The organism is Streptomyces sp. NPDC001568, from assembly GCF_042893755.1.
Classification (GTDB): domain Bacteria; phylum Actinomycetota; class Actinomycetes; order Streptomycetales; family Streptomycetaceae; genus Streptomyces.
On the sequence record NZ_JBIAVF010000018.1, the window covers coordinates 1 to 113,836 of the forward strand.

The window sequence follows — 113,836 nt, forward strand, 5'->3', positions numbered from 1 at the left end:
GGGTGGAGCACCCGTGCCGCCCGGCGACTCATCCAGTTCTACCGACGCCCCACCGGCCTGGCAACGAGCCCGTCTACTACCCGCCCTCGCAGCCGGGGACGGACAGCCTGCCGACCCCTCGACGGGCATCCGGGCAGGCGGGCGCCGACGCGGGGCGTGGCTGGGGACCTTCACGGTCTACTATCCCGGCTCGTATGTGACGTGGGTCCTATGGGACGGCTCACCCCGGAGGCGCCCGAATCCCACCGAAAGTAGCCATCCGTACCGCTTTGAAAGCACCGATCGAGTGCGGAGCGGTGGGGCGGCTGTTCCGCACCGCTCGCTTCGCCCCGCGAGCGCGTGCCTCGTCCCCCAGGGCTTGCTGCCGCGCCCGCCTGTGCCGCGCCCGCCCGTGCCGCGCCCGCCCGTGCCGGGACCGCCCCCCGGCCTCTTGTTTACCTTACGGGTCGACCCGTATGGTAAATGCCATGAGTTCCTCTCCGTCCTCCAGAGGGCGTCCCAGAGATCCCCGATCGCACGAAGCGATCACCGGCGCGACGGCGCAGCTGGTGGTCGAGGTCGGCTACGCCGCGACGTCCATCGGGGCGGTGGCCGCGCGGGCCGGAGTCGGCAAGGACACGATCTACCGCCGGTGGTCGGGCAAGCCGGAGTTGGTCTTCGAGGCCGTCTTCACGAGCACCGATGATGCTCCGCCGCCGGACAGCGGTACGTTGGCCGGAGATCTGACCGTGGTGCTCCAGGGCCTGGTCGACGAGTTCCGCGCCCCCGCCGCCGCAGCGGCACTACCTGGGCTGCTCGCCGACTTCGCGGCCGATCCGGAACTCAAGGCACGCATCCGTGGCGACTTCCTGGCGCCGTCGAAGGAACGACTGCTGATCGTCTTCGAACGCGCCCTGCTGCGCGGGGAGATCGCGGCCGAAACGCCCGTCGACCTGGTCCTGGACACCCTGGCAGGAGCCGTGTTCTTCCATGTCGGGCTGGTCGGGGAGCACCCCGGCCCGCAGCTGGCCGCCCAACTGGCCGCTGTCGTGGCCAAGGGAATCGAGGTCCGATGAACGGCTGGCTTCTCGCGGCAGGGATCACCGCGCTCGGCGTGGCAGCCGTGCACGTCGTCGGCGGTCACCGCGATGTGGTGCGACCGCTGCTGTCCTGCGGGCTCGCGGACGAACCCAAGCGGGTCCTGCACGCCGTGTGGCACATGGTGAGCGCCGACCTGGCTCTCTCCGGACTCGCCCTGCTCTTCCTCTCCCTGACGAGGGGTACGCCCGGTACCGGTCTGGTGGCATGGTTGGTGGCCGCGCACTTCATCGCGTATGCGGCAGCCTTCCTGGTCGTCACGCTGTCCGTCGGCTGGCCCCGGCCGCTGCTCCGCCTACCGCAGTGGATCCTGCTCCTGCCGGTCGCGGTACTGGCAGCGGCGGGCGCCGCGTAGCCGCCAGGCCGGAGAACTCCCGTGACCGTCGGGAGGGGGCAGGGGTCCGCACCATTCGGCCGGCCGCGGGCGGGCAGCCGCGCCCCGTCTCCGGTGCCCCGTATAGCGACCGCAGGCCACACGCGTCGGCCTGCCGCCCCCCGGCTCAGCCTCCGAAGGTCCTCCTGCGGACGACCCCACCGTGCGGGTGCTCGTCGTACGGGGCGCTGCGATGGAGGGCGCCCCCGTACCGCGCGCGGTCGTACGGGGCTCCGCCGTGCCCCAGCAGGATCGAGACCGTCACGAAGGCGGCGACCCATGCCGCCACCCCGGCCCAGGCGAGGCCGCCGGACGGTCCGACGACCCCCAACAGGATCAGCATCAACGCCGCGCACAGCAGCAGGGCGGTGAGAAGAAGCAGCGGTACGGATCCGGGCCGGCGCGCCGAGTACGGCCGCTGCCGCGAAGGGGTGCGCAACTGCGCCTCCAACTGTTCCCAGGCCGCCTGTTCCCCCGCCGTCAGTCTGCCGCCCGCCATGGCCACCCATCCCTGTCGCTCCGCCGGATCCAACGCGTCCGTACAGCGGATGCCCCCCGCCGCACGGTTCACGCACGGCAGCGGCGTCACCGCGCCCGTGCACGCGCAAGGAGTCCCGGGACGATCCTGTCGTGTTCTCGTCCGGCGGTCTCCCCCGAGGAGCGCGGAGTCAAGGGTTCCGCAGCGGGACGTCGAGCGCCCGCGAGCTGTTCCGGCGCGCCGGGAAGCGGAAGGGCGGGTGGACGGCCCGCACCCGGGCGGGGACGCCGGGTACGGGCCGCAGGGTGGTGGTCAGCCTCCCGTGTCGCGGCGGGCGGGGTAGGGGCCCGGGGTGGGGCCCGCGACGGCCGGGTCGTCGTCCGCCGGCGGCTCGGGCTCGCGGCCCTCGGCGCTGCGGACGGACCGGCCGGACGTCAGATAGCTCCGAAGTTCCTGCTTGGCCTGGTCGTCCCGGTGGGGGCTCATCTTGTCGCTGCCGCGCTGCATGTGTTCGTTCTCCTCCGGCCGGCGGAACCGGCCCTCGGGTCCTCGTACGCTCGTGTCCGCTGCCGCCCTCGGGCCCCTTCCGGGTCCGTCGTCCGGGGCGGCGCCGTGCGGTCCTCCTTCCCGACGCCCCCGAGCGTGCCCACTGCGCGGGACGCCACACACCAGGACCGGAACGAGAATCGACAGGGACCGCAGCAACCCCCGGTCACCACTGCCCGCCGCGCGGCGGCCCGTGGACGGGCGGGCCCGAACTCCCGGGACGGGAGGGGCGCGGGTGCGGAGAGGACATCAACACGTTCTATATTCGTACGAATCATCCACGCGGCCCGGCTGCGGCGATCAGGGGGAGACGACGGCGATGGCCGAGACCGAAACCGATGGCGCAACGGGCACCCGCAGGGAATCGCGGAGCACGCGCAAGGTGCGCCGCAAGGCACGCAACCGCCGGCGCCTGGGCATCGGCGCCGCCGTCCTCGCGCTGAGCGGCGCCGCGGCCGGGGCGTACGCACTCGGGTGGGGCGGATCCACGGGATCCGGGGCCGAGCTCGCCCCGAAGGGGGACAAGGCCGGCGGGGAGAACGCCGCGAAGAACCCCGAGGAATCGTGGGACGGCAAGGTCAAGGTGCTCGGGGACGGCTCCACCTCCTACGCCGGACCGAAGCCGGGCCAGCTCAAGCCCGAACGGTTGAAGCCGGGTGAGCAGCCCCCGCAGTTCGTGGTGTTCTCCTGGGACGGCGCGCTGGAGGGCGAGGACCACCTGTTCTCGCACTTCCGGCAGGTGGCCAAGGAGAGCAAGGCCCACATGACCTTCTTCCTCACCGGCATCTACCTCCTGCCGGAGAGCAAGAAGTCCCTCTACGCGCCGCCTCAGCACGGCCAGGGATCGGCCGCCATCTCCTACCCGACGGTTCCGCACATCAAGAGCACCCTGACCCAGTTGCGGGGCGCCTGGACCGACGGCAACGAGATCGGGTCCCACTTCAACGGGCACTTCTGCGGGCCCAAGGGCGGCGGCGACTGGAGCCCCGAGGAGTGGAAGAGCGAGATCGACCAGACGTACTCGTTCATCAAGAACTGGAAGACCAACACGGGGTTCACCAAGGAGGCACCGCTCCCCTTCGACCCCGCCCGAGAAATCGTCGGCGGCCGGGCGCCCTGCCTCGAGGGCCAGAAGAACCTCCTGACGGCCATCAAGCCGTACGGCTGGCGCTACGACGCCAGCTCCTCCGGGGACTTCCAGCTCTGGCCGAACAAGCAGAACGACATATGGAACTTCCCGCTGCAACTCGTGCCCCTGCAGGGCAAGGAGGTGCAGGTCCTCTCCATGGACTTCAACTTCCTCTACAACCAGTCCGGTGACAGCACCCAGGGCGACCCTGCGAAGTTCCCGGCGTGGCAGGCCCAGGTCCGGGGCTCGTACATGAACGGCTTCAACCGCGTCTACAACGGCAGCCGGGCGCCGATGTTCATCGGCAACCACTTCGAGGACTGGAACGGCGGCATCTACATGAAGGCCGTCGAGGACACGATGAGGGACGTCTGCCCGCGCCAGGGGGTGCGCTGCGTGTCCTTCCGGGAACTGGCGGACTGGCTCGACGCGCAGGACCCGCAGGTCCTTGCGCGGCTCCGCCAACTGGACCCCGCCCAGGCGCCGGACTGGAAGACAGTGGTCCGCTAGGCCCGCCCCGGACGGCCGGACCGGTGACGCCCGCGGGCGTCACCGGTCCGGCCGTCCGACCCCCCACCAAACGGGCCAAGCGGGCCGGCCGCACAGACGGCCCCCCCCCCCGGCCCCCCGCCGGGGGGGGGGGGCCCCCGGGGGGGGGGCGGGCGCCCCCCGGCGGGGGGGGGGGGGGGGGGGGCGGGGGGCGCCCCCCGCCCCCCCCCCGCCCGACCCCCTACTTCACGGCCTTCGCGTACTCGCTCCACAGCCGGACCGCCCGCTCGCTGCCCGGCGTTCCCGGCGCGTCGCCGCCCAGCCCGGTGAGGGGCAGCGGGGCCAGGTCGGTCAGCGCCATCCGGTAGACGACCACGGCCGTGGACTCCTGCTCGGTACTGGCCACGAACCAGCCCGCCGTGTTGGCGGCCGTCGTGCCCGTCTTGCCCGCCGCGCCGGACCGTGCCTTCGCAGCCGTCTTCGCCGAACCGTCGCTCACCGCCTGCCGCAGGGCGTCCGTCACCGCCCGCGCCGTGGCGGCCGACACGGCCCGCGTGGTCTTCGGCGGGTCGAGGTGCACCGCCGAGCCGCCACGGGTGACCGACCGCACGGAGTGGGGGTCGGTGTGCATGCCGCCCGCCGCGAACGTCTCGTAGGCGCCGGCCATGCGGATCGCGCTGGGCTTCGAGTTCTCCCCGAGCGCGAACGTGGGGATCCGCGGCCCGAGGCTGGAGGCCAGCAGGCCCGACCGCTGCGCGAACGCCTCCACCCGGTCCAGGCCCACGTCCAGGCCGAGTTGGAGCATCGGCGTGTTGACCGAGTCGGCGACGGCCTGCCGCAGCGGTACCTGCCCCCAGCTCCGTCCGCCGTCGTTGCTGCCCTTGAGCACCTTCCCGCTGCGGTCCCAGTACGGACCCTCGGGGGTCTGGACGGTCGCCTGGTCGTTCCCGTCGTACGGGGTGGTGGGGGAGACGGGGGTACGGGCCTTGCCCCGGGTGCGGATCACTCCCTCCTCGAGGGCGGCGGCGTAGACGATCGGCGTGAACGCCGTACCGACCGGGATCGTCGTCGCGTTCGACTCGTTGAAGCCCTGCTTCAGGTAGTCGGGGCCGCCGTAGACCGCGAGCAGACGACCGTCCGGGGCCACGCTCGCGGCGCCGATCTTCACGTGCTTGTCGGTGTCCGGGCGCTTCTCGGGGTCGAAGCCCTTCTGGGCCTCCTGGACGGCCGTGGTCAGGGCCGTCATGCGTGCCTTGTCGAACGTCGTGTAGATCTGGTAGCCGCCGAGGTCGAAGTCCGATTCCCCGATGCGACCGGCCTTCACCGCGTACGCCTTGGCCATTTCGACCAGGTATCCGGTCTGCGCTCCCGGGATGCCCGCCAGGGACGTCGGCGAGGGCTCCGGGAACTTCGTGTAGCCGGCACGCTCGGCGGCGGTCAGTTGTCCGGTCGCCACCATGCGGTCGAGGATCCAGCTCCACCGCTCCACCGCCCGCTCGTGGTTCTTGGGGCCGAGGGACGGGTCGTACAACCCCGCGCCCTTGAGCAGGGACGCGAGGAAAGCGCCCTCGCTCGCGTTCAGTTGGGATACGTCCTTGCCGTAGTAGGCCTGGGACGCGCGCTGGATCCCGTAGGTGCCGCGCCCGAACCAGCTGGTGTTGAGGTAGTCCTGGAGGATCTGGTCCTTGTCCTTCTCGTTGTCCAGCTTCATGGCCAGCAGGAGTTCCGTGAACTTCCGCGACAGGGTGCGGTCCTGGCTCAGGTAGGCGTTCTTCACGTACTGCTGCGTGATGGTGGACCCGCCCTGGGTCTCGCCTCCGGTCACCGCCGCCCCGACGGCACGCAGCACACCGGAGGGGGACACCCCGGGGTCCGAGTAGAAGCTCGCGTTCTCGGCCGCGAGTACGGCGCCCCGGACCTTCGGCGGCACCTTGCCGAGGGGCATCTCCTGACGGCTCACCCAGCCGGTGCGGGCCATGGTGGAGCCGTCGGACCAGTAGTAGACGTTGTCCTGCTGCGTGGCGAAGGAGTTGAGGTCGTCGGGTATGTCCGTGACCGCGTAGGCGAACGCCAGGAAACAGGTCAGGCCGGTGAGCGCGTACAGGCACGCTCCCAGCCACTGGCGCCACGAAGGCACCCAACGGCGCCAGCCGGCCCGGCCCGGCCGCGGGTAGGCGGGACGCAGCCGCCGCAGGTGCGGCCGCACGGCGGCGAGGGCCCCGCCGAGGCTGCCGGCGCCGTCTGCCCGGCCGCGCCTGCGCGCGCCGGCCTTCCTGCGGCGGCCCGACGCGGCGACGCCGGTGCTCTTGGGGGCCGCCCGCCTGCCCCGCGATCGCCCTCTCCCCGACGTATCGTGCCCGCCCACTCCGAATGTCCCCTCTGCAGTGCTTTCCCGCACACCCTAAAGGCACATTCTGTGCGATCAGCGAACTGGAGTCCCCTTGGCGCGAAGTGGCGCCGTGCGCACGTCCGGTGACGAAGCGGAGGGATTTCGTGCCACGCGGGGGCCGTTTTCTCCCGGTCTTCGGCCAAGAAGCCGCCCTGGGCGGGGTCCGAACCGGAACGTGCGGAAAGGGTCGTCCAGTTGTGCGAGGATGCGGTCCCCCGATTCGTGCGAACCGGGTGACAAGGGGAAACACAGTGATACCGAAGAGGTTCAGGCCCGCCTTCATCGCGGCCCTGACCGTGGCCCTGACGTCCGGCAGCTTCCTCGCGTACTCCGCGAGTGCCGGTTCCGGGCCCGAGGCGGCCGACCGTGCCGCCACCGACGCCTTCGCCCGCATAGCCGACGAAGTGCTGTCCCGCCGTTCCGAGGTCCTCGTGGAGGAGCAGCAGGGACGCCGCGGAGCGGCGCCGGGCTCCGCGAAGGCGGCGATGTCGACCAAGTTCAAGAAGGACGAGGACACCGCGCTGTCGTCGTTGCGCTCGCGCAAGGCGCGCCTCGCGGAGTTCGGCGAGGCCTACAGCGGCGCCGACACCCGCGTGACCATCGACCGTGCCACGATCACCGGCGGCAGGGCCACGGTCCAGCTGACCGAGGACACCAAACTCACCTACAAGAAGCTGCGCGGGGACGAGCCGGAGACGACCGACTTCCGTACCCGCTACGAGCTGAAGCTCACCAGCAAGAAGGGGGGCCGCTGGGAACTCGACTCGGTCAAGTCCCAGGAGAACGGTCCCGTCGCCGTCAACGAGCCCGTCGCCGCCAAGGTGAACACGGTCAAGGACGACGGCAACCAGTACCCGGACGGCACGCCGGCCGCCACCAAGTACCCGGCCACGCCCAAGCCGAAGGTGAAGACCGGCGGCACGTACGACTACAACGCCATGGCGAAGTACGCCGAGAAGCACTGGAGCAACTACAACCCCCAGTACCGCAAGTTCAACGGTGCCGGCGGCGACTGCACCAACTTCATCAGCCAGGCGCTGAAGGCGGGCGGCTGGAAGGCCGTTCCCGGCTCCTCCTCGGACTACCGCAACTGGTGGTACGAGGGCACCCGGCAGAGCGACTCCTGGGTCGGGGCGAACGAGTGGGCCTGGTTCACGCTGTCGAACAAGCGGGCCGCCAACCTGGCGAACGTCTACCAGATGGACGTCGGTGACGTCCTGCAGGTGGACTTCAACAAGGACGGGTCCAAGGACCATTCGATGATGGTGACGTACCGCAGCGGCAACGGCATGCCGTACCTCACCTACCACTCCACCAATACGTACCGGAAGTCCCTCGCGAGCATCCTCGCGTCCTACCCGGACGCGCGCTACTTCGCGTACCGCACCTGACAGGTGCTGCCCGGCCCCGCTCGCCGCACGGCGGGCGGGGCCGGGGGCCTCTCGGGTACGGGAACGTTCCCGCAGGTGCCCTCGTTGTCCACGGGACCAGTACTACGGGACCAGTGCTGCGGGACCAGCACTTTCGATCATGGAATGAGGGGACCCCGTGCCCGAACCCGTTTCCGGTGACGCCGTGACTCCGCTCCCGTCGCTCATCGTCCAGGCCGAGCGTCTGATCGAACTCGGGGTGGCCGAGATCGCCGGGATGCCCGCCGCCGAGCTGCGCGCGTTCGCCGAAGGGGCCTTCGGGGCCGGTGTCGCCGGTGACGTCCTGCTCGCCGTCCATCCGGATCGGGCTCCCGCCTCCGCCCTCGTGCCGCTGCTCCTGCGTGCGGGCAAGCCCGGCTTCGTCGTCCTCGACATGCCCGACGTCGACCGGTTCGTGCCCCATCACGCCGAGCTGCCCGAAGCCCCGCTCTACCTCGTCACCGGCCCTGACCGGGGCGACCACATGTCCAACTGGAGCCCGGACGAGGCCCTGCCCGCCCTCACCGAGGAGGACCGCACTCCGCTCGTGCTCACCGAGGGCATCCATTGGCTGCTCCAGCGGCCGGAGGTGCTGGAACGCAACCGTTGCTTCATGACCATCGGTTCGCGACTGCGCAAGCCGAACGGCGCCCTGGACGCCCGCACCCCGGCGATCTGGATCAGCAACGGCACCGGGCGGGACGGTCGCGAGCGGCGCGACGCCCCGAAGGTGGGCTGGTGCTGGTGGAACAACCGGCACACCTGGCTCGGCTTCGGTTCGGCCACGGGCCGCCGCGCCTGAAGCCGGTCCGGTACCGAGGGCTCCGGGGCCGCACCGAGGGCCCGACCCGCCGTGTCCCGAACCCGCGACAGCGGAACGGCTCCGCCCTCGGCGAGGGGGAGCCGTGTCCGTCAGAGGTGCGACCGGGTGGGTCAGGCGTGACGCCTGTTGCCGGTGATCACGCGGTAGACGGCGAGGAGGATCAGGGAGCCGACGATGGCGGCGATCCAGGTGGAGAGGTCGAAGAAGCCGTCGATGGAGTCGACTCCGAAGATGACCTTGCCGAGCCAACCGCCGAGCAGACCGCCCGCGATGCCGATGAGCATGGTGATGATGAGGCCGCCCGGGTCCCTGCCCGGCATCAGCGCCTTGGCGATGAGGCCCGCGAGCAACCCGATGAGAATCCAGGCGAGAATGCCCATGATGCGTCTCCTACCTCGGTGAATAAGAACGGTGTTAACAGCCGTCTTCACCGTGCGGGGGCTTTCAAACGTGCCGAGTTCTTGATCGTTGCGCACGCTGGAAGGGGAACGGCTTCGGCGGAGCCGAAGGGGCGGCACCGACCACCTGTGGCCGCGTCCGCCCGACACGGTCGGAGGATCCGCACACCGACCTCGCCCATGAGCCGAATCGTCCGGAGCGCACCCATCGGGACGTGCCACGAGATCCGACATCAGGTGTTTTGTCCTGGCCTTGGTGACCGTCACCTCCTCATGATGGAGCCGCCGGGTCACTCCCGTCCCGGCCCTCTCCTGGAAGGCGTCGCCGTGGCCCGTACTCGCCGCCGAGTTCTCTCCCTGTTGCTCGCCGTGCCGACCCTGTGCGTCCTGTTGCAGTCCCATTCCGCGCCGCCCGCCGGCGCGGCGGAGCCGCCGCGCTGCTCCCCGGCCGCCGTCCCCGTCCGCCCGGGCCCTCCCGCCGAGGCCCCGCAGGGGCAGCTCGTGGCGATCCAGCCGAACATCGGGCCCAGGACCGGTGGCACGCAGGTCACCTTGAACGGCTCCGGCCTGAGCCCTTACACCCGGGTGCTCTTCGGGACTTTGGGACCCGACGGCTGCTTCGTGGGACGGGAGGCGGCCGACGTGGTGGTGCTCAGCGACACCGCCCTGATCGCCTTGACCCCCGAGTGGCCGGAGGCCGAGACGGTCTCCGTCTTCGCCGCCACCCCCTGCGGCCTGCTCACCAACCCGGTGACCTTCACGTACGTGGACTGAGCCACGAGGGCCGAGCCCGACGAAAGCGCGCACCTGCGGCGCCACGCCGTTGACGCGGATGCCACGCTCGGCGAGCATCTGCGCCAACCCGCCGGCCGCGTCGGCTTCGCGACGGCGACGGCGACGACGGAGGCCGTCGTCCGTGCGCGTGGTGCCCCGCACAGGTCCACCGGCCGGCCGCGGGATGAGGGCGCCGAATGCCCGACCGAAGAGGCCGTCCGCGAGGCGGCGTGAGAGGAACGGCAGTGATCGAGTCGGATGCGGGACCCCTTTTGGTGTTCGCCAACTTCCTCTCGGACTTGGCGGTGGACCTGGAGGAAGGACAGGTGCTGGCGCAGTGGGCCCAGCAGGCGCCGCGCAAGGCGTGGCTGCTGCGGGCCGGCGACGCGTTGGTGACCCCCGGATCGCTGAGCGAGGAGTTCCGGCGGTACGTGGGTGACTTGACGGGGGTGCCCCGCGAACGGACATCGGTCATCGAGGTGCCGCCGGCCGGTGCGGTTCCGCTGGCCCGGGCGGTTCGTGAGGCCGGGCTCATGGAACGGGTCGCCTCGCACGCGCGCCGGCCGGGAACGGCACTGTTGCCGACCGCCCCCGACGCGTCGGCCGTCGAGTTCGCCCGCGACCTCGGGCTGACGGTCCACCCGTACGCGACGGTCGACGAGGCCGCCGCAGCCCTGCCGGTGACGATGCTGCTGAACACGAAGGCGGGCTTCCGCGCCGCGGCCGGGCGCCTGGGCATGCGACTGCCGGCGGGACGGGTGTGCCGCCGCGTCGAAGTCGAAGGCGTCGTACGACAGCTGCTCGAACAGCACGAGAGGGTGGTGGTCAAGCCCGACCGTTCCGCAGGGGGCCACGGGATGCGTTTCCTGTCCCGGCAGGACGTACGGGGATCCGGCGTGGCGCTCGACACGGTCGGCGGCCCGCAGGGAACGTGGGTGGTGGAGGAACACGTGGCCGTGGCCGAGTCGGTGAGCATCCAGATGGAGAACACCCTCTTTGGCACCAAGGCCCTGTTCAGCGGTGCGATGCGGACGGAACAGGGCTCCTTCACGGGATACGCGTCACCCCTGCCACCGTCGTGTGCGCACGTGGCCGGCGAGCTGGAGGAGTGGGGGCTGGCACTGGGCCGCCACCTGGCCGAACACGGCCACCTCGGCCCGTTCGGACTCGATGCGCTCGTCGACACGGACGGAGTGCCGTACGCCAGTGAGAGCAACGTCCGCAGGACCGCCACCACCACGCCCCACGCCATGGCGACCCGGCTCACGGCCGCCTCCGGCGTGGCCAACCCGGCATGGGCGGTGTCCAAGGGGCGGACCCGGACCGCTTTCGGCCTGGCCGAGGCCCTCGACCGGCTGCGTGCCTTCCGGGTCGCGTTCGACCCGGAGCGCGGGGAGGGCGTGGTGCTCTACGCGGACGCCCCGCCGGACGGCTGCTCATGGCGCTACGCGGTCATCGCGGCGCATGCGGACGCGGTGAGCGAGTGGGAAGGGCAAGCGGTGGAGGCCCTCGGACTCGAGTGAACGGTCGCCGTCCACCGGGCCGGGAGGGGAGCTGCCCGGCGGCCCGATCGACGTCGGGTTCACCGGAGCGCGCGTCACCCCGTGACCTCCGTCCGTGTGTACCCTCCGTAGTCGGCGCGCCCCGTGGTGGGCAGCGCGGCGACCAAGAGGACCGGGACACGGAGGTACGGGTGAACAGCGGTGGACAGCGGCTCATCGTGCATGTCGGGGGTGAGATGGACATCGACCGGGCTCCGATGCTCGTCGAAGCCCTGTATGCGGCGATCACGCAACCCGGCGGTGCCGACGAGATCGTCGTCGACGTCGCCGAGCTGTTCTTCTGCGACTCCTCGGGGCTCAACGCCTTGATCACGGCCCAGCACGCGGCGAAGGAGCACGGCCGGCGCATCAGCCTGCGTGCCCCGCAGCCGCAGCTGCGACGCCTGCTGGAGCTCACCGGCGCCGACGCCATCTTCCCGGTCACCGACACCTGACCCGCGACCGCCGGGGGACCGCCTACCGGACGCGGATTTCGCGAGTGTCGCCCACGCCCCGGACTTCGGGGCAGCCCTACGCGCTGTCCACGGGCGAGCTCAGCCGGACCGTCCTGGTCACCACCGGCGCGATCACCAAGAGGGTGGACCGGCTCGAAGCCCGTGGCCTGGTCACCGGATCCGTCTCCGAGGTCGATTCCCGTGGGCGCCTGATCACCCTCACCGCCGAGGGCGTCGAACTGACCGACGAACTGATCGCCGTCCACCTGGACAACCAGCGGCGACTCCTGTCCGGGCTCGGAGCGGGCGGGCAGGACCAGCTCGCCCGGCCCCTCGAACCATTCGCCTCCGCGCTCCCCCCTGGAGGGTGCCTGACCGTTCGGGTACGGGCGAGAGCAACCGGACGTCCGTAGGTGATCCGGGACGAATGAAGTCGGGAGTGCCGGGCACGCGGGTCTCGGCGGAACGAACAAGGCGCCACCCGCCGAGCACGTACGGAAGAAGCGGGAGCCCGCAGGCCATCGATCCGATGCCCTCGCGGTTCCCGATGTACCGGAGGAGTTGTTTTCGCGTGACTGAGCATGTGTGGAGTTACAAGTCGACCTCGGGCCACCTGGCCGGTACGGACCTGACCGGATACAAGGTCGAGGCGAGTGACGGGAGCATCGGCAAGGTCGACAAGCACTCCGACGAGGTCGGTGACGCCTACCTGGTCGTGGACACCGGGGTGTGGATCTTCGGCAAGGAGGTCCTGCTCCCGGCGAGCACGGTCGTCAGGATCGACCCGGACGAGCGCAAGGTGTTCGTCGAACGCACCAAGGAACAGATCAAGGACGCCCCCGAGTTCCACCGCGACAAGCACCTCGGCGACGCCGGCTACCGCGAGGACCTGGGCACCTACTACGGCACCGGCGCCCCCTTCGGCGGCCGCCCCGCCTGACTCCCTTCGTGAACGGCTTGGGCCTCGACACCCGTAGCGGGTGTCGAGGCCCAAGCCGTTGGTTGGCCGTGCGCGCCCGCCGTGGTGTCGCACCGTTCCCACACGTCACACGAACCCGTGCACCCACGGCGGACTTTCATCCCGATCGACCGCGCGTGTACGCCAGCCGGTGTGGCCCGAGGCCATATCGGTGGCGGCTGTGGCCACCGTGAACGCGTTGAGCCTCCCGTCCGCTCGGACGGGAGGCTCAACGTGACGATCGGTGCCCGACCCGGCGCCCTCACGGACGCCGCACGCAACAGGCGAGAGAGGTGGGGCAAGCCGGGGTCTCGCTGGCACTCGTGCGGGTGTCGGAGGCCCCGGCTCGTGGAGGGGGCTGTGTCAGCTGCCGGCGGAGACGTTGCCCGACAGGACCGGGATGTTGTCCAGGATGTGCGACAGCGGCTCGTCGCCCTTGGCCTGGGTGGAGTTCTCGGTGCACTGCTGGTTCTGCGGGTTGGACAGGACGTTGATGTCCTGGACCCCGACGTTGAGCAGGGCCACCAGGGACTGGGCGTTGACCTTGGCCGGGAGGCCGATGCAGGGCTTGTTCAGGCTGCCCTGGACGAGGCCGAGCTGCGGGCTCAGGTCGCCGTGGGTCGACTGGTTGCCGTAGATCTGGGAGGCGCCGTTGCCGTTGACGGTGTTGACGCCGTTGTCGTTGCCGATCGCCATGGCCGGAGCGGCGACTGCGGCGCCCGCACCGAGAATGGAGGCGGTGGCGGCGGCGGTGGCCATCATCTTCTTGATCATTACAAGTCTTCCTGTCGCACGAGTGCACGGTAGTGAGCGCCTTGATCAACGTGCCGGATCCGTCGAAGTGACGGAGCTTCACCCGATCGGCCCCATGACTGTCCTGGAGGCGTCGGCCGACGGTTTCCCGAACACGCCCCCGAACACGCCCCCGGACCCGCCGATGCCCGCGCAGTCCCGCGGCGCGCCGGCCCGGGCCCTCAGCCGCGCATGATCTCCGTCAGGCGGCCGCGCAGCCGGGCGAACTCGGGCGACGCCCGCAGTGCCGCGACGTCCGTTTCCGGATCCCGATCCAGGCCCACCGGCAGCTCCGCCACCACCCTGCCCGGTCCGGCGGCCATGACGAGGACCCTGGAGCCCAGCAGCACGGCCTCCTCCGCCGAGTGCGTCACGAACAGCACCGTCGTACCCAGCCGGCCCGCCAAGGCCCGCACCTCCTCCTGGAGCCGCTCCCGGGTCAGCGCGTCCAGAGCGGCGAAGGGCTCGTCCATCAGGAGGAGTTCGGGCTCCGCCGCCAAGGCCCGGGCGAGCGCCACCCGCTGCTGCTGACCTCCCGAGAGCTCCCAGGTCCGACGCCCCGCCGTGCCGGGCAGTCCCACCCTTTCCAGGAGTTCGGCGATCCGCCCGGCCCGCTCGGCGCGCGGCACCCCGAGCCGCGCCAGCGCGAAGCGGAGGTTCCCGCCGACCGTACGCCACGGGAACAGCCGGGGCTGCTGGAACACCACCCCGGCGCCCACCCCCGGCCGGGGGAGCGCGCCCCGCACCCGGGCGGCACCGGAGGTTGGCTGCTCGAAACCGGCCACCACACGCAGCAGGCTCGTCTTGCCGCAGCCGGACGGCCCGACGAGGACGACGAACTCGCCCGGGTGGATCCGTACGTCCACGCCGTCGAGCGCCGTCACCGGCGCTTTGGCCGTTCCGTACGTGACCCTCACACCCGCCAGTTCGACGGCGGCCGTTGCTGGGGGCGCGATCGGCCCGGCCGTGTCAGTTCGCGGCACGGCCGAGCTCCTCCACCGCGAGCGCCTTGCCGAACACGGCCTCGTCGGGCACCGCGTCCACCGCCTTCTGCCCCTTCAGGAACACCGCCGCGTCGTGCAGGTTCGCCGCGAGCTTCCCCGGGGCGCCGGGCGTGCCCAGGTACTCGGGGCCCGTCTGCTCCTTCGCGCTCAGCAGCACCAGTTCCGACAGCTGCCGCTTCGCCTCCTCCGTCGGCAGCCCGAGTTCGGCGCCGATGGACTTCGCCGCCTGGTCCGGTGCCGTACGTGCCTGCGCGACGGCCTGGTCCTGCGCCTTGATCCATGCGGTGACCACCTCGGGATGCTTGGCCGCGAACGCGTTCGTGACGACACCCAGGTCGGCGGTCGGCTTGCCCTGCTTCGCCAGCTCGCGGCTGCTGACGAGCACCTTGCCGTCCTTGGTCAGCTCGCTCAACGTCGGTGTCCACACGTACGCGGCGTCGATGTCCCCCCGCTTCCACGCGGCGAGCGCGTCCTGCGGTTGGAGGTCGATGGTCTGCACCGCCGACGGTTCGACACCGGCGGCGGTCAGCGCGGCGAGCAGAGAATAGTGGGCCGTCGAACCGAAGGGAGTGGCCACCTTCTTGCCCGTCAGCTCCTTCACCGAACCGATCCCGGTCTTGGCGACGAGCGCCTCGTTGTCCCCGATCAGATCGTGGATCCACACCACCTTGTACGGAATGTTCAGCGGCGCGGACAACCCCTTGGTGACCGGACTGGACCCCGCCAGGCCCAGGTCCACGGCGCCCGCGATGACCGCCGTGTTCACATCGCCCCCGGACTCGAACTTCACCCACTTCACCTCGATGTCGGGCAGGGCCTTTTCCAGCAGCTTCTGGTTCTTCACCACGAGGTCCGCGTTGGGTATCGCCTGATAGGCGATCCGTACGGTGGTCTTCCCGGTGTTGCCTTCCGCGGCGCCCGCACCACCCCCGCAGGCGGTGGTGGCGGAGGCCGTCAGGGCGACGGCTGCGGCGAGAAGGATGGAACGGCGGGACGGGAATGCGGGCACGGGAGAGCTCCGGTCTGAAGTCGGATGATGAAATGCGTGGGGGAGGGACAGGGAGGACAGGGGGGAGGGGCAGGAGGCAGAGGGAGGGCCGGGAGGCTCAGGCGCGACCACGCCACGGCACCGCGATCCGCTCCACGAGGCGCAGTAGGGAGTCCAGTACGATCCCGGACAGGCCGATCGCGAGGATGCCCGCGATCACCAGAGCCGTTTGGTTGTAGCGCTGCGCGTCGCGGATCATGCCGCCGATCCCGGGCACGCCGTTGATGGTCTCGGCCGCGACCACCGAGGTGTACGCGACCCCGACGGCGATGCGGACACCCGTGAGGATCTCGGGCAGTGCGGAGGGCAGCCGCACGGACAGCAGCAGCGCCACCGGGCCCGAGCCCAAAGCCCGGGCAGCTTCGACGAGTTGGCCCGGGACCGTACGGACGGCCGCGGCGGTGGCCGCAGCGATGGGCGGCAGCGCGGCGATCACGAGCAGCCAGATCTTCGGTGCCTCGTCGATGCCGAACCAGATGACGAGCAGCGAGAGGTAGGCGAGGGGCGGCAGGGTCCGCAGAAACGTCACCGCGGGTTCCAGGACTACGGCCAGCGGGCGGATCGTACCGATCAACAACCCCAGAGGCACGCCCGCCAGCACGGCGTACGCGGAGCCGGTGCCGATCCGTCCGAGGCTGACCCCCAGGTGCTCGATCAGCAGGTGGCCGCCGTAGCCGCGGACCCCGTCGTGAACGGTCGACGCGAGGATGAACTGCCGCCACACGTCCCCGGGCGAGGGCACCAGGACCCGGGGCCACACCTCGGCAGCGACGACTGCCTGCCAGGCGGCGAGCAGTACGGCGAGGGCAACGATCCGCAGCGCGCCCCAGCGGAGCGCGTCACGCAACCGTTCCCGTCGCCGCGACGCGGGACCAGCGGCGCCCGGAGCGGGCTGCGGGACGCGCTCCGCCGCCTCGGGCACTGTCGTGAGGGCGCTCACGTGGTCTCCGTCCCGGTCAGGGCGCGCAGTCGCGGAGCCACTTCCTCGCCCACCCGGTACGCCTCTTCGAGGTGTGGGTATCCGGAGAGGACGAACTCGTCGATGCCGAGGTCCCGGTACTCGGCGAGGCGCCGCGCCACTTCGTCGTGCGAGCCGACGAGTGCGGTGCCCGCCCCTTCACGGACCAAGCCGATGCCCGCCCACAGGTTCGGTGCCACGGTGAGCCGGGCGGCGTCCACGACCCCGCCGTGCAGCGCGGTCATCCTGGCCTGCCCGGTGGAGTCCATGCCGGCGAACCGTTCCTGGCTCGCCCGTACGGCCTCCGGGTCGAGGCCTGCCAGGATTCGGTTCGCCTCCGACCAGGCCTCGGCGGCACTGTCGCGGCTGATGACGTGCAACCGCAGTCCGAACCGTACGGTGCGGCCCGCGACCCGGGCCCGCTCCTGCAACCGGGCGATCCGCGTGGCCAGGGCGGCGGGCGGCTCACCCCAGAGGAGTTGTACGTCGGCCTGCCGGGCGGCGACCGCCTCGGCGGCCGCAGACGCCCCGCCGAAGTACAGGGTCACCGGGTGGACGACATCGGGGTCGGCGAGCCGGGCCCCCTCGATCCGCAGGTGGGCCCCCCGGTGGTCCACGGTCTTTCCGTCCAGCAGCGACCTGAGCACCGACATCACCTCCTCCGTGCGGGCGTAGCGCTCGTCGTGTTCGACGTGGTCGCCGTACGCGCGCTGTTCGGTCGGGTCGCCGCCCGTCACCACGTTGAGTGCGATCCTGCCGCCCGCGAAACGTCGGAAGGCGTCGGCCTGTTGGGCGATCAGGGTCGGGCTGGCGAAGCCGGCGCGGAACGCGACCAGGAAGCCGATACGGGTGGTGTGCTGCGCGAGCGCGGCCGTGAGGATCCAAGGATCCACGCAGCCGAGCCCCACGGGTGTCAGCAGGGAGTGGAAGCCCGCCTGTTCGGCGGCGCGTGCCACCTGGGTCAGGTACGGGATGTCGGCGGGTCGGCGGGTGGCGGCTCCGGTGCGGCCCTGGACGGCGGTGACGCCGCCCGGGTCGCGGCCGTCCCCGCCCGTGGGCAGGAACCAGTGGAGCCGGAGCGGGTTTTCGGGCATGGGAGGACCTCGTTGCGGCAGCAGCGCGGCACGCGACGCCGCCGGACGGGCGGTGGCACGTGTACACGAGCAGGAGGGCAGGCGGAAGGGAGGCGCGGAAGGTGCGCGTGGGGGTCCGTACGGTTTCAGGAGCGGCGGATCAGTGGATCAACAGCCGTGCGTACGGAAGTGGTCGGCCCGACACAGCATGGTCGAGACACGCAGCAGATCTACGTGACGACGCGATACGAGGACGGGGGCCATGGCCGTATCCTGTCGGCGCCCCTCGGGCATGTGCAACCGAAGTTCGTATCCTGGACCATCTCGTTTCGCATGGCGGGACGAGCCGGCGCTCGTGCGGTCGGCCCGGGCGCCGGGCGGCCGTTGGGCGGCGCAGGGGGTACGAGCCCGCCGGACCGCCGCGTCCGGGCGGCCGGTGCTCCGAGGGCCCTGCGGCGAGGGGACGGGTGCCCCGCCGCATTTCCCGTCCGCGCGGAATTGAATTGCGCCCCTTTTCGCGCTCGGGCGCACATCTCGTACCGCAGTTCGTGCTTCGTCAGCCCGGCTCCGCAATGGTTTGTGGGTACGGGCCGGCGGGGACGGCGGGCATTTCGTTTTCTGTGCGAGAATCGGCGGGTCTCCATCCCGTGCCCGCCCAGGGGATGCGGACCATTCCTCTGGCATGTTTCCAGCCAACTTGACTGATCTTCGATCGTCAAAAATAGGTCACATCTGGCCTTTTGCTGGCACGGCTGTACCAAGAAGTGCCATGACCCAGCACCGCGACTGCAACGTTGCCCCCGCTCCGCTACGCGCGTCACACGGGAATGGTCGGACGCCCGGTAGGGCCTGCGGCTGTTTCTTTTCCTTTTGGCCCGCCGGCGCCGATCGGTTCCGTTGTTTCCGGACTTTCGTCCGGGATATTCCCCTATTCTCAAATCGCCCCGGAAAAGTTTCATCCGGTGGTCCATCAGTTCGTTCTCGGGAGGAATCATGAAGCGCACCCTTCGTACCCGCCTCGCCGCCGTGGCCGTGACAGCCGTGGCGATGGCGGGCGCCGTGGTGGTCGCGGCCCCGGCGGCCCAGGCCGCTCCCAGCGACTGCACGGCGTACCTCGCGGCCGCCGGCTACTCCAGCACGGACACCAACCTGGCCTGCACCGTGGGTGGTTCGGGCCTGCCGGCCGACCAGCTGCTGTGTCGGCTCGTCCTGATGAACGTCTCGTCGGTCCCGCCGGCCCTGGCGCAGACGGCTTGTACGCTCGCCAAGCTGTGACGGGGCGACCGGACGGTTAGGCGCTGACCGACCGGCCGGAACGGCTCGAATGCTCGGCTCCACGCCCTGGGAAGACGCCCGAAACGTCTTCCCAGGGCTGTGGCATGCCTGCCCACCGATACCCCGGTCGATGCACGCTGCACCGAATCGGCTCGAACTGCCCGCCGGTTGTCGCTCCTACCGAAGGCCGGGACCGTCGGCCGGGGGGCGTGCGCAGCGCGGGAGGGGCTCGATTCATACAGAAGATCAATTCGAATGCGCCCCCCGGGGTGAGGCGCTCCGATCCAAGATCGCGGATTGCTAGCGTCCCAGCCGTGACACACCCCCTGCCGTCCGGCCCGGAGCCGGACCACTTCGTGCTGCCCTCGCCCCGCGAAGCGAGCGAATCGTTTCGTCCTGTCGTCCTGGACCCGGCACGCGCCGCCGACGCCACCGCATTGGCCGCCCTGCGGGCCTCTCCACGGCTGCGCGAGGTCCATGACCACATCGAGGGCCAGGTCGAGGAGCTCTTGCGCTGCTTGGCGCCACACGATCCGTTCGGCACCCGCACCCCCTCGACGGCCGTGGCCGACGCCATGGCCGGCCGACCCGACACCTACGGGCGGTGGATCTGGTACCCGTGGTCCGGTCGCCTCGTGCACCTGCTGCCCGAGGCCGAGTTCCGCCTGGTCCGGACCGACCGCAACCGGGACAAGATCACCCGGGAGCAGCAGAACGCCCTGCTGCGGACCAGGGTGGGTGTCATCGGGCTGTCCGTGGGCAGCAGTGCCGCCCTGGCCTGCGCCATGGAGGGCGTCGGCGGAGCCTTCCGACTGGCGGACTTCGACCGACTCGGCCTGTCGAACCTGAACAGGTTGCGGGCCGGCGTCCACGAACTGGGCCTGGAGAAGAGCGTGCTGTGCGCCCGGCGCATGTACGAGCTCGATCCCTACCTGGACGTCGAGATCCTGCGCGGCGGCGTCACCGAGGAGACCGTCGAGGAGTTCTTCGGCGACCCGGCGCACGGCCGGGGCCTGGACCTGCTCGTCGAGGAGTGCGACACCCCCTGGGTGAAGGTCGCCTCCCGTGAGCACGCGCGCAGGCACGGGGTTCCCGTCCTGATGGACACCAACGACCGGGGACTCCTCGACATCGAGCGCTTCGACCTCGAACCGGACCGTCCGCTCTTCCACGGCCGCATCGGTACGACGACGGCGACCGACGTACGCGATTTGGACCGCGACGAGACCCTCCGCTTCCTGCTCGACGTCGTCGACGAGCGGCGCCTCAGTCCGGCCATGACCGACGCCCTCACCCGGGTCGGCCACTCCCTGTCGAGCTGGCCCCAGCTGGCCAGCGGCGTGATGCTCGGCGCGGCCCTCGTCGCCGACACCGCCCGCCGCATCCTGCTCGGCCAACCAGTGCCCTCCGGACGCCACTCCATCGACCTGGAGGCCCTCGTCCCCGCCCTGTCCGCACCGCGGGGAGCCGCCCGGTGAACCGCGTCCCCGAACTGCGCGGTGAACACCTGCGCCTGCGCGAGCTGCGCGCCGACGACCACGCGTCCTTCGCGCGGATCCTCACCCACCCCATGCTCACCCGCTACCTCGGCATCGATCGCATGGACGGCGACCAGGCCCACGACGCCTTCGCCCGGAGCCTGGCCCAGCCCCACACGCACCCACGCCGCAAGTACACCCTCGCCGTTTGCGCGCCCGACGCCGACGTCCTCGTCGGGACCATGGGACTCCTCGTCGAGGACTACGGCAGCAACGCGATGCTCACCAGCCTGGTGCTGCTGCCCGGAGCTCCCGTACGCGGCCACGGGCACGAGGCCGGCCGCCTGCTGATGGCGTACGGATTCGGGCAGTTGGGCCTGCATCGGATCTGGGCCGGTCATCGGAGCGACCACCACCTCATGCCGCAGGTCATGCACGCCGCCGGCCTGCGTCCCGAGGCCACGCTCCGACAGCTGTTCCACACGCAGGGCTGCTGGCACGACGTCACCACGTACGCCGCCGTCGCGCCCGAGTGGAAGTGTCAGGCCACCCCGGGAGAACTGGCGATCCTCGACGGCGCGGACGAGCTGGACCGGGTCTGAGCGAGGGGCGACCGTCGGGGGCGTGAGGCCTTCCTCGGCGCGGCGACGCCGCCGGCGTGGGTCGAGCGGGGGCAGAGGGCGGTCGAGGGTGTGTGCCGCGAGAGGTGCCGCAGCATTGGTCCATACCTATTGACCGCCCCTTCCGCCCCCCATACGATCCGGTCCGGACCAGACCCCACCTGTCCCCATCTCACCCGGCGCCGGACGTCGTGCCCCCACGTGTCAGTCATGTCCATGACGTCCAGCGGGAAGGGAGCACCTCATGTTCCGTCGGCGCTCGCGTACTTCACACCTCACGGGCGATGCCGGCCCCCCTCAGGATCCCGGCCGCGACGACGGCCCGGCGTACGGGGCCGGTCACACCGGACGCGGCGGCCACACCGGACGTACCGGCCGCACCGGACGTACCGGCCGCACCGGACGTACCGGCCGCACCGGTCGCGGAGCGTCCGCCTTCGTGCGCTCCCTGGCCGGGGTGAGCGCGGTCGCCGTCATCGGGACCGGCCTCGCCGTGTCCGGCAGCGGCTCGGCCGGAGCGGTCACCTCCGAACTGGTGGCCAACTCCGGTTTCGAGAACCAGCTTTCCGACTGGAACTGCTCCGGCGGCTCCGGCGCGGTGGTGACCGGCCCGGTCCACGCCGGTGTCGGCGCGCTCAAGGCCACGCCGACGGGCTCCGACACCGCCCGGTGCAGCCAGACCGTGAGCGTGCGGCCCAACTCCTCGTACACGTTGAGCGCCTGGGTCCAGGGCAGCTACGTCTACCTGGGCGCCACCGGTAGCGGCGTCACCGGCGCCCAGTCCACCTGGACGGCGAACAACCCGTCGTACGGTCGGCTCAGCGTCGGGTTCAGCACCGGCGCCAACACCACCTCGGTGACCGTCTACCTGCACGGCTGGTACGGCCGGCCTGCGTACTACGCGGACGACGTGTCGCTCGACGGCCCCGGAGGCGGTACCCCCACACCGTCCCCGACCACGCCGCCGCCCACCACCCCACCCCCGACGACCCCGCCCCCCACCACGCCGCCCCCGACGACTCCGCCCCCCGGCGAGACCTGCCCCACCAAGCCCAGGCCGTCGGGCAAGGTCCTGCAGGGGTACTGGGAGAACTGGGACGGGGCGTCGAACGGCGTCCATCCGGGTATGGGCTGGATCCCCATCACGGACAGCCGGATCGCAGCGCACGGTTACAACGTGCTCAACGCCGCCTTCCCCGTGATCCTCTCGGACGGCACCGTCCTGTGGCAGGACGGCATGGACACCGGGGTCAAGGTCGCCACCCCCGCCGAGATGTGCCGGGCCAAGGCGGCCGGGGCGACGATCCTGATGTCGATCGGAGGCGCCACCGCGGGAATCGATCTGAGCTCCAGCACCGTTGCCGATCGGTTCGTGGCGACGGTCGTCCCGATCCTGAAGAAGTACAACTTCGACGGAATCGACATCGACATCGAGACCGGCCTCACCGGCAGCGGCAACATCAACACCCTGTCCGCCTCCCAGGCCAACCTGATCCGCATCATCGACGGAGTGCTGGCCCAGATGCCCGCGGGGTTCGGTCTCACGATGGCTCCCGAGACCGCGTACGTCACCGGGGGAAGCGTCACCTACGGGTCGATCTGGGGCTCCTACCTGCCGATCATCAAGAAGTACGCCGACAACGGCCGGTTGTGGTGGCTCAACGTGCAGTACTACAACGGCAGCATGTACGGGTGCTCCGGTGACTCCTACCAGGCCGGCACGGTGCAGGGCTTCACCGCGCAGACCACGTGCCTGAACAACGGCCTGACCATCCAGGGGACCACCATCAAGGTGCCCTACGACAAGCAGGTGCCCGGTCTGCCCGCCCAGCCCGGTGCGGGTGGCGGCCACATGGCTCCGAGCCTGGTCGGCCAGTCGTGGAACGCCTTCGGTGGTTCGCTGAAGGGGCTCATGACGTGGTCGGTCAACTGGGACGGCTCCAAGGGCTGGACCTTCGGCGACAACGTCAAGTCGCTCCAGGGGCGTTGATCTCCCACCCGCTCCGATGACCGCGGTCGTGGCGGCTTCCGGCAGGACGGCCGCCACGACCCGGCGTCCGAACGCGTGCGGACCCCTCGCCGAACCGACCCTCTCCCGATGGCGGGGGTGTCGCGGCCCGCGCGTCGTCCGGCGGCATGATCGGATCGGTTCGCTGCGGTCGGGTGCGACCGGGTTGCCCGCAGGCAGGGTGGGAGTCGAAAGGAGGCCTCATGATCTCGGCACTCAACCAGCTCGTCGATCTCGTCGAGGAGCACCTCGACGAGGAGCCCGACGTCCAGGGGCCGGCGATGGCGTTCGGTACGACCGAGTACCACCTGCGCCGGATGTTCTCGTCGTTGGCCGGCATGCCGTTGTCGGAGTACGTGCGGCGGCGGCGCATGACCGTCGCCGCCGCCGACGTCGTCCGGAGCGAGGGGGATCTGCTGAGCATCGCGGTCCGACACGGGTACGGCTCCGGTGAGGCGTTCGGGCGTGCCTTCCGGGCGGTCCACGGCGCCGGCCCCAGCGACGTCCGGCGCGATGGAGGCCCCTTGCGCACACAACCACGGCTCAGGTTCCGCCTGACCGTCGAAGGGAGCATCCCCATGGACACCCGCCTCATCAACCGACCCGCCTTCCGGCTGGTCGGCCACGCCACTCGGGTACCGCTGATCCACGAGGGCGTCAACCCGCACATCCAGGAGCACATCGCTTCGCTCCCCCCGGAGGCACATCTGCGCCTGAAGGCCCTCGGTGACACCGACCCGGCCGGTCTGCTGCAGGTCAGCGACGACGTGGATCCCAACGGCACGGAGGGCAGCGAGCTGACCTACCTGCACGGCGTCGCCCTCGAACGGGACACACCCACCCCGGACGACCTCGACGCCATCGAGGTGCCGGACGGGATGTGGGCGGTGTTCCGCACCAGCGGACCCCACCCGCAGGCCCTGCAGACGACCTGGGCCGCGACCGCGACCGACTGGTTCCCCTCCAACCCGTGGCGCCTGCGTCCGGGCCCCTCGATCGTCGCCACCCTCGAGCGCGCGGACGACTTCACCACCGCGACCTGCGAGCTGTGGCTGCCCGTCGAACCGGCGTGACGCACTCCCTCGAACACGGTTGAGCGCTTCGGAGGGCGGAATCCGCCTCCGAAGCACTCAACCGCTGCCGCCCCCTGCCGCTGCGCCTGCGCCGCACGGGGCGTCCGGTTCTGATCGGGCCGACTCCGCACCGTCTGAACCGCGTCTTCGACCTGACACAGGCCGGAGACCTGTTCCAGGTCGTCGCCCGTGCGCAGGACGCCTACCGGCTCTGAGCGAACCCGCCCCGGCGGGACCTGCCCGACGAACCCGCCAGGGGTCCCGGTTCTTCCGTGGCGTGGTCGGGTCATTCCTCGTTGAGCCAGCCGCACACGTAGTACTGCTGGTTCGCGTCCCGCTCGATGATCCATTGGTTGAGGACGTCACCGGCGAGTTTCCCCGTCTCGGGGTCCCTCAGGGTGAGCTTCGCCTCCACACTGAGTTCGTTCATGGTCGGGGGGATCTCGTAGGGCTGGAGTTCCCAGCGGTCCACGAAGTAGCCGTTGAGGACGAATCCGAGCAGGGTCGAGCGCAGTCGGGGGCAGGTGCCTTGGCGCAGGGAGGTCATGTCGTGGTCGGCCAGGCCGTTCATGTAGAGCGCGAAGACCCGTTCGACGGCCCGGCGGTCTAGGGGGGTGTGCGTGGGCTTGGGGGTGGGGCTGGGGCTGGGGCTGGGAAGGGGGATCGGCGGGGCAGGTGTGGTGGGTGAGGGAGCGGAGGGGGAGGGGGACGGAGTGGAGGACGGGGACGGGGACGGCGTGCGGGACGGGGTGGCGTGAGTGGGCGCCACGGAGTCGGTCGAGCGGGTCCCACCGGCGTCGTCGTCGGAGGATCCGGAGTTCGGTAACCACCACGGAACCGCAAGCACGGCGGCCACGGCGACCCCCGCCAGGCGGACCAGGAAGTACCCCCATCGCCGGGCAGGCGGGCCGGAGTCGGGCGCCGGTGGGGCCAACGGTGCCGCATCGGGGGCGGCGCCCGGCGGCGTGCCCAGCCGCAGGGTGGACGCGGACGTCCTGGCGGGGGCAGGCCGGGACGTCCCCGCTTCACCGGCCGGTCCGGCGAGCAGGTCGTACGCCTGGTCGGCGGTGAGGCGTTGCGTCGGGTCCTTGCGGAGGAGGCCCGTCAGCACGCCCGCGAGCTCCCCGGCCCGGACCGCGGCGGCGGGCTCCTCCGTGGCGACGGCGACGAAGACGGCCCAGGATCCGGCTCCGCCGAACGGAGGGCGTCCCTCCACGGCGGTGAACAGCGTCGCGCCCACGGACCACACATCGGACTCGGCGGTCGCCGGGAAACCGCGCACCTGCTCGGGGGACATGTAGGCCGGGGTCCCCATGACCGCCCCCGACCGGGTCAGACCGGACTCGCCCTCGACCGCCGCGATCCCGAAGTCGGTCAGCACCACCCGGTCGCCTTCGAGCAGCACGTTGGCGGGCTTGATGTCCCGGTGGGTGACGCCCGTGGCGTGCACGGCTCGCAACGCGTCCAGGATCTGCCGACCGATCCTGGCCACCCGGGCCGGCGGAAGGGGTCCGTCCGCCCTGATCAGATCGTCCAGGGAACGGCCGTGGACGAGTTCCATCACGATCCACGGGCGGCCGTCGTCGCCGGCTATCCGGTCGTGGACGGTGATGACCCCGGGGTGTTTCAGCCTGGCGGCCGCGCGCGCCTCGCGGTCGAGGCGGTCGATCCACGCCTTGCGGTGGGAGGCGTCGAGGTCGTCGGGGAGCCGGAGCTCCTTGAGGGCGACTTCCCGGTCGAGTTGCTCGTCGTGGGCCCGCCAGACGGTCCCCATGCCGCCCTGGCCGAGCAGTTCGGCCAGCCGGTACCGGCCGGCCAGCAGTCGTCCGCGATCGTGAGTCACGCCCGGAAACCTAGCCCAACGCGTCCGATCCCGAGCGACGGCCCCCGGCCCAACTGCCGCACCGCGCAGCCGGTTCACGTCCGGTTCGAGTGAGCCCGCGGCTCCCCCTCGCTCGCCCGGGGCGGTGGGAGGCGACTTCGCCCCGGCCTCGTCACCGGTTCGCGGTGGGCCTCGGATCCGTACGGGACCGGTCCGCGGCACGGCCCCGCCCCCGTACGGGCCCGGGTGCCGAGGGCCGTACGGGGGCGGGGTGCGGGTGGTGGCGCGTGCCGATCAGGTGCCCAGGGGAGCACCCCGCCACTGCTGGTTGGTGTGCGCCGGGGCGCAGTCCCAGATGCCGAGGCGGGTGCCGTTGCCGGTGGCCCAGCCGAGGGCGTCCAGACACTTGCCGGAGTGGACGCTGCGCAGCAGGCCGTCCGGCAGGAGTTCCCACTTCTGGTTCAGGCCCTGGTGGCAGGTGTTGAGCCCGATGTGGGACCCGTTCTCCGTCTTGGCGTACTGGACGTCCATGCAACGGCCGAGGGCGCGCACGGTGCCGTCGCTCTCCAGCCGCCAGGCCTGGGCATCGGTTCCGTTGCACTGGTACAGCTGGATCGCGGCGCCGTCCTTGAGGCTGCCGCCCTTGACGTCGACGCACTTGCCGGAGTGGACGCCGGTGATCTGGCCGGAGCCCGGGGGCGGCGGCACGCTGCAGTAGATCTCGACGAGCACCTGGTAGTAGCCGTTGCCGCCGATCGGGTTCGCGGCCGGGCCGGCCGAACGGGCGCAACGGGAGGTCTGGTAGCCCTCGTTCACAGCCGCGGCGTAGGCGGTGTTCCAGGCGGCGTCGACGGCGATGTTGTACGGGCCGTAGCCGGTGCCGAGGAAGTACTTGGGGGCGGTGGGTGCCAGGGCGCCTGCCGCGGTGGCGGCGACGGGCGCAGGGCCCGCCGCGGTGCTGCTCGCCGCGGCGGGCGCGCTGAGCAGGGTGGTCGCGGCGAGGAGGGCGGTGGCCGTGGTCGACAGCCATCGAACCAGCTTCACTCCGGGCTCCTTATCGGTTGCGTGGTGACGGTGCGGGAACGTGCGCCGCCGGGGCCCCGAGCGGTCGATTCGAACCCTAGCCGCGAGCCGTTCCCGCGGAGTCTCACGGTGGTATCAACTCCAGCCACGAATCGGCTGGTTGACCGCTGACCGGGGAGGGTGCCGGCTGGGTATCGTCCGGGGACCGTGAAGATCCCCCCGGGCCTCGGCGCCCTGTCCGCCGCCCTCACCTCACATCCCGTGGTCAACCTCTGCGGCCCCCTCGGCAGCGGGAAGAGCACCTTGGCCCGGCGGCTGCCCGTGGCCGCCGCCGTCGACCTGTGCGGCCTGCCGGCCCCCGTCGCCGCGGAGCGGGTACGGGGACTCCTCGCCCGGTCCGCGCCGGGGGACGGGGTCCTGCTGGTCGACAGCGTGGACGGCCCGGGCCAGGCCGAGGCCGTGGCAGCGGTCCTGACCGAGCCCCGCCCCTTCGACGTTCCGGGGGACTCGGGCGGGTGGCCGGCACGGCGGCGTCGGGCCGCGGAGGGGCCCGTGGTCCTGGTGGTGGGCCGGCGGCCGCTGCGGGGGCTGCCCGGCTGGGCGGACCGGCACGCGCCCTCTCTCGTACCGCTGCGGCCGTGGCCGGACGAGGACGTCGAGGACCTCGTCAGGGCTGCCGGTCTGGAGGACGAAGAGGCGGTGGCGCTGGCGGTGCGCCTCGCGGGCGGCCACCCGCTGCCGGCCGCCGTGGCGGCCCGGGAGCTCCTTGCCGGAACCCCCGCCGACGCGCCCGGCGCCGTGGCCGACGCCGTGGTCGAGGAGGTGCTCGGACGCCTCGACCGCGAGCGCCGGCGCGCCGGCGGCCGGGACCGGCACGCGTTGCGGCTGCTTGCCACCGTGGGCGCCGGCGACGAGCGACTGCTCACGGCGGGGCCGGAGGTGTTCTCCGCGCTGTCCGCGCTGAGTCTGGTCAGGCGGGGGCCGCTCGGGCTGGCGGTGCGCGAACCGTACCGGTCGCTGTTCGAGCTGGCCTACGCCTGGCGCAGGCCGCAGGCCCACCGGGAGGTCCGTACGCGGGCGGCCGGGTACCGGCAGGCACTGCTCACCGAACGCCGGGACCCGCGGGAGCGGGCACAGATCGTCGAACAGGGCCTGTTCCTGTCCGGCGAACCCGCCCTGCGGCATTCGCTGTTCCCGCCGGTCGAGGACGGTGCGCGGATACGGCCCGCCCGATCCGGCGACGCCGATGACATCGGACGACTGATGCACCGCTGGGCGGTCCGCAACGGCTTCGACCCGAGGCGTTCGGAACGGGTCACGGAGGGCTGGCTGGCTTCGGCCCCGGCCGCGTTCCACCTGGCCCGGGACCGGGACGGGGCGCCGGTGGCGCTGGCCGCCCTCGTACCCGTCGGCCCGGACACCGCCGACGGCATCGAACCGCTGCTCCAGCAACACGCACCCGGCCTCCTCGCACCCCGACCGGCGGCCGGCGGTGACCCCGACGACGCCGGCTCCGGCGGCGGCCCGGGTACCGGGGGCGGGTTGTTCCTGGGGGCGGCGTACGGGGCGGACGCGGGCGCGCACGCGCAGATGCTGCGCCACATCCTGGTCCGGGCGACCCTTGCCGGGCACCTCCTCGTCTCCACGGCGAGTCCGGACTACCAGAGCCTGCTGCACGCGCTGAGCTTCCGCCGGCACGGCGGCATCCGCGACGACGTCTACCGGTGCGGGCGCCGCCCGGAGGTCTACAGCCAGGAGTTCACCGCCGCCGGTCTCGCCGGGTGGATCCGTCGCCTCGGCGCGGGGCCGGCCGCCGCCCCCGGGACCGTACCGCCGCCCGGGGCGGGACCCGCGGCCCTGACGGGCCAGGACCTGCCGACCCTGATCGGCCGGGCCCTGGCCCGGCTCCGGGACCCGGGCGGCCTCGCCGGTAACCCCTTGCTGGCCCTGCCGCAGCTCTGCTCACCGCCCCGGCTGGGAGCGTGGCTGACCGACCGCGTGGCCGCCCTCGCCGCGTCCCCGGCCGACGCGGATCGGGAGGCGGGGGCCATCCTCGCCGCGTACTACCTGGGCCGGTCCCGTACGCACCACCAGATCGCCCACGGCCTGCACCTCAGCCGCGCCACCTACTTCCGCCGACTCCGCCGCGGCCTGACCCTCCTGGCCGCCCAACTGCCGGCGGGCCCGGACCCGTGCTCGCTCGGGGCGGCAGACTGAACTGCCGACATCCGCGGCGAGTTCACCGGGGCGGGCCCGACGTCACAGCAGCCGCCTGACCAGGCGCAGCCTGCGGGCGGTGAACGGGGGCTGTGCCAGGCGGAGGGTGTCCATCGTGAGCGGCTTGTGCACGACGGGCTTGAGGTGGGAGAAGGCGCGCCAGGAGTGCACGCCGTGGTAGGCGCCGATGCCGCTGGCTCCGACGCCGCCGAACGGCAGGCCCGCGGCGGCGACGTGGATGAGGCCGGCGTCGTGCACCACGGCACCGGAGGAGGTGCGCTGCTCGAACAGGCGGCGGGTGCGGGCGGAGGAGGTGAAGACGTACAGGGCGAGCGGCTTGTCCCAGTTGTTGATCACGGCGGCGGCTTCTTCCGGGGACCCGACGGGGAGGATCGGCAGGACGGGACCGAAGATCTCCTCCCGTAGCAAGGGATGGGATGCCGCCGGCCCGACTGCTGGAGGGTCGAGGGCGGGGAGGGTCACGACCGTGGGGGCCATGTAGCGGTCGTCCCGGTCGTACTCGCCGCCGACGGCGGGCTCCGTGCCGTTGAGCAGCGCGGTCAGGCGGTCGAACTGCCGCTCGTTGACGATGCGTCCGTAGTCCCCGCTCGATCGAGGATCGACGCCCCACATGTCCGTGATCGCGCGGTGGAGCGCGTCCACGAGCGCCGGGATCCGGTCGGGGGTGGTCATGACGTAATCCGGGGCGACGCACGTCTGGCCGGCGTTGGTGAACTTCGCCCATGCCAGGCGCCGTGCCGCCCGGTGCAGGCGGGCGTCGTCGTCGAACCAGACCGGTGACTTGCCGCCCAGCTCCAGTGTCACCGGAGTCAGGTGCTCGGCCGCGGCCTTCATGACGATGCGGCCCACCGTCCCGCTGCCGGTGAAGACGATGTGGTCGAAGCGCCGCCGCAGGAGGTCCGTCGTCTCCGGGATGCCTCCCTGCACGACGCGTACGGCGCCGTCGGGGAAGTACCTCGGCACGAGCCGCGTGAACAGCGCCGACGTCGCCGGCGCGAGTTCGCTCGGTTTCAGAACGGCCGCGTTGCCCGCGGCCAGTGCGCCGACCAGCGGATTGAGCAGGAGCTGTACGGGATAGTTCCACGGGGCGATGACCAGCACCACGCCGAGCGGCTCGGACACGACCCGGGCCCGCGCCGGCCACAGTGCCGGCGGCAGCGAACCGCGTCCGGGCCGGGCCCATCGGCGGAGGTGTCGCAGCGTGTGGTCGATCTCCGCCAGGGTCACGTTGATCTCGGTCAGCTGCGCCTCGCCCGCACCCTTGCGCAAGTCGTCCCACAGCGCGGCCTCGAACGCGGGCTGGTTCTCGGTGATCAGGGCGCGCAGCGCCCGCAGGCGACCGACGCGTGCCGGGAGGGGACGGGTCCCGCCGGAGTCGAAGAAGCGGCGGGCGTCGGCCACGGTCCGGGAAATGGTGAACACCTGTTGAGGAATCATGCAGCCTTCTGCGATGCGAATCGGATGCTCTTCGTCTTCTGCGCCGTGTCGGAGACCCGCGTTGAGGTGTCCGCCCGATCACGCGTGCGGTTCACGAGGCCGATGTGGTCTCGGTGGTGTCCTCCAAGGACCGCTTGAGCCGGTGGAGCGTGGTGGTCATGCCCGCCCGATTGGCGTGGACGCGCGCCGTCGGAGAGGTGCCCGCGACCACGCGGCCCAGGAGGTCGGAGACCGCGCCGAGGGGGCCCCGGCGCAGGTCGTGCCAGTACTGGGTGACGTGCGTGGAGTCGATCGCACGGGCCGCGTGGTGGGAGTGATGGGTTCGGGGGGAACGGAGTTGGAAGCCCCAGATCGCGAGCGGCAGGCCGGCGACGGACACCCGGAAGGCGAACTCCCTCGGGGGCTCGGCGACGGTCACCCGACACCGGGTGAACCAATGGCGGCCTCCGTTGCGGTTGAATCCGATGAAGGAGGGGCGGGAGCGGTCCTTGCCCGGGAGGAGCAGGACCTTGACGCACTCCGGACTCCACTGCGGCATCCGCTTCACGTCACTGATCGCCGCGTACACCTCGTCGAGTGGCGCCGCGATGAGGATGGATTCCCTCAGCTCCCATGTGCGTGCGGGCGCGGGGTCCTGTGGGCTCACGTGGTCACTTCCCAGGGCTCGTGCTCGGCTCCCCATCAGTGGCCCACGCCCGCGCGGGTGGGCTCGCAGGTGCACCCGGCGCCGCCCACGGACTCGGGACAGCAACCGCCGCGGAGGCCGGGCGCCTGCGGGACCGAGGCTCCGCGGTGCGGGTCGGGGACGAGGGCTGCCGGTTCGGGCTGCCATCCGGGGCGGCCGAGCAGGTGACGTGCCCGGTCCTGCCATCGCGTGGCGCGGGCCAGGTCGCGCCCGATGGCGGCGTACTCGTGGGAGACGATGCGCAGGGGGTTGAAGGTGTCGATGTTCTTGGTGAGGCCGTAGACAGGGCGCTCCGTTTCCTCGGCCCAGGTGCCGAAGATCTGGTCCCACACCATGAGGATGCCGCCGAAGTTGCGGTCCAGGTAGCCGCCTTGTGAGGCGTGGTGGACCCGGTGGCTCGAAGGGGTGTTGATGACCCGCTCGATGAAGCGGGGCAGCCTGCCGATGCGGTCGGTGTGCAGCCAGAACTGGGTGAGCATGTTGATCGCGCCGCAGAGCAGGATGGCCCAGGGCGGCACGCCGGCCAAGGCCAGCGGTATGTAGAAGATCTGGGAGGTGAGACCTGTCCAGGGCTGGCGGACCGACGTGGAGAAGTTGTACTTGCGGCTGGAGTGGTGCACGACGTGGCTGGCCCACAGCACGCGCACCTGGTGGTGCCCGCGGTGCATCCAGTAGTAACAGAAGTCCTGCGCCAGCAGGATCAGCGGGAACGTCACCCATGTGACCTCGACCCGCAGCGGGGTGAGCTCGTACAGGCCGACGAAGACCGCGACGGCGATCATCTTGTAGAGGACGTCCACCACGGCGGCGCCCGCGCCGACGGCGAAGCTGGCGGCGGTGTCGCGGACTCCGTAGCCGCTGGCGCTCTCATCGGGGTGGAGCCGGTAGTAGATCATCTCGACGACGACCAGGAGCACGAAGAGGGGGGCGGACAGGGCCAACAGGGACGTGTTATCCATCAGGACCTCCTATCGGAGCGATATGCTCCGGTAGGGAGTATCGGAGCAGATCGCTCCGACAGGCAATAGGTTGGACACCATGAAAAAGACAGATCCCGGTCGCCTCCGGCCGGGGGGCCGGTTCGGGCGCCAGGCCGAGGCCGAACGCAACGACCTCCTGGTGCTGAACGCCGCCCGCGCCGTATTCGCGGAACAGGGCCCCCATGCTCCCGTCGCGGACATCGCCGCCCGGGCGGACGTGGGCATCGGCACCCTCTACCGCCGCTACGGCAGCAAGGAACAGCTCCTTCAGCACCTGTGCGCCATCGGCATCGCCCAGACGATCGCCGACCTCCAGGTGGCGCTCGAAGCGGAGGGCACCGGCTGGGAGGCACTCGCTCAGTACATGGCTGCGGCCGTCGATGCCAGGGCGGGCGCCTTCGCGGGCCTGGCAGGGACGTTCAGCCTGCCCGACGAGGTCTCCACCGCGAACGATCGGGCCCGAGGGCTGGCCGAACGACTGCTGCGACGCGGCCACGACGACGGGACCGTACGCGCTGACGTCACGACGCTCGACATCACCCACCTCGTGGAGATGTTCAGCCGCTGCCCCCGCCGCACCGAGCAGGATGACCACGCCCGCCGCAGGATGCTGACCCTGGCCCTGGACGGCCTGCACGCCGCCCGGACCGCGTTGCCCGGGCCGCAGCCGGACTGGGCCGATTACCAACGGAGTTGGGGCGCGCCCGGCCGGCCCTCCTGACGGCGACGCCGTGTGGACGCCAGGAGCGGGAGCCGGGGCGGCGCTCCACGCCGCTCACCGCCGGCGAGGACGTTCCCCGGGGCAGCTCCGGACGCCCCCCCGCTCGCGTCCTCGGGGGCCCGCTCATCGGGGAGGCGGCGGCCTGTGTGCTCCGCCCGGCCCGCCGCCCTCGCTCGGTCGAACCCGGCGGAGTCCCGTGCATGAAACAGGCGTTCGGATGCTCGCCGTGACGGTGACCGCTGCGCGATCTCGCGGCCCCGTGCCCCGTACTGTTGGGCGATCAAGAAGGTGGGGACGGTCCCGGGCTTGGGAGGGCACTGCGGGTGGACACTGCGCGAGAGGCGGAGACGGTGAGCGTCGCCGACCTGGTCATGGCGCTGTCGGAGGGACAGAGCGGCGCACTGTGGCGACTGCGGGACCCGGCCCGGCAAATGGACGCGAACCTGGTCCGTCACCTTCCCGGCACCGGGGGAGAGGCATCCACCGAGGACGAGGTCGACGTCATGCTCGTCGTCGTCGCGGGAGACGGCACCCTCACCCTGAACGACGAAACGACCCGGCTGCTCCCGGGGCGCCTCGCCCTCCTGCCCCGCGGCGCGAGCCGCTCCCTGCTGGCCGGCCCCGAGGGGCTGGTCGTCCTCACCACGCACCGCAGACGAAGCGGGATGACGATCGGGCACCCCGTTCCGGCGGCGCCACCGCTGTCGTGCGCGGTACACCTGGTCTGCGAGCGGTGCCACCGTCACGCGATAGAGGCGGACGCCCGCTACTGCAGTGGCTGCGGCACGGGGCTGCCACAACGCCGGCACGGAAAGTGATCGGCGCCCCGGGGCGCGCCGGGCTCGGTGGCCCGTCCTGGTGGAGGGCCGGTCGCCGCTGCTCCCCGTCCTGACGGGGCGCGCCCGCATCGGGTGCCCGGTGGAGGCCGCCGCGACTCCGGGCATCGCCCACGGGTGGGTTCTCGTGCGGTGCTCGGCGCACCCCGCGGCGGGTCGGCAGCGGTCCTTTCGTGACCCGGCGGCCCGTTCCCGGGTGTCGAAAACGGGCCGCCGGCTCCGTCCCGGGTAGACACGGGGCCTCGAAGGGCCGCGCCACGCAGAGGGAGAACCGTCATGACGCTTCAGCGGATGGACAACATCGGAATCGTCGTCCAGGATCTGGACGCCGCCGTCGCCTTCTTCACCGAACTGGGCATGGAGGTCGAGGGGAAGGCGCGGATCGAGGGCCTCTTCGCGGATCAGGCCGTCGGGCTCGACGGAGTCCGCAGTGACATCGCGATGATGCGGACCCCGGACGGCCACGGAAAGCTGGAGCTCGCGCAGTACCGGACCCCCGCGGCGATCGGCGACGGATCGCGCGACCTACCGCCCAACACGCTGGGCATGCACCGGGTCATGTTCGCCGTCGACGACATCGACGACACCATCGCCCGGTTGCGCCCGCACGGCGCCGAACTGATCGGCGAGGTGGCGCAGTACGAGGACATCTACCGCCTCTGCTACCTCCGCGGCCCCTCCGGCATCATCCTCGCCCTGGCCGAACGGATCGGCTGACGGCCCTCCGCGGCCGACCTGCGAGCAGTCGGGACTCCCGCTGGATCCATGAGGACGGCAAGCGACGAACGTCCGTCTCCCGCTCTCCCGGGCGCGCCGGCACCCACCACCGCCATGTCCCACGAGGCGCGGCGAGGGCGGGAGGGCGACCGGCTTCGACAGCCGGAAGTCGGCCGGGCATCCGTTGCGCTCGGATCGGCCCGCCGGATTGCCGCGCGTCGCCCGCGTCGGGGTCTGCTGCCCGGCCCCGTGGTGCCGCGCGGGGCGGCGGCTCCCCGGATGCGAGTACCCCGTACGAGCGGGCCGAGTCGCTGCCGGGCAGCTCCCGGAATACCTCTTTTCGTCCTCTTGACGATATGCATGCGGCTCGTTATCGTCGCACTGACGAAATTGAGGGAGTTCACCATGGCCGACATCACCCGGCGCTTCGGCTGGCGTCATCTGCGCTCCGCGCCCACCGCCCACATCCGCCACCACAAGCGCGGCCGGCTCGTCCACGACGGGCGCGGACTCAGTTTCTGGTACCGGTCACTGTCGGCTGCGCTCTCCGAAGTGCCGGTCGACGACCGGGAGCTGGCCATGGCGTTCCATGCCCGTACGTCCGACTTCCAGGACGTCGCCGTGCAGGCCACCGTCACCTACCGGATCAGCGACCCGGCCGAGGCCGCGGAACGACTCGACTTCTCCGTCGACCCGGACACCGGGAGCTGGCGCGGGGCGCCGCTGGAGCAGATCGCCACGCTCCTCACCGAGACCGCGCAGCAGCACACCCTGGACGTGCTGGCCCGGACCGCGCTGGCCGTGGCCCTGGTGGACGGCGTCGCCTCCGTGCGGGAGCGCGTCGCCGCCGGCCTCGCCGCCGAGCCCAGGCTCCCGGACACCGGCATCGACGTGGTGGCCGTACGGGTCGTGGCGATCCGACCCGAGGCCGAGGTGGAGCGCGCCCTGCGCACCCCGGCCCGCGAGCAGATCCAGCAGGAGGCGGACCGGGCCACCTACGAACGGCGGGCCGTCGCCGTCGAGCGCGAGCGTGCCATCGCCGAGAACGAGCTGGCCAGTCAGATCGAACTGGCCCGGCGCGAGGAGCAGTTGGTCGAACAGCGCGGCATCAACACCCGCCGCGAGGCCGAGGAGCAGGCGGCCGCGGACGGAGTACGGACGGAGGCCGAGGCGGCCCGCAAGGTCCGCCTGGCCCGCGCGGAAGCCGCGGCGGCGCGCGAGACCGGCGCGGCGCGCGCCGAAGCCCAGACGGCCTGGCTGCGCGTGCACGACGAAGCCGCCCCGGCCACCCTGCACGCCCTGGCGGCGACCCGGCTGGCGGAGAACCTGCCGCGGATCGAGAGCATCACGCTCTCTCCTGACGTCCTCACCGGGCTCCTCACCAGGCTCGGACGCCCGGAAGGCGGCGCGGGAGCGTGAGCCTGGCCCCGCGGGCGGTGCTCGTGCACCGCAGGACCGAGTACGAGGAACTGCTCGCCCGCCACGGGACGCACGGGCAGGCCGCGTTCTTCCTCTCCAGCCGGGGCCGGTCCATCGACGAGGTGGTCCGCCGCCACGACAGCACGCGGCAGGCGCTGCGGGAGGTGGCGGCGGCGGTCCCGCTCACCTGGCGCAACTCCCGGGTGGAGCGCGGGGACTTGGACCGCTTCCTGTTCGCCCCGGAGGACGTGGTGGTCGTGGTCGGCCAGGATGGCCTGGTCGCCAACACCGCGAAGTACCTGCGCGGACAGCCGGTGGTGGGCATCGACAGCGACCCGGGGCGCAACCCCGGCGTTCTGGTCCGTCACCGCTGGGCGGACACGGGAGCCCTGCTGCGTGCGGCGATCGCCGCCGGGGGCCCGGCGGAGGAGCTGACCATGGTGGAGGCCGTCGCCGACGACACCCAGCGTCTTCTCGCGCTGAACGAGATCTACCTGGGCTCGTCCGGCCACCAGACGGCCCGTTACCGCCTGGGCTCCGACGGCGAGGAAGGCCCGGGCGAGGCCCAGGCGTCCTCCGGGGTGCTGGTGGGCACCGGCACGGGCGCCACCGGCTGGCTGCGTTCCCTGTGGCTGGAACGCGGCGGCCACGCGGGCCTACCCGCCCCCTGCGACCGCAGGCTCCTGTGGTTCGTGCGCGAGGCCTGGCCCTCACCGACGACCGGAACGACGAAGGTCGCCGGTGAGCTGGGGCGTGGGCAGGGGTTGCAACTGACCGTGGAGTCGGACCGGATCGTGGTCTTCGGCGACGGGATGGAAAGCGACGCCCTTCAGTTGACCTGGGGCCAGAGCGTACGGCTGGGCATCGCGGACACCTCGCTGCGCCTGGTGACGTGAGCCCCTCGCCCCGTGGTCCACGGCGGCGCGCCTCGACGGGGTCGCGGCCGAGGGGGGACGTCCGTCGGCCGGTCCGAAGCAGGGCTCGTTTCGGACGTCCACCGGACGGGGCATGCGGTGGGCTGCGAGGATGCGGGCATGGAGCACATACTGAGTCGGCAGGAAGCGTCCGAGGCCGTCCACGACTGCGGCTGGCGCTTCTTGCTGGGCACTTTGCGAACCTCGGTCCCGGTCGGATCCTTGGCTCAGGCGATCGGCTTGGCGGCGGACGCCATCGCGGTGTGCGGCGGCGACGCCGATCGACACCTTCGGGTCGATGCCCGCCCCCAGCGGCTCGTGTTCACTCTGCAGACGTTGGACCTTGCAGCGGTCACCACCCGGGACGTCGAACTCGCACGTCTGATCTCCACCGCCGTCAACGAGTCCGGGTCGCCGATGACGGAGCCCGAGATCGCAACGGGGGCGCCGCGGTCGGTCCAAATCCTGGAGATCGCGATCGACGCGCTGGGCATCGCCGACATTCGGCCGTTCTGGAAGGCCGTTCTCGGTTATGCCGACGAGACGGACGCCGCAGGACCGGAGGATCCACTCGTCGACCCGGTCGGGCAGGGACCGGCGATCTGGTTCCAGCAGATGGATCGGGCGCGCCCACAGCGCAATCGCATCCACTTCGACATCTGCGTTCCCCATGACGAGGCACCCCGGCGGATCGATGCCGCGCTGGCGGCAGGGGGCCGACTCGTATCCGCGACCGATGCCCCCGCGTTCTGGGTGCTCGCCGACGTGGAGGGAAACGAGGCCTGCGTGACCACGTGGCAGGGCCGAGACGACTGAAATGCGCCCTGGCCTCGATCGTTCATGAGTCCTCGTCGGTTCACTGACGGGGGATTTGGTTTGCGGGACGGCGTATTTTCGGTGGTGAGGCAGGGTGATGGCCCGGTTGTCGCGTCGGGTGGGCGCCGGGTTCCACCCTCCGGGTGCGGTGCGGGTTGTCGAGGCGGTCGAAGTGGCTCGTCAGTAGGGGTTCGGTAGGGCTCGGAGTCGGTTGGTTGCCTGAGTGATGACGTCGGTGCAAGGCCATCGGGCGGTGAAGCGGAGCGCACGCCACTTCCTGCTGCGGGCAGAGCCTTCGGCACGTTCCGTCCTCCCGGGCCAGCAGTACACTCAATGGATTTGATCGGCTATCGGACGCCGCACACGACGAAGAACCACGTGCTTGACCAGCCGCAGGAGCCACCACCGAAATGATCTCCCTTCGCGAAGTACTCGATAGTGATCTGCCCACCTTTTGGGAGCACCTCTCTGATCCCGAGGCGCAGCACGTGGCCGCGGTCACCAGGAAGTACCACTACGACAGGGCGCACTTCGACAGCTACTGGGCCAGGATCCGTTCCAACCCCGATGTCCTGATGCGCACTGTGCTCGCCGACGATGAGGTGGTCGGTCATGCTGCGGTGTACGGGCCGCCGAACGAACGCGAGGTCACCTACTGGATCGGCCGAAATCACTGGGGCCGCGGCATCGCCACAGCGGCGCTTTCGGTGCTGGTTGATCTCGTCGGAACCCGGCCGTTGCACGCCCACGCAGCAGCCGATAACGCAGGCTCGATCCGCGTACTGGAAAAGTGTGGCTTTGTGATCACCGGGCATGGCAGGGGCTTCGGCCAAGCACGCGGCGGCGAGATCGACGAAGTGCTCCTCGCTCTCACCTGAGATCCACGGGCCGTTCCGCCCAGCCCGGGAGCATCGCGGAGACACCCCGGGCTTTCATCACCTGACAGGTGCCCCCGGTTTGAGGCTGCATCGGAACAGCCGACCCTCACAGGTCGGAGGAGCGCTCCTATTCTTTGATCATGAGTAGACGTCGCACTCTGCTGAAAGCGCGAGGCTAGTGGAGGCCTCCGGGTGCACCTGCTCTACGGCCGCGCTCGCCCGAGGGCGCGGGGGCGTCTCCGTAGGTGTGGGCGGAGCGGACGTGGCCGTCCTGGGCGTGCACGATGACCTGGGAGGGGGTGTGTCCCTGCGCGTGACGCCGTGCCGAGTCGATCGCGTCCTTCTGCGTCCGGTGCGGTTCGTGGAGCAGACGGCGTCCTTCCCTGCCCTCGACCTGCCACTTCACACCGGCGGCCGCCGCCCGCTCGCCGGATGGTGAGACGTGGTAGACGGTCTGTTTCGCTGCCATGGTCCTTCTCCTCGCCTGTCCGGCGGGCTTCGCAGCCGCTCTTTCGGCGCGCCACGGCTTTCGCAGTCATCCCGTGCCCGGGCCGGGCGTGGCCGACTTCAGTCGCACCGCTGGTAAGCCCATTGTCCCACCGCCGGTCGGGTCGACCGGCGGGGTGATGGTGCAGCGGCCGAACTCCACGAGGACGCGCGCGGTGTGTTTCAGAGCGCGGGCGGCTCGGGGCCACGGGAGCCGGGGCAGGCGATCCCCTTGGACCTGCGGTGACTGGGCCACCGCACGTCTTCTCAGGTCATGCGCTGGTCAGCTCTTGCGGGCCAACGGTTGCCCGGCGAAGCTCACCCCGGCCAGCCCGTGGGCGATGAGGTTGCGAATGTTGCTGTGGTCAGCGCCGTTCGGCGTCGCCAGCACATCGCGGTAGTGCTCACCGAAGGCCAGCAGCGCCTCCTGGTCGGTCAGCCCTTCCAGCAGGGCCAGGCCCAGCGTCTTGCAGGAACCCTCGTTCTCACCCTCGGCGTTCTCCAGGTCACCGTTGCGGAACGGCTGCGGCTGATACGCGTAGTGCGCGGCGATGAAGGCCAAGGTGTCGGCGAACTCGTGCTCACCTGATGCGAGGCCTGCACGCAGCGAGTTCAGATCGGTCATGTCGGCTCCCCGGGCTTGAACAGACGATCCGATCGCCGTCTGTGACCGGACGACACTACCCCACGGGAGACCGGCCCCTACTCGCCGGCTGAGAGCATCGCAAACGTCTGGCAAACAGATCCAAGCCGTACCTTCTGGATTTCCATCTCAGGATATTCACAGCGAATGCAGCGGCGTCCGGAAAGGCCGAACATTCCTTTCGCGATTCGCGCGAAAGAGTCGTTCGGGGGGAATGCGGGCCGGGTCAGACGATGTGCCGGCCTCCGTCCACGGTGAGTACGTCGCCGGTGGTGTAGGCGGCGTTGACGAGGTACCAGGTGGCCTCGGCCACGTCCTCGGGGGTGCCGACCCGACGCATCGGCGTATTGGCGGTGATCCAGTCCCGGGAGCTCTCCCAGACCTCGTCCGCCCCCTCGTACCAGGGCGTGTCGATCAGGCCCGGTGCCACCGCGTTCACCCGAATCTCCGGACCCAGCTGGGAGGCCAGCAGTCGCGTCATGTGGTTGACGGCCGCCTTGCTCACGGCGTAGGGAACCGAACTCCCCAGCGCCCGAGTCGCCGATACCGAAGAGACGTTGACCACCGCACCCGCACCCGATGCCTTCAGGTACGGCACCGCGGCCGTCGTCAGTTGCCACGCCCCGATCACGTTCACGTCCAGGATGTCCCGCCACGCCGAGGCGTCCGCCGCCTCCAGGTCGGAGAGCGGGATGAACCGGGTGGTCCCGGCGTTGTTGACCAATACGTCCAACCGCCCGAACGCCGCCACGGTCTCTGTCACGATCCGCCGCGCGTCCGCCGCGTCCGCCACGTCACCCCGCACGTAGACCGCCTCCGGCAACTCGGCGGCCAACGCCTTGCCCACCGCCTCGCTGCGCGCCGAATTCACCACGATCCGAATGCCTTCGGATGCGAGTCGCCGGGCTATGGAGGCGCCAATTCCGGATGACGAACCGGTGATGAGCGCAACGCGTTTCTCGGTCATGCGGGCCTCCTGCTGGGTGGTTATGGCAAGATCCGAACGACGATCATAGGTTATCGCAAGCCGGAAGCGAATTTCCGTCAGGCGGAATACTGCTACCTGAGGGTGTGCGATAAGGGTAGTTTTCTCCTGATTTTGGGCGACGAGCTCCCGATCGGTTGCCCCCGGATCCGCTTCGGGGTGCTCCCTTGCCTTCTTCTGCCTTCTTTGCGCCCGGAAAGCATTCTGAGGGGCGTTTTGACCCCCACGACGCCCTACGGAGCGAGCGTGCGGCGCCGAGCAGGGCCGGGAAGGCCTCCGAGGCGCCGTTCCGCTCCGAGGCCGCGAGCATTTCCGGCGCTGGTACGGGACCAACGGCGGGCAGTCGGTCGGACCGGGCCGTGGCCGCGAGAAGGGCCGCCCCGATGGCCGCGAGGGCGTTGTCCGCGGCGGAGGCCACGTTGTCCGCGGCCGACCCCGGGGAGTTTGGACCGGCCGCTGTCACGACCCCGCCGATGACGTGCCGACGTACGTCCCGCGCCGCGTTCCTGGCGGCCCACAACGCACACCCGGGCAGGTCAGGACGCCAATGACGGCCGCGCCCTCCCGCTCATCCGCCGTTGTCCGTGGCCGTCGAGGTCTCCCGAGCGCCGGGGCTCCCGGAGCCACCCGAGGCGGGCGACCGCCAGGGGCTCAAGCCCATCCGGCCCGTGTTCCCGAGGTCCACCGCGTGCTCCAGCTCCAGCGTCAACCGGGGCGCGCCCGGCTTCGGGACGACCTCCAGGACCCAGCCCTCGGCCGTCGCCCCGGCCCCGTCCGTCACCAGGTTGCGCCAGAGCAGCCCCGTCGAGGCCGCCTGGCCCGGCCGCAGCACCACCTTCCGCGGCGCCGTCGCGGGGTCGTCACCGCCCGTCGCCGTGACCCCGTTGTTCCCCGGCGCCACCGACACTTCCACCGGCCGCCGCTCCCGGTCCAGCAGCCGGACCTCCGGGTAGCCCTCCAGCTCGTAGACGCCCGCACCGCAGTTCAGGATCTGCACGTCGGCCACCCGTATCCCCATGGCCGCGTTCCCGTCGCCCTCCATCAGTCGCACCCCGCCCTCGGGGCAGGGGACCGGTTCCGCCGACGGATACGACTCCCCGAGCGCCTCGAAGGCCGCACCGCATCCCGAGAGCACTCCCGCCACGACCAAACCCCCCACAACCACGCCGACTTGCCCCGCCCACCCCTGTCGCTTCATCCGGCGACCCTACGCCGCCCGGCGTGCCGCTGCCCGCGGACGGGCACGCCCCTCCCCGCCCCGGGCGGAGGTCTGCGGTGCCGCCATGGCCCGCGCCCCCGCCGCCGAGACCCGGTGCGCTCCGCACAGCGGGGCGCGGGGCTGCCGTCCGGGTGCACCGGGCCCGACCGGACGGGCCCGCTCGGGCCACCGGGAAGAGCCTTCGCGCCCCGGCCGGTCCTGCCGGGCCGTCATCCTCCGATCGGACGTTCGGCAGGACCCCCGGACGTGCCCGGAAGGAGGGCGGTCCGTCATCCGGCGGCCCGCGCGGTCGACCGATGCCGCGGCCGATCCGGCCCGGGCAGGGTGGACGGGTGAGCAAGCGTGACCGGAACACCGCCGCGAAGGAACGGGACCATGATCCGCTCGGAGAACTCCGCGCAGTACCAGATCCACCCGATGGCCGACCGCTACGAGGTGCGTACCCGCGAGGGACGGGTCCGCGGCGAATACCTGTCGCTGGACGCCGCGCAGTGGGCGGTCCGCCACCACTTCACCCCGGTACCCGTACTGGCCGGGGACCCGGCGGCCCACATGGTCCCGCGCGGCTGACCCCGCGGCGCTCCGCCCGATCGGAGTCCTCACACGGCCTGTCCGGCGGCGGGGGCGAGCAGGACGTCGCCCTGGGCCGCACCCGGGCCGTATGGGAACGCGCGGGGGACGGGCGGACGAGGCCCAAGGGGCTCGCGAACGCGCCGTGGAGCCGTCGCTCCGGCCCGGACCCGTCCGCTGTGCCTATGGTTCCTGCATGCGGGGCGCCCCTGTCTTCACGGCCCGGCGGTGCCGGTTCGCCGCCGCTGCCTGCGTCGTCGGCGTGGGAGCCGGGGTCTGCGGCGCGTTGCTGCTCCTCCTGCTGCGCACCGTGCAACACCTGGCGTTCGGATACGCGCAGGGACCCTTCCTGGAGGGCGTCGAGGCCGCTTCGGCCTGGCGGCGCGTGGCGGTCACCGCGTCGGCCGGGGTGGTGGCGGGCGCGGGTTGGTGGTTGCTGTACCGCTACGGGCGTCCCCGGGTGGAGATCCGGCAGGCCCTGAGGATGGAGCGGCCGCGGATGCCCGCGCTGACCACGTCCGTCCACGCGGTGCTCCAGGTGGTCACGGTCGGTCTGGGCTCGCCCCTGGGACGCGAGGTCGCGCCCCGTGAGGCGGCTGCGCTCCTGGCGACCGGTGCCGCCCGCAGGGCCGGGCTCGGTACGTCCCGGAGCCGGATCCTCGTGGCGTGCGCGGCGGGGGCCGGCCTCGCGGCGGTGTACGACGTCCCGCTGGGAGGCGCTCTCTTCACGCTGGAGGTGCTCCTGGGCAGCTGGGCGATCGGCGCCGTGGTGCCGGCCGTGCTGACAGCGGCGCTGGCGACCCTGGTCGTGCGCGTGGCGGTGCCGGACGGGCAGGCCTACCAACTGCCGGAACTGCCCTTCAGTGGTTCGCTGCTGCTGTGGGCGGCGCTGGCCGGCCCGCTGGTGGGGGCCTGCGCGTACGGATTCTCCCGGCTGATGTCAGCGGCGAGCGCCCGGGCGCCGCGCGGCAACGCCCTGCTGGTGACCGCGCCCGCCGCCTTCCTGTGTCTGGGGCTCCTCGCGGTGCCGTTCCCGCAACTGCTCGGGAACGGCAAGGGCCCCGCCGAGGTGGCTTTCACGGCCGAGCCCTCCCTCGCCCTGGCCGCCGTACTCCTGGTGCTTCGTACGGCGGTCGTCGCGCTCTGCCTGCGCTCCGGTGCGTACGGTGGCCTGCTGACGCCGTCGTTCGCCAACGGCGCGCTGCTCGGCATCGTCGCTGGCCGACTGTGGGAGCTGCTGTGGCCGGGCACCGTCCTCGGTGCCTACGCCGTCGTCGCGGCCGGCGCCTTCCTGGCGGTGTCGCAGCGGATGCCCGTCACGGCCATCGTGCTCGCCCTCGAATTCACCGGAGCGCCCCGGGAAGCGGTCCTGCCCCTGCTGATCGCGGTGGCGGGAGCCTCGGCGTCGGCCGCGCTGCTGCGCGGCGCCCGCCCCCGCCGGGTGCGGGGGACGGCGCGGACGTAGGCCGCCGGTGGGGCCGGCGCGGCCTGCGACGGACCCCGATCGACGGCTTCCCGGGCGGACGGGCGGCCCGGAACGGCGGCCCGGAAACGTACGCGCCCTATGCTTCCTCGGCCTTGTCGTTCCAGCGGGGGTCGTCCTGCCATTCCTTGTTGCGGTCGGCCACGGTGCTCATGGCCGCGGCGGCCTTCTCACGAGTGGGGTAGGGCCCCAGTCGATCGGGCCCGGGCCCGTTCACCACGCTGTGGGAGACCGTGTCGAAGTACCACTCGCCGGATTCGGGATCACTGTCGCTCTTCATGCTGATCATGGTGCTCCGGATCGCGACGTCCAAACAAGCCGGCTCCACCGCCCGTCGTGGTGGGCCCCCGAGGCCCCGGGCCTTCGGTGCGTGCCGATCGGGTCGAGGGTTGGTCCCCCGGCGGTGGCGGATCGCTCAACGCTGTTCGGTCGGGTGGGACCGGCGGTGCATCTCGCTGCGGCCTTGGTCGATGAGTCGCCGACCCGCGGTGCGGAGCCGGGGGTCCATCAGTGCCTTGCCGTCGGCCTCCTGCTTCATGCCACGAAGTACTTTGACCCCGCTGCGGAACGTGCCCATCGAGTCCTCCCTCGGAACGGCCATGTGCGCCGGCCCGCGTGCTGCACGCGGTGTGACGTGCGCCCTTTTCGACCGCGGGCCAACTGCCGGTAACCGGCATGCTGACGTTATTACCTATACAAAGCCGACAAAACGTATATGAGCGGAACGATGTGCCCGAGGGCGCCGCTTCCCGTGGGACGGGACGTGATGATCGCCCGTCCGGGGCGCGGCAAGGTGCCGGCACGGGTGCGGGCCGCCCAGGGTGGCGGCCGAGGTCGGCCACATCGCGGATCGAGGGCGTGCGGGGGCCGGATTGCTGGGTAGGCCGTGTGCAGTACGCGGCGCGGCGTCCGGTCACGGTCGGACATCGCCCGGAAGATCATGAAGCCATGCGGAACCGTCGGGAGTCCCGCCCAAGACCACAGGAGCTGACGGATGTCGAACGACCGAGCGGGACAGCCGGCGAGCACGGCGGACCTCATCGACGTGTCCCGCGTGGTGACCGCCTACTACGCCTTGCACCCGGACCCCGCCGATCCGGCCCAGCGGGTCAGTTTCGGTACGTCCGGACACCGGGGTTCGTCCCTCGACACGGCGTTCAACGAGGATCACATCGCCGCGACGAGCCAGGCCATCTGCGAGTACCGGGCCCGCCACGGCGTGGACGGACCGCTGTTCCTCGGCGCCGATACCCACGCGCTGTCCGAACCCGCCCGGGTCACCGCCCTCGAGGTGTTCGCCGCCAACGGCGTGAGCGTCGTCATCGACACCACCGACGGCTACACCCCCACCCCCGCTGTCTCCCACGCCATCCTGACCCACAACCGCGGTCGTACCGCGGCCTTGGCCGACGGGGTGGTCGTCACGCCCTCGCACAATCCGCCCGGCGACGGCGGGTTCAAGTACAACCCGCCCCACGGGGGACCCGCCGGGTCCGAGGCGACCGGCTGGATCCAGGAGCGGGCCAACGAAATCATCACCGGGGGCTCGAAGGAGGTACGGCGCATCCCGTACGCACGAGCCCTGGCGGCCCCCACCACCGGTCGGTACGACTTCCTCGGCGCCTACGTCGGGGACCTCCCCTCCGTGCTCGACCTGGACGCCGTCCGCGCGGCGGGCGTGCGCATCGGCGCGGACCCGCTGGGGGGCGCCTCCGTGGCCTACTGGGGGCGCATCGCCGAGGAGCACCGCCTGGACCTGACCGTCATCAACCCGGAGACCGATCCCACCTGGCGGTTCATGACGCTGGACTGGGACGGCAAGATCCGGATGGACTGCTCCTCCTCGTACGCGATGGCCTCGCTGATCGAGGCGAAGGACCGCTTCGACCTCACGACCGGCAACGACGCGGACGCCGACCGGCACGGCATCGTCACACCGGACAGCGGCTTGATGAACCCCAACCACTACCTCGCCACCGCGATCGACTACCTCTACCGCCACCGCGAGGGATGGCCGCGAGCCGCGGGCATCGGCAAGACGCTCGTGTCGTCAAGGATGATCGACCGGGTCGCCGCCGACCTCGGCCGCGAACTGGTCGAGGTACCCGTCGGCTTCAAGTGGTTCGTGGACGGTCTGGCCGACGGCTCCCTCGGTTTCGGCGGCGAGGAGTCCGCGGGCGCGTCCTTCCTGCGCCGCGACGGCTCGGTGTGGACGACCGACAAGGACGGCATCCTCCTCGCCCTGCTCGCCTCGGAGATCCTGGCGGTAACGGAACAGAGCCCCTCCGAGCGGTACGCCGGGCTCACCGCGAGGTTCGGCGAACCCGCGTACGCGCGGATCGACGCACCGGCCACGCGGGAGGAGAAGGCGGTGCTCGGCCGGCTCTCCCCGGACCAGGTCACCGCGGACACCCTGGCCGGTGACCCGGTCACGGGAGTCCTGACGAGCGCCCCGGGCAACGGTGCGCCCTTCGGCGGCCTCAAGGTCAGCACGGACCGGGCCTGGTTCGCGGCCCGCCCTTCCGGGACCGAGGACGTGTACAAGATCTACGCGGAGTCCTTCGACGGTCCCGAGCACCTCGCCGAGGTCCAGGAGGCGGCACGGTCCGTCGTCTCGGCGGCGCTCTCGGCCTGACACCCCTCGGCAGCCGCGCGGGCGACCGGGAGCACCCTTCCCCGGCCGCCCGGTGGCGCCCCGGGACGGTACTCGGCACCGTCCTCCGGCGTGCCCGAGGACGGTGCCGAACCTCCGGGCCAACCACGCCCTCGGTCCGACGAACAAGCCCCGACAGCGCAAAGGGCGCGGGCCACGCCGATCCGACCCGCCCCGGGGGAGTCGGTAGCATCCGTGGGAAAACGAGGGGGAGTCATGCGCGCAGGGGTATATCTCGCACATCCACGACCGGGGAGCTTCAACCACGCGTTGTTCGAGGTCGTCGTCGACGAGTTGCGGGGGCGGGGGTGGCACGTGGCGGCGCACGACCTGTACGCCGAGGGGTTCGGCCCGTTGTTGTCCGCCGAGGAGACGGGGACCGTCGAATCGGCGGCGGACGCCCGGGATCCGCAGGTGGCCCTGCACCGGGCGGAGGTGGCCGCGCTCGACGCGCTGGTCTTCATCCACCCGAACTGGTGGGGCATGCCGCCGGCCGTTCTGACGGGGTGGGTGCAGCGGATCCTCGTACCGGGCGTCGCCTATAAGTTGGGTACCGCCGAGGGCGAGCCGGCCGGCCTCCTGAGGGCGGGTCGGGCGCTCGTACTGAACACCTCCGACACTCCGGCCGCACGGGAAGCGGACGAGTTCGGGGACCCGTTGGAGCAGGTCTGGTCGGCCTGCGTACTCCCGTACGTGGGCGTCGACGACGTACGGCGGACCGTCTTCCGGACGGTCGCCGACTCCTCCGACGCGCAACGATCGGCCTGGCTGGACCAAGCGCGCCGACAAGCGGCCGCGCTGTCCCCGAGCAGCTCGTCCACGGAGTCCTGAGCCCGGGTCGGACGTGTCGGCACTCATGCGGGCGCCCGCCCCGGCTGTACGGCCCGGTCCTGACCATCCGGGTTGAACGTCGACCAGCCGTAGCCGTAGCCGTAGTCGGAACCGGGGGGCCGGGCGGCCCCGTACCGGCGCCGTTCCCGACCGCGTACGACCCGGCGACCGGTGCGGTGGCGTTGTCAGTGCCGGGCAGCATGATGACCTTCATGACCGAAAACAGTGCCCTGCTCTCTCCTGCCGCCTACGTGGAGGCCGTGACCACCGCCCTGGCGGCGTCGGCCGCGTACTACGGCGACGGGACCACCCCGCTCGGCGACGACGAGTACGACGGGCTGCTGCGCGCCATCACGGCCTACGAGGAAGCCCACCCGGACGAGGCGCTCGCCGAATCTCCGACCGGGAAGGTCGCGGGCGGGGCGGTGCACGGCGACGTGCCGCACTCCGTGCCGATGCTCTCCCTCGACAACGTCTTCGACGCCGACGAGCTCGCCGAGTGGGCCGCAGGTCTGGAACGACGCCTCGGGCACCCCGTGGCCGGGTGGTGCGTGGAGCCGAAGCTCGACGGCCTCGCGGTGGCCGCCCGGTACCGGCGCGGTCGGCTCGTTCAGATCCTCACCCGCGGCGACGGACTGGCCGGCGAGGACATCACCCACGCCGCCGAGGCCGTCCTCGGTCTGCCGCCGGTACTCGCCGAGCCGATCGACGTCGAGCTGCGCGGCGAAGTGCTGCTGACGACCGAGCAGTTCGAGGAGGCGAACCGGATCCGGCTCGCCCACGAGGCCACGCCCTTCGCGCATCCGCGCAGCGGAGCGGCCGGCACCCTGCGGGCCAAGGACCGCGCCTACCGGATCGAGTTGACCTTCTTCGCGTACGGTGCGATCGGTCTGGACGACCTCGGGCACGTCGCCCTGCTGGACAATCTGGCCGCGCTCGGCGCGAACACGGCCGCCGCGACGGCCGCCGCCCCGATCCGGTGCGAGACCGTGGAGCAGGTGCAGGAACGGATCGACGTGATCGCCGGCTTGCGCGGGGACCTGCCGTTCGGCATCGACGGTGTCGTCGTCAAGGCGGACACGGCCGAGGACCAGCGGCAGGCCGGCAACGGCTCGCGCGCCCCGAGATGGGCGGTGGCGCGCAAATTGGCCGCCGAACACAAGGTGACGCGCCTGCTGGCGGTGGAGTGGAACGTGGGCCGGACCGGGATCATCGCTCCGCGCGCCGTCCTGGAGCCCGTGGTCATCGACGGGGTGACGGTCACCTACGCAACGCTTCACAATCCGTCCGACATCACCCGCCGCGGCCTCATGATCGGCGACCAGGTGTTCGTGTACCGGGCCGGCGAGGTCATCCCCCGGGTCGAGGCGCCGCTGGTCGACCAGCGCACCGGCGCCGAGAGCCCGATCGCCTTCCCCGAGGCGTGCCCGCGCTGTGGCGACGCGATCGACAGCTCAGAGCAGCGGTGGCGATGCGTGCGCGGCCGAAGCTGTCAGGCCGTGGCCTCGGTGATCTACGCGGCCGGCCGGGACCAGCTCGACATTGAAGGTCTCGGCGGCACGCGCGCGATCCAGCTGGTGGAGGCCGGCCTGGTCAAGGACGTCGCCGACCTGTTCACGCTGACCCGCGAGCAGCTCCTCGGCCTGGAGCGGATGGGCGAGACCAGTGCCACCAACCTCCTGGCCGCGATCGAGACGGCCCGCGGGGCCTCGCTGAACCGCGTGTTCTGCGCCCTCGGGGTCCGTGGCACCGGGCGCACGATGTCCCGCCGGATCGCCGCGCACTTCGGCTCGATGGCGGCGATCCGGGCCGCCGACGCGGACACCCTGGCCGGGGTCGACGGCATCGGCACCGAGAAGGCCCGCGTCGTTGCGGCCGAACTCGTCGAACTCGCTCCGCTGCTCGACAGGCTCCAGGCCCAGCAGGTCGGCACGCAGGTCACCGAGCCGCAGAAGCCCGTGTCCGCGGCGGACGACGTCGCCGAGGACGTGGCGGGCGGCCCGCTGGCCGGACAGGCCGTCGTGGTGACCGGCTCCATGACCGGCGCCCTCGCGGTGTTGTCCCGGAACGAGATGAACGAGCTGATCGAGCGGGCCGGCGGAAAGGCGTCGTCGTCCGTGTCCAAACGCACCACCCTCCTGGTGGCGGGCGAGAAGGCCGGCTCCAAGCGGGCCAAGGCCGAGGAGCTCGGCATCCGCATCCTCGACCCCGAGGAATTCGCCGACCTCGTCGCCGACCTCCTCCCCGCCGGCTAGGGCCGGTGGACCCTTCCGGTCGCGGCACCGGGCTGCCCCGTCCGGATCCTGCCTGACCGGACCGGCCGCGAAGACCCTCCGAAACCGGTTGCCGTCGCGGCGATGAGTGCGCCGCCTCCCGGAGGTCTACCTTGCGCAAGGGACGACCAACGCACCGGGAGTACGCCATGGGCCTCATCCACATCGAAATGTTCGCCACGCTCGACCTCGTCGGCCAAGCACCCGGCGGCCCCGGCGAGGACCCGGACGGCTTCCCGTTCGGCGGCTGGCAGGCGCCCCTGCTCGACGAGGTCGCGGGGGCGCAGGTCGGGGCCGCGTACGAGGGCACGGACGCCCTCCTCCTCGGTCGCCGGACGTACGACATCTTCGCCGCCCACTGGCCGCACCAGGAGGGCGGGGAGGACAACGAGATCGCCACCCTCTTCAACGGCGTCCCGAAGTACGTGGCCTCCCGCGGTCGGCCCGACCTCTCGTGGGCGGGATCCTCGCAGCTCGGTCCGGACCTGGCCGAAGCGGTCCGCGAGATCCGGGACCGGCACGAACACGTCAAGGTCGTCGGCAGTCTCGACCTGGTGCAGACCCTCCTGCGAGAGAAGCTCTTCGACCGTCTCGACCTGTGGGTCCACCCGATCGTGCTCGGGGTCGGGAAGAAGGTCTTCGACCAGGGCGCGGTGCCCACGAACCTCACGCTCCTCGAACCGCCCGCGACCGGCCCCAAGGGCGTCGTGTACCTGCGCTACGGACTGACCGACGGCACGCCCGCCACGGGAGACATGAGCGCCCCCGATCGAGGCGTCGGTGGGGACGCCTGAAGCCGTTCTCAGGCGTTCAGCCGCCAGATGGCCGCGTTGAGCGCCGCGGCGTAGGCCACCCACACCGCGTACGGGAGCAGCAGGAACGCCGCCGTGCGACTCGCTCGGCGGAAGAGGGCGACCGTCACCGTGATGGCCCCGAGCAGGAGCACGATGTCCAGCAGGGCGAGCCCGTACTGGCCGGCGCCGAAGAACAGCGGGGTCCACAGCAGGTTCAGCAGCAGCTGGACGGACCACCAGAACAGCGCCGGCCGTACGCCTGCCCGTTCCCGCGCACCGATCGGGCTCGGGGACGGGGGCGGAGCACTCCGGACCACCAGCCAGGCGGCGATCGCGATCGTGGCGTAGAGGACGGTCCAGACCGGGCCGAAGAGCCAGGCGGGGGGAGCCCACCCCGGTCGCTCCAGCGAACGGTAGACGGAGCCCGCGTCGGAAGAGGCCAGGGCGCCGATGAACGCGACGCCGTAGGTCACGGCGAGGAAACCGACGAGCGACCACCCACCGCCGACCCGGCGTCGCGCGACGTCACCACGGGGTGCTGCCACCTTCGACCCCTCCTTCTGCCGCGGCGGCCGGTCTCGTGCCACACCATCGCGCGTACCCGCTGCCTGCTGGGACATGCCCCGAGCCCGCAGGCCAGGTCGGGATTCCGGGGCTCACCCCTTCGTCACGGATGAGCCACCTGAGCAGGTGGGTGAAGATGGCAGGGACCGAAGAGGGCAGGGACCTGCCACGTGGAACGTCCCTGTGTCCGGCCGGGCCGTGCGAGGGACTTCGGTGGCGAGCGAGGGAGTCGTGATGAGTGGGATGAGTGAACGGAAGAAGCCGGAAATCGAGGTTCCGGAGGGTGGCGCGCCCGAGGAACTGACGATCCGGGACCTCGTGGTCGGGGACGGCCCCGAGGCACGGCCGGGCAGGGTGGTCCAAGTCCACTACGTAGGGGTCACGTTCGCGTCCGGAAGGGAGTTCGACTCCTCCTGGGAGCAAGGCCGGTCGTTCAAATTCGCCGTGGGCGGTGGCAAGGCCATCAAGGGCTTCGACCGGGGAGTGAGGGGAATGAAGGTCGGCGGCCGGCGCGAGATCATCGTTCCCCCACGGCTCGGTTACGGCAAGCAGTCGCCCTCCTCGTCGATCCCGGCGGGCTCGACGCTGATCTTCGTCATCGACCTGCTCACGGTCGTGGGCGGACCGCCGGCGCGCGGCTCCGCTTGACCGGCCCGGGACCGGCCCGGCGGCCCCGGGCCGGTACCCGACGATCACCGGGACCTCCCGGCGGCAAGTGGCACCGATCGTCAGGAAGGGCGGGCGAGGGGGGAGTTGTCGGTCCTCACCCACCATCCGTTCCAAAGATCGATTGTCAGTGCCGGCTGAGAGGATTGGAGTACCAAGTCGGGAAGAACGGGGATCACCATCATGTCCGGAAGTCAGAACTACATCAATCACGTCGCCCTCGTACTGGATGCCAGCTCGTCCATGTCGCACCTCAGTGGAAAGGTCGTCGAAGTAGCCGACCGGCAGATTTCCTATCTGGCCCGGCGTTCGCAGGAATTGGACCAGGAAACCCGCGTCACGGTGTACGTCTTCGCGAACGAAGTGAAGTGCGTCATCTACGACAAGGACGTGCTGCGCATGCCGTCCCTGAAGGAGCTCTACCGGGTCGGCGGGATGACGGCGCTGCTGGCGGCCACGCTCACCTCGCAGCGGGAGCTGGCGCAGACCGCCCAGTTGTACGGCGACCACAGCTTCCTGACGTTCGTTCTGACGGACGGCCAGGAGAACGCGAGCCACCGCTGCCCGGGATCCGCCGGCAGCGACCCGCGTGCGCTGGTGCGGGCCGTGGCCACGATGGTCGAGACGCAGGCGGACAACTGGACGCTCGCCGTTCTGGTGCCCGATCAGATGGGCAAGCGCGAGGCCATGCAGTGCGGCTTCCCGAAGGACAACATCGCCGTCTGGGACGCCACGAGCACGCAGGGGCTGGAAGAGGCCGGGAACGTCATCCAGGAAGCCACCGAGAAATTCATGGTGGGTCGTACGAAGGGGATACGAGGATCGCGCGCGGTCTTCTCCGCGGGTGGTGACGCCGTGAACAAGAAGGCCATCGAAGCCGCCGGCCTGACTCCGGCGGATCCGTCGGACTACCGGCTGATTCCCGTCGATCGGGAAACGGCGATCCGGGAATGGGTGACGGAAAGCGGACACTCCTATCGGACCGGTTGCGCGTTCTACCAGCTGAGCAAGTCGGAGAAGATTCAGGCACGCAAGCAGATCGCGGTGCTGGAAAAGAAGACGGACCGGGTGTACACGGGCCCGCAGGCCCGATCCGTGCTCGGGCTGCCGGATTCGGAGGTGCGCGTCAAGCCGGACCACAACGACGACTTCACCATCTTCGTGCAGAGCACCAGCGTGAACCGGAAGCTCGTGCCGCAGACGCGGCTGCTGGTCATGGTCTGACGGCAGCTGAGTGCCGCCCGGCCATGGGCGGGGCGCTGGTGTCGGCCGGCGCGCGGCGCTCCACGAGGCCGGTGCGGGAGGGGTCGCACGGCCCCGTGGTCATCGCACCACGGCGCTCCCGCCGATTCGCTCGACCGGGACCCACAGCTGGGACGCGGTCTCCGTCCCGATCTCCACAGGCCGCGTCCGCAGGAGCTCCGGGCCTGGCCGGCTCACGTAGGGGTTCGAGGGGAACCACTGGGTGAACACGTCCCGCCACAGTTGCTGGAGGGCGCTCGGATAGGGCCCGTGGTTGTCGAAGACAGCCCAGATGCCGGGCGGGACGTCGAGGGCGTCGAGTTCTTCGTCGGTCGCTCCGCAACCGGCCGGCGCGCCGATCCAGTAGTCCACCTCGGCGCCCTCCTCCCGGCTGTCGGTCAAGTGCACCACCGCCGACAGGATTCCTTCCGGCTCCCGGTCGGCCAGCTGCTTCATCCGTACGATCGCCTGCTCGTCGAGGCTCTCCAGGTGCGCCGCGGCGGCCGGGTTCAGACCCTCGTGCATCAGGGGGACCCGGGCTTTTCTGCCGACGATCCGGAAGGCTTCCTTCTCCACGATCCGGTATCGCATGGTCGTACTTCCTTCGACGACCACACGGAAGGACATGCGGGGCTGCGCCGTGAGGGGGGCGCCCGACCGCCGCGCCTCGGCCGGCCCGATGCCGTGCACCGACCGGAACGCGCGGGCGAACGCCTCGCCCGACCCGTATCCGTACCGCACGGCGATATCGAGCAGCCGCAGTTCGCCGGCCACCACCTCGGCCCCCGCGAGGGTCATCCGCCGGCGCCGTACGTACACGGGGAGCGGCATTCCGGCGAGTGCGGAGAACAGCCGCCGGAAGTGGTACTCCGACACCGCGGCGATCCGGGCCACCTCGGCCATGTCGATGTCCCGGTCGAGGCAGGTCTCCAGGTGGTCCAACGCCTGATTCAGTCGCTCCAGCACGCTGCCGGTCCTTCCCTCTCGTGCCTCCATCGTAGTGACGCCGACCCCGCGACGAGTGGTCGCGGGGTCGAGTGGTCGCGGGGTCGAAAGGGCGCGGTCACCGATGGGGAACGGTCGGTCGACCGACGCGGTGGACGGGAGGCGGTCGGGTCGACCTGCCGGCATGGCGAAGGTCGTCTCGCGTCACCGCCCGACAATTCGAGGCCGGGAACTGTCGGGCGGGCGTCCTCGGCCTTGCCGGAGGCTTACGCCCATGACTGATATCAACGGATTCTGCGAGCCCCGGTTCGGTGCCGTCCGCGACACCCTCGCGGCCCTGCTCGAGAAGGGCGACGTGGGAGCCTCGGCGGCGGTCCACCTTGACGGCGAGCCGGTGGTCGACATCTGGGGCGGGTACGTCGACGCGGACCGTACCGCCTTCTGGGAGCGAGACACCCTCACCGCGGTGAACTCGACGACCAAGAACATGACGGCCCTGTGCGCCCTGATCCTGGCCGACCGAGGTCTGCTCGACCTGGCCGCGCCGGTCGCCGCCTACTGGCCCGAATTCGCAGCGGCGGGCAAGGAGGGCGTGCTCGTACGGCACGTCCTGTCGCACACCGCGGGATTGCCGGACCTGTCCGGGCCGACCGTGGTCGAAGAGCTCTACGACTGGGAGCGCGTGACGTCGGGGCTCGCCGCACAGGCGCCCGAATGGGAACCGGGAACGGCCGCCGGCTATCACGCGCTCACCTTCGGCTTTCTGGTCGGCGAGTTGGTACGCCGCGTCACGGGGCGCGGTACGGGCGAGTTCTTCGCGCAGGAGGTGGCGGGGCCGCTGGGCGCGGACTTCCACATCGGGCTTCCCGAGGAGCAGGACCACCGCGTCTCACCGCTCATTCCGCCACCGGCATCGACCGCCGAGTACGCCGCCGTCGCGCCGACCGGACCGGACGGCGCGCGCCGGCAGCACACCGGGCCCACCGTCCGGGTCAAGGACGTCAACTCCACGGCCTGGCGCCGCGCTCGGATTCCCGCGGTGAACGGCTTCGGCAACGCCCGCTCCGTCGCCCTCGTCCAGTCGGTACTGGCGAACCGAGGGACCGTGGGCGGTGTGCGTGTGCTGTCTCCCGGGGGTTGCGAGCCCGCGTGGCAGGAGGTGTTCAGCGGTGAGGACCGCGTATTGGGGACGCCGATGTCATGGACCGCGGGCTTCGGCAAGTTCGGCAATGCCTTCGGTTGGGGCGGTTGGGGCGGCTCACTCGTGGTGAGTGATCCCGACTCGCGCATGACGGTCGCCTACGTGATGAACCGGATGATCGACAGGGAGCGGCAGGAGGACGACCGCGGCATGGAGCTGGTGATGGCCGCCTACAGCGGACTGAGCTGACGGCGGGATGGGCGGGTCGGTCGGGCCCGGTCGGGCGGGTCGGGCCGGGTCTGGCCGGGGCGGATCGAGGCAGACGGGGGCGATCGAGCGCGACCACCGATGGTCATGGTTTGGCCATGGCTTGTTTACTATGTCCTCCCGGTCACCCCTTCCGTCGTGCGGCCGCGCGGCGCGACTCCTCCCGGCCGGCCCACCGTCGACGCGAACGCAAGGGCGAACAGGACATGCGCGTACTCCTCGTCGAGGACGAACCCGACCTCCGCGAAGTGGTGACGGCCGGCCTCAAGGCCGCCGGGTACGCGGTGGACGCAGCGGCCGACTGGCCGGAGGCCGAGTTCCTGCTCGACCTCACCGCGTACGACTGTGTCGTCCTCGACCGCCTGCTGCCCTCCGGGGACACCCTGTACGCGCTCGAGCGCCGCCGCCGGAGCGGGTGGTCGACCCCGGTGCTCTGCCTCACGGCCCTCCACACCCTGTCCGACCGCGTCGACGGCTTCCGATCGGGCGCGGACGACTACCTTCCCAAGCCCTTCGCGATGGAAGAGCTCGTGATGCGCGTCGGTAGTCTGGCCCGCCGGGCCGGCGACCGACTCCCCGTGCACCTGGCCCACGCCGACCTGGAACTGGACGCGGCCCGCCGAGAGGTCCGCAGAGCCGGTGTGCTGCTCAGCCTGACGCACAAGGAATACGCCGTCCTGCGCCACCTCCTGGTGCACCGCGAGACGGTGGTCACCCGCGCGGCTCTCGTCGAGCACTGCTGGGACGAGATGGCCGACCCGGTATCGAACGTCGTGGACGCGGTCATGGCCGGGCTCCGCCGCAAACTGGGCTCCCCGCCGCTGATCCGCACCGTCCGCGGCCACGGGTTCCTGCTCGGCGGCGACGGCACGGACCGCTCGTGAGGAACCGGGCCCCCGACGGGCGCGACCGCGGCCGGCCGGCCCGCGCGGAGTCGGTCGGGGACCACGGGACGCCCGCCCCGGCCCGCCGCCGGAACTCGCCGGCCCGCAAGCGGCTGCGCAGGCTCCAGTTCCGGCTCACCCTCGCCTACACGCTCGTGACCCTGACGGGCGTCAGCGTCCTGTCCTGGATGGTGATCCGGACCGACGCCCGGTCCTGGCACGCCGCGGAGTACGACGAGATGAACCGGCGAGCCGCCGTCAGCACCTCGCTGATCTACTACACGGACGAGGGCCTGCAACTGGACGGCCTGTACGACGACGAGGCCACCCGCGGCCACCCGCGCGTGAGCGTGCTGCACCTGTCCGCCGACGGCTCCCTGCGGCGGGTCTTCACCTCGCCCGGCCCGGCCGCCGTGCCCATCGGCGAGGACCGCCTCGCCGGACTGGCCCGGTCCGCCATGGGGCGCGACGACACCGTCCGCGCGGAGGTCCCGGACGCCCGGGGCGGTACCGCCTACCTGCTGGCCCGGCCCTTCCACCACGACGAGACCCAGGAGGTGCGGGGTGCGGTCGTGGTCGCCGGGGACCCGGCCTACCGGATGGCCGAGCACGACCGGCTCGTGATGTCGGTCCTCGTGGGCGCGGCACTCCTCACCACCCTGGCGGCCGGCACCGGACACCTGCTGTCGGGGCGCAGCCTGCGTCCGGCGTGGGAGTCGCTGGAGGCCCAGGAGCGGATGCTCGCCGACACCGCCCACGAACTGCGGACCCCGGTGGCGGTCATGCGCAGCTCCGTCGATGTCGCGGGCACCGACCCCCGCGGCCTCGACCCCCACCTGCCGCGGATCCGGCGAGCCACCGACCGGCTTGCCGACGTCGTCGAGAACGTCCTCACCCGCGGCCGGCTCCAGGCGACCCAGCGGGACGCGCTGCGCGCCGTCCCGCTGCGGCTCGACCAATTGGTCGAGCAGACCTGCGGGGAACTGCCGGGCGGCCCGCATGTGCTGACGACCTCCCTCGACGCCTCCGTCGTCACCGCTGACCCGGCCCTCGTACGGATCGCGGTGCGCAACCTCCTCGACAACGCCCTGCGGCACGGCCGGGTCCCCGACGATCCCTCGGGCCGGGCGGAGGTCCACGTGATGGTCCGCGGCGCGACCGTGGTGGTGGCGGACCGGGGCCCCGGCATCGCGGCCGCCGACCTCCCCGCGCTGACGGAACGATTCCGCTCGCCCGGAGGGGGCACCGGCATCGGCCTCTCACTGGTCTCCGAGATCGCCGCCGCCCACGGCGGCGCCTTCACGGCCGACCTGCGACCCGGCGGCGGCACCCTGGTCCGGTTCTCCCTGGACCGCAGGGAGCAACGTCCGGCCCACGGAGGGTGGCCCGTGCGCGGTCGGGGCCCCGCCTCATGAATTCCTCACGGTCGCTCACGCAGGATGCGAACACCTCATCGCATCTCGCACTGGAGAACGTGTGCCGAAGCACTCCGCAACCCCCTTCCTGCGCCGCAAGTCGACGCGGGCCGCCGGCGCGGCCGGCGTCGTCCTCGCCGTCGGAGCGGGCCTGACCCTGTCGCAGGCCTCCGCGGGACAGACAGCCGCCCCTCGGCTCCCGGCCGCCAACGCGGCCTTCGACTACCAGATCGGGGGCGCGTACACGCCCCCCAAGGGAGTCAAGGTGGTCTCCCGCGACCGTTCCGCGCAGCCCGCGGCCGGCCTCTACAACATCTGCTACGTCAACGCCTTCCAGGCCCAGCCCGACGCCCTCGGCTGGTGGCAGAAGAACCATCCCGACCTGGTGCTGCGCGACTCCGCCAAGCGTCCGGTCCTCGACGAGGACTGGGGCGAGGCCCTCCTCGACACCTCCACGGCCGACAAGCGCACCCGACTCGCCAAGGTCGTCGGGGAGTGGATCAAGGGCTGTGCGCGCAGCGGCTTCCAGGCGGTGGAGCCCGACAACCTGGATTCCTTCTCCCGCTCCGGCAGCCGCCTGACCCGAGCGCACAACGCGGCCTTCGCCAAGCTCCTCGCCGATCGCGCGCACGCCGAGGGCCTGGCCATCGGACAGAAGAACACCGCCGAGATGCTCTCCGACCGGACGAAGATCGGCTTCGATTTCGCGGTCGCCGAGGAATGCGGCCAGTACAACGAGTGCGGGGACTTCGCGAAGGCCTACGCCAACCGCGTGTTCGTCATCGAGTACGAGAACGCCGGCTACGACCGGGCCTGCTCCGCCTGGGGATCGAAGCTCGCGATCGTCCAGCGCGACCTCGACGTCTCCGCCGCCGGCGCGCGGGGCTACCGCTACCGCGCCTGCTGAGCCGCGGGGTCCCCACCCCTCTCGGGGGCCCCGCTCCCGTCACCGGAACCCGGGAATCTCCTCGCCGGGCCGATGCTCCGGCACCCCGGTTCCGGTGACGGTCCCACCGCGGCGCACCGGCGAGGGGGCCGTGTCCGGTGATCCGGCACCGGCACCGGTGGTACGTCGGCGAGCGCGGCGACCGCTGGGCGAAGCCGGCGGCGCCCCGCCGAGGTGGACGGTCAGGCCGGTGAGCGGCAGCACGGTTGCACGCCGCTGATCACCGCCCGGCCACCGCCGTTCCGGCCCTGCCGGTCGGCCACTTCCCTCACCACGTCATCGAACGGATCCTTCGCGTGCTCGACCTTGCCCCCGCCCCGACAGGCCCCGTTCCGCCCGCATGCGGTGTGTGCGACGTCATGTCCGGGATGCACCTTTCGCCGCTTGACTTCTGCTCGATCCGTAGCATCTCTTTGCTCGTCGGATCTTGCTCAACTTCGCCGGATCGGGATCAAATTGAGACAGGACCTACCAGGTGCAAACGTCCTATGAAAGCGGTCCGACATGATCCACCGCACTTACCCGGACGGTCAGCGGCCACGAACCGCGCGACGCGACCAGCCCGTCAGTACGGCGCCCGTACGCAACGCCCCGGGCGACGCCTTGTTGTCCCTGCAACGGGTTTTGTTGAACGTGCACGGTGGCCACCACTTCTCGGACGCGCGCGTCCGCCGCCACGAACGGCGCAACGCGCTGCACACGTTACGCGGATTGATCCAACTCGCCCGGCACGCGACGGAACGGCCCGAGCTGGCCGCCGAGTGGCCGGGCATTCCGCTCACCGCCATCTCCGAGCTCATCGCACGGGTCCAAGACCCACTGGTCCGGGCCCACTTGGTGGGCAAGATGCTCGCCACCACCGAGCGCGGGGTGCGCCTCGGAATCAGCCCCCGCTCCCAACTGCCCGACCGCCCGGACCTGGCCGGAGCGTTGATCACCGTACTCGGCAATCTCGTCGACAACGCCATGGACGCCGTGCTGGACGGCCGCGGCAACGACCCGTGGATCGAGGTCTCCCTCCGTCAGGAGCCGCTTCTCGATTCCCGGTTCGGCGGCGCGGGCGCCGTCGAACTGGCTGTGGCCGACAACGGTCCGGGTGTCGCCGTCGAGCTGCGGAACCGGATATTCACCCGCGGATTCTCCACCAAGCCGGTTTCGTCGGACCAGCGCCGGGGCCTCGGACTCGCACTCGTGAAGTCCATAGCCGAGGAGCACGGCGGTTCGGTCGCGGTCGCCGACCGCCCGGGTGGTGGGGGCCTGTTCACCGTACGCATACCGACGCCGAGGCCGACGGCGACCCCCGGACGTCCGGCCGGATCCGGTCGGCGCGACGGGGAGGCTCGGTGATCGACGTGCTCGTCGTCGACGACGACTTCTACGTTGCCAAGATCAACGCACACTACGTGTCGGAAGTACCCGGCTTCCGGGTCGCGGGGATCGCGCACAGTGCGGCCCCGGCGCTCGCCGCCGTCGAGCGCGGAGGCGTCGATCTGGTCCTGCTCGATCAGCACTTGCCGAACGAGACCGGACTGGACCTCACCCGCAGGCTCCGGGCACTGCACCTCGACGTCGACGTCATCATGGTCACGGCCGACCGGCGGCCCGCCTCCGTACGCGCCGCCCTGCGCGCGGGGGTCCTGCACTACCTCGTCAAACCCTTCACCATCGAGGGCCTGCGCGGCAAGCTGGAGGCCTACGCCCAACTGCGCGCGACGATCGACGACGGCGAGGAGCTGGACCAGGCGCGCATCGACCGGGCCCTCGGCGCCCTGCGCGCGCCCGCCGCCTCCCGCGCCATGCCCAAGGGGTATTCGGAGCGCACCGCCGAGCTGATTACGCACATCGTGTCGGCCGAGGGCAGGCAGGTGTCCGCGCAAGAGGTCTCCGACCGGGCGCGGATCAGCCGCTCGACGGCCCAGCGCTACCTGAAGTTCCTGTCGGAGGCCGGCACGGTGCAGTTGACCCTCCGGTACGGCGACAGCGGCCGACCCGAGCACATGTACTCGGGCGCCTGAACCGCGTTCCGGCGCCCGACGGCGGAGCGCGCTGCCGACGCGGCACCGCGCGTGCTGCGGGTGCGGGGCAGGGAGCGGGGGTCCGCCGCGGGTCCGGTGGCCTTTGGATCTATGGGAATTATCCGGTTTCCGCGGTCAAAGTGGTTTGTCGTCACAAACCGGGTGCGGCCGTGGTCATGTCCTAGCCTCCAGGAACCAGCAGATCCAGGACCCCGGGCCGGAAATCCAGTTCGGACTTCGGCGCCATGACGCGACAGGAAGTCGATCGGTGCTGAACCGCCTCCTCCCCCCGCCCGGTCCGGCTCGGATGCTCGCCGTCATCACCATGGTGATGAGTCTTGGTCAAGGTCTGTGGATGGCCATCAGCGTGCTCTACGCCGTGACGATCGTCCACCTCACGCCGGGTGAACTCGGGATCAGTCTCGGGGTGGCGGCCGCGCTCGTGCTGCTGTCCAGCATTCCCCTCGGTCACCTGGCCGACCGGGCCGGGCCGCGTACGGTCCAGATGTGGTCCTTCCTCGCGCTCGCGCCACTGACCGTGGTGCTCCTCCTGGCCGAAGGCTTCTGGGCCTACCTGGTCATCACGTCCGCGCAGGGCCTCGTTTACCGCGCGGGCAACAACGCCCGCAAGGCGATGATCGCGGCCAACGTGCCGCGGACCGATCGGGTGCGCGTCACGGCGCAGATCCGGGCCGCCATCAACGCGTCGGTCGCGGTCGGTGCCTGCTTGGCCGGCCTCGTCATCGCCTGGGGCGCTCCCGTCGGATACGGGGGCGCCCTTGTGTTCACCGCGCTCTGCTTCCTCGTCACGGGCCTGCTCACCGTCAAGGAGCCGCCGGTGCCGCCGGTTCCGGCCTCCGCCGGTGCCGCCTTCGCGGTGCTCCGCGACGTGCCGTTCCTGCTCTTCACCGCGCTGGACGGACTGCTCCTCACCCATGCGCTGTTGATCGACATCGTGCTTCCCCTGTGGGTCATCCAGCACACGGACGCGCCACGCTGGATGGGCGCGGTGATCCTCGTCATCAACACCACCTTCGTCGTCGCGTTCCAGACGAAGGCGGTCCGGGGCACCGATGACCCCCGGTCCGCGTCCTGGGCCGGCCTGCAGGGCGCGGGGTGCGTGGCCGCCGCCTGCGCGCTCTTCGCGCTGACCGGGGGAGCGGGGGCGGTGACGGCCTGTGTGCTGCTCGTCCTGGGCGCGCTGGTCCACGGCCTGGGCGAGATCCGGCAGGCGGCGGCGAGTTGGACCATCGTGTTCGGCATGGCGCCCGATCACGCGCAGGGTCAGTACCAGGGGACCTACAAGATGGGCGGCGACCTGGGGAGGATCCTGGCGCCGGCCGCCTTCACCTGGTTGATCATCGAGCAGGGCGCCGTCGGCTGGATCGTCCTTGCCGCGTCGTACGTCGTCCTGGGCGCGGCCATGCCGGCCGTCGTCGCCAGGGGGGTCCGCGAGCCGACCCCCGGCCGTGCGGCGGCGACCACCTGAGCGAGCTGCCAAAGCCATCGACGGCGTGATCCGGAACGGCTGTCAGAAAGCCGTGTGCGGTGTTGGCAAGGCGCGAACAAGAGATACGAAAGAAAGCGGAATGTAGAACCGGAACTTGAATGCAAAAGTCCGGATGGGATAAATGAGAAGAACGCTTCTTTCGTGCGTCAAGAGGGTCTAGAGGGTCATCGGCGCAAAGGCGCCGGCGCGCAATCGCGTTGCTAGCGTGGCCGAGTCCCGTCACCGAAGCATTCGGATTTCCATGAGCACAGCATTGAACCCGCGTTTGGGCTCCGGTCTGCTTCGCCATGCGAGTGGACGTCCCGACCACGTCGCCCTGACCCTCGGTCGCCGCGACTACACCTACGAGGAGACGGCGCTCACCGCACGACGGTGGGCCGCCCTGCTCGTCGAAGCGGCCGGTGGCCGCCCCCGCAGGGTGGGCGTGTTCGCCCACCGGAGCGAGGCCTCCTACCTGGGCGTGGCCGCCGCGCTGTTCGCGGGCGCCGCCTTCGTGCCGCTCAACCGCAAGTTCCCGGCCGAACGCACCCGGTCCATGCTCGAACGCGCCGACGTCGACGCCCTCGTCGTCGACTCCGCGTCGCTGGAGGGTCTCGCCGGACTGCTGCGCGGCTTGGCGCGCAAGCCGGTCGTGCTGCTGCCCGACACCCTGCGGGGCAGGGCCGGAGACCTCGGCGTCGACGTACGGGTGCTGGACGCGGTGGACCTCGCCACGGCCGCTCCGCTGGAGCCGGACCGACTTCCGCCGGTGTCGTCCGACGACATCGCCTACCTGCTCTTCACCTCCGGCAGCACCGGTGTGCCCAAGGGCGTTCCCGTCACCCACGGCAACGCGCGCGCCTTCCTGGAAGCCAACCAGGCGCGCTACCGGCTGACGGCCGACGACCGGCTGACCCAGACCTTCGACCAGACCTTCGACCTGTCCGTCTTCGACCTGTTCATGGCCTGGGAGAACGGGGCACGGCTCTGCGCGATGGACCCCCTCGAAATCCTGGCGCCGTTCAAGTACCTGGAGCGCAACGGCATCACCGTCTGGTTCTCGGTGCCCTCCGTGGCCGCCGTGCTGCGCAAGCGCGGTGTGCTGGGACCCGGGACCATGCCCACGCTGCGGTGGAGCCTGTTCTGCGGGGAGGCGCTGCCGCGGGCCTCCGCCGAGGCCTGGCAGGCCGCGGCCCCGGGGTCGATCGTGGAGAACCTGTACGGACCGACCGAACTCACCATCGCCTGCACGGTGCACCGCTGGGATCCCGCGACCAGCCCGGCCGCCTGCGTCCACGACAACGTGCCGATCGGCCGGCCCTACCCCGGCCTGAACACGCTGGTGGTGGACGAGCGGCTCGTTCCGGTGCCGGACGGCGCGAACGGTGAGCTCTGCGTGGCAGGCCCGCAGACGACCCCCGGCTACTGGCGGGCCCCCGAGCTCACCGCCCAGCGGTACTTCGTCCACCGGGGCCGTACCTACTACCGCACCGGGGACCTCGTACGGCTCCAGGACGGCGAGTACGTCTGTCTCGGCCGCAACGACCAACAGGTCAAGGTCGGCGGCCACCGCATCGAACTCGGTGAGATCGAAGCCGTGCTGCGCCGCGCCGGCGCCGTGGAGGCCGCCGCGATGTTGTGGCCGGACCAGGACACCATCACCGCCGTGGTGACCGGTGAGGCCGGCCCGGGCGCGCTGATCGAGGCGTGCAACGCCGCGCTGCCCGCCTACATGGTGCCGCGCTCCGTGCGCGCCGCCGGGGAACTGCCGGTCAACGGCAACGGGAAGGTCGACCGTGCGGCGTTGCGCCGGTGGCTCGACGAGACGGCGCCCGCAAGCACCTGACATGACCGATGACCGCGCAGGAAGGGAAACGCGAGCGACGTGAGCAACAGCGACGTGAGCAACGTTGAGCGACTCATCGCCCGGACCCTCGGCATCGCCGAGGACCGGGTCACGGAAGGACTCGAATACCAGTCGATCAGGGAGTGGGACTCCCTCGGGCACGTGTCGCTGATGGTCGCCCTCGAGGGGGAGTACGGCGTCGAGGTCGACGACGAACTCATCCTGACGCTCCGCTCGGTGGCGGCCATCCGTGACTTCGTCGCCGGCCACGCCCTCGCCGGCGAAGGCGCCGTCACGCCGGCTCCCGCACACGAGAGGGCGGCCGCCGTCCCCCTCCGGGACGCCCGGCCGGCCCTGCACCGAGGCTTGGAGGGGGTGGTGTTCGACGACACCGCCATCACCCACATCGACGGCGCCGAAGGAGTGCTGGAGTACCGCGGCTACAGCATCCACGACCTCGCCGGCCGTGCCTCGTTCGAGGAGGTGGCGCACCTCCTCGTGTACGGCGAGCTGCCGGACGTCGCGGCCCTGGAGGTCTTCCGCAAGCAGTTGGCCGCAGCGCGGTCCCTGCCGGCGCCCGTCCTCGACCTGATCCGCGCACTGGCGCACGCGCACCCCATGGAAGTGCTGCGCACCTGTGTCTCGGCCCTCGGGGCCTTCGGACCCCGCCGGACGCCCGGAACGGACGAGACCTACGTCGAGGCGAGGTCCGCCGGCATCGAGCTGATCGCGCGGATTCCGATGATCGTCGCCGCCCACCACGCCCTCCGTAGCGGGCGGGAACCGCTCCAGCCCGCCGAGGACGCCTCGCACGCCGAGGCCTTCCTCACCGTGCTGCTCGGGGAACGGCCCTCCCCGGCCGCGGTCCGCTTCATCGACAAGGGCTTCATCGTCCACGCCGACCACAGCTCCAACGCCTCGGCGTTCACCGCGCGGGTCGCCATCGGCTGCCGGGCCGGCATGACGGCCGCGCTCACCGCCGCCATCTCCGCCTTCGCGGGATCCGTGCACGGCGGCGCCGCCGAGCGTGTGGTCGGCCTCATCGACGACGTGGGCCGCGCCGAGAACGCCGAGGCGCACGTCGCCGAGCTCCAGGGCCGCGGCGAACCGGTGATGGGGTTCGGCCACCGGGTCTACCGCACGGAGGACCCGCGCGTGCGGCACCTGCGGGACACGGTCGTGGAGCTGAGCGAGGAGCGCGGCGACAGCCGCGGCCTCGACATCCTCGACGCGGTGGCCCGTGCCATGCGCCCCTACGGCCGGCACGGCGTCGCGGCCAACGTGGACCTCTACGCCGGACTCGCCTACCGGCTGCTCGGCCTGCCCGACGACCTGGCGGTGCCGCTCTTCGTCGTGGGCCGCACGCCGGGATGGGTGGCCCAGGCCCTGGAGCAGCAGGCGAACAACGTGCTGATCCGTCCGCTGCTGGCCTATGCGGGGCCGCACGGTCGGACGTACCGGAACGTGGAGGAACGATGACGGACAAGGTCGGCGGACCGGCCGGGCCCGGGGGACCGGGCGGTGGTGGGAAGGCACCGGTCGACCTGCCGGCCTTCGCGGCGGAACACGGCTTCGACCTCGGCGCCGTTCCCTACAGCGGGCGCGTACTCCTCGAGTCCCTGCTGCGTTCCGGCGATCCCGAACGCTCCGCGCTGCTGGGCAAGCGGCTGGCCCGTGGGGAGGAACCCGGCCTGGAGATGTCCTTCAGGCCCGCGCGCATCCTCGTGCAGGACTACACCGGCATTCCGCTGCTCGTGGACCTGGCCGTCCTGCGGGACCGGGTGGCGGAGCCCGCCCGGGTCAATCCCGCACTGCCCATCGACGTCGTCGTCGACCACTCCGTCCAGACGGACTGGGCGGGCCGCCCGGACGCGCTCAGCCTGAACGAGGCACTGGAGATGTCGCGGAACCAGGAGCGCTACGCGTTCCTGAAGTGGGCGGAACGATCCTTCGAAGGTCTGAGCGTCACGCCACCGGGCCGCGGCATCGTTCACCAGGTCAACCTGGAGCAGCTCGCCACCGTCGTCGCGGAAGGACCGGACGGCGTCCTCTTCCCGGACACCGTCATCGGCACCGACAGCCACACGACGATGGTCAACGGCCTCGGCGTGCTGGGCTGGGGCGTGGGAGGCCTGGAGGCGGAGGCGCAGATGCTGGGCCTGGCCCAGCCACTGCGCGTACCGGAGATCGTGGGCGTCCGGCTCACGGGTGCGGTCAGTCCCGGCACCTCCTCCACCGACGTGGTGCTGACCCTGACGCGCAGGCTCCGCGAGGAGAACGTACGCGCCCTGATGCTGGAGTTCACCGGCCCGGGCGTCGCCGAGCTCACCGCGGCCGACCGCTGCACGATCGCCAACATGGCACCCGAATACGGGGCCATGTCCGCCTTCTTCCCGGTCGACGAGGAGACCCTGGACTACTTGCGGCGCACCGGCCGGTCCGCGGCCGAGGTGGCGCGCGTGCGCGACTACTGCCGCCGTCAGCGGCTCCTGCGTGACGGGGCGGAGCCGGTGTTCGGCCGGACCATCGAATTCGACCTCGCCGCGGTCGGCCCGAGCCTCGCCGGACCCAGCAGGCCCGACCAGCGGATCTCGCTCGGCGAACTGCCCACCTCCTTCGCCGCGGTGCACCCCGGAGAGGTCCGCACCGAGGACGGCGTGAGCGACGGCGACCTGGTCATCGCCTCCATCACCTCGTGCACGAGCACGTCCAACCCGAAATCGATGCTGGCGGCCGGACTGCTGGCCCGCCGCGCGGTGGAGCGCGGCCTCACCGTCCCCGCGCACGTCAAGACGAGCCTGTCGCCCGGCTCCCGCGCCGTGACCCGCTACCTCCGGGACTCCGGACTCCTGGCGGACCTGGAAGCACTGGGCTTCCACGTCGCCGGATACGGCTGCATGACGTGCAACGGGGGCAGCGGCCCGCTCAACCCCGGTGTCGGGGAAGCCGTCGACCGGGCCGGGCTCACGGTGGCCGCCGTCCTCAGCGGCAACCGCAACTTCGAGGCCCGCGTCCACCCCCAGGTGCGCGCCGGCTACCTCGCCTCTCCGGCCCTGGTCGTCGCCCTTGCCCTCGCCGGCAGCGTCCACGCCGACCTGGAGAACGAACCGCTCGGTACCGACCCGGAGGGCAACACCTTCCACCTGCGCGACCTGTGGCCCCACAGCAGCGAACTGCAACAGCTGGAGGACGCCTTCGTCACCCCCGAGGTGTTCGCGCGGGACGAGGAGTCCGGCTCCTCCTGGGACGCGGTCCCGGTACCGCAGGGCACGGTGTTCCCCTGGGACGAGAACTCCACGTACATCAAGCCCCCCACCTACGTGGACCCGGCCCCGGCGCTCGGCTCGCTGACCGGAGCCCGCGCCCTGCTCGCCCTCGGCGACGACGTCAGCACCGACCACATCTCCCCGGTCGGCGCCATTCCGGCCGATTCGCCCGCAGGACGCCACCTCACGGAGCACGGGGTCCGCGACTTCAACTCCTACGGGTCCCGCCGCGGCAACCACGAGGTCATGGCCCGGGGCGCGTTCAGCAACCCGAGGCTGCGCAACCGGCTCGTCGGCGAGGGAGAAGGAGGCGGTACGACGCTGCACCTGCCCAGTGGGGAACGACTGCCCGTGTTCGAGGCCGCCGAGCGCTACGCCGGCACCGGCACCGCGCTGATCGTCCTCGCCGGCCGCAGCTACGGCATGGGATCCTCACGCGACTGGGCCGCCAAGGGCCCCTGGTTGCTGGGCGTCCGCGCCGTGATCGCCGAAAGCTTCGAACGCATCCACCGGGCCAACCTGTGCGCGATGGGCATCCTCCCGCTGTTGCTGCCCGACGGGCAGAGCTGGCAAGACCTCGGCCTCACCGGGCGCGAGGAGTTCTCCCTGGACCTCGACCGGGTACGGGAGACCGGCGAGGTACGGGTCGGCGCGGACGCGACGGCCTTCACCGTACGCGCCGACGTGCAGTCGGCGGGGGAGTGGGAGGTCCTCCTCGCCGGCGGGACGCTGCCGTACCTGCTCGGGCGGATGCGGGCCGAGGAGGGCGAGCAGTGAGCGCCCACCTCCTCGACCGGCTCGGCCTGCGCGCCGCGGTGGACACCGGCGCCCTCACCGCCGGGACGAAGACCTTCGTGCCGGTGCACGTCGGAACCCAGGACGTGCCCATCGGCACCGTGCTGAACGTCCTGGACGAGGAGCCGGGCCTGTTGCCCCCGCGCACCGGACACCTGGGCAACTGGCAGGACATCGTGGCGGGCCGGTCCGGTCCGATGGACTTCAACACGGCCGTGTGCGGCGGCGGGTACGGTTACCCGATGGTCTACGGATTCACCCGGACCGAGGCGGACACCCCCGGGGGCGACGAGGCCTACCAGCCCGGCTCGCTCATCGACCGGGGTAGGCGGCACCTGCTGCCGCTGTTCACCTGGGACGGCACGGGCTTCGTCCGCCGTGACCGCTCCGAGCCGCTGTTCTGCCCCTTGGTGCAGACGGAGGTGGACGGGCAACTGGTACCGCTGGCCGAACTGCAATGGCACCGGATGCTCGCCGTCCCTGGCTACCGCTTCGTCCAGTGGGCCGCCGTCATCACCGACAACGGCCCCCTCGTCACGGACATGCTCACCCTGCTCCTCGAGCGGGCGCGGACGCAGGAACGCAACCAGGCACTCGTCGAACTGATCGGTCACGCGGTGCGTCTCGACGGCCGGGTCGACCGCAGCGATCTGCGGGCCGACGGCGACGGGTTCGTCCTGGACGGCTTCCGGTACCCCTCGGCCCGCGCCCTCGCCGAGGCGACGATGCTGACGGTGCGCGCCCTGGTGCGGCCGCGGGAGTTCTTCGACCGGATGCCCGACCTGCCTCCCGTGCTGCCGGTGATGTCGTTGCAGCTCACCAACGTGCTCTTCGGACTCCTGGACACCCACCACCCCGACACCGGGCCGGGAACTCCGGAGCACCCCTTCATCACCCATCTCCACTGGGGCGCGCGGGCCATGGCCGGCTGCCCGCCCCGCAGGAGCGGTTACCTGACCCGGCGCAGCATGGTCCGCTCGCTGCGGGCCATCACCGATCCGCTGGTACGCCACTTCGAAGTGGTGAACCCGACCGCGTTCGTGCTGCTCCCCGCGCAGGTGTTCATGCTGTGTCCGCCGAGCACGTCCGCTGCCGACGCCGAACGCCTCGCCGGGCTGTTCCGAAGCGTGTCGGGGGTCGCGCCCGAGGACGCACACGCGACGACGCTGGCCTGGCTGGAGGAGAACCGCGACGGGTTGTCGGCGTACCTGAGGGGCCGGTTCCGCAGCTGGGGAGGGGTTCCCGCCGACGGCGACGTCCGTGAACCCTCCGTGCCGGTGGAGCCCGAGGGCTTCCGTTCCCTCACCTTCCGTCAGGCGTGTTCCGCGGTGGCGGCGTTCGAGGAGGTGCTGGGATGAAGCTCGCCCACCACGAGGTCGTCATCGCCCTCAAGGAGCCCTTCCACAGCAACACCGGGTCCACCACCCGGGTGCGCCAGAGCATCGTGACACTGACCTGGGAGGGGCTCGTCGGCCTCGGAACGGCCCGCGGCGCCGCGGCCGTTGACCTGGACGCCTGCGCTCCCGTGCTGGCCGGAGCCTCCCCGTTCGCCCTGCGCGAGGTACTGGCCCGGCTGGAACACGTGGGCCCGGCGGCCCTGTCCGCCGTGGACATGGCACTCCACGACCTGCTCGGCAAGGCCTGCGGACAGCCGCTGCACCGCCTCTGGGGCCTGGACGGGCTGCCGGCGGAGCCCACCGCGCTGTCCATCGGAGCCTGCCCGGACGGCGAACTCGTCCGCAGGGCGGAGAAGCTGGCGCACTGGCCGATCCTCAAACTCAAGCTCACCCCCGAGGACACCGGCCGTCGGGTCGGAGTGCTCCGCTCGGTCTACGACGGCCGCATCCGCGTGGACGGCAATGGTTCCTGGCGTCCCGCCCGGGCCCTACGGGTAGCGGAGGAGATCCACCGGCACGGCGTCGAGATCTTCGAACAGCCCGTCGCCCCCGGGGCCCCGGACGACCTGCGCTGGGTTCACGAGCGTTCCCCGGTGCCGGTCTTCGCGGACGAGGACTGCCAGGGCGCCGAGGACGTCCTGCGCCTCAGCGGTCGGGCCGCGGGCATCAACATCAAGCTCGCGCAGTGCGGTGGTCTGGCCCGCGCCCGCGACATGATCGCACTGGCACGCGGCTGCGGCCTGCGGGTCATGCTCGGCTCCAAGGTGGAGAGCGTCCTCGGTACGACCGCCATGGCGCAGTTGGCCGGCCTCGTGGACCACCTCGACCTCGACGGACCCCTCCTGCTGAGCGACGACCCGTTCACCGGCGTCCGCGTCGACCACGGCCGGCTCGTCCTGCCAACGGCGCCCGGCATCGGCGTCGCACCCCGTGAAGCCCCCTACCGAGAGGACCGACATGCGGCTGCGCTGCGCAGTGCTCGATGACTTCCAGGACGTCGCCACGACGGTGGCGGACTGGAGCCCCGTGCTGAACAGGGTGGAAGTCACCGGATTTTCGCGGCACTTCGACACCGAGGACGCACTGGTCGCGGCCGTCGCCGACTTCGACATCATCGTGACCCTGCGCGAACGGGTGGCGTTCCCGGCCTCCCTGCTGGCGCGGTTGCCGAAGCTGCAACTGCTGATCGCCTCGGGCATGCGCAACTCGGTGATCGACTACGCGGCGGCGCAGCGGCACGGGGTCACGGTGTGCGGCACGGGCAGTGCCTCCACCCCGCCGGTGGAGCTGACCTGGGCGCTCCTGCTGGGCCTGGCCCGTGGCATCGTCACCGAGAACAACGCCCTGCGCGGGGGCGGTCCCTGGCAGTCCACCGTCGGGGCCGACCTGCACGGTCGCCGGCTGGGCCTCCTCGGGCTCGGGAAGATCGGCAGCAAGGTCGCGCAGGTCGGCCTGGCCTTCGGCATGGAGGTGACGGCCTGGAGCCAGAACCTCACGAAGGAACGCGCCGAAGAGGTCGGTGTCCGGGTGGCCGCCTCCAAGGAGGAACTCCTCGCCGGCAGTGACTTCGTCTCCCTGCACCTGGTGCTCGGCGACCGCACCCGAGGCCTGCTCGGAGCCGCGGAGCTGGCCCTCCTGAAGCCGACGGCCTACCTGGTGAACACCTCGCGCGCCGGCCTCGTCGACCAGGACGCCCTGCTCGACGCGCTGCGTGCCGGGCGCATCGCCGGCGCCGGGATCGACGTCTTCGACATCGAACCGCTGCCCGCGGACCACCCGATGCGCACCGCTCCGCGGCTGTTGGCGACACCGCACCTGGGCTACGTCTCCCGGTCCAACTACCGCACCTACTACGGCCACGCGGTCGAGGACATCCAAGCCCACCTCGCCGGCACGCCGGTCCGTCGCCTCGGCTGACGGCATCCCCTCCCCACCAGCCCCGCCCGTTCCCTTGGAGAGCCACCGGTGAGCAGCACACCCCGCCGCATGATGAAGCTCGGCGCCTTCCTGCCCGCGCCCGGGCACCACGTCGCGGCCTGGCGCCATCCCGAGGCCCGCCCCGACGGCGGTCTCGACTTCGACTACTACCGCTCGCTCGTGCGGACCGCCGAGCGCGGAAAGTTCGACATGGTGTTCCTGTCCGACGGCGCGGGTGTCCGCACCAAGTACAAGGACGCCGACGAACTCAGCCGTCAGGGCCGCATGGTCCACTTCGAGCCGATGACGTTGCTCTCCGCGCTCGCCGTCCACACCACCCACATAGGTCTGACGGCCACGTCGTCGACCACCTACAACGAGCCGTTCACCGTCGCCCGGCAGTTCGCCTCCCTGGACCACCTCAGCGCCGGCCGCGCGGGCTGGAACGTCGTCACCTCCGCCACCGACGCCGAAGCCAGGAACTACAACCTGGACCGGCAGCCCGAGCACGCGGCGCGCTACCACCGCGCGCGCGAGTTCATGGAGGTCGTCACGGGTCTGTGGGACAGCTGGGAGGACGACGCCTTCCTCTACGACAAGGAATCCGGGCGCTTCTTCGACCCCGAGAAGCTGCACATCCTCGGCCACGAGGGCGAGCACTTCTCGGTCAAGGGCCCGCTCAACCTGGCCCGCCCGCCACAGGGCTACCCCGTCATCGTCCAGGCGGGTTCCTCCCCGGACGGTCAGGACTTCGCCGCCCGCTGGGCCGAGGTGGTCTTCACGGTGCAGCAGACCCGCGAATCGGCGCAGGCGTACTACAGCGGGCTGAAGGACCGGGTCGCGGACTACGGCAGGAACCCGGACGACGTGAAGGTACTGCCCGGCGTGTTCGTCGTCGTCGGCCGCACCCTCGCCGAAGCGCAGGAGAAGTACGAGACCCTGCAGGCGCTGGTCGACCCGGTGGTGGGCCTGGGCATGCTCTCCTACCAGCTCGGCATGGTCGACCTCTCGGGCTACCCGCTGGACGGGCCGCTGCCGGAACTCCCCGCGATCGAGGGCAGCACCAGCAAGCAGCAGACGATCTACGAGCAGGCCAGGCGCCAGGGCCTCAGCATCCGCGAGCTGTACCTGGCCGTGGCGGCGGGACGCGGCCACCGCTTCCTGCTGGGCACGCCCGAAACCATCGCGGACCAGCTGGAGGACTGGTTCGTGGGCGGAGCGGCCGACGGGTTCAACATCATGCCGGACTACCACCCCGGCGGGCTCGACGCGATCGTCGACCTCCTCGTGCCGGAGCTCCGGCGGCGCGGGCTGGTGCGCACCGAGTACGAGGGCACCACCCTCAGGGAGAACCTCGGACTGCCCCGCCCGTCCCTCGGAGCGGCGGCGAGGACCGGTCGGTGACCGGGACCAGGACCGGCAGGACCGGGACCGGGACCGGGACCCGGACCGGCGCCGCCGCGCCCCGTCACCCACTCATCCCAGCGAGGACCTGAACCATGCCGAAAGTGCTACTGCTCTCCCGCCAGCCGCTCGCCACGCGCCCTTTGCAGGACTGGCTGGACCACACCGCGGAGGACATCGTGCTGGTGACGATGCACAAGGCGGTGACGGGCGCGCAGGACGTCCTGGCCGAGCACTTCCCCCAGCACCTGATCGTCGACTACTACCACTCCTGGTCCGCCGAGCAGGCGGCCGAGGAAGCGGCGCGCAGGTACGGGGTGGACCTCGTCGCGAGCAGCAGTGAGAACGACGTGCTGCGGGCCGCCCGGTTGCGGGCACGCCTCGGACTGCCCGGCCAGGGCGTCGCGTCGGCGACGGCCTACCGGGACAAGGTCGTGATGAAACAGCTGGTGGCGGCCGCGGGCATCGCGGTTCCCGCGTTCGCACCCCTCGACAGCCCCGCGGACCTGCTGGACTTCGTGGAGGCCGAGGGGTACCCGGCGGTGGTCAAGCCCCGTTTCGGGGCCGGCGCCGCCGGGGTGTCGGTGCTGCGCGGTCCCCAGGACGTCACGGAGTTCCTGGGCGGGGAAAGGACCTCGGACGTGCCCTACCTGCCGGGGCAGTGGATGGCCGAGTCCTTCGTCAGCGGGGAGTTCTTCCACATCGACGGCATCATGCGGGACGGGCGGGTCGTGCACGCCTGGCCCGCGCAGTACACCAGCGGTTGTGCCGAGCGCATCCACGACGAACTGCACCTCGGCAGCGTGATGCTGGCGGCCGACGACGAGCGCACCGGGGTGCTCGTCCGCATGGCGTCCGAGATCGTGGCCGCGCTACCCGCGGCTCCCCACCCCCTCGCCTTCCACCTGGAGGCATGGATCGACGCCGACGGCACGCCGGTGCTGTGCGAGATCGCCAGCCGGGCGGGCGGCGCGCTGATCGCGCAGGCGTACGAGCGGGCCTTCGGCGTCCAGCTGGCCCGAGAGGGCCTGCGGGGGCAGTGCGGTGCCGAACTGATCCTGACGGACCAGCCCGCGACGCCGGCCGCCCTGGTCGGCTGGGCCATGCTCCCCCCGGGACACGGGGAGTTCGTTCCCCCCGCCGGGACGTGCCCGGTTCCGGGGACCCGGTTCGAGCTGCTGATGGAGGCGGGCGCCGAGGGCAAGGGCGTGACCCATCTCCTGGACTCGGCCGCCTCCTTGTTCGTAGAGGGACCGACCGCGGACTCCGCGCGCCGGCGCCTGATGGCGGCGATCGACTGGTGGAACGAGAACACGGCCTGGAAGTAGCCGGCCCCGACCGCCCACCCGAGAGGAACAAGGACCACCCTCATGTCTTCGTCCGAACACGTACTGATCGTCGGCGCAGGCCGCGACTTCCCCGCCCGCATCCGCGGCGCCCGGCCGGATGCCAGGACCACGGTCATCTGTCAGCTGGACTCGATCGCCAAGATCCGCCGACCGGGGGACCACGCGCGGGTGTTGTGCCTGCGTGGTGACGCCCCCGATCAGGAATGGATCGATCTCGCCGCCGCCACGCACGCCCGCGACCCGTTCACCCGCATCGGTACCTTCGGGGAGCGCGACCAGGACCGCTACGCGGCGATCTCCGACGCCCTCGGCCTGGGCGGGCACAGCGTCGAAACGGTGACCCTGGTCCACGACAAGCACGCGATGCGCACGCGGCTGCGCGAGGCGGGCATCGACACGACCGCGTGCGCCCGGGTGGCCGATCCGGACGAACTGCGCTCCTTCGTGGAGGCGTACGGCACACCGTGCGTGGTGAAGCCGATCTCCAGCGCGGGCAGCGCGGGCGTCACGAAGGTGACGCACGAGAACGGACTCGACGGGGCCTTCGAGCGGGCCCTCGGCAACCACCTCGGCCTGACGAACACCGGCGTCCTGGTCGAGGAGTTCCTGGAGGGGCCGCAGTTCAGCGTCGAGGCGTTCTCCGAGGCGGGCGAGCACGCCCTGGTGGCCGTCACGCGCAAGTACTCGGATCCGCGGACCTTCGTCGAACTCGGCCACGTCTGCCCGGCGTCGCTGCCGCGGGACGACGTCGCGGCGATCGAGGCGTACGTGTTCGCGGTGCTGGACGCGCTCGGGGTGGGGTTCGGGCCGACGCACACGGAGGTCGTCCTCACCCCCAAGGGGCCACGGCTGATCGAGACGCACGTCCGCATGGGCGGCGACATGATCCCGACACTGACCCTGGAAGCGACCGGGGTGGACACGGACGACTGCACGGCGCGCCAGACGCTCGGCGAGCCGGTCCTGCCGGGCATCCGCGCGCGGCTCGCGAAACCGGTCGCTGAGGCACGCAGTTCCGCGATCTGGTTCGCTTCGGTGGACTCCCGCGGGACGCTGGAGGAGATCCTCGGCCTGGAACGGGCCCGAGCGCTTCCCGGCGTCACGGAGGTGGACGCGATGGTCGCGCCCGGCGCACGGGTGGGGGCGCTGGAGAGCTCGCTGTCGCGGGTGGCCTACGCCCGCGCCCTGGCGGCCACCGAGGAGGAAGCGGTCAAGGCGGCACGGGAAGCGGTCGAGGGCCTGGAGTTCCGCATTCGCTCCGGGGTGCGGGACACCGCCACGGTGTAGGGCCGGCCGGCCGCGCGGCCGGCCCCGTCGCATGCGCGGAGCCGGAACGAGCCGTCCACGATCCGGCGGCCGGCACCCGCGCGGACGCTCGACGCCCCCACGAGCGGGGCGCGCCCGCAGAAGGCCACCACGGCCTCCTGCCGCCCGCCCGCAGGAGGTCACACTGCCGGACGGCTCTGGCGGACGATCACGGGTGCCACGCGCACGATGTCGTCGCGCACCAGCCGGTCGAGCAGGTCCAGGGCCGCCGCTTGCGGCAGGCCGGCCTCCCGTGCGGCCTCGCGGCCCGTGCGGGTGCCGTCGCAGCGGGCCAGCAGGAGCCCGGTCCCGACCCCGATCCGGTAGGCCCGCAGCGGCGCGTCCCATGCGCGCTGGATCAGGACGCTCACCTCTCCGCGGGGCAGCCGCGCGGGCGCCCCGGGGTCGGTCACGTCATGCCCGTACGTCGCCACGCGCACGGCGGGCGACAGGACCGGCGCGGGCTCCGAGCCGAACGGGAGGCGCCGGGGCGGCTGCGCGAAGGGCGCGGGCCGGCAGGCCTCGGCGGCCACGGGATCGCCCAGCAACAGGTACTGGTCGAGTTCGAACCGGCCGAAGTCGGCCGTGTCGGCCGGCAACCCGCCGAAGGCGAGCAGTTGCTCGCAGGCCCGTGCGATGCCCATCGGGTCGTCGGAGTCCTCCGGGAGCGTGGTCGTCGTCAGGAAGGCTTCGAGCACTTCCGGGCGCCGCTCCGCCAACTCCCGCACCGTCCTGGGGACGCCGACCGAGAGGTGGATCCTGCGCTTGGCGCCGCTCTCCTCGGCCATGAACGCGTAGCTCTCCCCGTCGATGCCGGCCAGCGCCGCCAGCTCCGCGTCGGTCAGCCCGAACCGTCGCTGAATCCTGTCGGGGTGCTCGCGCAGCACGGGCAGCAGGGTCCCGGGTGCCGCGATGACGCAGGCGAACGCCTCGCGCAGGCCCATCACCGCACCTCCGCCCGTGCGTCCCGGGCGCCGGTGAGGATGCGCCGGGCGTGGTCGAGTTCCGCCTGGAGTTCACCGAAGTCGGCGGGGAAGTTCTGGTCGCGCTCGAGCAACGTGGCGCGCAGCGGTGCGCGGGCCACGAGCTTCGTGAGCAGCTCCCAGACGACGGGCGGCACCGGCTCGCTGTGGGTGTCCAGGTCCATGCGGTCGTCCTCCCCGCCGGTCCCGCCCGCCAGGTGCACCTGGACGACGCGCTCCACCGGGATCGCGTCGAGGAAGTCCACGGCGCGGTAGCCGTGGTTGCGGGCGTTGATGTCCAGGTTCGTCAGGTCCAGCAGCAGCCCGCACTCGCAGTGTTCCATCACCTCGGTGATGAACTGCGCCTCGCTGAGGGGGGACGGCAGATCGATGTAGTACGTGACGTTCTCCAGGATCAGGGGCCTGCCGACGGCGGCCTGCACGCGCTGCGCGCGACGGCCGACCTCACGGGCGATCTCCCGGGTCCGGGGCAGCGGGGTCAAGGTGCTCAGGGCCACGCCGCCGGCCCGGGTGAAGCACAGGTGGTCGCTGAACCAGGGCGCGTCGATCTCCTCGACGAGCCGCGCCAGCGCGTCCACGTAGCGGGACGAGGGTTCGCGCGGGGCACCGATGGACAGTTCCAGTCCGTGCGGCACCAAGCGGAACCGGCGGCGCAGGCGGTGCAGGACGTCCCGGACGTCGGGCGGCGCGAAGAGGTAGTGCTCGGTGATCACTTCGAGCCAGTCGACGCGGCTCGTGGGCGAGCCGACGGCGTCCTTGATCTCGGTCCGGTAGCCGATCCCCGAGCCGAGGTACGGCAGGCCGCCGAGCGGTGTTGCGGCAGCGGTGACCGGGGCGGAACTCGAAGGCGCGGTGGTCATGTACGGCTCCTCTCACGGTGCGGGCCGGAGCTCGCGCGGTCTCTCTTCCGGCCACCGTAGGGACGGACCCGCAGCCGCCCGTCCTGCGGTCGGTCCATCGGGGGGACGAGGCGGCGGCGTGCTGCCCCGGCCACGGGTCGCCCCGGGGTGCGACCGGTCGGACGACAGCGGCGCCCGCGCACGCGAGGTGCACTGGACGGATGGTGCGGCTCCCCGCACCCCCGGCCTGCCCGCCCGCCCGAACGCACGCGTGCTCTCGCCCCGGCCCGCGCCGGCGAGCGCCGGTCCCCCCCCCACGATCGAGGGAGACGACATGGAAACGCCGGTGCTCGTCGTCGGCGCGAGCCTCAGCGGCCTGTCCGCCGCGGTGCTGCTCGCCCACCACGGCACGCGATGCCTGGTGGTGGAGCGCCGTTCCGGGATCGGCACCCACCCCCGGTCACGGGTCCTCACCGCCCGCTCGGGGGAGGTCTTCCGCTCCCTGGGCCTGGAGCCCGCCATCGAGGCCGTGAGCCGCCGCCCGAGCGGCTGGTTCCAGGCGCGAACCCTCTCCGACGCCGCCTGGGCCCGGCTCGGACCGACCGGTGACCCGACCCGGCTCATCAGCCCCGCGGGCAGCCGGCTCTGCGACCAGAACCGTCTCGAACCGATCCTGCTGGCCGCAGCCCGAAGCCGGGGCGCGCGGGTGCTGTTCGGCCACGAACTCACCTCCTTCGTGCAGGATCCGCACGGCGTCACCGCCCGCGTCCTCGACCGCTCCACCGGCCGGCGCCGCACCGTAAGGTGCGCCTACCTCCTCGGCGCGGACGGCACCCGCAGCCCCGTCCGGGAAGCCCTCGGCATCGGGCTGCGGGGGCGGCGCGGCGAACCGCGTTTCCTCAGCGCCGTGTTCGCCGCCGACCTCGACCGCGTGCTGCGCGGTCGTCGTCCCACCGCCGTCGTCCTCCCGGGCAGCGAGGTGCTCTTCGCCCGCGGCACCCCGGGGGAGCCCCTGTGGGAGTACGGCGTCCCCGACAGTCCGTTCGTCGAGGGGGCCGAGGACGGGGCGGCGCTCGTCCGCTTCGCCCGGGAGCGGATCCGCGCGGTCACCGGCATGCCGGAACTCGAACCCGACGTGCGCAGCGTGCTGCGCTGGGGGGCCTCCGCGGTGGTGGCCGAACGGTTCCGCGAGGGCCGGGTCCTCCTGCTGGGCGACGCCGCCCACACCATGCCGGTGATCGGCGGACTCGGCGGCAACACCGGGATCCAGGACGCCCACAACCTCGCCTGGAAGCTCGCGGCCGTCCGGCGCGGCAACGCGGGCGCGAGCCTCCTCGACACCTACGACACCGAGCGGAGCCACGTGGCGGCCCACACGCTGTGGCACGTCCTGGCGACCGCGCGCGGCCTGCCGCAGGCACTGCATCCGGAGACCCTCCAGCTCGGCCACCTGTATCCCGACCCCGCGAACGGTCCGGACGCCGACCCCTGCGAGGACCCGTACCGTCCCACCGGGCGCCCGGGCAGTCGCGCCCCGCACCTGTGGCTGCGCGACCGCAGCGGCCGGCGGGTGTCGGTCCTGGACCTCTTCGGGCCCCGGTTCACCCTGCTCGCGGGACCGCGGGGGCAGGGCTGGCCGCCCGCGGGGGAGCGCGCGGCGGCCGGACTCGGCGTGCCGTTCGTCGCGCACCGGATCGGCGGTCCGCAGCCCGCGCTGCGCGACCCGCACGCGGCCTTCGCCGACCGGTACGGCATCGGGCCCACCGGGGCCGTGCTGGTCCGGCCCGACGGATACGTCGTCCGGCGGTGGGCCGCGGCGCCGGACGCGCCTACTGCTCCGGAACACGCCGTGCGCGAGGCCCTGGAGCGGGCGACCGCCCGTACGTCCGGGCCCGCCCGCCGTGCGTGACCGCACGGAGCGGCGTGTCGGGGGCCGTTCGGGAGGGCGCCGTGGCCGAAGCCGGATCAACGCCAACCGTGGGCCAGCAACGCGACGTGTGGCAGCAGCAGCTCCCCGTCCGGGGTCCGGAACACGATGCTCAGCGCCGCGGCGTGGCGCACGATGCGGTCGACCACGGCGGGGTCCGTCCCGGCGGACGTGAGCAGACCGGTCCGGAGCAGCCGGGCGATCCCCTCCGACCAGGCCGCGACGCCGACCCGGTGGTCCCAGGAAACCGTCCGGCAGGCGGCCTCCCGCAGCCCGGCCGCGCTCAGCAGCCGCGCCAAGCCGGCAGGGTCGCCCGGGTAGCCGGACCACGGGGGCCGCAGTCGGTCCGGCGCCGAGGGCGGGGCGCCGGCGGCCCGCAGGGACCGGCCCAGCAGGGTCTGCCCGGCGGTGGGAACGTCCGTCCAGCCGGTCAGGCCCACGCGCCCCCCGCTGCGCACGACCCGGCGCAGCTCGGCCACCACGGCCCCGGTCGGGCCGGCGTGCCCGAGCACGAAGTTGCCGACCGCCACGTCGAAGCTCCCGTCCGGGAAGGGGAGCCGGGGCAGCGCCGCGACCAGCGTACGGGCCGTCGGGGCCGCGGCGCGGGCGAGGTCCACCATGGCCGCCGAGGAGTCGCAGGCCGTCACCGCGGCCCCCCGGTCGGCGGCAGCGGCGGCCACGGTCCCGGGGCCGGTGCCGACGTCCAGCACCCTGGTCCCGGGGCCCACTTGAACGGCGTCGAGGAGGGGGCGCACCGTCCCGGCGCACGCGGCGCCGAGCGTCCGTACGTACAGGGCCGCGTGCTCCTCCCAGAGGTCCGCGGCACGGTGCTCCTGATCCCACGTGCGTGCCATGGCCACCCTCCTTCCGGCCGCCGCGCCGGCGACGCCCGCGGGGTGCGGGGCCGGCCCGGCCGCCACCGCCAGCACACCATGCACCGCGGACCCGCCATGACGACCGACCGGAGGAACGGCCGGAGGAACGCCCGCGGATACCGCCCGATCCGCCCGTCGACGGGCCGAACGAATGACGGGCGCCGGTTCCCGTCCGCGGGTCGGTACTCCCGTCGCTCGACCTCTCGCCGGTCGCCCGCTGTCCCCGGGCGGTCGGGAAGAGCCGCCGCGGGGTCAGCCGACGATGCCCACGATGGCCGCGTTGCTGAGGTTGGCCAGCGTCCCGGCGAGCAGGGCGAGGAGCCCGAGCCGGGCGACGTCGCCCCGCCGCTCGGGTGCCAGCGCGCCGAACGAGCCGAGCTGAATGGCGATCGATCCGAAGTTCGCGAAGCCGGCGAGGGCGAAGGTGGTGATGAGCACGGTCTTGGGTTCGAGGGAGGGGATCTGCGGGCCGAAGGAGGCGTACGCGACGAACTCGTTGATGACCGTCTTCTGACCGAGCAGGCTGCCCACCGTCGAGGCTTCGTCCCAGGGCACGCCGATGAGCCACGCGACCGGCGCGAAGATCCACCCCAGTACCCGCTGGAACGTCAGGTCCTCGATGCCGAACCAGCCTCCGGCCATCCCCAGGATGCCGTTGGCCAGGGCGATGAGCGCCACGAAGGCGATGAGCAGGCAGCCCACGATCACCGCGAGGCGGCCGCCGTTGAGCGCGCCCCGCGCGAGCGCGTCGATGACGTTGGCCGATTCCGTGTCGCGTACACCGCGGATGTCGCCCTGCTGTTCCGTCTCCTCGGTCTCCGGATAGATGGCCTTGGCGATGACCAGCATGGCGGGCGCGTTCATGACGCTCGCGGCCAGCAGGTAGGGCAGGGGAGCGCCGAGCAGTGAGTATCCGACCAGGGTGGAGCCGGCCACGGACGCGAAACCGCCCGTCATGCAGGTGAAGAGCTCCGAGCGGGTGAGCCGGCGCAGGTACGGCGCGATGACCAGCGGCGCCTCGGACTGTCCGAGGAAGATCACTGTCGTGGCCCAGATCGATTCGACCCGGCTGGTCTTGAGCAGCCAGGAGATCGCACCGCCGACGGTCTGCACGACCCACTGGATGATGCGCAGGTAGTACAGGAGCCCGACGAGCGCGCCGAGGAAGATGATGACGGGCAGCACACCGATGGCGAACGGCACGGACGAACCCTTGGCCAGCGAGCCGAAGAGGAACTCCGTGCCCGCCGTCGTGTAGCCGATCAGCCCGGCGATCAGGTCGGCGAACCTGCGGAGCGCTTCGCGGCCCGGTTCCCATTTCAACACCAGCAGCGCGAAACCCACTTGCAGCGCGAAGCCGATGCCCAGGGTGCGCCAGTTGATCTGCCGGCGGTGACGTGAGATGGCGAAGCACAGGCCGTAGATCACGAGAAGGCCGAGCACCCCTTGCAACCGAGTCATCGGAGGCGATCTCCCCATCAGGTAGGGGCGGCCCCCTCGTGGCCCGTCGGGCTCGCGCGGGCGGGATCCTGACGGACACCGTGCGGCCGCGCGGAACTGAAACCGGACAAAACCGGCGGTCCGAACCTACGAGAAGAACCGCCCCCGGGCCCTCGGGACACGCCCGCTCGCGTCGACCCCCGCACGAGCGGACGGCAGCGCCCGGCCCGAGGGCCACGGGAGCCGGTCAGCGGTCGGACCGGACCCCGTACTCGGTGTGCCGTGCCGGCGGCTCGATGAAGGTTTCCTTGGCGTGGAAACAGTAGATGCAGGAGCAACCCCGTTCCTCGACGGGGAGGACGGGCAGTGCCGTCGGTATCAGGCTGACGTCGACGGAGTCGGCAGCGGTCGCCGGCGTGCGGGTGAACGTTCCGGTCATGGCTCCTCCTGGGATGCGTGACGAGTGAAGGCACCAGCACACCGGATGTCGGCCGGGTGCCGTGTCGTGCGATCGGATCCCCCACCGGACGGCTCACCGACCGTCACCGCGCAGCCACGGCCGCAGTCGCAGCCGCAGACACCGTCGGCCCGCCCGCGAGCCTGCCCGAATCCGTCCGGCGCCCGGCCCCGCCCACTCGTCCCGCGCACCGTACGAACGGAGGACACGGCCCCGCGCGCCGCGTTCCTAACGTGGCAGCGCGAGTCCGAGACACCTGCCGCCCGGCAGGTCGAGAGGAGATCCCATGAACACGTACGACCTGGCCGACGCCTTCCGACTCGACCCCCGCGCCGACGCGCCGGCCCCGCGCACGGCGGACCCGTCAGGGGCCGGGGCCCGCGACCTGTCCGTACCCGACTGGATGACCACCGGCTGCGCCGACCCCGGTTCCGGACCCACCTGGTCGGACGGCCGATAGCACCCGAGGGCCGGAGCGCGGGCCCGGCGCACCACCGCGGACGGTGTGCCGCCGCGCTCCGGCTCCTCCCCGAGGACAGGACCGGGACATGCGAGGACGAGTGTTCGAGCCGGGGCCGGGAGCGCAGGCCCGCATCCCCCTGAGGGCCGTGGCGGCGAGCCCCGAGGACGGAGCCGGTGTGCTGGAGGAAGCCGTCCTCCTGGCGGCCCCGGATCTGATCGGGGCTCCCGGTGAGGGACGGGCCGGGGAGCCGGGCCGGAGGAACGCCGCCGGCGCCGGGAGCGCCGGCGCCGGGAGCGCCGGCGCCGAGCGGTCCTTGCGGGCCTACGACATACGCTCGCGGACGCGCCCGACCCCGAGCGGCGTCTTCAGCGGCGTCGCACCCGTGCGCTTCACGTCATCCGCGCGGCCCGGCCGCGGGAACGCGGCCGGCGAGCGACTGACCCTGGGCACGGCACATCGAGCGGTCACCACACCCAGCGGGCCGTGGCTGGCGGCCGTCGCCGACCGGATGCTCGACGACCCGGACGTACTCGACCGGGTCACCCTCACCACCGACAACACCGTCCGCACGGTCGACGGCAGGTTCGAGGTCGCGTACGCATCCCCCGAGGGCGCCATCGGCGTGCACAGCGTCCGCGACACCCCGGTGTCCCGGATGCTGCTCCACATCTGCGCGAACGGCAGACCGGCCGCCGAACTCCTCGCCGTCCTCCGCGGGCTCCTCGCCGACGGCGCCGGCGCGACCTCCGTCGCGCCGGCCGTCCCGCCGACCCCGGGACCCTCCGCCTCCGCTCCCGTCGACGTCGCGACCTTCGAACGGGCCGCCCGCGCCGACGCCGCGGCCTTCGAGCGGACCGCCCGCGCCGACGTCGCGGCCTTCGAACAGGCCGCCCTCGACAACGCTCTGGCCGATTTCGCCGCGCTCCGCACCGACGACGGGATCGCCCGCGACACGCTGCTCCGGATGATCCGGTCCGGTCTCCTCCTGACCGATCTCACCCCCGGCGGCCCGCCGTCCCTCACGCTCACCGCCCTCGCCGCGTTCACCCGCCCCGGGGACGCGTGGTCCGTCCTGCCCCAGCTGCGTGATCTGCTCGCACGGGCCGACGCCCACCCGCCCGGCGAACCGACGCGGCTCGAACTGCTGCGCCTGGCAAGGCAACTGATGGCCGATCCGGCGCCACCCGACCGACCCCTCGTGGCCGACACCCGCGCCGACGCCGAGGTGGTCCTGCCGCGGCGCTTGGCGGAGCAGGCCGCCACGGCAGCCGGCGTGTTGTGGCGGACGGCCCACACCAAGCCCCCGCTGACCCGGTACCACCGCAGGTTCGTCGAGACGTACGGAATCCATCGCATGGTCCCCCTGACGGAAGTCCTGGACACCGCGACGGGCCTCGGTCCACCGGACCCCGACGACGGGCTGGGCGCGAGCGCCGAGCCCGCGCCCGCCCGCCTGTCGCTCCTCGCCGAGCTGGCCGGCCGGCACGGCCCGGACAACGAAGTCGTGCTCACCGAGGACCTGGTGGACCGGCTCGCCGCACCCCACCCCGAACCTCCGCCGCGGTCAGCGGAGATTCACGTCCGGGTCGTCCGCGACGGCGGGGGACCGCTGCGGGTGGCGGTCTGCCCGGGCACCGGCTCCCAGCAGGCGGGTTCCGCCACCGCCCGGTTCGCCGCGCTCGGTCCCACGGACACCTTCCTCGATCCGGCCGGGCGCGAGGCCGTCGACGGCGACCCGGGCGTGCTCGTCGCCCACGTCGCCTGCCGCCCGCCGACTCCCGCGGCAGCGGCCCTGGCACCACCGGCCGCCGGTCCCGGGCAACGAATCGCCGTGGGCGTCCCACCACGGCCCGGCGACCTCGTCCCGGCCGATCTGCACGTCGCCTCGGACGGGCGCCGGCTCGTGCTCTGGTCCCCACGGCACGGACGCCGCGTCGTTCCGGTCGTCCCGCACCGGCTGAACCCCGCGCTGCTGCCCGACTCCGTGCGACTGCTGCGGCTCCTCGGACAGACCGGGACCCGCCCCTGGCACACCTGGTCCTGGGGACCGTACGCCGAACTGCCCTCCACGCCGCGCGTCCGACACGGGAACGTCGTGCTCGCCCCGGCCCGCTGGACGCTCCCCGGCGCACTGACCAGGGCCGCCGATCGGCCCGCGGAGTTCGCCGCCCGGCTGCACGACTGGCGTACGGGAACACGGCCGCCCCCGCCACCGAACGTGACGGTGGAGGAGGCCGACCGGCTGCTGCCCCTGGACCTCGACGATCCCCGCGACCGCGAAATCCTGCGCTCCCGGGTACGGCACGGCGTACGTGCCGTGCTGGAACCCCTCGGCGCCGCGACCTGCCCGGCCGTCGTACGGGGCCGTGACGGCGGGCACCTGCTCGAAGTGGTGGTCCCGCTGCGCCGGGCGGACGACGCGGACGACACGGTGCGGCTCGACCCGCGGTGCGCACCGCGAAGCCGCGCGGACGAACCACTGGACCGTTCGGCCGACTGGTTGTCGCTGGCCGTCCGGGTACCCGAACACCGGCAGGACGCGGCGCTCCGCCGGCTGGGCCGGGTCATGGCCGCCCGGGCACCGCAGGACGCCTGCCGATGCTTCTGGCTCCGTTACGCGACCCGCGACTTCGGCCCGCAGCTGAGGGTCCGCTTCGCGGGCTGCCCCGATCACCGGGTCGAGACCCTCCGCCCGGTGGCCGAACACTGGGTACGCGGCCTGCGGGCCAACGGGCTGGCCGGTGCGGCCCGATGGGAGGCCTACGTACCGGAGACGGAGCGGTACGGCGGGCCCGACTGCCTGAGCGCCGCCGAAGCGGTCTTCGCCGCCGACAGCGCGCTGGCCCTGGCCGCACTCGGCCCGCACACCCCGGGTCCGGCGGGCAGCGAGGGGCTCCCGGAGGAGGACCGACGGATCCTCCTCGGCGCGGGGAGCGCCGTGCGCGTGGCCCGCCTCCTGGCCGACGGCTCACCCCGCGCCGTCGGCACGGCCGGGCTCACCCGCGACGCACGTCGCCGTCGCGAGGCACTCCGCGGTGCCTTCCGCACCACCGTCGCGCAGTCGCCGCCCGGGGACACGGCCCTCGGAGCGGCCTGGTACGCCCGCGACACCGCGCTGAGCGCCTACCGCGAGGCGCTCACGGCAGTCCGTAGGGCCGAAATCCCGGCGGCGGTACCCCACTCGCCCGCGTCCCCGGGCATCGTGGAACTCTGCGCCTCCGACCTGATCCACCTGCACGTCAACCGGCTGCTCGGCCCGGACCCCGCGACGGAGCGGCTCGTGCGCTCCCTCGCCGCGGACGTCCTGCACCGGCCGTGACCACCGCCCGCGCAGCCGCCGCGGCGACCGCCCTGGGAATCGCCGAATCCCTCGCCGATCCGTACGCGGTGGCACGAAACCTCCCCGCCGCTCACGTGCACACCCTCGGCGACGGCCTCGCGGGCACCGCCCTACTGCACGCCCGCCTCAGCACGGTCGAACCGGCCGGCGCCCACCGAGCCCTCGCCCACTGGGAGACGGCCGCCGACGCGCTGGGTCGCGCCGGGTCGGTCGGCGCGGACGGCGTCTACCGTGGACGGGGCGGACTCGCCGCGTCCCTCATCATCGGCGCGGCCCACCTTCCCCGGGGCGTCGTTCCCCGTGACGCCGTACGCGACGGCACCCGATGGCTGTCCCGCCGAGCCGAGCAGATCGTCGCGGGAGCGACCTCGGCCCGCGGCCGGGCCCGCACACCGCTGCCCACGGGGGTGTACGACACCCTGCGCGGGCTCAGTGGCGTGGGCCGTGTGCTGCTCGTCGCGTCGCAAGGCGGCTGGGCCGCCGAAGCGGCGCCGGGCCTCACGGCCGCCCTGACCCTGCTGACCGCGATGATCCTCCAGGGAACCGCTGACCGGCCGGGCTGGGCGGCCCGGGCGTCGGGCCCGCCGGCCCCGGCCCCGGGCCCGGTGCCCGCCGGCGCGAGCGCCACCGGCATGGCCCACGGGATCGCCGGCCCCCTGGCCCTGCTCGCCCTCGCGGAGCGGGCCGGGGCATCCGTACCCGGCCGGCGGCGGGCGATCGAGGCCGCCGCCGACTGGCTCCTCCAGCACCGCGCGGACGCCTCCTGGCCCTGCTGGACACCCGACGGGCCACCGGGCGGTCGGCGCGACGCCTGGTGCTACGGCGCCCCGGGCATCACGCGCGCCCTGGACCTCGCGGCGTCCGCCCTCGGCCGGGACCAGTACGCACGTGAGGCACTCGACTGCCTCCACGCCCTCGCTGGGCGGGATCCCGGCACCTGGGACACCCGGGGAGCGGGCCTGTGCCACGGCTCCGCCGGGGTGCTGATGGCCGCGCTGCGCGGCCATTGCCCGGCGCTGGCCGAATCCGCCTGCGAACGAACCGTGGAACTGCTCGCGGGGCAGTGCCCGGACTCTCGGAGCCGCCGGACCGGCTTCCTGACGGGAGCGGCCGGCGCGGCCCTGGCCCTGACCCACTACGCGGACCTTCCGGCCCGCGACTCCCGGGCGCCGTGGGACAGCCTCCTGCTGACGGTGTGACGCCGGGCTTGGTGCTCGCGCTCCAAGAGCGCCTCAAAGCCGTTGTTGTCGCACGGCACTCGGCGGTTCGGCGGAAGGCGTCGGCAGGCTCCGCTGCCCGCTGCCCGCTGCCCGCTGCCCGCTGGCGGAAGGGTCGGGTCGGCGTGCCCGTGATCAATGCGTCGGTGTCTCGACGGTGTCGCGCCTACCATCTGCTGAAGTGCGTCACCGTGCCCACGTGGCCGGCCACCGCGCATCCTGTGATCGACCCTGGCCACGCATGACGAAGGGACACCTCATCGATGCGCCTCCTCCTGATCGGGCCACCCGGAGCCGGCAAGGGTACGCAAGCAGTGCGCCTCGCCTCCCACTTGTCGATCCGGCACATCTCCACCGGCGACCTGTTCCGCGAGCACATCGACCAGGGCACCGCGCTCGGGCAGCAGGCCGACCGGCACATGCGCGCCGGGCTTCTGGTTCCGGACGAGGTCACGATCGAGGTGGTCAAGGAGCGCCTTGCCCGCCCGGACGTCGAGCGCGGATTCCTGTTGGACGGGTTCCCCCGCAATGCCGTCCAGGCGGTGGAGTTGGACGGCATCCTGGCCGACTCGGGGTCGAGACTGGATGCCGTGCTCGACCTGGAGATTCCCGACGCCGAGGTGGTCGGCCGGATCGCAGGACGACGCGTGTGCCGTGAGGACCGCGGACACATCTTCCACGTCGAACACAGCCCGCCTGAAGTGGCGGGAACCTGCACCCTCTGCGGCGGTGAGCTGTACCAGCGGGATGACGACCGCGAGGCAACCGTTCGTAAGCGGCTGGAGGTCCACCACAGCGAGACGGCGCCGGTCCTCGACCACTACCGGGCCCAGGGGCTGGTGACCACGGTTTCGGCCCTCGGTCACGTCCAGGAGGTCTTCGTCCGTGCGCTGGCCGCGATCGGCCGGAGCCAGGCCGTTGTCCCGGACACCGCGAGCGATTGACCGCTCGGGCCGGTGGAGCGGGGCCGAGCATCCGGGCGCGACGGGGGCGGCCGTACCCGTGGTCGCTACGTGGGCGTCGTCTCCCCACGCCGGGCTGCCGGCGGCGCGGTGGCCGTGCCGCTCAGGCCGTGGTCGAGGAGTGCGTGCATGCGCCGAACGGGGAGGGCCGGATTGGCCGCAGCGCCCTCGGCGGTGCCGGGGTCGGTGAGGAGGGCCTCCAGCGTGTGAGGCGACAGGTTCGGGTTGGTGGCCGCTGCCCGGCGCACCGCCGGGTCGGGGTCGTCCAACGGAGGGTTGGGCAGGTCGGGATCGGCTGCGGCCAGGGCCCGTACCTCGGGGTCCGGGTGGGCGACGAGGTGAGCCCAACCGGTACGGGGAAACGTGGGCAGGTCCCGCACGTGCGGGCGGTGGGCCGGGCGGGCGACGAATACCTCCAGGAGGAGGTGCGGGGGAGCCAGCGGGTGGTGGCAGGCCAGCCGGATCCTCACCTCCTCGTCGTCGTCCCGCGCGAGCGTCTCGACGAGGTCCGCCGACAGGCCCGGCCAACTCGCCGCCACCCGGCGGAGCACCGGCTCCTCGGACGACGCGCAGGCGGTGAACCAGTCGGGCGACGGCCCGACGGCCGGATCGGGGTTCGGCTCGGCGAACGGCTCGCCGATGGGGCAGGCGCAGTCAGGACCGTGCCCGATGCCCCAGTCGATCGCCCAGTACTCGGCCCAGGTCCGGGCGAAGGGGTGCAGGCGCGCGCGCATCCGCACCTCCGCGTGCGGGTCCTCCTGCAACTCGGCGACCAGGTCCGGTTCCAGGTCGGGCCGGGTCGCGATCAGCGCGCGGACCCCTGCCCCGGGGTGGCGGGCGAGCCGGGCGAGGGCATGGGCCGGGGTGTGACGGTTCTGGGCCAGGAGGTGCTCGGTGCCGTCCGCGAAGCACTGCTCGACGAGGGCGGAGGACGGTGCGCACGCGGAGAACACGAATGCGTTGCGCGGGCCGAAGGAAGGCAGCCTGGCCTCCACCCGTTCCGGATCCGAACCCCAGCTCCTGTCCCACGCCTCCTCACGTATCGCGGGCTCCGGGTCGTCCAACAGCCCCGCCTGCTGCGCCGGGGTGAGCGACTCCCACCTCCAGGTGGCCAGTATCCGGATTTCGGGGTTCTCATGGTCGGTCAGGGAACGGAAGAAGGACGGGGGCATCTGCCGGGACGATTCGAGGCACCCGATGATCTCGTTAGCGGTGAGCTTGCCGTCCTCGCCCCCGTCCTGTGCGGTCAGGAGGCTCACGAGGATGTCGTCCGGCAACGGTCGGACCCGGCGGGGGTGGTGACGGGGCCCGCCGGCGAGCCACCCGCGGACGATCCCCGACGGGTCCGTGGCCAAGGGGGTGAGCCGAGTCGGGTCGACGTACCCGTTGCAGGCGAGCGCGCGGCGGATGACTCCGTCGGGATGGCGCAGGGCCGCGTCGAGGACGGCGTCGGGCAGGTCACGCCGCTCGCACAGCAGCGGGCCGGCCTCGCCCGCGGCTCGGTCCAACAGGCGCACGAGCACGTCGGAGGGGGCAGCCGGATTGAAGGCGATGCCGCGCAGCCATGGTGCGCGGAGAGAGTCGGACATCGCGTCATCCTGTCATTGCGTGAACACGATCGGCCCACCGGCCGCCGGCCGAGGATGCGGGGCGGGCGCAGTGGTCGCTGTCTCCCGAACCGGCTCACCCCTGCCGGCAGGGGCCCGGGACGATCACGTCGGGGCGTGGGAGAAGGTCAGCGCCCTGTCATGAGCGGGTCGGCGCGCGTCACCGGGGGGCGGGACCGCTCGTCACCTTGGTCCAGGCGCCGTTCTTCACCGCGTACACCGTGAGCCGGCGGTTGACCGTGTCGCCGTTCCCGTCGAAGGCGACGCGGCCCGTGACACCGTCGAAGGACTGCCTGGCCAGCGTCTGCGGAAGTTTCGCCCGACTGCCCGTGGGAAGGGCGCCGCCGTTGGCCGCCGCGACGGACTTCACCGCCTCGATCAGGCTCCAGGTCGCGTCGTAGGCGTAGGGGCCGTACCAGCCGGCGGCCTCCGAGTAGCCGGCATTCCGGTACCGGGCGAGGAAGTCCTGCCCGGCCGCCGACTCCTCGGCCGGTGCGCCGATGTTGGTCGCGAGGTCGCCCTCGGCCTTCGGGTTCGCCGTCAGGTACTGCTGGTCGAAGATGCCGTCGCCGCCCATCAGGGGCACGGTCACACCTGCCTGCTTGAGCTGCTGGGAGAGCCGTCCTGCCGTGTCGTGGTAACCGCCGAAGTAGACGGCGTCGGCCCCCGAGGACTGTGCCCTCTCGGCGAGCCCCGCGAAGCTGCTTTCCGCGGGATGCACCTGCTCGGTGCCGACGACGGTCCCGCCGAGCTTCGTGAACCCGGCGGTGAAACCCTTGGTGAGGGTGGTCCCGTGGGCGCTCGTGTCGTCCACCACGTAGACCTTGGTCCTCTTCGCCTTGTCGTGCAGGTACTGGGCGGCCATCGGCCCTTGGTCGACGTCCGTCGCGACGGTCCGGAAGTACGTGGAGTAGGGGCGGGACGCGGTGCCCGCGGCCCAGCCGGACCCCAGCGTCAGCACGGGGTTGGTGTTGGCCGGGGAGACGACGGCCATGTTCGCCTGCGCGAGCGGGGGCACCAGGCTCTGGGCGACGGCCGAGTTGAAGGGGCCGACGACGCCGAGCACCTTTTCGTCCGCCACGAACAGGGCGGCGTTCGCTGCGCCCTTGGCGGGATCGGCGGCGTCGTCCAAGGCCTTGATCTCGAAGGTCACGCCGGGGACGTGCCCGGTCTCGTTGGCGGTCCTGACCGCGAGTTCGGCGGAGTTCTTGATGCCGATCCCCATCGCGGACATGCCACCGCTGAGTGGGGCGTCCACGCCGAGCACCACCGTGACGGAAGAGCCCGCCTTGCCGTCGCCGGCGGCCCCGCCACCTCGGGGCGCATCCTCGTCCCCGGTGAGGGTCCAGGTCAGGACGGAACCGGCGGCGAGGGTGGCCAGGGCCGCGCCCAGCACCACGGAGCGCCGGGTGAGGGCTCGTCGACGGACGGATGTACGGCTGCCGTGATCGTGCTCCGTGGCCGGCACCCCGAGCGTGACGGGATCCCCTGCCGGAGGCACGGGCACCGGTACGGGGACGGGAGGGTCGGACGGCCGGTCGGGCACGGGACGCCGCGGGACGTCGGCTGCGGAGCCGGAATCCAGGACCGTGGCCGTCCGTCGCGCGGGCGTTCCCGGCGCCTCATGCTCCGGCTTGCTCGGAGCGGAATCGGACCCCGCTGATCGTTCCGCGACCGGAGCGGAATCGGACCCCGCCGATCCGTCCGCGACCGGAGGCGTCGGCACCGTCGAATCCCGCGTGGGCACCGGCCCTGCTTCCCCTCCTCCACCCGGTCCGTGCCCGGTGGACGCGTCCGCTCGGGGCCCTGAGGGACGCAGCACCGACGCCAGCATCCGCGCCGCTTCCGCCGCGCCCACGCGCTGCGCGGGATCCTTGGTGAGGAGCGCCTCCAGTACGGGCGCCAGCGGGCCCGCGTGGACCGGAGGCTGGTGCGGGCGGGTGAAGACGGCCACGGCGAGGGCGTGCAGCCCCTCCGCGGTGAACGGCGGGTGACCCTCGACGGCGTGGTAGAGGGTGGCGCCGAGCGCCCACAGGTCGTTGGCGGGAGTCGGGCGCTTGCCCTCCAGTTGCTCCGGAGGCATGTACTGGGGCGTCCCGATGACGATCCCGCTGTGGCTCAGCTTGGTCGTGGCATCGGCGAGGTGGGCGATGCCGAAGTCGGTGAGGACGACGCGGTCCTTGGCCAGGAGCACGTTGTCCGGCTTGATGTCGCGGTGGATGATGCGCGCCGAGTGCGCCTCGGCCAAGGCGTCGAGCACGGCCGCGCCGATCTCTGCCACGCGTTGCACGGGCAGTCGGCCCCGGCTGCGGATGGCGGCGGCGAGGGATTCCCCGCGGATCAGCTCCATGACGATGACGGGGGATCCGTGGTGCTCCACGACATCGTGGATGGTGATGATCCCGGGGTGGCTGAGAGTGACGGCTGCCCGGGCCTCGCCGGTGAACCGCCGCAGCAGCGAGGCGCGGTCGCCGTCGTCCATCCCCGGCGGGAAGAGGATCTCCTTGACGGCGACCTCGCGCCCGAAGAGCTGCTGGTCGAGGCCACGCCAGACCCGGCCCATACCGCCCTGGCCGATGCGTTCGACGAGCTGGTACCGGCCGGCGATGAGTTCGGGATTCTGCTCGGTCACGCGCACACTGTAGGTCCTGATGAGCCGGTCGGGTGACGAAAAGCCGATCACGGATGTGACGACGAGGACGCGGTGCACCCTGCGCGGCGGGGTCGGGGAGCTGTTCCCGGATCATCCGGATCCCACACGCCCTGACCTGCTGAAACCTTCTGGACTCAGGGCGACGGGTCTGCGTATCTTCTCGGAGGCCCCCGCCCACCCGGCGGGGGCCGTCCGCATGTCGTCCTTTTCCACGGGGGGTCCACCGTCATGTCCTTCAGCGCGCCCGGCTCACCACCGCCGCCTCCGCAGCAGCAGCCGCCGTACCCGCAGAACGGCCCGGCCCCGTACCCGGCCCCGCAGCCGGGCCCGTACCAGGGCCACCCCTACCCGGCCGGTCCCGTCCATCAGGCTCCGGCACCTCAGGGCGTGCTGCGTTCCCCGCAAGGACTCGCGACCGCTCTGACCTGGCTGCTGGGCACCGCGGTCGTGGCGCACCTCGCCTCGGCCGCCTCCGGCGTGTACGAGCAGTCGTGGCTGCGGGGTTTCGCAGGGGACACCCTCTTCGACGACCTCGAACTCAGCCTGTCCAACGGGTTCACCATCATCGCCGGGTTGCTCAAGCTGCTCTCGATGGCCCCCTCGATCGTCGTCTTTATCGTGTGGTTCCACCGGGTGCGCGTCAACGGCGGGATCTTCCGTCCGGATGCCTTCACCCTGAGCAACGGCTGGGCCATCGGCGGCTGGTTCATCCCGGTGGGCAATCTGTTCCTGCCCTTCCGGGTCGCCCGGCAGACCTGGAGGGCCAGCACTCAGCGGGCGCCCGACGGCTCCGAACGGCAGGCGTCCGCCGCACTGCTGACGGCGTGGTGGACGTTCTGGATCCTCGGGGTCTCCCTGGGCCGCGTCTCCGATCGGCTGTACATCAGGGCCGAGACCGTTGCGGCACTGAGCGACGCGGGCGCCCTCGGGATCGTCTCCGACCTCACCATGGTCGTGGCCGGGGCGCTCGCCGTCCTCTTCGTCCGCAGGCTCACGGCCATGCAGAACACCATGGCCACCGAAGGCCCGTACTCCCGGGTCTGACGACGGAGGCCCGACCCACGTCCCGGGTCAGCGGTGTTCGGACGCCATGGAGTCAAGGGTCTCCCGCATCATCCGGTCGATGGCTCCGGGCCGCCCGATCAGGGAATCGAACAGGTCGGCGAGCAACCACAACACGAAGCCGTGCCCCCGGGCTTCCTCCGGCGGAACCGGTCCGTACCGGTCGCGCCACGCCACGGTGTCCATGCCCATCGCGGCTGCCATGAGGACGCCGGTGATCATCGGCACCTGAGTCGGGTCCGCCGTTTCGAACGTGGGGAGTCTGCGGATCACGGCGGGGATCAGATCGCTGAGAGGATCCAGCCGGTTCCCGCCACCGGCTTGTTCGGCGATCAGGTACCCGGTCAGCACGCCCACCAGGAAGACGGTGCCCCGGGACACCTCCTCGCGCCCGTACGCGTCCACGGCGGCCTCGACCCGCTGCAGCGCCTCCCGGCGCTGCTCGGCAGGGGTCCGTTTCTCCAGGACGCGGTACGAGTCCCACGCCGCACGGATCGCCTCATCCACGACTACGCCTTCATCGGTCATGGAGTGACCGTATGCGAGACGACGCACCGGCCGGGAACCCAGGAGCGGGCAACGCAGGACGTCCGCCGGGGCTCACGCCGGCCGCGCGGGCCGAGGCGCGGCCGTGTCGCCGACCAGCGGGAGGGTCCGGTCCGCCGTCCGTCCGATCTCCTCCCCGTCCGGTGCGGTCGTCAGCGCGCGAGCCGTCCGGCCGTTGCCGTTCCGGCAACTTCCGTAGGTCCCGTGGCACTGGCCCGTGCATCATCGGCAGCGCGCCCTCCCGCCCGGGGACGGGTCGGATGACCCGTGGTTCGACAGGGCATCCCGAGCATCAGGAGGCTTCCCATGACGGAAAACGACGGCCACGGCCGAGGGGCCGGGCACGACGAGCAGGCGGCGGACACGATGTTCGAGCCGGCCGGCTGGGACGAGCGGTACGCGGGACAGGAGCGGTTCTGGAGCGGCGAACCCAACCCGCAGCTGGTCGCCGCCGCCGCTCGTCTGACGCCGGGGACCGCGCTCGACGTCGGATGCGGCGAGGGCGGCGACGTCGTCTGGCTGGCCGGCCAGGGGTGGCGCGTGACGGGGGCCGACTTCTCTGCCGAGGGGCTCGGCCGCGCCGCCCGTCATACCGAGGAGGTCGGCGTGGCCGATCGCGTCGACTGGTGGCAGGCCGATGCCCGAACCTTCGATGCCGGTGACCGTTCCTACGATCTGGTCACCAGCCACTACCTGCACGCCCCGGACGGTGGCATGGTCGAGGTGACCCGCCGGCTCGCCACGGCCGTTGCCCCCGGTGGGCTGCTCCTGGTCGTCGGCCACGCACCGTCCCCTGTGTTCACGCAGCTCTCGGCGAGCCACCGCAAAGCGATGTTCCTGGCCGCGGATCTCCTTCCCGGCCTGCCGGACGACTTCGAGCCCGTCGTCGTGGAACAGCTGGTCCGCACGCTCCAGCGGGACGGCGGCCCGGTCGAAGCCGAGGACTCGGTCCTGCTCGCCCGCCGCACCGAACGCTGAACGCCTTCCGGAGGCACGGTTTCCCACCCGGAGCACTCGGTGGGGGCACGCGCCCGCGCCCGAGACCGCGGGGGAGGCCCGGTGTGCGGGCGGATCGACCGGCAGCGGACGGCGGCCCGGTCGGGGAGGGGGCCCGGCCGGGGACGGCGCCAGGAACGTTCGGCACGGCGGAACGGGCCGGGGCGGCAACCGTGTGGTTGCCGCCCCGGCCCGGATGCCCGCGGGTCCCCGCGAGGTGCCCGTCAGACGTCGTGCGGCCGGTCGTAGTAGCCGCCGACCTGGCGGTGGTAGTCCTCGTTGCCGAGGTGGATGTCCCTGTCGAACTCGGGAGCGGCCTTGATCTGTTCCTTGGTCCGGTCGACGTAGATCTTCTGCTCGTCCGGTTCGACGCGGCTGACCGCGCCGGCCGGGAGGAGGATCTCCTTGCCGAAGATCCAGGGGCCGGTGTCGACCACGATGTAGGCGGAGCCGATGTCCTCGGAGTGCTTGTCGACCTTGCCGATGGAGCCGTCCGTGGCTTCGACCTTGTAGCCCGTCAGATCGGCACCGGCCAGGTGGCCGGCGGTGTCGCGGTAGCCCCACACGTTCTCAGTCATATCCAATTACTCCTTCATCGATTTCAGTGCCTCTTTCCGATGTGGTCCTGAAGAACCTGAAGAATCCGGAAGCGCGGCACCGTCAAGGGCTCGACTGCCCGGAAAGGTTTCCTCCACTCTCCGTGGATCGATCTTCTTGAGGGGACGAGCGGGAGTGGCTGCCGATCCGTTGGAGGTAGCCGGTTCCCGACTGCGTCACGGCCACCACCCCCGCCATGGCGCGGATGCCCCGAAAATCCAGGCTGTGACGGGCGAGATCCGGACATGACCGTGGGCCCCTCTCGGCCGAGAGGGGCCCACGACAACGGGCCGGTGAGCCCGACTACCAGCGGTACCAGCGGCCGCTACCCCCCTTGGGACGGGCGACGAAGCCGACCAACCACAGCACCAGGACGGCGATGGCGACCCACCAGAGGATCTTCACCGCGAATCCGGCACCGAAGAGAATCAGGGCGAGCAGAAGAACGAGAAGCAGGGGAACCATGTTTATTACCTCCGAGACGCCTTCTGTCCGGAGCCTGACAAACCATGCGCGCGGAACTTACCTGTTTCATATCGGCGCAGGTGGGAAGTCGAGTTCCCCGCCCGATCGGGGGCATTGCCCGCTGGATCGGTGGTTCCCCCGTTTCATGTTCCTGTTCGTGGACAGGCGAGTGGAGGCAAGGCGAGTTCCTATTGCGAGGAGTGATGGTTGTGTCGGCTGACGAGAAGACCCAGGCGAAGACCGAGCAGGCCAAGGGCAAGGTCAAGGAGGCCGCCGGCCGCGTCGTCGGCAACGAGCGCCTCACGGCCGAGGGTCGTGCCGACCAGGTCAAGGGCGACGCCCGTCAGGCCAAGGAGAACGTGAAGGACGCCTTCAAGCGCTGACGGCGGAGCCTGAGCACCGCGGGGTGTGTGGGGGGGGGGGGCCCCCCCCCGGGGGGGCCCCCCCCCCCCACACACCCCGCGGGCATGTCCGCCGTGACCGCTGGAGTGGTGTCGCCCCACATCCTCTACTCTCCCTGTCAGGTCACTCGACACCCGGTACACGTCGGGCGTGGTGCCGGCGAGGTCAGGGGGACGGTTCGTGATGGTGTTGGAGAGCGCTCGGCTCGCGGGCGAGCTTCCCGGGGCGGTGCTGGACCCGGCCCGGCTGGCGGCGGTGGCCGATACGGGGCTCCTGGACACTCCGTCGGAGGGGACCTTCGACGATCTGGCGCAGCTCGCGTTGGCGATCACCGGCGCGCAGAAGGCCTTCTTCACCGTGGCCGACGGCCGGCGCTCCTTCTGGAAGGCCGCGATCGGCCTCGATCCGTCAGGGGCGCGGGAGAACGACATCCGCGACAGTCCCTGCCACATCCTCATCGGCACCGGTAGGGAATTGATCGCCGAGGACGCCGCCACCGACCCCCGCATCAAGGACCTCGCCGCCGTCGCCGCCCTCGGGATCGGGGCATGGGCCGGGTACCCGGTCGTCTCCCCGGAGGGACACGTCCTGGGCGGGTTCTGCGTCGTCGACGAGAACCCCCGCCCCTTCGCCCCCGCCCAATCCCAGGCCTTGCAGACGCTGGCCCGCTCGGTGTCGTCCGAGATCGCCCTGCGCCAAGCCCTGCGCCGGGCCCGCGCCTCGGGCGACGCCTCGGCCGCCCTCGCCCGCACCCTCCAGGACAGTCTCCTGCCGCCCCGCCTCCCGGACACGGCCGACCTCGACGTCGCCGCCGTCTACCTGCCCGCCGACATCACCGGCGGGACCGGCGTCGATGTCGTCGGCGACTTCTACGACCTGTTCCGCACCCGAGGGCGAAGCTGGTGCGCGGTGATGGGCGACGTGTGCGGCAAGGGCATCGACGCCGCGAAGGTCACCGCGCTCGCCCGCTACACCGTCCGGGCGGAAGCCACCCAGCACACGAGCGCGGCCACCGTCCTGCACCGCCTCCACGAAGCCATGACCGAGCAGAAGGTCAGTGAACGCTTCCTGACCGCCGCCCTGTTGGTCTTCCGCCCCGACTCCGACGGCCACGGCGTACGCGGCCGCTACGCGAGCGCCGGTCACCCGCCCGCACTCATCCGCCGCGCCGACGGCACCGTGGAGGAACTCACCGCATCCGGCATGCTCCTGCACCCCCTCCTTCCCCCCGACCACGACCGTACGGAGACCGTCTTCCGCCTCGGCCCCGGCGACGCCCTCCTCCTGTACACCGATGGCATCACCGACGCCCGCGACCACCACCGAGGCCCCCGCTTCGGGGAAGAGCGCCTCGCCCGAGCCTTGGCCGCAACCCACGGCGCCGACGCCGGGCAAACCCTGGCTCACCTCTCCGGGGAAGCCTCCGCCCACTCCGGCGGCCATGCCGTCGACGACACCGCACTCATGCTCATCCGCGTCAGCCCCCACGCCCCCTGACACCGGGACCCCGGAACGCCCCGTCATCGACCAGGAGAAGGCCGCCCATGCCGGTACCGGCCGGATCGCGTTCTGCGGGCCACGACCTTGCCGGGGTCGACCGTCGCGGATTCCGGCGGCCCCGGGGTCCGGACCCTACTGGGGCGTGAGCGGGTAGTCGGTCACGGCGAGTTCGACGAAGGTGGCGAAGGAGATCTCCTTGGACGAGGAGACCTGTGCCTTGGTGATGATCTCTTCCACCTCGAGAGCGGTCATGTCCGCCTCGTCGACGAGGAGGTGGCGGAGCTCGAGCTCCGTGATGGTGCCGGTCTCGTCCTTGTCCATGGACTTGAAGGCTTCGACGAGCGCCTTGTCCTTGTCGCGGGGAGTGACGGTCATGGCGCCTCCTCATCGTTGATCGCCCACAGCGGGCGACGCGTCAGCGAACGTACCCGGCATTCGTGGGAATCAGCGCGGAACCGCCGGGAAACACGGACCGGCTTACCCCCAGGGCCGAAGGGATCGCGCCCTACGTCGAACAGCTCACCTTTCACTCGACGGATCCGCCGCAACAGATGCCCGATTCATACTCTTCCTGCACTTTTGCTCTCAGCCCGAGCCCGCCTTTTCGATGCCCGTATTGAAAATGACTATCATCATCGTATAGAAGTACGGGGTGCTTACCTCGCAACCGGTGCTGGAGCCCCGGACGGCCGGAGTCCGGCCGTTCGCGCTCACCGCACTCCGGCATCCCACGGTTTCCTCGCTCCTGGCGGATCACCGCTCCCTGCTGGCCGACCTCTTGGACGGCTTGGGATCACCGCTGCACATCGTGCTGCCCGAGGTCTTCGAGGAGAACGTCGTCGGACTCGGGCAGGCGTTCGCCGAGTCGGGTGTCCCTGCCGACATCCTGTTCGCCAAGAAGGCGAACAAGGCCGACTGTTACATCACGTCTGCCGCCGCACTCGGTGTCGGCATCGACGTCGCCGGCACGCCCGAACTGGTGAAGGCCCTGGCCGGGGGAGTGCCCGGACATCGGATCGGCATATCCGGCCCGGAGAAGGACGACAGGCTGCATGCCCTCGCCGTACAGCACGACTGTCTGGTCGCCGTCGATTCGGTCAGTGAACTGCGTCGCTTGGCAGCGACCGCGCGGCTCGCGCGGCGGCAGGTCAGGGTGCTGCTGCGGTCCCGGACGGCCGGCCAACCGGGAAGCCGGTTCGGGTTGTCCGCCGCTGAGCGGAAGGCCGCTGTCGGTCTGTGCGCGGAACTCGCCGCCCATGTCGGCCTCCGCGGATTCTCCTTCCACCTGAACGGCTACTCCACCGCGGAGCGCGCGATGGCGGCGAACGAGATGATCGAGCACTGCCTCGATGCCAGGCGGCGCGGCTCGCCCTCCGCGGAACTGGTCGACATCGGGGGCGGGTTGCCGGTCCGCTACGTCGAGTCCCGGCTCTGGGACGCGTTCATCGACCAGAACGAGCCGGCCCACTACCACGCGGCCAAGGACTTCAAAGACTTCTATCCGTACGGCGGGCAGTCCGCGGCCCAGGCCGTGCGCGCGATCCTGGCGCACCCGGTCGACGGCGACGAGAGCCTGTCCGTGAAGGCGCGGCGCCACGGCATCCGGTTCGTCGTCGAGCCCGGCCGGGCCCTGTTGGACCAGGCCGGATTCACCATGTACCGCGTACAGCAGGTCGACGACCGACGGGGGACCGACGGGTACGCGATCGTCACCGTCGCGGGCAACAGCTTCAGTCTCTCCGAACAGTGGTTCAACAGTGACTACCTCCCCGACCCGGTGCTGTTGTCCGCCCGACCCGTCGCCGACGAGATCTTCCCGGCCTGCGTCGCGGGCTCGACCTGCCTGGAGAACGACCTGGTGACCTGGCGGAAGATCGGCTTCCCGCGGCCCGTGCGGCGTGGTGACCACTTGGTCTACCTCAACACCGCCGGCTACCAGATGGACTCCAACGAATCACCGTTCCATGACGCCGCCCTGCCGCTGAAGGCGGTCCTGCGCCTCGGCGAGGGCGGGGGCCCGCCGCGCTGGCGACTGGACGGAATCTGATGCGCCCCCGTATGCAACCTCGAACGAAGGAGAAGCCTCGAATGTCACAGAGCTACGCCCCAACCGGGCAGTTGTGGCTGTTGCCGCAATCGCACCAGGAAGGGCTGGACCTCGACCACCGGAAGGTGATCGAGGTCGTCGAACGGGCGTACCGCGCCTTGCGCGAAGGCGGCTCGAACAACCCGGTCAAGACGATCATCGATGACCCAGAGCACCGCTCACTGAGCTATTCGATGGTGGCCAGGGACGCGGGCAGCGGCACCGTCTGCTTCAAGGCCGTCCACGAGTTCGACCCGCGCCGCACCCGGGACGCCTACCGGTTCCATTCGTTCGTCTTCCTCGTCGACGACACCACCGGGGCCCCCATCGCGCTGATGGACGTGGTGAAACTCGGGCCGTTGCGGTCCTCGGCCACCACCGCGCTGTTCGCCCGCGCGGCCTGCCCCGACGCGCGGAGCGCCCTGGTCGTCGGCACCGGCGTCCAGGGGCGGACGGCGCTGCCGATGCTGGTCGCGGCCATGCCGCAGCTGGAGCGGTTGCAGGTGTTCGGCACCTACCCCGAGGGCTTGCGTGCCGTCCAGGACAGCGTCGCCGGCCGCGAGGTCGAGATCGTGGGGGATCTCCGGGAGGCGGCGGGCGGGGCGGACATCGTGATCGGCGCCGCCGGCCTGTCCGTCACCCAGGAGGTCCGGCGCGAGTGGATGAAGCCGGGCTCGGTCGGCGTGCTGCTCGGGTACGGCGTACACGCCGACGTGTGTCACGGCGCGGACTACCGCATCGCCACCGACACCGCCCAGATGCACGCCACCTGCGACGACCTGCGCGGCGAGGACGGCCGCCTGCCGTCGGTGGACGCCGAGTTGCCGGACGTCCTGCTCGGCCGGGCACCTGCCCGCCGCCATCCGGACGACGTGGTCTTCGCATACAACAGCGGCATGGCGGTCACCGATGCCGCGCTGGGCCGGTACGTGGCGGATCTCGCGCTGTCGGGCGGGCGCGGGGAAAAGGTCAACTTCTGGTGAGCACCGACAGGACCGACACGACCGACAGGACCAACAGGACTGAGACGACCGGCACCGGCGTCGGGTGGTGGGTCACCAACTCGCGGACGCTGCTCAAGCTCGCGCTTCCGTTGATCCTGACCAACCTCGCCCATGTGGCGCTGACCACGGTGGACATCGTGATGCTCGGCAGGCTCGGCGCGGTCGAGATCGCCTCCGCCGGACTGGCCATCGCGCTGTTCAACCAGTTGCGCACCACCGGGACGGGCATGGTCACCGGGGTCAGCAACCTGGTGGCCGAGGCGCGGGTGCGGGGCGACCGGCAAAGGATCGGCGCGTTGCTGTTCGCCGGATTCTTCTGGGCGACCGTCTGCGGTGTGGTGTTCTGCGCGCTGCTGCTGTTGATCGGCCCGCTGCTCGTCCTGCTGGGTCAGGACCCGACGGTGGTCGCCAAGGCAGGAGAGTTCCTGGTGGTCATGGCGCCGGGCATGCTGCCCTGCCTGTGGTTCCAGAACCTGCGGCACTTCACCACCGGCCTCAAGCGGCCCGGGCCGCTGTTGGCCATCACGGTGGCCTCGGTCGGCGTGACCATCGCCCTGAACTACGCATTGATCCACGGCAAGTTCGGCCTGCCCGCATTCGGATTCGTCGGGGTCGCCATCGCCACCGTCACGGTGTTCCTGCTGTCCTTCCTGGCGTTCATGGTGGTGATCCTGCGCGACAACATCCTGCGCCCGTTCCTCACCTCGCCCGACGCGCGGCGCTGGGACGGGGACGCGGTCCGGTCCGTCTGGCGCCTCGGCCTGCCGATCTCGGCAACCTACGCCTCCGAAGCCGGCTTCTTCAGCGTGCTCACCCTGATCGTCGGCTCCCTCGGCGTCGAGGCCCTGGCGGCGCAGACGGTGCTCAACCAGATCGTCTACATCGTCTTCATGATCTCCGCCGGGCTGTCGCACGCGGCGTCGATCCACATCAGCGAGGCCGCCGGCGGCAACGACTGGGCGACAGCGCGCAGAACGGGGCTCCTCGGCGCGGCCTGGGGCGTGATCGCGACGCTGGTGGTCGCCGTGGTGTACGTGGCGGTCCCGAACCCGATCGTGTCCTTCTTCATCCCGGCCGAGCACGCCGGCAACTCGGACATCGTCGCACTGACCGTGACGGGACTGCTGATCGCCGCCCTCATGCAGGTCTTCGACGCCACCCAGAACATCGGCAACGGCATCCTGCGCGGCATCGGCGACACCGCCGGACCGCTGCGGATCTCCCTCGTCGGGTACTGGCTGATCGGGCTGCCCGCCGGCTACCTCCTCGGGGTGACCGTCGGCCAAGGCGTCAAGGGTGTCTGGATCGGCCAGACCATCGGTCTCGCGGCCACCGCCACCATCCTGCTGGTCGCCTTCCTGCGCCGCGTCGATCGGCTCGGCCGAGCGACGGCCGGCGCACCCGTCCCGGAACCGGAGTCGTCATGAACCACGTCCTCGCACCAGCCGCATCCGCCTCCTTGATACGCAGCGAGGTGGCGGGCCTGCCCCGCTACGATCCCGGCGCCGGCGCCGACGAGGTGGCTGCGCTCAGCGGCGTCCGCAGCGTCATCAAACTCTCCAACAACGAGAGCCCGTTCGGCGTCTCTCCCGCAGTGGCCGAAGCCGTACGGCGGGGGCTGGCCGACGGCGTCTCGCGCTATCCCGACCCCACCGGGAAGAGGCTGATCGAGGCCATCGGGAAAGCACTGGACGTCTCCGGCGAGCGCGTGGTGCTCGGCAACGGCTCGGAGAACATCCTGGAGCTGCTGTGCCGGGCCGTGCTCGATCCCGGTGACCTGGTGGTCACCCAGGCGCCCGGGTTCAGCCTCCACGAGATCTTCCCCCGTGTCATGGGTGCCCGGGTGGAAAAGGTTCCGGTCACCGTCGAGTTCGGGTTCGACGCGACCGCCTGGCGCGAGGCGCTGGCCGCAGGCCCGAAACTGGTCTTCCTCGCCAACCCGTGCAATCCCACCGGTGCGATGCTCGGCGCCGGCCAGTTGCGGCGTGTCGTGGCCGACATCCCGGAGTCGTCCCTGCTGGTGCTCGACGAGGCGTACGGCGAGTTCGCCCGGCCCAACCCGGAGTATCCCGACGGGCTGGAGACCCTGAGGGAGCTGGACCGGCCGTGGATCGTACTGCGGACCTTCTCCAAGGCCTACGGCCTGGCGGGCTTCCGGGTGGGGTACGGCGTCGCCTCCGATGCCGCCCTGATCCAGGCACTGGACCGGGTCCGCACCCCGTACAACGTCAACAAACCGGCCCAGGACGCGGCCGTTGCCGCCCTGGGTGACCACACGCACCTGGCGGACACGGTCCGCCGGACCGGCCTGGAGATCGCCAGGGTCACCGACCGGCTGCGCGCCGCCGGACTGCGCGTGGTCCCGTCCTCGACCAACTTCCTCTTCATCGACACCGGTTGCCGCTCCGACCGGGTCGCCCAGGAGCTGCACCGCGCCGGAATCATCGTCAAGGCGTGGCGCGAGCCGGGATACGAGAACTACATCCGAGCCTCCCTGTCGACCCCCGAAGAGAACGACGTCTTCGTTCGGCGTTTGGCGGAGATCTGCGCGAAAGGCATCTCATGATCAAGAACAAGGTGTCCGACCTGATCGGACGGACTCCTCTTGTGAAGCTGGCAGTCAGGGACGGCTCGGCAACCGTCCTGCTGAAGATGGAGCAGTACAACCCGACGGGCACCGCCAAGATCCGGATGGCCAGGAACATGGTGGACGAGGCGGAGGCGGCGGGGATGCTCACCCCTGGTGGGTGGCTGGTCGAGTCCACCTCCGGCAACACCGGCCTCGGCCTGGCGCTCATAGCCGCCGAACGCGGATACAAGTTCACCGCCGTGGTGGACAACCACTCCAGTACGGACAAACTGCGCGGCATGCTCGCCTACGGCGCCGACATACTCAACGTCGCCGGGGAAGCCGACGGGCTCGCCACCGCCGAACGTGACACCGTGGCCGAGCGACTCGCAGCCGAGCACGGCGCCTACTGGACCGCGCAACACCGCAACCAGGGCAACCCCAACGGCTACCGACCACTGGCCCTCGAGCTCCACGACGACCTGGGCGACGACATCCACTACCTGTACGGGGCCGTGGGCACCGGTGGTTCGCTCTGCGGCACCGGCCGCGTCCTGCGGGAACGCATACCGGACCTGCGCATCATCGGCGTCGAGCCGGTGGGGTCCGTCGTCTTCGGCGGGAAGGGCGCGCCCTACCACCAATCCGGCACCGGTACCCCCGAAGGCTCGGAGATCGGCGGCGTCGTCGACTACGAACTGTTCGACCAGGGGGTCAAGGCCGGCGACTCTGAGGCATTCGAGACCTGCCGGTACCTGGCGAGGAACTTCGGCATCCTGATCGGAGGTTCGGCGGGCGGCGTGGTCTACAAGGCGTTGGAGCAGGCGCAGAGCGCCGGGTCCGAAGCCACCATCGTCGTGCTGGTCTGCGACGGCGGCGACAAGTACCTGGACACCGTGTTCAACGACGACTGGATGGCGGCCAACGGCCTGTACGACGAGCAGGTCGTCCACAGGCTGGCCTCGATGCTGCGGTAACGCCCGCCGGCAGTCGCTCGCATCGGTGTACGCGGCGCCTCGCGACCGGCGGTCGCGAGGCGCCGTGCTCGGTCCCGCCCGGGCCGCGCCCTCCTGTCGACCCGCGCCCGCAGCTGCGTCGGGCGAGACCTACCGCCCGTTCCGGCGTCATACGGCGGCGCGGTGTTCCGCCGTGCCATGGCGAGCCGCCCGGGACGCATCGAACTACCCGCCTGTGGAGGCTCTTTCGGAGGGATCCGTCATCCGTCCGGCTGAGCCACCGGGGCCTTCTGTCGTCACGGACGAGGTGATATCGTGCCACTAATGAAAACGAAAACGATTACCATAGTAGTTACGGGGTTGATGGTGTTCGCGGTCGCGGGGTGTTCCGGCCGCGGACCTTCCGATGCCAAGGGGCAGGAAACGACGACGGGCACGAGCGCGACGACCTACCCGTTCAGCATCAAGAACTGCGGCATCGATGTCGCCTACAAGGCAGCCCCGAAGAAGGTCGTCACGCTGAACCAGACGGCCGCCGAGGTCCTCATCCACCTGGGGGTGGCCGACCGGATCGCCGGATCGGGCTACGAGATCGAAAAGACGCCGGACGCGATCGCCGAGCAGTACAAGAAGATTCCGCTCCTGTCCGCCCCCGGGCAGGAGATCAAGCACGAGAAGCTGCTCGAAGCACAGCCGGACTTCGTCTACGGCTCCTTCGCGAGCATGTTCACCGCGGAGCAGTCCGGCGACCGGAAGCAACTGCACGATCTGGGTGTCCCCACCTACCTGACCGAGTTCGACTGCTCGTCCCACGAGAGCGTGGCGGGCGCGAACTTCGAGATGATGTACGAGGAGTACCGCCGGCTGGGCAGGATCATGGGCGTGCCCGCCGCCGGAGAGAAACTGGCCGCCGATCAGCGGGCCGTGGTGGACAAGGCGGTGGGCGCCGTCGAGAAGCGGGACACTCCGCTGAAGGTGATGTGGTTCTACTCCACCTACGAGGGCACTCCGTGGGCAGCGGGTCCCGGTGGTCTGCCGCAGCACATCTCGGAACGCGTCGGTGTCCAGAACATCTTCGCCGACGCGAAGACCAAGTGGGCCGAGGTCAGCTGGGACCAGGTCGCCGCCCGGAACCCCGATGTCATCATCCTGGCCGACCTGACCCGGGGCGAGCCCAACGACACCGCCGAGGAGAAGATCGACCTGCTCAAGAAGGACCCCCTCACCAGCAAGCTCGACGCGGTGAAGGGCGACCGGTTCATCTCCATCCCCGGCACGCACATGGATCCCGGCTACGGCAGCGCATCCGTGGTCCCCGCGCTGGTCGACGGCCTCAACAAGCTCGGGTGAGCTGCAACCACCATGACGTCGAATCCAAACAGGACAGCCACGGCCACCGGAAACCCGATCACCGGCCGTGAAAAGGCCACGGTGCGCCCGCGGCGCACCTCGACGGTGGCTCTCTTCGCCCTGGCCGTGGTCGGCTTGCCGGCGTCGGTCGTCGCCGCGTCATTGTTCGGGAGCGCGAACATCCATCCCCTCGATGTCGTCTCCACGATTCTGCGGCACATCGGTCTGGGCGGTATCGCCCCCACCCCGCCACTGCCAGGGTTGATCGACGCCCTGATCTGGGAGTCGCGCTTCCCGCGGGTGTTGCTGGCCGCCGCTGTCGGCATGGCCTTGGCGGTCTCGGGCACCGTCCTGCAAGCGGTCACCCGGAATCCCCTGGCCGACCCCTACCTGCTGGGAGTCTCCTCCGGCGCCTCCACCGGCGCGGTCGCCGTGCTCCTCCTGGGCATCGGCGGAAGCGTCTCCCTCTCGACCGGGGCTTTCGTCGGCGGCCTGGTCTCCTTCGGCCTGCTGATGGCCCTGCTCGGCGGTGGCCGCGTCGCCAGTCCTTCCCGGGTGGTGCTCACCGGCGTGCTCGTGTCCCAGTTCTTCGCCGCGGTCACCTCCGTCATCCTCATGGTCAGCGGGGACGCCAACTCCACACGCGGGTTCACCTATTGGCTGCTCGGCACCCTCGGGGGCGCCCGGTGGGAGGGGGTGACCGTGAGCGTCGTGATCATCCTGATCGGGGTGGTCGCCGTGCAGTTCTTCGCGCCCGCCCTCGACGCCTTCACGTTCGGGTCGGACTCCGCCGCCGCCCTGGGAATCAACGTCACCGCCGCCCGCGTCCGGCTGATGGTGCTGACCTCGGTCATCACGGCGGCGGCCGTGGCGGCCTCCGGCGCGATCGGCTTCATCGGCCTGCTCGTCCCCCATGCCGTCCGCATCCTGGCGGGCCCGACGCACCGCTCCCTGCTCCCCATGTCCGCGATCGTCGGCGCCATCTTCCTCATTTGGGTGGACGTGTTCGCACGGACGGCGTTCTCACCGCACGAACTACCCGCCGGCGTCATCACCGCGCTTCTCGGCGCACCCGCCTTCGCGCTGGTCCTGAAGCGTTTGGAGTCCTGATGGGCCGCATCACCGCCACCCGACTCTCCTGGTCGGTCAAGGGCCATCGGCTGCTGGACAACATCGAGATGGCGGCGCATGAAGGAAAGATCGTAGGCCTCCTCGGCCCCAACGGCTCGGGCAAGTCGACACTCCTGCGCCTGCTCGCCGGACTGCGCCGTCCCGACACCGGAACCATCCGCTACGACGACACCAGCCTGGACGACCTGAGCCGTCGGGTACTGGCACGACGGCTCGCAGTCGTCGAACAGGACGTGGCCGCCCACCACCACGTCACCGTCCGCCAGGTCGTGGAACTGGGCCGCACACCGTTTCGCGGCCGCTTCGACGCGTTGACCGAGCACGATCGACGGATCGTCGACGCGGCGCTGGAGCGGACCGACATCACCGACGAACAGCACCGGAGCTGGCACACCCTCTCGGGAGGGGAGAAACAGCGTGCTCAGCTCGCGCGAGCCCTCGCCCAGGAACCCCAGGAGATCCTGCTCGACGAACCCACCAACCACCTCGACATACGCCACCAGCTCGAACTGCTCGACCTGCTGGTATCTCTCGACGTCACCTGCGTCATCGCCCTGCACGACCTCAACCTCGCCGCCCGATACTGCCACCACGTCGTCATCGTCGATCGCGGACAGGTGGCCGCTGCCGGCGTTCCGGAGGACGTGTTGACCCCGGAGGTGATCAAGTCGGTCTACGGCATCGACGCGCTCGTCGACCGCGAGCCCACCACCGGCATGCTCCGGATCACCTACCTGGCCGCCACCGCCACGCGATCGACTGCCGGGGGAGCGATGCGACTCGGGCTCCCGTAGGAGGCTCATCTCATCAGCTGCCGAGCACCCCGGCCGCGCCGCTGTCGCCGACGGGTTCGGCGCGGCTGTCGGCATACAGGCCGCCTACGGGCCACCCACCGGGCGACCTGGGCGTCGAACCCCGTGCGCGCAGGAGCATCCCGCCCTCGGGTGGCGCGAAGGCCGGGGCGGGGTACGGGGTGTTTCAGGCGGGCAGGGTCATCAGCAGCAGGGGGGCGCCGGTGGGTCGGGGGGAGCCCGAAGCGGGTTCGAGGGTGAGGCCGACCGCGGTGGCGTCGGTGGGGTCGCCGCTGAGGAGGACGGTGCCGTTGGCGTGGATGAATCCGGCCGGGTGCATGGTGCCTCCGATGTCGAGCCACAGCTGGTAGGTCTTGCCCGGTGCAGGCGTGGGCAGGCCGGTGGCGGTGAAGACGGCCTGGTTCCGCCGCTTGGAGGTGACGACGGTCGTCAGTGCCCCGTTGGTGGCCCTGCCGTGGGTGGCGCGGGCATCGGGAGCTGCAAGCACGGTGGTGACGGAGGCGAGTTGCTGTTCGACCTGGCGGGCCCGCTCGGCGGACTGTTCGCCTTCCTGGTGCTGCCAGGCGGCCAGACCTGCGAAGGACGCGGCGGCGGCCAGGCCGGCGGCGAGGGCGAGGGGTCCGGCCTTGCGCCGGAGCACGGTGGCGAGCCGCTTGGCCGGGGCGGTGGCCGGCACCGGTGGAGGGAGCTGCCGGACGCCGTCGATGGCGGTCATCGTGCGCGACTTCATGGCGGCGGGTGGGGTGCGGGCCGTGGCGGCGGCGAGCCGTGCGGCGGTGGCCTCGAACTCGGCCACCTCCTGACGGCAGTTGGCGCAGCGCGGCAGATGGCCGCTGAAGGTCTCGCGGTCCGCGGGGTCGAGGGCGTGCAGTGCGTAGGCGGCGGCCAGGGTATGGACATCGGTGTGGCGCCGGTTCATGCGGTCACCCCCGTGCGGTCGCGGAGTCGGAGGGGCGAGAAGGCCCGCTGGTCGCCGTGGGCGACCGGTCGCACGACCTCGAGGAGGCCGGTGCGGCCGACGGGAGTGCCGTGGCCGAAGGGGGCCGGCTGATTCCCAGGACGGTCTCCGGCCACGGCGACCGGCTCGAGTGGCGGCCGGGTGTGCCCGGCCCGGGGCGGGGTGTCCATCGCATACGAGTCCTTCGCTGCGGGGTGCGGCACCGGGTCGGCACGGGAGCGGTCCGGTCCTGGAACCAGGGATGTTCCGACTGTTCTTCGGAGCGGACGCACGTGCGGATGGGAGGACACTTCGTCACCGGAGCGGGCTCTCGCCCGCTCGGCCGCGGACAACCCTTTTGCACGGGCCGCTCCCGCGCGCAAGTCCTGAACCCTCCCGGCACGGTGGACTCATTCGTTCGGGGGATGGACCAATCCGCCGGGTGGGTGCCACCGAATGCCAGGTGTGAGCAGCTTCCGCACCACCCTCAATCGGGCCTCTCTAGGGGCCCTGTCCGGCCTGCTGGCCGGCTTCACCGCGCTGGCGGTGGCCGAGCTGACCGCTGCCCTGGTGCGGCCCGAGGCCGGTCCGGTGACGGTGGTCGGCGGAGCGGTCATCGATCGCACCCCCGCCCCGGTGAAGGACTTCGCGATCCGCACGTTCGGGGAGAACGACAAGTTCGTCCTCCAGCTCGGCATCCTCGTGCTGCTGGCCCTGTTCGCGATGGCGCTGGGCATGTTCGCCCTGCGGTACCGCAGGGCCGGGGCCGCCGGTGTACTGGCGTTCGGGATCATCGGCGGGGCCGCGGCCCTGAGCCGTCCCGACAGCGCCGGGATCGCGGACGTCCTGCCCTCCGCGGTCGGGGCGCTGGCAGGCGCCGCGGTCCTCTACCTCCTGGCCGCCAAAGCCGTCCCCACCGCAGAGCCGACGGCTGGTGAGGTCCCCGCGGGCGGCTGGAGCCGCCGCGGATTCCTCACCGCCGCCACCGCCACAGCGGCCGCGGCAACCGCGGCCGGCGTGCTGGGACGGGTCCTGTCCGGGCAGCGGGGCCAGGGCGCCGTCGCCTCCCGCAACGCCCTCACCCTGCCCGCCCCGGCGTCACCCGCCCCCGAGCTACCTGTCGGCGTCCAACTCCGAGTGCCCGACATCAGCCCGTTCACCACGCCGAACCGGGACTTCTACCGTGTCGACACCGCCTTGGTCGTACCCCGCGTCGACGCCGCCACCTGGCGGCTTCGGATCCACGGCAAGGGCGTCGCACGGCCCCGCACCTACACCCTCGAGCAGCTCCTGTCCCGCCCGCTGATCGAACGCGACATCACCCTGACCTGCGTATCCAACGAAGTCGGCGGCCCCTACCTCGGCAATGCCCGATGGCTCGGCGTACGCCTGGCCGATCTCCTTGCCGAGTGCGGGGTGAAGGCCCCGTCGAAGGGCGGCCGCGCGGACCAGTTGGTCGCCCGCTCCGTGGACGGCATGACGCTCGGCTCCCCGGTCGAGGACGTCATGGACGGACGCGACGCCATGCTCGCCGTCGGCATGAACGGCGAACCGCTGCCCTTCGACCACGGCTTCCCCGTCCGCATGCTCGTACCCGGTCTCTACGGCTACGTCTCGGCGTGCAAGTGGATCGAGGACATCGAGCTCACCACCTTCGATGCCTACGACCCCTACTGGGTCAAGCGCAAGTGGGCGCGCAAGGCGCCGATCAAGACCCAGTCGCGCATCGACACCCCCAAACCGTTCTCCCGCCCCGCCGCCGGAACCGTGACCGTCGCCGGCGTCGCCTGGGCCCAGCGTCGGGGCATCACCCGCGTCGAGGTCCGTGTCGACGACGGTCCCTGGCAGGACGCCGACCTCGCGAACCAGGCGGGCGTCGACACCTGGCGCCAGTGGTCCTACCGCTGGCAGGCCACCCCGGGCGGACACACGATCACCGTCCGCGCCACCGACGGCACCGGGACGGTGCAGAGCGAGCAGCGGGCCCGGACCATCCCCGACGGGGCGAGCGGCTGGCACAGCGTCTTCGCCACCGTCTCCTGAACCACCGGACCGGCCTCCCCGTGGCCGAGCCGGCAGGACCACCAACCATGTGACGAACCCCCGATCGACCCATACAAGGAGCGAACAATCATGAACAGCATGCGGATCCGCCGTACCGCCCTCGCCGTTGCCGCCGCCGCGGTGCTGCCCTTCTCGCTGGCCGCCTGCTCGGACTCCGGCAGCGACGCCAAGGCCTCCTCCACCCCCACCGCCGGCGACGCCGCCAAGACGGGCGAGAGCGCTCCCGCCGATGACGCGATGACGAGCGACAAGCCGTTCGGCGCCGCGTGTGCCGGTGTTCCCGCCGATGGGGCGGGCTCGTTCGACGGCATGGCCAAGGACCCGGTCGCCACGGCGGCCTCCAACAACCCGGCCCTGTCCACCCTGGTGGCCGCGGTGAAGCAGGCCGGCCTGGTCGACACCCTCAACAACGCCAAGGACATCACGGTCTTCGCCCCGACCAACGATGCCTTCGCGAAGATCCCGAAGGCCGACCTCGACAAGGTCCTGGCCGACAAGGCGACGCTGACCAAGATCCTCACCTACCACGTCGTCGGCCAGAAGCTCACCCCGAAGCAGCTGGAGAACGGCTCCTTCGAGACCCTGCAGAAGGGCATGGTCACCACCGCCGGCTCCGGCGAGGCCTACAAGGTCAACGACACCTCGAACGTGGTCTGTGGCAACGTGAAGACCGCCAACGCCAACGTCTACATCGTCGACACCGTCCTGATGCCCAAGTAGCCGGGCGGGCGCCGATCGGCGCGGCACTCGTGTGGGAGCGAGATCAAGCGTGGTGGCCCGGCATCCTCCGAGACGGAGGATGCCGGGCCACCGGCACGTACCGACCGCGTTCCTTCCGGCGGATACGGGTCGGAGCCGGCGGGGCGCGGTGGGCGCTGTCCAGCAGTGGCCGGGGGAGCTTCGCACCACGCCGGCTGGACCTGACGGCCGCGCCCCGACCGCGTACGGATCGCCGATGGCGGGGCCCGGCGCCGTCAGGAGCGCGTCATGAGTTGCGGGGGCCGCGTCAAAAGGGCATCAGCAATCCGCCGCACGTGTCGCCCCGGCCCTTTCATGGAGGCGTAGGTACGCATGGGGGACTTGGAAGAGAGGGAATGCGGCCGTGCGCAGAGTCGTGGTCGGCGTGAGTGGAACCCCGGGAAGCCTGTCCGCGCTGCACCGGGCAGCCGCGGAGGCACGGGTGCGGGATGCCGAGTTGTGGGTCGTCATGGCCTGGCAGGCTCCCGGGGGCGAGCTCGGAGGCCGCGGCTCCTGCAACGTCACGGCCCTGACGTCCTGTCGTGCCGCCGTCGTGGAGCGGCTGCGCGAGGTGCTGGACGGCGCCTTCGGCGGCGCGAAGCCCGGTGTCACCCTCGCGGGCGTCACCGTACGGGCGACACCCGGCGCGGCCCTCGTGGACACCGCTCGGCGCTCCGAAGACCTCCTGGTGGTGGGAACCGGCGACCGCACCCCGTTCCGCCGGTTCGTCCGCCCCTCGGTGGCCCGCTACTGCCTCGCCCACGCGGCCTGCCCGGTCCTCACCGTTCCGCCGTCGCCGCTCCAGGCGGAGCTGGATGCCGTGCACCGTCGCAACTTCTGGCGGATGTCGCTGGACGCGCGTGAACTGGCCCCATGAACGCCGGACGTCATGACCGACTCGTTCGGTCAGGTCGTCCGTAGGGGCAGGCCGAGGCCCGGCCGGTGTGGTGAGGTAGGTGGAGGAGTCAAGTCGTCGTTGTACAGGGCTCGTACCCAGTTCTCCTGGTACAAGGTGTCGAGGTAGCGCTCGCCGAGGTCAGGGGCGATGCCTACCGCGGTGAGGCCGGTGTCCGGGTGGCGTGCCAGCCACTTCGTCGCTCCGCTGACGACCGTGCCGGTCGAGCCGCCGAAGAGGAAGCCCCTCCGGGCGAGGGCCCGGCAGGTGCGGATGGTGTCCTCTTCGTCGACGAGTACGGCCTCGTCGACCAGGGACCCGTCGAGGAGCGGTGGTGGGACGCTCATGCCCAGTCCGGGAATCATGCGCCGCCCCGGTGCGCCGCCGAAGGTCACGGAGCCCGCGCTGTCAACTGCGATGATCTTGACCGGGCGGTGCCAGTCGCTGAAGTAACGGGCGCACCCCATGAGCGTGCCGGTGGTACCGGCCCCGACGAACAGCACGTCGAGTTGGGGAAATCCCCGGGCGATGGCCGGAGCGGTATTGCGGTAGTGCGCCTTCCAATTGGCCGGATTGGTGTATTGGCTGAGCCATACACACCGGTCGTCGGCCTCGCACAGGCCCTTGACGTACTCGAGCCGGGCGGCGAGCAAACTGCTGCCCGCCTCGTGGTCGGTGACGACGTGGACGGTGCTGCCCAGGGCCTCCATCATGAGCCGGGTCGCCAGATTGCAGCGGGAGTCCGTCACGCAGACGAACCGGTACCCCCTGCTGGCCGCGATCACGCTCAGGGCGACGCCGAGGTTTCCGGAAGAGGACTCCACCAGGACGGAGTCCGGGGTGATGGTGCCGTCCCGCTCGGCGGACTCCACCATCTCGGTGGCGGCCTTCAGCTTGACGGATCCGGCGAAGTTGAATCCCTCGCACTTGAGGAAGAGCGGGCAACCGAGAGACGCCCGAAGGTCGATGAAGAGTTCCTCTTCGTTGAATTCGTGGGGAACGGATATGACACGCACGATGGTCTCCTCAGGTCCGGAAGCACGGCTGGGCGTCCCGGTGACCGGACAGCCGGCCACGGCCGCACGGCGCCGGTGTTCACCCGTACCGGCGCAGGTCGTGGAAGAAGTCGTCGATGATCCGCAGTTCGCCGGACCTGACCACCTCGTCGTACACGTACTGGCCGACGGCCAGATCGAGGACGCCGAGGCCGAACGGTGAGAACACCGTGGTCCGGTCCGTCGGTACGGTGATCCGTCCGGCCATGACGTCGTCAAGGGTGCCGGCGAGGAAACGGCGGTTGCCGGTGAGCCGTTCCGTGAGGTGCGGTGAAGTCCCGGCCCTGAGGCAGTGGTCGATGTCGTCGACGATGTTGGTCGACGCGAGCAGGACCTGGGGGGCGAGGTCACGCAACGAGACGTGCAGGACGAGCGGATGGTGGCCGAACCAGGACGGGTCATTCACGTGGGGCCTGCCGGCGACGGTGGCGAAGACCACGAGGTCACTGGCCCGCACCAGATCC

The 113,836-nt window shown here is 71.5% G+C and carries 103 protein-coding genes (1 of these 103 cut by a window edge); 67 read left to right on the top strand and 36 right to left on the bottom strand.

The genetic code is table 11. The features are described 5' to 3' along the window. Positions 1-467: 467 nt before the first annotated feature. Together ACFY0I_RS29185 and ACFY0I_RS29190 are read left to right on the top strand one after the other, a co-directional pair. Complete coding sequence (locus tag ACFY0I_RS29185) at positions 468-1,055, top strand: TetR/AcrR family transcriptional regulator (protein ID WP_388901423.1); 588 nt, start codon at positions 468-470, stop codon at positions 1,053-1,055. Then, the gene (locus ACFY0I_RS29190) at positions 1,052-1,432 is read left to right on the top strand and encodes a hypothetical protein (RefSeq protein ID WP_388901425.1); all 381 of its coding nucleotides are present in this window, start codon (positions 1,052-1,054) and stop codon (positions 1,430-1,432) included. The genes ACFY0I_RS29185 and ACFY0I_RS29190 overlap by 4 nt, the downstream gene beginning before the upstream one ends. Positions 1,433-1,577: 145 nt before the next feature. Here ACFY0I_RS29190 and ACFY0I_RS29195 read toward each other — a convergent pair whose 3' ends face one another. Together ACFY0I_RS29195 and ACFY0I_RS29200 are read right to left on the bottom strand one after the other, a co-directional pair. Beyond that, complete coding sequence (locus ACFY0I_RS29195) at positions 1,578-1,949, bottom strand: hypothetical protein (RefSeq protein WP_388901427.1); 372 nt, start codon at positions 1,947-1,949, stop codon at positions 1,578-1,580. Between the two features lie 291 nt (positions 1,950-2,240). After that, on the bottom strand, positions 2,241-2,435 hold the full coding sequence (locus tag ACFY0I_RS29200) for a hypothetical protein (protein ID WP_388901429.1): 195 nt from the start codon (positions 2,433-2,435) through the stop codon (positions 2,241-2,243). A gap of 358 nt (positions 2,436-2,793) precedes the next feature. Here ACFY0I_RS29200 and ACFY0I_RS29205 point away from each other — a divergent pair, with 358 nt between their 5' ends. After that, the gene (locus tag ACFY0I_RS29205; RefSeq protein WP_388901431.1) at positions 2,794-4,113 is read left to right on the top strand and encodes a hypothetical protein; all 1,320 of its coding nucleotides are present in this window, start codon (positions 2,794-2,796) and stop codon (positions 4,111-4,113) included. A gap of 220 nt (positions 4,114-4,333) precedes the next feature. Here the strand turns inward: ACFY0I_RS29205 and ACFY0I_RS29210 are convergent, their stop codons facing one another. Further along, on the bottom strand, positions 4,334-6,298 hold the full coding sequence (locus tag ACFY0I_RS29210; protein WP_388901433.1) for a transglycosylase domain-containing protein: 1,965 nt from the start codon (positions 6,296-6,298) through the stop codon (positions 4,334-4,336). A gap of 434 nt (positions 6,299-6,732) precedes the next feature. Here ACFY0I_RS29210 and ACFY0I_RS29215 point away from each other — a divergent pair, with 434 nt between their 5' ends. Both ACFY0I_RS29215 and ACFY0I_RS29220 read left to right on the top strand, forming a co-directional pair. Beyond that, positions 6,733-7,872: an amidase domain-containing protein gene (locus ACFY0I_RS29215; RefSeq protein WP_388901435.1), complete on the top strand. Its 1,140-nt coding sequence runs from the start codon at positions 6,733-6,735 to the stop codon at positions 7,870-7,872. A 157-nt stretch (positions 7,873-8,029) separates the two neighbouring features. Beyond that, complete coding sequence (locus tag ACFY0I_RS29220; protein WP_388901437.1) at positions 8,030-8,692, top strand: DUF5701 family protein; 663 nt, start codon at positions 8,030-8,032, stop codon at positions 8,690-8,692. A 131-nt stretch (positions 8,693-8,823) separates the two neighbouring features. Here the strand turns inward: ACFY0I_RS29220 and ACFY0I_RS29225 are convergent, their stop codons facing one another. Next, complete coding sequence (locus ACFY0I_RS29225; RefSeq protein WP_388901439.1) at positions 8,824-9,093, bottom strand: GlsB/YeaQ/YmgE family stress response membrane protein; 270 nt, start codon at positions 9,091-9,093, stop codon at positions 8,824-8,826. Between the two features lie 345 nt (positions 9,094-9,438). Here ACFY0I_RS29225 and ACFY0I_RS29230 point away from each other — a divergent pair, with 345 nt between their 5' ends. The 5 genes from ACFY0I_RS29230 (at position 9,439) to ACFY0I_RS29250 (ending at position 12,821) form a co-directional block, all read left to right on the top strand. Continuing rightward, the gene (locus ACFY0I_RS29230; protein ID WP_388901441.1) at positions 9,439-9,885 is read left to right on the top strand and encodes an IPT/TIG domain-containing protein; all 447 of its coding nucleotides are present in this window, start codon (positions 9,439-9,441) and stop codon (positions 9,883-9,885) included. Between the two features lie 245 nt (positions 9,886-10,130). Next, positions 10,131-11,408 (top strand): peptide ligase PGM1-related protein, encoded by a 1,278-nt coding sequence (locus tag ACFY0I_RS29235; protein WP_388901442.1) that lies wholly within the window; start codon positions 10,131-10,133, stop codon positions 11,406-11,408. A 170-nt stretch (positions 11,409-11,578) separates the two neighbouring features. Continuing rightward, the gene (locus ACFY0I_RS29240) at positions 11,579-11,881 is read left to right on the top strand and encodes an STAS domain-containing protein (RefSeq protein WP_388901444.1); all 303 of its coding nucleotides are present in this window, start codon (positions 11,579-11,581) and stop codon (positions 11,879-11,881) included. 44 nt (positions 11,882-11,925) lie between these two features. Next, positions 11,926-12,294 carry a MarR family winged helix-turn-helix transcriptional regulator gene (locus ACFY0I_RS29245; RefSeq protein ID WP_388901446.1) on the top strand — a complete coding sequence of 123 codons (369 nt, stop codon included), beginning with the start codon at positions 11,926-11,928 and terminating at the stop codon, positions 12,292-12,294. A gap of 158 nt (positions 12,295-12,452) precedes the next feature. Continuing rightward, on the top strand, positions 12,453-12,821 hold the full coding sequence (locus ACFY0I_RS29250; RefSeq protein WP_362881325.1) for a PRC-barrel domain-containing protein: 369 nt from the start codon (positions 12,453-12,455) through the stop codon (positions 12,819-12,821). Positions 12,822-13,202: 381 nt separating this feature from the next. Here ACFY0I_RS29250 and ACFY0I_RS29255 read toward each other — a convergent pair whose 3' ends face one another. The 5 genes from ACFY0I_RS29255 to ACFY0I_RS29275 form a co-directional block, all read right to left on the bottom strand. Further along, complete coding sequence (locus ACFY0I_RS29255) at positions 13,203-13,613, bottom strand: rodlin (protein WP_388901448.1); 411 nt, start codon at positions 13,611-13,613, stop codon at positions 13,203-13,205. A gap of 200 nt (positions 13,614-13,813) precedes the next feature. Further along, positions 13,814-14,614, bottom strand: a complete 801-nt coding sequence (locus tag ACFY0I_RS29260; RefSeq protein ID WP_388901450.1) for an ABC transporter ATP-binding protein — start codon at positions 14,612-14,614, stop codon at positions 13,814-13,816. After that, the gene (locus ACFY0I_RS29265) at positions 14,601-15,644 is read right to left on the bottom strand and encodes an ABC transporter substrate-binding protein (protein ID WP_388901452.1); all 1,044 of its coding nucleotides are present in this window, start codon (positions 15,642-15,644) and stop codon (positions 14,601-14,603) included. The genes ACFY0I_RS29260 and ACFY0I_RS29265 overlap by 14 nt, the downstream gene beginning before the upstream one ends. A 97-nt stretch (positions 15,645-15,741) precedes the next feature. After that, the gene (locus ACFY0I_RS29270) at positions 15,742-16,623 is read right to left on the bottom strand and encodes an ABC transporter permease (protein ID WP_388901454.1); all 882 of its coding nucleotides are present in this window, start codon (positions 16,621-16,623) and stop codon (positions 15,742-15,744) included. Further along, positions 16,620-17,735 carry an LLM class flavin-dependent oxidoreductase gene (locus tag ACFY0I_RS29275; protein WP_388901456.1) on the bottom strand — a complete coding sequence of 372 codons (1,116 nt, stop codon included), beginning with the start codon at positions 17,733-17,735 and terminating at the stop codon, positions 16,620-16,622. Before ACFY0I_RS29275 ends, ACFY0I_RS29270 begins: the two co-directional genes overlap by 4 nt. 972 nt (positions 17,736-18,707) lie before the next feature. Between ACFY0I_RS29275 and ACFY0I_RS29280 the strand changes: the two genes are divergently transcribed. The 5 genes from ACFY0I_RS29280 (at position 18,708) to ACFY0I_RS29300 (ending at position 24,168) form a co-directional block, all read left to right on the top strand. Next, positions 18,708-18,989, top strand: a complete 282-nt coding sequence (locus tag ACFY0I_RS29280) for a hypothetical protein (RefSeq protein ID WP_388901457.1) — start codon at positions 18,708-18,710, stop codon at positions 18,987-18,989. 314 nt (positions 18,990-19,303) lie between these two features. Continuing rightward, positions 19,304-20,467: a ThiF family adenylyltransferase gene (locus tag ACFY0I_RS29285; protein WP_388901459.1), complete on the top strand. Its 1,164-nt coding sequence runs from the start codon at positions 19,304-19,306 to the stop codon at positions 20,465-20,467. Further along, positions 20,464-21,069, top strand: a complete 606-nt coding sequence (locus tag ACFY0I_RS29290) for a GNAT family N-acetyltransferase (RefSeq protein ID WP_388901461.1) — start codon at positions 20,464-20,466, stop codon at positions 21,067-21,069. Before ACFY0I_RS29285 ends, ACFY0I_RS29290 begins: the two co-directional genes overlap by 4 nt. A 457-nt stretch (positions 21,070-21,526) precedes the next feature. After that, complete coding sequence (locus ACFY0I_RS29295) at positions 21,527-23,077, top strand: carbohydrate binding domain-containing protein (protein ID WP_388901463.1); 1,551 nt, start codon at positions 21,527-21,529, stop codon at positions 23,075-23,077. Positions 23,078-23,298: 221 nt separating this feature from the next. Then, a complete protein-coding gene (locus ACFY0I_RS29300) occupies positions 23,299-24,168 on the top strand; it encodes a GyrI-like domain-containing protein (protein WP_388901465.1) in 870 nt (289 codons plus the stop codon). A gap of 286 nt (positions 24,169-24,454) precedes the next feature. Here ACFY0I_RS29300 and ACFY0I_RS29305 read toward each other — a convergent pair whose 3' ends face one another. Together ACFY0I_RS29305 and ACFY0I_RS29310 are read right to left on the bottom strand one after the other, a co-directional pair. Further along, complete coding sequence (locus tag ACFY0I_RS29305; RefSeq protein WP_388901467.1) at positions 24,455-26,011, bottom strand: serine/threonine-protein kinase; 1,557 nt, start codon at positions 26,009-26,011, stop codon at positions 24,455-24,457. 273 nt (positions 26,012-26,284) lie between these two features. Further along, on the bottom strand, positions 26,285-27,034 hold the full coding sequence (locus tag ACFY0I_RS29310) for a ricin-type beta-trefoil lectin domain protein (RefSeq protein WP_388901469.1): 750 nt from the start codon (positions 27,032-27,034) through the stop codon (positions 26,285-26,287). A gap of 186 nt (positions 27,035-27,220) precedes the next feature. On the opposite strand from ACFY0I_RS29310, the gene ACFY0I_RS29315 reads away from it, so the two are divergent. Next, positions 27,221-29,230, top strand: a complete 2,010-nt coding sequence (locus ACFY0I_RS29315; protein WP_388901470.1) for a hypothetical protein — start codon at positions 27,221-27,223, stop codon at positions 29,228-29,230. A 42-nt stretch (positions 29,231-29,272) separates the two neighbouring features. On the opposite strand, the gene ACFY0I_RS29320 is transcribed toward ACFY0I_RS29315, so the two are convergent. From ACFY0I_RS29320 to ACFY0I_RS29330, 3 genes are all read right to left on the bottom strand, one after another. Beyond that, positions 29,273-30,688 (bottom strand): aldehyde dehydrogenase family protein, encoded by a 1,416-nt coding sequence (locus ACFY0I_RS29320; protein WP_388901472.1) that lies wholly within the window; start codon positions 30,686-30,688, stop codon positions 29,273-29,275. 91 nt (positions 30,689-30,779) lie between these two features. Then, positions 30,780-31,334, bottom strand: a complete 555-nt coding sequence (locus tag ACFY0I_RS29325) for an SRPBCC family protein (RefSeq protein WP_388901474.1) — start codon at positions 31,332-31,334, stop codon at positions 30,780-30,782. Positions 31,335-31,369: 35 nt separating this feature from the next. Continuing rightward, the gene (locus ACFY0I_RS29330; protein WP_388901475.1) at positions 31,370-32,332 is read right to left on the bottom strand and encodes a sterol desaturase family protein; all 963 of its coding nucleotides are present in this window, start codon (positions 32,330-32,332) and stop codon (positions 31,370-31,372) included. A 79-nt stretch (positions 32,333-32,411) separates the two neighbouring features. Here ACFY0I_RS29330 and ACFY0I_RS29335 point away from each other — a divergent pair, with 79 nt between their 5' ends. The 7 genes from ACFY0I_RS29335 (at position 32,412) to ACFY0I_RS29365 (ending at position 38,654) form a co-directional block, all read left to right on the top strand. Next, a complete protein-coding gene (locus tag ACFY0I_RS29335; RefSeq protein WP_388901477.1) occupies positions 32,412-33,074 on the top strand; it encodes a TetR/AcrR family transcriptional regulator in 663 nt (220 codons plus the stop codon). Between the two features lie 323 nt (positions 33,075-33,397). Continuing rightward, a complete protein-coding gene (locus ACFY0I_RS29340) occupies positions 33,398-33,892 on the top strand; it encodes a hypothetical protein (protein ID WP_388901480.1) in 495 nt (164 codons plus the stop codon). A 294-nt stretch (positions 33,893-34,186) separates the two neighbouring features. Then, a complete protein-coding gene (locus ACFY0I_RS29345) occupies positions 34,187-34,627 on the top strand; it encodes a VOC family protein (RefSeq protein WP_388901482.1) in 441 nt (146 codons plus the stop codon). A gap of 405 nt (positions 34,628-35,032) precedes the next feature. Continuing rightward, the gene (locus ACFY0I_RS29350) at positions 35,033-36,046 is read left to right on the top strand and encodes an SPFH domain-containing protein (protein WP_388901483.1); all 1,014 of its coding nucleotides are present in this window, start codon (positions 35,033-35,035) and stop codon (positions 36,044-36,046) included. Beyond that, positions 36,043-36,942 carry a hypothetical protein gene (locus ACFY0I_RS29355; protein ID WP_388901485.1) on the top strand — a complete coding sequence of 300 codons (900 nt, stop codon included), beginning with the start codon at positions 36,043-36,045 and terminating at the stop codon, positions 36,940-36,942. Before ACFY0I_RS29350 ends, ACFY0I_RS29355 begins: the two co-directional genes overlap by 4 nt. A gap of 138 nt (positions 36,943-37,080) precedes the next feature. Beyond that, positions 37,081-37,776, top strand: coding sequence for a VOC family protein (locus ACFY0I_RS29360; RefSeq protein ID WP_388901487.1), 696 nt, complete (start codon positions 37,081-37,083; stop codon positions 37,774-37,776). 410 nt (positions 37,777-38,186) lie between these two features. Next, a complete protein-coding gene (locus ACFY0I_RS29365) occupies positions 38,187-38,654 on the top strand; it encodes a GNAT family N-acetyltransferase (protein WP_388901488.1) in 468 nt (155 codons plus the stop codon). A 175-nt stretch (positions 38,655-38,829) separates the two neighbouring features. Here the strand turns inward: ACFY0I_RS29365 and ACFY0I_RS29370 are convergent, their stop codons facing one another. The 4 genes from ACFY0I_RS29370 to ACFY0I_RS29385 all read right to left on the bottom strand — a co-directional run bounded on the left by ACFY0I_RS29370 (position 38,830) and on the right by ACFY0I_RS29385 (position 41,912). Further along, positions 38,830-39,123, bottom strand: a complete 294-nt coding sequence (locus tag ACFY0I_RS29370) for a DUF2188 domain-containing protein (RefSeq protein ID WP_388901489.1) — start codon at positions 39,121-39,123, stop codon at positions 38,830-38,832. A 300-nt stretch (positions 39,124-39,423) separates the two neighbouring features. Beyond that, positions 39,424-39,765 carry a HopJ type III effector protein gene (locus tag ACFY0I_RS29375; protein WP_388901491.1) on the bottom strand — a complete coding sequence of 114 codons (342 nt, stop codon included), beginning with the start codon at positions 39,763-39,765 and terminating at the stop codon, positions 39,424-39,426. Between the two features lie 244 nt (positions 39,766-40,009). Continuing rightward, complete coding sequence (locus ACFY0I_RS29380) at positions 40,010-40,750, bottom strand: SDR family NAD(P)-dependent oxidoreductase (RefSeq protein ID WP_388901492.1); 741 nt, start codon at positions 40,748-40,750, stop codon at positions 40,010-40,012. Between the two features lie 586 nt (positions 40,751-41,336). After that, complete coding sequence (locus ACFY0I_RS29385; protein WP_388901494.1) at positions 41,337-41,912, bottom strand: DUF4232 domain-containing protein; 576 nt, start codon at positions 41,910-41,912, stop codon at positions 41,337-41,339. A gap of 450 nt (positions 41,913-42,362) precedes the next feature. On the opposite strand from ACFY0I_RS29385, the gene ACFY0I_RS29390 reads away from it, so the two are divergent. Both ACFY0I_RS29390 and ACFY0I_RS29395 read left to right on the top strand, forming a co-directional pair. Next, on the top strand, positions 42,363-42,557 hold the full coding sequence (locus ACFY0I_RS29390) for a hypothetical protein (RefSeq protein WP_388901496.1): 195 nt from the start codon (positions 42,363-42,365) through the stop codon (positions 42,555-42,557). A gap of 196 nt (positions 42,558-42,753) precedes the next feature. Continuing rightward, positions 42,754-44,022, top strand: coding sequence for a chloride channel protein (locus ACFY0I_RS29395; protein ID WP_388901498.1), 1,269 nt, complete (start codon positions 42,754-42,756; stop codon positions 44,020-44,022). Between the two features lie 97 nt (positions 44,023-44,119). Here ACFY0I_RS29395 and ACFY0I_RS29400 read toward each other — a convergent pair whose 3' ends face one another. Both ACFY0I_RS29400 and ACFY0I_RS29405 read right to left on the bottom strand, forming a co-directional pair. Further along, the gene (locus ACFY0I_RS29400; protein ID WP_388901500.1) at positions 44,120-44,320 is read right to left on the bottom strand and encodes a hypothetical protein; all 201 of its coding nucleotides are present in this window, start codon (positions 44,318-44,320) and stop codon (positions 44,120-44,122) included. A 135-nt stretch (positions 44,321-44,455) separates the two neighbouring features. Beyond that, positions 44,456-44,617, bottom strand: coding sequence for a hypothetical protein (locus ACFY0I_RS29405; RefSeq protein WP_388901502.1), 162 nt, complete (start codon positions 44,615-44,617; stop codon positions 44,456-44,458). A 417-nt stretch (positions 44,618-45,034) separates the two neighbouring features. Between ACFY0I_RS29405 and pgm the strand changes: the two genes are divergently transcribed. From pgm to ACFY0I_RS29425, 4 genes are all read left to right on the top strand, one after another. Further along, positions 45,035-46,675, top strand: a complete 1,641-nt coding sequence (pgm, locus tag ACFY0I_RS29410; RefSeq protein ID WP_388901504.1) for a phosphoglucomutase (alpha-D-glucose-1,6-bisphosphate-dependent) — start codon at positions 45,035-45,037, stop codon at positions 46,673-46,675. 234 nt (positions 46,676-46,909) lie between these two features. After that, positions 46,910-47,524 carry an NAD(P)H-dependent oxidoreductase gene (locus tag ACFY0I_RS29415; protein WP_388901506.1) on the top strand — a complete coding sequence of 205 codons (615 nt, stop codon included), beginning with the start codon at positions 46,910-46,912 and terminating at the stop codon, positions 47,522-47,524. Positions 47,525-47,727: 203 nt separating this feature from the next. Continuing rightward, positions 47,728-49,779 carry an NAD-dependent DNA ligase LigA gene (gene ligA / locus ACFY0I_RS29420; protein ID WP_388901757.1) on the top strand — a complete coding sequence of 684 codons (2,052 nt, stop codon included), beginning with the start codon at positions 47,728-47,730 and terminating at the stop codon, positions 49,777-49,779. A 167-nt stretch (positions 49,780-49,946) separates the two neighbouring features. Further along, complete coding sequence (locus tag ACFY0I_RS29425) at positions 49,947-50,591, top strand: dihydrofolate reductase family protein (RefSeq protein WP_388901508.1); 645 nt, start codon at positions 49,947-49,949, stop codon at positions 50,589-50,591. An 8-nt stretch (positions 50,592-50,599) separates the two neighbouring features. On the opposite strand, the gene ACFY0I_RS29430 is transcribed toward ACFY0I_RS29425, so the two are convergent. Next, positions 50,600-51,136: a TspO/MBR family protein gene (locus ACFY0I_RS29430; RefSeq protein ID WP_388901510.1), complete on the bottom strand. Its 537-nt coding sequence runs from the start codon at positions 51,134-51,136 to the stop codon at positions 50,600-50,602. A 262-nt stretch (positions 51,137-51,398) separates the two neighbouring features. Between ACFY0I_RS29430 and ACFY0I_RS29435 the strand changes: the two genes are divergently transcribed. Beyond that, entirely contained in the window at positions 51,399-51,803 is a 405-nt protein-coding gene (locus ACFY0I_RS29435; RefSeq protein WP_388901759.1) for an FKBP-type peptidyl-prolyl cis-trans isomerase, read from the top strand. Positions 51,804-52,004: 201 nt separating this feature from the next. Continuing rightward, on the top strand, positions 52,005-53,045 hold the full coding sequence (locus tag ACFY0I_RS29440) for a vWA domain-containing protein (RefSeq protein WP_388901512.1): 1,041 nt from the start codon (positions 52,005-52,007) through the stop codon (positions 53,043-53,045). Positions 53,046-53,144: 99 nt separating this feature from the next. On the opposite strand, the gene ACFY0I_RS29445 is transcribed toward ACFY0I_RS29440, so the two are convergent. Continuing rightward, a complete protein-coding gene (locus ACFY0I_RS29445; RefSeq protein ID WP_388901514.1) occupies positions 53,145-54,029 on the bottom strand; it encodes a helix-turn-helix domain-containing protein in 885 nt (294 codons plus the stop codon). 253 nt (positions 54,030-54,282) lie between these two features. Here ACFY0I_RS29445 and ACFY0I_RS29450 point away from each other — a divergent pair, with 253 nt between their 5' ends. From ACFY0I_RS29450 to ACFY0I_RS29525, 16 genes are all read left to right on the top strand, one after another. Further along, positions 54,283-55,398: a serine hydrolase domain-containing protein gene (locus ACFY0I_RS29450; RefSeq protein ID WP_388901516.1), complete on the top strand. Its 1,116-nt coding sequence runs from the start codon at positions 54,283-54,285 to the stop codon at positions 55,396-55,398. 224 nt (positions 55,399-55,622) lie between these two features. Beyond that, a complete protein-coding gene (locus tag ACFY0I_RS29455; protein WP_388901517.1) occupies positions 55,623-56,300 on the top strand; it encodes a response regulator transcription factor in 678 nt (225 codons plus the stop codon). Beyond that, positions 56,297-57,715, top strand: coding sequence for a sensor histidine kinase (locus tag ACFY0I_RS29460; protein ID WP_388901518.1), 1,419 nt, complete (start codon positions 56,297-56,299; stop codon positions 57,713-57,715). The genes ACFY0I_RS29455 and ACFY0I_RS29460 overlap by 4 nt, the downstream gene beginning before the upstream one ends. 61 nt (positions 57,716-57,776) lie before the next feature. After that, entirely contained in the window at positions 57,777-58,622 is an 846-nt protein-coding gene (locus ACFY0I_RS29465) for an endo alpha-1,4 polygalactosaminidase (protein ID WP_388901520.1), read from the top strand. A gap of 543 nt (positions 58,623-59,165) precedes the next feature. Further along, positions 59,166-60,008, top strand: coding sequence for a sensor histidine kinase (locus ACFY0I_RS29470; RefSeq protein WP_388901521.1), 843 nt, complete (start codon positions 59,166-59,168; stop codon positions 60,006-60,008). Continuing rightward, complete coding sequence (locus ACFY0I_RS29475; RefSeq protein ID WP_388901523.1) at positions 60,005-60,676, top strand: response regulator; 672 nt, start codon at positions 60,005-60,007, stop codon at positions 60,674-60,676. Before ACFY0I_RS29470 ends, ACFY0I_RS29475 begins: the two co-directional genes overlap by 4 nt. Positions 60,677-61,001: 325 nt before the next feature. Beyond that, entirely contained in the window at positions 61,002-62,165 is a 1,164-nt protein-coding gene (locus tag ACFY0I_RS29480; protein ID WP_388901761.1) for an MFS transporter, read from the top strand. 262 nt (positions 62,166-62,427) lie between these two features. Then, the gene (locus tag ACFY0I_RS29485) at positions 62,428-64,011 is read left to right on the top strand and encodes an amino acid adenylation domain-containing protein (protein ID WP_388901525.1); all 1,584 of its coding nucleotides are present in this window, start codon (positions 62,428-62,430) and stop codon (positions 64,009-64,011) included. 39 nt (positions 64,012-64,050) lie between these two features. Further along, positions 64,051-65,490: a citrate/2-methylcitrate synthase gene (locus ACFY0I_RS29490; RefSeq protein ID WP_388901526.1), complete on the top strand. Its 1,440-nt coding sequence runs from the start codon at positions 64,051-64,053 to the stop codon at positions 65,488-65,490. Then, entirely contained in the window at positions 65,487-68,054 is a 2,568-nt protein-coding gene (gene acnA / locus ACFY0I_RS29495; protein WP_388901528.1) for an aconitate hydratase AcnA, read from the top strand. Before ACFY0I_RS29490 ends, acnA begins: the two co-directional genes overlap by 4 nt. Further along, entirely contained in the window at positions 68,051-69,430 is a 1,380-nt protein-coding gene (locus ACFY0I_RS29500) for a DUF6025 family protein (protein WP_388901529.1), read from the top strand. Before acnA ends, ACFY0I_RS29500 begins: the two co-directional genes overlap by 4 nt. Next, on the top strand, positions 69,427-70,455 hold the full coding sequence (locus ACFY0I_RS29505; protein ID WP_388901531.1) for a mandelate racemase/muconate lactonizing enzyme family protein: 1,029 nt from the start codon (positions 69,427-69,429) through the stop codon (positions 70,453-70,455). The genes ACFY0I_RS29500 and ACFY0I_RS29505 overlap by 4 nt, the downstream gene beginning before the upstream one ends. Beyond that, entirely contained in the window at positions 70,427-71,386 is a 960-nt protein-coding gene (locus ACFY0I_RS29510; RefSeq protein WP_388901533.1) for a D-2-hydroxyacid dehydrogenase family protein, read from the top strand. The genes ACFY0I_RS29505 and ACFY0I_RS29510 overlap by 29 nt, the downstream gene beginning before the upstream one ends. Before the next feature lie 48 nt (positions 71,387-71,434). Next, a complete protein-coding gene (locus ACFY0I_RS29515; RefSeq protein WP_388901535.1) occupies positions 71,435-72,790 on the top strand; it encodes an LLM class flavin-dependent oxidoreductase in 1,356 nt (451 codons plus the stop codon). Positions 72,791-72,885: 95 nt separating this feature from the next. Continuing rightward, on the top strand, positions 72,886-74,118 hold the full coding sequence (locus ACFY0I_RS29520) for an acetyl-CoA carboxylase biotin carboxylase subunit family protein (protein ID WP_388901536.1): 1,233 nt from the start codon (positions 72,886-72,888) through the stop codon (positions 74,116-74,118). A 42-nt stretch (positions 74,119-74,160) separates the two neighbouring features. Next, positions 74,161-75,426 (top strand): ATP-grasp domain-containing protein, encoded by a 1,266-nt coding sequence (locus ACFY0I_RS29525; protein ID WP_388901537.1) that lies wholly within the window; start codon positions 74,161-74,163, stop codon positions 75,424-75,426. A 158-nt stretch (positions 75,427-75,584) separates the two neighbouring features. On the opposite strand, the gene ACFY0I_RS29530 is transcribed toward ACFY0I_RS29525, so the two are convergent. Beyond that, the gene (locus tag ACFY0I_RS29530; RefSeq protein ID WP_388901539.1) at positions 75,585-76,388 is read right to left on the bottom strand and encodes a hypothetical protein; all 804 of its coding nucleotides are present in this window, start codon (positions 76,386-76,388) and stop codon (positions 75,585-75,587) included. Beyond that, positions 76,388-77,287, bottom strand: a complete 900-nt coding sequence (locus ACFY0I_RS29535) for a DUF692 family multinuclear iron-containing protein (RefSeq protein ID WP_388901541.1) — start codon at positions 77,285-77,287, stop codon at positions 76,388-76,390. Before ACFY0I_RS29535 ends, ACFY0I_RS29530 begins: the two co-directional genes overlap by 1 nt. 313 nt (positions 77,288-77,600) lie before the next feature. Here ACFY0I_RS29535 and ACFY0I_RS29540 point away from each other — a divergent pair, with 313 nt between their 5' ends. After that, complete coding sequence (locus ACFY0I_RS29540; RefSeq protein WP_388901543.1) at positions 77,601-79,175, top strand: FAD-dependent monooxygenase; 1,575 nt, start codon at positions 77,601-77,603, stop codon at positions 79,173-79,175. A 56-nt stretch (positions 79,176-79,231) separates the two neighbouring features. Here ACFY0I_RS29540 and ACFY0I_RS29545 read toward each other — a convergent pair whose 3' ends face one another. The 3 genes from ACFY0I_RS29545 to ACFY0I_RS29555 form a co-directional block, all read right to left on the bottom strand. Beyond that, positions 79,232-80,047, bottom strand: a complete 816-nt coding sequence (locus ACFY0I_RS29545; protein WP_388901545.1) for a class I SAM-dependent methyltransferase — start codon at positions 80,045-80,047, stop codon at positions 79,232-79,234. Positions 80,048-80,320: 273 nt separating this feature from the next. Continuing rightward, the gene (locus tag ACFY0I_RS29550; protein ID WP_388901547.1) at positions 80,321-81,529 is read right to left on the bottom strand and encodes a NupC/NupG family nucleoside CNT transporter; all 1,209 of its coding nucleotides are present in this window, start codon (positions 81,527-81,529) and stop codon (positions 80,321-80,323) included. A gap of 226 nt (positions 81,530-81,755) precedes the next feature. Next, complete coding sequence (locus tag ACFY0I_RS29555) at positions 81,756-81,947, bottom strand: hypothetical protein (protein WP_388901549.1); 192 nt, start codon at positions 81,945-81,947, stop codon at positions 81,756-81,758. A gap of 304 nt (positions 81,948-82,251) precedes the next feature. Between ACFY0I_RS29555 and ACFY0I_RS29560 the strand changes: the two genes are divergently transcribed. The 4 genes from ACFY0I_RS29560 to ACFY0I_RS29575 all read left to right on the top strand — a co-directional run bounded on the left by ACFY0I_RS29560 (position 82,252) and on the right by ACFY0I_RS29575 (position 87,929). Further along, on the top strand, positions 82,252-82,425 hold the full coding sequence (locus tag ACFY0I_RS29560) for a hypothetical protein (protein WP_388901551.1): 174 nt from the start codon (positions 82,252-82,254) through the stop codon (positions 82,423-82,425). A gap of 88 nt (positions 82,426-82,513) precedes the next feature. Continuing rightward, on the top strand, positions 82,514-85,747 hold the full coding sequence (locus ACFY0I_RS29565) for a lantibiotic dehydratase (protein ID WP_388901553.1): 3,234 nt from the start codon (positions 82,514-82,516) through the stop codon (positions 85,745-85,747). Beyond that, positions 85,744-86,967, top strand: a complete 1,224-nt coding sequence (locus tag ACFY0I_RS29570) for a lanthionine synthetase LanC family protein (protein ID WP_388901555.1) — start codon at positions 85,744-85,746, stop codon at positions 86,965-86,967. The genes ACFY0I_RS29565 and ACFY0I_RS29570 overlap by 4 nt, the downstream gene beginning before the upstream one ends. Before the next feature lie 281 nt (positions 86,968-87,248). Further along, a complete protein-coding gene (locus tag ACFY0I_RS29575; RefSeq protein ID WP_388901557.1) occupies positions 87,249-87,929 on the top strand; it encodes an adenylate kinase in 681 nt (226 codons plus the stop codon). A 65-nt stretch (positions 87,930-87,994) separates the two neighbouring features. Here the strand turns inward: ACFY0I_RS29575 and ACFY0I_RS29580 are convergent, their stop codons facing one another. After that, positions 87,995-89,536 carry a hypothetical protein gene (locus tag ACFY0I_RS29580; RefSeq protein WP_388901559.1) on the bottom strand — a complete coding sequence of 514 codons (1,542 nt, stop codon included), beginning with the start codon at positions 89,534-89,536 and terminating at the stop codon, positions 87,995-87,997. Between the two features lie 178 nt (positions 89,537-89,714). After that, entirely contained in the window at positions 89,715-92,186 is a 2,472-nt protein-coding gene (locus tag ACFY0I_RS29585) for an ABC transporter substrate-binding protein (protein WP_388901561.1), read from the bottom strand. A 249-nt stretch (positions 92,187-92,435) separates the two neighbouring features. On the opposite strand from ACFY0I_RS29585, the gene ACFY0I_RS29590 reads away from it, so the two are divergent. Beyond that, positions 92,436-93,251, top strand: coding sequence for a DUF4328 domain-containing protein (locus ACFY0I_RS29590; protein WP_388901562.1), 816 nt, complete (start codon positions 92,436-92,438; stop codon positions 93,249-93,251). Positions 93,252-93,278: 27 nt separating this feature from the next. Here ACFY0I_RS29590 and ACFY0I_RS29595 read toward each other — a convergent pair whose 3' ends face one another. Next, entirely contained in the window at positions 93,279-93,797 is a 519-nt protein-coding gene (locus ACFY0I_RS29595) for a hypothetical protein (protein WP_388901564.1), read from the bottom strand. 324 nt (positions 93,798-94,121) lie between these two features. Between ACFY0I_RS29595 and ACFY0I_RS29600 the strand changes: the two genes are divergently transcribed. Further along, a complete protein-coding gene (locus ACFY0I_RS29600; protein ID WP_388901566.1) occupies positions 94,122-94,793 on the top strand; it encodes a class I SAM-dependent methyltransferase in 672 nt (223 codons plus the stop codon). Positions 94,794-95,035: 242 nt separating this feature from the next. Here the strand turns inward: ACFY0I_RS29600 and ACFY0I_RS29605 are convergent, their stop codons facing one another. Next, positions 95,036-95,389, bottom strand: coding sequence for a PRC-barrel domain-containing protein (locus ACFY0I_RS29605; RefSeq protein WP_388901568.1), 354 nt, complete (start codon positions 95,387-95,389; stop codon positions 95,036-95,038). Between the two features lie 322 nt (positions 95,390-95,711). Then, positions 95,712-95,873 carry a hypothetical protein gene (locus ACFY0I_RS29610; RefSeq protein ID WP_053676175.1) on the bottom strand — a complete coding sequence of 54 codons (162 nt, stop codon included), beginning with the start codon at positions 95,871-95,873 and terminating at the stop codon, positions 95,712-95,714. Positions 95,874-96,082: 209 nt separating this feature from the next. On the opposite strand from ACFY0I_RS29610, the gene ACFY0I_RS29615 reads away from it, so the two are divergent. Both ACFY0I_RS29615 and ACFY0I_RS29620 read left to right on the top strand, forming a co-directional pair. Then, positions 96,083-96,256, top strand: a complete 174-nt coding sequence (locus ACFY0I_RS29615) for a CsbD family protein (RefSeq protein WP_388901569.1) — start codon at positions 96,083-96,085, stop codon at positions 96,254-96,256. Positions 96,257-96,458: 202 nt separating this feature from the next. Further along, positions 96,459-97,772, top strand: a complete 1,314-nt coding sequence (locus ACFY0I_RS29620; protein WP_388901570.1) for a PP2C family protein-serine/threonine phosphatase — start codon at positions 96,459-96,461, stop codon at positions 97,770-97,772. A gap of 135 nt (positions 97,773-97,907) precedes the next feature. Here the strand turns inward: ACFY0I_RS29620 and ACFY0I_RS29625 are convergent, their stop codons facing one another. Next, positions 97,908-98,150 carry an EF-hand domain-containing protein gene (locus ACFY0I_RS29625; protein ID WP_388901571.1) on the bottom strand — a complete coding sequence of 81 codons (243 nt, stop codon included), beginning with the start codon at positions 98,148-98,150 and terminating at the stop codon, positions 97,908-97,910. Between the two features lie 277 nt (positions 98,151-98,427). Between ACFY0I_RS29625 and ACFY0I_RS29630 the strand changes: the two genes are divergently transcribed. From ACFY0I_RS29630 to ACFY0I_RS29665, 8 genes are all read left to right on the top strand, one after another. After that, a complete protein-coding gene (locus ACFY0I_RS29630) occupies positions 98,428-99,822 on the top strand; it encodes an alanine racemase (protein ID WP_388901572.1) in 1,395 nt (464 codons plus the stop codon). 41 nt (positions 99,823-99,863) lie between these two features. Further along, positions 99,864-100,844, top strand: coding sequence for an ornithine cyclodeaminase (locus tag ACFY0I_RS29635; RefSeq protein WP_388901573.1), 981 nt, complete (start codon positions 99,864-99,866; stop codon positions 100,842-100,844). Continuing rightward, positions 100,841-102,292, top strand: coding sequence for an MATE family efflux transporter (locus tag ACFY0I_RS29640; RefSeq protein WP_388901574.1), 1,452 nt, complete (start codon positions 100,841-100,843; stop codon positions 102,290-102,292). Before ACFY0I_RS29635 ends, ACFY0I_RS29640 begins: the two co-directional genes overlap by 4 nt. Further along, positions 102,289-103,431, top strand: coding sequence for a histidinol-phosphate transaminase (hisC, locus tag ACFY0I_RS29645; protein ID WP_388901576.1), 1,143 nt, complete (start codon positions 102,289-102,291; stop codon positions 103,429-103,431). The genes ACFY0I_RS29640 and hisC overlap by 4 nt, the downstream gene beginning before the upstream one ends. Next, positions 103,428-104,411, top strand: coding sequence for a PLP-dependent cysteine synthase family protein (locus ACFY0I_RS29650; protein ID WP_388901577.1), 984 nt, complete (start codon positions 103,428-103,430; stop codon positions 104,409-104,411). Before hisC ends, ACFY0I_RS29650 begins: the two co-directional genes overlap by 4 nt. A 342-nt stretch (positions 104,412-104,753) precedes the next feature. Then, positions 104,754-105,740, top strand: coding sequence for an ABC transporter substrate-binding protein (locus ACFY0I_RS29655; RefSeq protein ID WP_388901763.1), 987 nt, complete (start codon positions 104,754-104,756; stop codon positions 105,738-105,740). Positions 105,741-105,821: 81 nt separating this feature from the next. Beyond that, entirely contained in the window at positions 105,822-106,850 is a 1,029-nt protein-coding gene (locus tag ACFY0I_RS29660) for a FecCD family ABC transporter permease (protein WP_388901765.1), read from the top strand. Then, positions 106,850-107,665, top strand: a complete 816-nt coding sequence (locus tag ACFY0I_RS29665) for an ABC transporter ATP-binding protein (RefSeq protein WP_388901579.1) — start codon at positions 106,850-106,852, stop codon at positions 107,663-107,665. The genes ACFY0I_RS29660 and ACFY0I_RS29665 overlap by 1 nt, the downstream gene beginning before the upstream one ends. Positions 107,666-107,849: 184 nt before the next feature. Here the strand turns inward: ACFY0I_RS29665 and ACFY0I_RS29670 are convergent, their stop codons facing one another. Continuing rightward, entirely contained in the window at positions 107,850-108,602 is a 753-nt protein-coding gene (locus ACFY0I_RS29670) for an anti-sigma factor (RefSeq protein ID WP_388901581.1), read from the bottom strand. A 474-nt stretch (positions 108,603-109,076) separates the two neighbouring features. On the opposite strand from ACFY0I_RS29670, the gene ACFY0I_RS29675 reads away from it, so the two are divergent. From ACFY0I_RS29675 to ACFY0I_RS29685, 3 genes are all read left to right on the top strand, one after another. After that, the gene (locus ACFY0I_RS29675; protein WP_388901582.1) at positions 109,077-110,663 is read left to right on the top strand and encodes a sulfite oxidase; all 1,587 of its coding nucleotides are present in this window, start codon (positions 109,077-109,079) and stop codon (positions 110,661-110,663) included. A 90-nt stretch (positions 110,664-110,753) separates the two neighbouring features. Further along, a complete protein-coding gene (locus ACFY0I_RS29680) occupies positions 110,754-111,404 on the top strand; it encodes a fasciclin domain-containing protein (RefSeq protein ID WP_388901583.1) in 651 nt (216 codons plus the stop codon). A 382-nt stretch (positions 111,405-111,786) separates the two neighbouring features. Beyond that, positions 111,787-112,299 carry a universal stress protein gene (locus ACFY0I_RS29685; protein WP_388901585.1) on the top strand — a complete coding sequence of 171 codons (513 nt, stop codon included), beginning with the start codon at positions 111,787-111,789 and terminating at the stop codon, positions 112,297-112,299. Between the two features lie 29 nt (positions 112,300-112,328). Here the strand turns inward: ACFY0I_RS29685 and sbnA are convergent, their stop codons facing one another. Together sbnA and sbnB are read right to left on the bottom strand one after the other, a co-directional pair. Further along, positions 112,329-113,333 (bottom strand): 2,3-diaminopropionate biosynthesis protein SbnA, encoded by a 1,005-nt coding sequence (gene sbnA / locus ACFY0I_RS29690; protein WP_388901587.1) that lies wholly within the window; start codon positions 113,331-113,333, stop codon positions 112,329-112,331. A 79-nt stretch (positions 113,334-113,412) separates the two neighbouring features. Further along, positions 113,413-113,836: the end of a 2,3-diaminopropionate biosynthesis protein SbnB gene (gene sbnB / locus ACFY0I_RS29695; protein WP_388901589.1), read on the bottom strand. Its footprint extends 644 nt past the window's final position; 424 of the gene's 1,068 nt are visible here — the last part of the coding sequence; its start codon lies beyond the right edge, outside the window — the gene reads right to left on this strand; it ends in the stop codon at positions 113,413-113,415.

What these genes read in the sequence shown, in the direction of transcription:
- ACFY0I_RS29375 (WP_388901491.1), bottom strand. Translation starts at nt 39,765, where the DNA reads ATGACCGATCTGAACTCGCTGCGTGCAGGCCTCGCATCAGGTGAGCAC.
- ACFY0I_RS29350 (WP_388901483.1), top strand. Translation starts at nt 35,033, where the DNA reads ATGGCCGACATCACCCGGCGCTTCGGCTGGCGTCATCTGCGCTCCGCG.
- ACFY0I_RS29675 (WP_388901582.1), top strand. Translation starts at nt 109,077, where the DNA reads ATGCCAGGTGTGAGCAGCTTCCGCACCACCCTCAATCGGGCCTCTCTA.
- ACFY0I_RS29190 (WP_388901425.1), top strand. Translation starts at nt 1,052, where the DNA reads ATGAACGGCTGGCTTCTCGCGGCAGGGATCACCGCGCTCGGCGTGGCA.
- ACFY0I_RS29635 (WP_388901573.1), top strand. Translation starts at nt 99,864, where the DNA reads ATGTCACAGAGCTACGCCCCAACCGGGCAGTTGTGGCTGTTGCCGCAA.
- pgm (WP_388901504.1), top strand. Translation starts at nt 45,035, where the DNA reads ATGTCGAACGACCGAGCGGGACAGCCGGCGAGCACGGCGGACCTCATC.
- ACFY0I_RS29510 (WP_388901533.1), top strand. Translation starts at nt 70,427, where the DNA reads ATGCGGCTGCGCTGCGCAGTGCTCGATGACTTCCAGGACGTCGCCACG.
- ACFY0I_RS29590 (WP_388901562.1), top strand. Translation starts at nt 92,436, where the DNA reads ATGTCCTTCAGCGCGCCCGGCTCACCACCGCCGCCTCCGCAGCAGCAG.
- ACFY0I_RS29185 (WP_388901423.1), top strand. Translation starts at nt 468, where the DNA reads ATGAGTTCCTCTCCGTCCTCCAGAGGGCGTCCCAGAGATCCCCGATCG.
- ACFY0I_RS29550 (WP_388901547.1), bottom strand. Translation starts at nt 81,529, where the DNA reads ATGACTCGGTTGCAAGGGGTGCTCGGCCTTCTCGTGATCTACGGCCTG.
- ACFY0I_RS29610 (WP_053676175.1), bottom strand. Translation starts at nt 95,873, where the DNA reads ATGGTTCCCCTGCTTCTCGTTCTTCTGCTCGCCCTGATTCTCTTCGGT.
- ACFY0I_RS29605 (WP_388901568.1), bottom strand. Translation starts at nt 95,389, where the DNA reads ATGACTGAGAACGTGTGGGGCTACCGCGACACCGCCGGCCACCTGGCC.
- ACFY0I_RS29390 (WP_388901496.1), top strand. Translation starts at nt 42,363, where the DNA reads ATGATCCGCTCGGAGAACTCCGCGCAGTACCAGATCCACCCGATGGCC.
- ACFY0I_RS29200 (WP_388901429.1), bottom strand. Translation starts at nt 2,435, where the DNA reads ATGCAGCGCGGCAGCGACAAGATGAGCCCCCACCGGGACGACCAGGCC.
- ACFY0I_RS29480 (WP_388901761.1), top strand. Translation starts at nt 61,002, where the DNA reads ATGGTGATGAGTCTTGGTCAAGGTCTGTGGATGGCCATCAGCGTGCTC.
- ACFY0I_RS29680 (WP_388901583.1), top strand. Translation starts at nt 110,754, where the DNA reads ATGAACAGCATGCGGATCCGCCGTACCGCCCTCGCCGTTGCCGCCGCC.
- ACFY0I_RS29415 (WP_388901506.1), top strand. Translation starts at nt 46,910, where the DNA reads ATGCGCGCAGGGGTATATCTCGCACATCCACGACCGGGGAGCTTCAAC.
- ACFY0I_RS29360 (WP_388901487.1), top strand. Translation starts at nt 37,081, where the DNA reads ATGGAGCACATACTGAGTCGGCAGGAAGCGTCCGAGGCCGTCCACGAC.
- ACFY0I_RS29275 (WP_388901456.1), bottom strand. Translation starts at nt 17,735, where the DNA reads ATGCCCGAAAACCCGCTCCGGCTCCACTGGTTCCTGCCCACGGGCGGG.
- ACFY0I_RS29505 (WP_388901531.1), top strand. Translation starts at nt 69,427, where the DNA reads ATGAAGCTCGCCCACCACGAGGTCGTCATCGCCCTCAAGGAGCCCTTC.
- ACFY0I_RS29535 (WP_388901541.1), bottom strand. Translation starts at nt 77,287, where the DNA reads ATGACCACCGCGCCTTCGAGTTCCGCCCCGGTCACCGCTGCCGCAACA.
- ACFY0I_RS29225 (WP_388901439.1), bottom strand. Translation starts at nt 9,093, where the DNA reads ATGGGCATTCTCGCCTGGATTCTCATCGGGTTGCTCGCGGGCCTCATC.
- ACFY0I_RS29530 (WP_388901539.1), bottom strand. Translation starts at nt 76,388, where the DNA reads ATGGGCCTGCGCGAGGCGTTCGCCTGCGTCATCGCGGCACCCGGGACC.
- ACFY0I_RS29555 (WP_388901549.1), bottom strand. Translation starts at nt 81,947, where the DNA reads ATGACCGGAACGTTCACCCGCACGCCGGCGACCGCTGCCGACTCCGTC.
- ACFY0I_RS29300 (WP_388901465.1), top strand. Translation starts at nt 23,299, where the DNA reads ATGATCTCGGCACTCAACCAGCTCGTCGATCTCGTCGAGGAGCACCTC.
- ACFY0I_RS29335 (WP_388901477.1), top strand. Translation starts at nt 32,412, where the DNA reads ATGAAAAAGACAGATCCCGGTCGCCTCCGGCCGGGGGGCCGGTTCGGG.
- ACFY0I_RS29595 (WP_388901564.1), bottom strand. Translation starts at nt 93,797, where the DNA reads ATGACCGATGAAGGCGTAGTCGTGGATGAGGCGATCCGTGCGGCGTGG.
- acnA (WP_388901528.1), top strand. Translation starts at nt 65,487, where the DNA reads ATGACGGACAAGGTCGGCGGACCGGCCGGGCCCGGGGGACCGGGCGGT.
- ACFY0I_RS29670 (WP_388901581.1), bottom strand. Translation starts at nt 108,602, where the DNA reads ATGAACCGGCGCCACACCGATGTCCATACCCTGGCCGCCGCCTACGCA.
- ACFY0I_RS29470 (WP_388901521.1), top strand. Translation starts at nt 59,166, where the DNA reads ATGATCCACCGCACTTACCCGGACGGTCAGCGGCCACGAACCGCGCGA.
- ACFY0I_RS29370 (WP_388901489.1), bottom strand. Translation starts at nt 39,123, where the DNA reads ATGGCAGCGAAACAGACCGTCTACCACGTCTCACCATCCGGCGAGCGG.
- ACFY0I_RS29450 (WP_388901516.1), top strand. Translation starts at nt 54,283, where the DNA reads ATGACTGATATCAACGGATTCTGCGAGCCCCGGTTCGGTGCCGTCCGC.
- ACFY0I_RS29520 (WP_388901536.1), top strand. Translation starts at nt 72,886, where the DNA reads ATGCCGAAAGTGCTACTGCTCTCCCGCCAGCCGCTCGCCACGCGCCCT.
- hisC (WP_388901576.1), top strand. Translation starts at nt 102,289, where the DNA reads ATGAACCACGTCCTCGCACCAGCCGCATCCGCCTCCTTGATACGCAGC.
- ACFY0I_RS29255 (WP_388901448.1), bottom strand. Translation starts at nt 13,613, where the DNA reads ATGATCAAGAAGATGATGGCCACCGCCGCCGCCACCGCCTCCATTCTC.
- ACFY0I_RS29545 (WP_388901545.1), bottom strand. Translation starts at nt 80,047, where the DNA reads ATGGCACGCACGTGGGATCAGGAGCACCGTGCCGCGGACCTCTGGGAG.
- ACFY0I_RS29575 (WP_388901557.1), top strand. Translation starts at nt 87,249, where the DNA reads ATGCGCCTCCTCCTGATCGGGCCACCCGGAGCCGGCAAGGGTACGCAA.
- ACFY0I_RS29525 (WP_388901537.1), top strand. Translation starts at nt 74,161, where the DNA reads ATGTCTTCGTCCGAACACGTACTGATCGTCGGCGCAGGCCGCGACTTC.
- ACFY0I_RS29600 (WP_388901566.1), top strand. Translation starts at nt 94,122, where the DNA reads ATGACGGAAAACGACGGCCACGGCCGAGGGGCCGGGCACGACGAGCAG.
- ACFY0I_RS29620 (WP_388901570.1), top strand. Translation starts at nt 96,459, where the DNA reads ATGGTGTTGGAGAGCGCTCGGCTCGCGGGCGAGCTTCCCGGGGCGGTG.
- ACFY0I_RS29425 (WP_388901508.1), top strand. Translation starts at nt 49,947, where the DNA reads ATGGGCCTCATCCACATCGAAATGTTCGCCACGCTCGACCTCGTCGGC.
- ACFY0I_RS29395 (WP_388901498.1), top strand. Translation starts at nt 42,754, where the DNA reads ATGCGGGGCGCCCCTGTCTTCACGGCCCGGCGGTGCCGGTTCGCCGCC.
- ACFY0I_RS29205 (WP_388901431.1), top strand. Translation starts at nt 2,794, where the DNA reads ATGGCCGAGACCGAAACCGATGGCGCAACGGGCACCCGCAGGGAATCG.
- ACFY0I_RS29440 (WP_388901512.1), top strand. Translation starts at nt 52,005, where the DNA reads ATGTCCGGAAGTCAGAACTACATCAATCACGTCGCCCTCGTACTGGAT.
- ACFY0I_RS29655 (WP_388901763.1), top strand. Translation starts at nt 104,754, where the DNA reads ATGGTGTTCGCGGTCGCGGGGTGTTCCGGCCGCGGACCTTCCGATGCC.
- ACFY0I_RS29565 (WP_388901553.1), top strand. Translation starts at nt 82,514, where the DNA reads ATGCGAGGACGAGTGTTCGAGCCGGGGCCGGGAGCGCAGGCCCGCATC.
- ACFY0I_RS29560 (WP_388901551.1), top strand. Translation starts at nt 82,252, where the DNA reads ATGAACACGTACGACCTGGCCGACGCCTTCCGACTCGACCCCCGCGCC.
- ACFY0I_RS29330 (WP_388901475.1), bottom strand. Translation starts at nt 32,332, where the DNA reads ATGGATAACACGTCCCTGTTGGCCCTGTCCGCCCCCCTCTTCGTGCTC.
- ACFY0I_RS29380 (WP_388901492.1), bottom strand. Translation starts at nt 40,750, where the DNA reads ATGACCGAGAAACGCGTTGCGCTCATCACCGGTTCGTCATCCGGAATT.
- ACFY0I_RS29365 (WP_388901488.1), top strand. Translation starts at nt 38,187, where the DNA reads ATGATCTCCCTTCGCGAAGTACTCGATAGTGATCTGCCCACCTTTTGG.
- ACFY0I_RS29665 (WP_388901579.1), top strand. Translation starts at nt 106,850, where the DNA reads ATGGGCCGCATCACCGCCACCCGACTCTCCTGGTCGGTCAAGGGCCAT.
- ACFY0I_RS29400 (WP_388901500.1), bottom strand. Translation starts at nt 44,320, where the DNA reads ATGAAGAGCGACAGTGATCCCGAATCCGGCGAGTGGTACTTCGACACG.
- ACFY0I_RS29405 (WP_388901502.1), bottom strand. Translation starts at nt 44,617, where the DNA reads ATGGGCACGTTCCGCAGCGGGGTCAAAGTACTTCGTGGCATGAAGCAG.
- ACFY0I_RS29580 (WP_388901559.1), bottom strand. Translation starts at nt 89,536, where the DNA reads ATGTCCGACTCTCTCCGCGCACCATGGCTGCGCGGCATCGCCTTCAAT.
- ACFY0I_RS29625 (WP_388901571.1), bottom strand. Translation starts at nt 98,150, where the DNA reads ATGACCGTCACTCCCCGCGACAAGGACAAGGCGCTCGTCGAAGCCTTC.
- ACFY0I_RS29320 (WP_388901472.1), bottom strand. Translation starts at nt 30,688, where the DNA reads ATGATTCCTCAACAGGTGTTCACCATTTCCCGGACCGTGGCCGACGCC.
- ACFY0I_RS29195 (WP_388901427.1), bottom strand. Translation starts at nt 1,949, where the DNA reads ATGGCGGGCGGCAGACTGACGGCGGGGGAACAGGCGGCCTGGGAACAG.
- ACFY0I_RS29455 (WP_388901517.1), top strand. Translation starts at nt 55,623, where the DNA reads ATGCGCGTACTCCTCGTCGAGGACGAACCCGACCTCCGCGAAGTGGTG.
- ACFY0I_RS29650 (WP_388901577.1), top strand. Translation starts at nt 103,428, where the DNA reads ATGATCAAGAACAAGGTGTCCGACCTGATCGGACGGACTCCTCTTGTG.
- ACFY0I_RS29540 (WP_388901543.1), top strand. Translation starts at nt 77,601, where the DNA reads ATGGAAACGCCGGTGCTCGTCGTCGGCGCGAGCCTCAGCGGCCTGTCC.
- ACFY0I_RS29435 (WP_388901759.1), top strand. Translation starts at nt 51,399, where the DNA reads ATGAGTGAACGGAAGAAGCCGGAAATCGAGGTTCCGGAGGGTGGCGCG.
- ligA (WP_388901757.1), top strand. Translation starts at nt 47,728, where the DNA reads ATGACCTTCATGACCGAAAACAGTGCCCTGCTCTCTCCTGCCGCCTAC.
- ACFY0I_RS29280 (WP_388901457.1), top strand. Translation starts at nt 18,708, where the DNA reads ATGAAGCGCACCCTTCGTACCCGCCTCGCCGCCGTGGCCGTGACAGCC.
- ACFY0I_RS29345 (WP_388901482.1), top strand. Translation starts at nt 34,187, where the DNA reads ATGACGCTTCAGCGGATGGACAACATCGGAATCGTCGTCCAGGATCTG.
- ACFY0I_RS29485 (WP_388901525.1), top strand. Translation starts at nt 62,428, where the DNA reads ATGAGCACAGCATTGAACCCGCGTTTGGGCTCCGGTCTGCTTCGCCAT.